100 protein-coding genes and 2 tRNA genes (1 of these 102 running past the window's edge) are annotated in these 115,343 nt (G+C 72.1%); 59 read left to right on the forward strand and 43 right to left on the reverse strand.

Features of this window, described 5'->3' with window-relative positions; all coding sequences use genetic code 11:
* Positions 1-47: 47 nt before the first annotated feature.
* Complete coding sequence (locus Q8791_RS04520; protein WP_330090288.1) at positions 48-1,277, reverse strand: ROK family transcriptional regulator; 1,230 nt, start codon at positions 1,275-1,277, stop codon at positions 48-50.
* A 115-nt stretch (positions 1,278-1,392) separates the two neighbouring features.
* On the opposite strand from Q8791_RS04520, the gene Q8791_RS04525 reads away from it, so the two are divergent.
* From Q8791_RS04525 to Q8791_RS04560, 8 genes are all read left to right on the forward strand, one after another.
* Positions 1,393-2,535, forward strand: coding sequence for a Gfo/Idh/MocA family protein (locus Q8791_RS04525; protein WP_330090447.1), 1,143 nt, complete (start codon positions 1,393-1,395; stop codon positions 2,533-2,535).
* A gap of 74 nt (positions 2,536-2,609) precedes the next feature.
* Entirely contained in the window at positions 2,610-4,292 is a 1,683-nt protein-coding gene (locus Q8791_RS04530) for a sugar ABC transporter ATP-binding protein (protein WP_330090448.1), read from the forward strand.
* Positions 4,289-5,365 (forward strand): ABC transporter permease, encoded by a 1,077-nt coding sequence (locus Q8791_RS04535; protein WP_330090289.1) that lies wholly within the window; start codon positions 4,289-4,291, stop codon positions 5,363-5,365. Before Q8791_RS04530 ends, Q8791_RS04535 begins: the two co-directional genes overlap by 4 nt.
* A complete protein-coding gene (locus Q8791_RS04540; protein ID WP_330090290.1) occupies positions 5,362-6,429 on the forward strand; it encodes an ABC transporter permease in 1,068 nt (355 codons plus the stop codon). The genes Q8791_RS04535 and Q8791_RS04540 overlap by 4 nt, the downstream gene beginning before the upstream one ends.
* Before the next feature lie 2 nt (positions 6,430-6,431).
* Complete coding sequence (locus Q8791_RS04545; protein ID WP_330090291.1) at positions 6,432-7,637, forward strand: substrate-binding domain-containing protein; 1,206 nt, start codon at positions 6,432-6,434, stop codon at positions 7,635-7,637.
* Positions 7,638-8,489: a sugar phosphate isomerase/epimerase family protein gene (locus tag Q8791_RS04550; RefSeq protein WP_330090292.1), complete on the forward strand. Its 852-nt coding sequence runs from the start codon at positions 7,638-7,640 to the stop codon at positions 8,487-8,489.
* Between the two features lie 163 nt (positions 8,490-8,652).
* Positions 8,653-9,372, forward strand: a complete 720-nt coding sequence (locus Q8791_RS04555) for a hypothetical protein (RefSeq protein WP_330090293.1) — start codon at positions 8,653-8,655, stop codon at positions 9,370-9,372.
* 43 nt (positions 9,373-9,415) lie between these two features.
* Positions 9,416-10,420 (forward strand): sugar phosphate isomerase/epimerase family protein, encoded by a 1,005-nt coding sequence (locus Q8791_RS04560; RefSeq protein ID WP_330090294.1) that lies wholly within the window; start codon positions 9,416-9,418, stop codon positions 10,418-10,420.
* 108 nt (positions 10,421-10,528) lie between these two features.
* Here the strand turns inward: Q8791_RS04560 and Q8791_RS04565 are convergent, their stop codons facing one another.
* From Q8791_RS04565 to paaN, 6 genes are all read right to left on the reverse strand, one after another.
* Entirely contained in the window at positions 10,529-10,774 is a 246-nt protein-coding gene (locus Q8791_RS04565; RefSeq protein WP_330090295.1) for a hypothetical protein, read from the reverse strand.
* Between the two features lie 71 nt (positions 10,775-10,845).
* Positions 10,846-11,217 carry a hypothetical protein gene (locus Q8791_RS04570; protein ID WP_330090296.1) on the reverse strand — a complete coding sequence of 124 codons (372 nt, stop codon included), beginning with the start codon at positions 11,215-11,217 and terminating at the stop codon, positions 10,846-10,848.
* 98 nt (positions 11,218-11,315) lie between these two features.
* A complete protein-coding gene (locus Q8791_RS04575) occupies positions 11,316-11,828 on the reverse strand; it encodes a hypothetical protein (protein ID WP_330090297.1) in 513 nt (170 codons plus the stop codon).
* Positions 11,829-12,127: 299 nt separating this feature from the next.
* Positions 12,128-12,832, reverse strand: coding sequence for a carbonic anhydrase (locus Q8791_RS04580; RefSeq protein ID WP_330090298.1), 705 nt, complete (start codon positions 12,830-12,832; stop codon positions 12,128-12,130).
* A 229-nt stretch (positions 12,833-13,061) separates the two neighbouring features.
* Complete coding sequence (locus Q8791_RS04585; protein ID WP_330090299.1) at positions 13,062-13,763, reverse strand: carbonic anhydrase; 702 nt, start codon at positions 13,761-13,763, stop codon at positions 13,062-13,064.
* A gap of 280 nt (positions 13,764-14,043) precedes the next feature.
* Positions 14,044-15,693, reverse strand: a complete 1,650-nt coding sequence (paaN, locus tag Q8791_RS04590; protein WP_330090449.1) for a phenylacetic acid degradation protein PaaN — start codon at positions 15,691-15,693, stop codon at positions 14,044-14,046.
* Between the two features lie 302 nt (positions 15,694-15,995).
* Between paaN and Q8791_RS04595 the strand changes: the two genes are divergently transcribed.
* From Q8791_RS04595 to rsgA, 4 genes are all read left to right on the forward strand, one after another.
* Positions 15,996-16,529, forward strand: a complete 534-nt coding sequence (locus Q8791_RS04595) for a TetR/AcrR family transcriptional regulator (RefSeq protein WP_330090450.1) — start codon at positions 15,996-15,998, stop codon at positions 16,527-16,529.
* 313 nt (positions 16,530-16,842) lie between these two features.
* On the forward strand, positions 16,843-17,694 hold the full coding sequence (locus Q8791_RS04600) for an MHYT domain-containing protein (RefSeq protein ID WP_330090300.1): 852 nt from the start codon (positions 16,843-16,845) through the stop codon (positions 17,692-17,694).
* A 160-nt stretch (positions 17,695-17,854) separates the two neighbouring features.
* The gene (locus tag Q8791_RS04605; protein ID WP_330090301.1) at positions 17,855-18,742 is read left to right on the forward strand and encodes an MHYT domain-containing protein; all 888 of its coding nucleotides are present in this window, start codon (positions 17,855-17,857) and stop codon (positions 18,740-18,742) included.
* Positions 18,743-18,982: 240 nt separating this feature from the next.
* Positions 18,983-20,092 (forward strand): ribosome small subunit-dependent GTPase A, encoded by a 1,110-nt coding sequence (gene rsgA, locus Q8791_RS04610; RefSeq protein WP_330090302.1) that lies wholly within the window; start codon positions 18,983-18,985, stop codon positions 20,090-20,092.
* Positions 20,093-20,228: 136 nt separating this feature from the next.
* Here the strand turns inward: rsgA and Q8791_RS04615 are convergent, their stop codons facing one another.
* Together Q8791_RS04615 and metG are read right to left on the reverse strand one after the other, a co-directional pair.
* Positions 20,229-21,152, reverse strand: coding sequence for a TatD family hydrolase (locus Q8791_RS04615; protein WP_330090303.1), 924 nt, complete (start codon positions 21,150-21,152; stop codon positions 20,229-20,231).
* 81 nt (positions 21,153-21,233) lie between these two features.
* Positions 21,234-23,051, reverse strand: a complete 1,818-nt coding sequence (gene metG, locus Q8791_RS04620) for a methionine--tRNA ligase (RefSeq protein ID WP_330090304.1) — start codon at positions 23,049-23,051, stop codon at positions 21,234-21,236.
* Positions 23,052-23,275: 224 nt separating this feature from the next.
* Between metG and Q8791_RS04625 the strand changes: the two genes are divergently transcribed.
* Complete coding sequence (locus tag Q8791_RS04625; protein ID WP_330090305.1) at positions 23,276-23,734, forward strand: hypothetical protein; 459 nt, start codon at positions 23,276-23,278, stop codon at positions 23,732-23,734.
* A gap of 82 nt (positions 23,735-23,816) precedes the next feature.
* Entirely contained in the window at positions 23,817-26,474 is a 2,658-nt protein-coding gene (gene secD, locus Q8791_RS04630; protein WP_330090306.1) for a protein translocase subunit SecD, read from the forward strand.
* 191 nt (positions 26,475-26,665) lie between these two features.
* On the opposite strand, the gene Q8791_RS04635 is transcribed toward secD, so the two are convergent.
* Complete coding sequence (locus tag Q8791_RS04635) at positions 26,666-27,328, reverse strand: AIM24 family protein (protein WP_330090307.1); 663 nt, start codon at positions 27,326-27,328, stop codon at positions 26,666-26,668.
* Positions 27,329-27,563: 235 nt separating this feature from the next.
* Positions 27,564-28,439, reverse strand: a complete 876-nt coding sequence (rsmI, locus tag Q8791_RS04640; protein WP_330090308.1) for a 16S rRNA (cytidine(1402)-2'-O)-methyltransferase — start codon at positions 28,437-28,439, stop codon at positions 27,564-27,566.
* A 111-nt stretch (positions 28,440-28,550) separates the two neighbouring features.
* Here rsmI and Q8791_RS04645 point away from each other — a divergent pair, with 111 nt between their 5' ends.
* The 3 genes from Q8791_RS04645 to Q8791_RS04655 all read left to right on the forward strand — a co-directional run bounded on the left by Q8791_RS04645 (position 28,551) and on the right by Q8791_RS04655 (position 31,172).
* Positions 28,551-30,197, forward strand: a complete 1,647-nt coding sequence (locus Q8791_RS04645) for a dolichyl-phosphate-mannose--protein mannosyltransferase (RefSeq protein WP_330090309.1) — start codon at positions 28,551-28,553, stop codon at positions 30,195-30,197.
* Positions 30,198-30,503: 306 nt separating this feature from the next.
* Positions 30,504-30,707, forward strand: a complete 204-nt coding sequence (locus Q8791_RS04650) for a cold-shock protein (RefSeq protein ID WP_267948036.1) — start codon at positions 30,504-30,506, stop codon at positions 30,705-30,707.
* 156 nt (positions 30,708-30,863) lie between these two features.
* Positions 30,864-31,172 carry a sec-independent translocase gene (locus tag Q8791_RS04655; RefSeq protein ID WP_330090310.1) on the forward strand — a complete coding sequence of 103 codons (309 nt, stop codon included), beginning with the start codon at positions 30,864-30,866 and terminating at the stop codon, positions 31,170-31,172.
* Between the two features lie 45 nt (positions 31,173-31,217).
* On the opposite strand, the gene Q8791_RS04660 is transcribed toward Q8791_RS04655, so the two are convergent.
* Entirely contained in the window at positions 31,218-31,766 is a 549-nt protein-coding gene (locus Q8791_RS04660) for a hypothetical protein (protein ID WP_330090311.1), read from the reverse strand.
* A gap of 1,058 nt (positions 31,767-32,824) precedes the next feature.
* Here Q8791_RS04660 and Q8791_RS04665 point away from each other — a divergent pair.
* Entirely contained in the window at positions 32,825-33,595 is a 771-nt protein-coding gene (locus tag Q8791_RS04665; RefSeq protein ID WP_330090312.1) for a response regulator transcription factor, read from the forward strand.
* A gap of 118 nt (positions 33,596-33,713) precedes the next feature.
* On the opposite strand, the gene Q8791_RS04670 is transcribed toward Q8791_RS04665, so the two are convergent.
* The 9 genes from Q8791_RS04670 to galU all read right to left on the reverse strand — a co-directional run bounded on the left by Q8791_RS04670 (position 33,714) and on the right by galU (position 40,742).
* Positions 33,714-34,124: a hypothetical protein gene (locus tag Q8791_RS04670; RefSeq protein WP_330090313.1), complete on the reverse strand. Its 411-nt coding sequence runs from the start codon at positions 34,122-34,124 to the stop codon at positions 33,714-33,716.
* Entirely contained in the window at positions 34,121-34,735 is a 615-nt protein-coding gene (locus Q8791_RS04675; RefSeq protein ID WP_330090314.1) for a TetR/AcrR family transcriptional regulator, read from the reverse strand. Before Q8791_RS04675 ends, Q8791_RS04670 begins: the two co-directional genes overlap by 4 nt.
* A gap of 401 nt (positions 34,736-35,136) precedes the next feature.
* Positions 35,137-35,213 (reverse strand) — tRNA-Ala (locus Q8791_RS04680).
* A gap of 67 nt (positions 35,214-35,280) precedes the next feature.
* Positions 35,281-35,913, reverse strand: a complete 633-nt coding sequence (gene sepX, locus Q8791_RS04685) for a divisome protein SepX/GlpR (protein ID WP_330090315.1) — start codon at positions 35,911-35,913, stop codon at positions 35,281-35,283.
* Between the two features lie 404 nt (positions 35,914-36,317).
* Positions 36,318-37,025, reverse strand: coding sequence for a GNAT family N-acetyltransferase (locus Q8791_RS04690; RefSeq protein ID WP_330090316.1), 708 nt, complete (start codon positions 37,023-37,025; stop codon positions 36,318-36,320).
* 250 nt (positions 37,026-37,275) lie between these two features.
* Positions 37,276-37,794, reverse strand: coding sequence for a MogA/MoaB family molybdenum cofactor biosynthesis protein (locus tag Q8791_RS04695; RefSeq protein ID WP_407941957.1), 519 nt, complete (start codon positions 37,792-37,794; stop codon positions 37,276-37,278).
* Positions 37,787-38,305, reverse strand: a complete 519-nt coding sequence (gene moaC, locus Q8791_RS04700) for a cyclic pyranopterin monophosphate synthase MoaC (protein ID WP_330090317.1) — start codon at positions 38,303-38,305, stop codon at positions 37,787-37,789. The genes Q8791_RS04695 and moaC overlap by 8 nt, the downstream gene beginning before the upstream one ends.
* 146 nt (positions 38,306-38,451) lie before the next feature.
* Positions 38,452-39,684, reverse strand: a complete 1,233-nt coding sequence (glp, locus tag Q8791_RS04705) for a molybdotransferase-like divisome protein Glp (protein ID WP_330090318.1) — start codon at positions 39,682-39,684, stop codon at positions 38,452-38,454.
* 119 nt (positions 39,685-39,803) lie between these two features.
* On the reverse strand, positions 39,804-40,742 hold the full coding sequence (gene galU, locus Q8791_RS04710; protein WP_330090319.1) for a UTP--glucose-1-phosphate uridylyltransferase GalU: 939 nt from the start codon (positions 40,740-40,742) through the stop codon (positions 39,804-39,806).
* A 202-nt stretch (positions 40,743-40,944) separates the two neighbouring features.
* Between galU and Q8791_RS04715 the strand changes: the two genes are divergently transcribed.
* The 4 genes from Q8791_RS04715 to mscL all read left to right on the forward strand — a co-directional run bounded on the left by Q8791_RS04715 (position 40,945) and on the right by mscL (position 43,537).
* Entirely contained in the window at positions 40,945-41,577 is a 633-nt protein-coding gene (locus Q8791_RS04715; protein ID WP_330090320.1) for a 5-formyltetrahydrofolate cyclo-ligase, read from the forward strand.
* 323 nt (positions 41,578-41,900) lie between these two features.
* A complete protein-coding gene (locus Q8791_RS04720; RefSeq protein ID WP_330090321.1) occupies positions 41,901-42,272 on the forward strand; it encodes an FmdB family zinc ribbon protein in 372 nt (123 codons plus the stop codon).
* A gap of 108 nt (positions 42,273-42,380) precedes the next feature.
* Complete coding sequence (gene cpaB, locus Q8791_RS04725; protein ID WP_330090322.1) at positions 42,381-43,031, forward strand: Flp pilus assembly protein CpaB; 651 nt, start codon at positions 42,381-42,383, stop codon at positions 43,029-43,031.
* A gap of 95 nt (positions 43,032-43,126) precedes the next feature.
* A complete protein-coding gene (gene mscL, locus Q8791_RS04730) occupies positions 43,127-43,537 on the forward strand; it encodes a large conductance mechanosensitive channel protein MscL (protein ID WP_330090323.1) in 411 nt (136 codons plus the stop codon).
* A 103-nt stretch (positions 43,538-43,640) separates the two neighbouring features.
* Here mscL and Q8791_RS04735 read toward each other — a convergent pair whose 3' ends face one another.
* Complete coding sequence (locus tag Q8791_RS04735) at positions 43,641-44,747, reverse strand: D-alanyl-D-alanine carboxypeptidase family protein (protein ID WP_330090324.1); 1,107 nt, start codon at positions 44,745-44,747, stop codon at positions 43,641-43,643.
* Between the two features lie 416 nt (positions 44,748-45,163).
* Between Q8791_RS04735 and Q8791_RS04740 the strand changes: the two genes are divergently transcribed.
* A tRNA-Arg gene (locus Q8791_RS04740) sits at positions 45,164-45,236 on the forward strand.
* Positions 45,237-45,925: 689 nt separating this feature from the next.
* On the opposite strand, the gene Q8791_RS04745 is transcribed toward Q8791_RS04740, so the two are convergent.
* Complete coding sequence (locus tag Q8791_RS04745; protein ID WP_330090325.1) at positions 45,926-47,104, reverse strand: right-handed parallel beta-helix repeat-containing protein; 1,179 nt, start codon at positions 47,102-47,104, stop codon at positions 45,926-45,928.
* Positions 47,105-47,569: 465 nt separating this feature from the next.
* Here Q8791_RS04745 and Q8791_RS04750 point away from each other — a divergent pair, with 465 nt between their 5' ends.
* Positions 47,570-47,794, forward strand: coding sequence for a calcium-binding protein (locus tag Q8791_RS04750; RefSeq protein WP_330090326.1), 225 nt, complete (start codon positions 47,570-47,572; stop codon positions 47,792-47,794).
* A 121-nt stretch (positions 47,795-47,915) separates the two neighbouring features.
* Here the strand turns inward: Q8791_RS04750 and Q8791_RS04755 are convergent, their stop codons facing one another.
* The 3 genes from Q8791_RS04755 to Q8791_RS04765 all read right to left on the reverse strand — a co-directional run bounded on the left by Q8791_RS04755 (position 47,916) and on the right by Q8791_RS04765 (position 50,810).
* Positions 47,916-49,067, reverse strand: a complete 1,152-nt coding sequence (locus tag Q8791_RS04755; protein ID WP_407941958.1) for a phospholipase D-like domain-containing protein — start codon at positions 49,065-49,067, stop codon at positions 47,916-47,918.
* A 238-nt stretch (positions 49,068-49,305) separates the two neighbouring features.
* Entirely contained in the window at positions 49,306-50,097 is a 792-nt protein-coding gene (locus Q8791_RS04760) for a class I SAM-dependent methyltransferase (RefSeq protein ID WP_330090328.1), read from the reverse strand.
* A 122-nt stretch (positions 50,098-50,219) separates the two neighbouring features.
* Positions 50,220-50,810, reverse strand: coding sequence for a class I SAM-dependent methyltransferase (locus Q8791_RS04765; protein WP_330090329.1), 591 nt, complete (start codon positions 50,808-50,810; stop codon positions 50,220-50,222).
* A 53-nt stretch (positions 50,811-50,863) separates the two neighbouring features.
* Here Q8791_RS04765 and Q8791_RS04770 point away from each other — a divergent pair, with 53 nt between their 5' ends.
* From Q8791_RS04770 to Q8791_RS04805, 8 genes are all read left to right on the forward strand, one after another.
* Positions 50,864-51,319 carry a MerR family transcriptional regulator gene (locus Q8791_RS04770; protein ID WP_330090330.1) on the forward strand — a complete coding sequence of 152 codons (456 nt, stop codon included), beginning with the start codon at positions 50,864-50,866 and terminating at the stop codon, positions 51,317-51,319.
* Positions 51,320-51,463: 144 nt separating this feature from the next.
* Positions 51,464-52,477: an STM4015 family protein gene (locus Q8791_RS04775; protein ID WP_330090331.1), complete on the forward strand. Its 1,014-nt coding sequence runs from the start codon at positions 51,464-51,466 to the stop codon at positions 52,475-52,477.
* Positions 52,478-52,552: 75 nt separating this feature from the next.
* Positions 52,553-53,629: an STM4015 family protein gene (locus tag Q8791_RS04780; protein ID WP_330090332.1), complete on the forward strand. Its 1,077-nt coding sequence runs from the start codon at positions 52,553-52,555 to the stop codon at positions 53,627-53,629.
* Positions 53,626-54,786, forward strand: a complete 1,161-nt coding sequence (locus Q8791_RS04785; protein ID WP_330090333.1) for an STM4014 family protein — start codon at positions 53,626-53,628, stop codon at positions 54,784-54,786. Before Q8791_RS04780 ends, Q8791_RS04785 begins: the two co-directional genes overlap by 4 nt.
* A gap of 9 nt (positions 54,787-54,795) precedes the next feature.
* Positions 54,796-55,671, forward strand: a complete 876-nt coding sequence (locus tag Q8791_RS04790) for an STM4013/SEN3800 family hydrolase (protein ID WP_330090334.1) — start codon at positions 54,796-54,798, stop codon at positions 55,669-55,671.
* Complete coding sequence (locus tag Q8791_RS04795; RefSeq protein WP_330090335.1) at positions 55,668-57,020, forward strand: STM4012 family radical SAM protein; 1,353 nt, start codon at positions 55,668-55,670, stop codon at positions 57,018-57,020. The genes Q8791_RS04790 and Q8791_RS04795 overlap by 4 nt, the downstream gene beginning before the upstream one ends.
* Before the next feature lie 110 nt (positions 57,021-57,130).
* Positions 57,131-58,054: an STM4011 family radical SAM protein gene (locus Q8791_RS04800; RefSeq protein WP_330090452.1), complete on the forward strand. Its 924-nt coding sequence runs from the start codon at positions 57,131-57,133 to the stop codon at positions 58,052-58,054.
* Positions 58,055-58,148: 94 nt separating this feature from the next.
* A complete protein-coding gene (locus Q8791_RS04805) occupies positions 58,149-58,967 on the forward strand; it encodes an HAD family hydrolase (protein WP_330090336.1) in 819 nt (272 codons plus the stop codon).
* A gap of 41 nt (positions 58,968-59,008) precedes the next feature.
* On the opposite strand, the gene Q8791_RS04810 is transcribed toward Q8791_RS04805, so the two are convergent.
* The gene (locus Q8791_RS04810) at positions 59,009-60,442 is read right to left on the reverse strand and encodes an NF041680 family putative transposase (RefSeq protein ID WP_330090337.1); all 1,434 of its coding nucleotides are present in this window, start codon (positions 60,440-60,442) and stop codon (positions 59,009-59,011) included.
* Positions 60,443-60,802: 360 nt separating this feature from the next.
* On the opposite strand from Q8791_RS04810, the gene Q8791_RS04815 reads away from it, so the two are divergent.
* A complete protein-coding gene (locus Q8791_RS04815) occupies positions 60,803-61,300 on the forward strand; it encodes a DUF2087 domain-containing protein (protein WP_330090338.1) in 498 nt (165 codons plus the stop codon).
* A gap of 20 nt (positions 61,301-61,320) precedes the next feature.
* Here Q8791_RS04815 and Q8791_RS04820 read toward each other — a convergent pair whose 3' ends face one another.
* Positions 61,321-62,004, reverse strand: coding sequence for a GntR family transcriptional regulator (locus Q8791_RS04820; protein WP_330090339.1), 684 nt, complete (start codon positions 62,002-62,004; stop codon positions 61,321-61,323).
* Positions 62,005-62,071: 67 nt separating this feature from the next.
* Positions 62,072-63,175 (reverse strand): molybdopterin-binding protein, encoded by a 1,104-nt coding sequence (locus tag Q8791_RS04825; RefSeq protein WP_330090453.1) that lies wholly within the window; start codon positions 63,173-63,175, stop codon positions 62,072-62,074.
* 205 nt (positions 63,176-63,380) lie between these two features.
* Here Q8791_RS04825 and Q8791_RS04830 point away from each other — a divergent pair, with 205 nt between their 5' ends.
* From Q8791_RS04830 to fdhD, 5 genes are all read left to right on the forward strand, one after another.
* Positions 63,381-64,400, forward strand: a complete 1,020-nt coding sequence (locus tag Q8791_RS04830) for a 2-dehydropantoate 2-reductase (RefSeq protein ID WP_330090340.1) — start codon at positions 63,381-63,383, stop codon at positions 64,398-64,400.
* A gap of 102 nt (positions 64,401-64,502) precedes the next feature.
* Entirely contained in the window at positions 64,503-66,446 is a 1,944-nt protein-coding gene (locus Q8791_RS04835; RefSeq protein WP_330090341.1) for a molybdopterin oxidoreductase family protein, read from the forward strand.
* 215 nt (positions 66,447-66,661) lie between these two features.
* A complete protein-coding gene (locus Q8791_RS04840) occupies positions 66,662-68,647 on the forward strand; it encodes an NAD(P)H-dependent oxidoreductase subunit E (RefSeq protein WP_330090342.1) in 1,986 nt (661 codons plus the stop codon).
* Positions 68,644-69,594, forward strand: a complete 951-nt coding sequence (locus Q8791_RS04845) for a 2Fe-2S iron-sulfur cluster-binding protein (protein ID WP_330090343.1) — start codon at positions 68,644-68,646, stop codon at positions 69,592-69,594. Before Q8791_RS04840 ends, Q8791_RS04845 begins: the two co-directional genes overlap by 4 nt.
* A gap of 91 nt (positions 69,595-69,685) precedes the next feature.
* Complete coding sequence (fdhD, locus tag Q8791_RS04850; RefSeq protein WP_330090344.1) at positions 69,686-70,567, forward strand: formate dehydrogenase accessory sulfurtransferase FdhD; 882 nt, start codon at positions 69,686-69,688, stop codon at positions 70,565-70,567.
* A 211-nt stretch (positions 70,568-70,778) separates the two neighbouring features.
* Here fdhD and Q8791_RS04855 read toward each other — a convergent pair whose 3' ends face one another.
* The 3 genes from Q8791_RS04855 to sucC are packed head-to-tail and all read right to left on the reverse strand — an operon-like array spanning position 70,779 to position 74,486.
* Entirely contained in the window at positions 70,779-72,326 is a 1,548-nt protein-coding gene (locus Q8791_RS04855) for an aldehyde dehydrogenase family protein (RefSeq protein WP_330090345.1), read from the reverse strand.
* A complete protein-coding gene (gene sucD, locus Q8791_RS04860; RefSeq protein ID WP_330090346.1) occupies positions 72,323-73,261 on the reverse strand; it encodes a succinate--CoA ligase subunit alpha in 939 nt (312 codons plus the stop codon). The genes Q8791_RS04855 and sucD overlap by 4 nt, the downstream gene beginning before the upstream one ends.
* A gap of 37 nt (positions 73,262-73,298) precedes the next feature.
* Entirely contained in the window at positions 73,299-74,486 is a 1,188-nt protein-coding gene (sucC, locus tag Q8791_RS04865) for an ADP-forming succinate--CoA ligase subunit beta (RefSeq protein WP_330090347.1), read from the reverse strand.
* A 153-nt stretch (positions 74,487-74,639) separates the two neighbouring features.
* On the opposite strand from sucC, the gene Q8791_RS04870 reads away from it, so the two are divergent.
* From Q8791_RS04870 to Q8791_RS04930, 13 genes are all read left to right on the forward strand, one after another.
* Positions 74,640-76,043, forward strand: coding sequence for an MFS transporter (locus Q8791_RS04870; RefSeq protein ID WP_330090348.1), 1,404 nt, complete (start codon positions 74,640-74,642; stop codon positions 76,041-76,043).
* Positions 76,044-76,126: 83 nt separating this feature from the next.
* Positions 76,127-77,836 carry a thiamine pyrophosphate-binding protein gene (locus tag Q8791_RS04875; RefSeq protein ID WP_330090349.1) on the forward strand — a complete coding sequence of 570 codons (1,710 nt, stop codon included), beginning with the start codon at positions 76,127-76,129 and terminating at the stop codon, positions 77,834-77,836.
* 21 nt (positions 77,837-77,857) lie between these two features.
* The gene (gene frc, locus Q8791_RS04880) at positions 77,858-79,087 is read left to right on the forward strand and encodes a formyl-CoA transferase (protein WP_330090350.1); all 1,230 of its coding nucleotides are present in this window, start codon (positions 77,858-77,860) and stop codon (positions 79,085-79,087) included.
* Between the two features lie 4 nt (positions 79,088-79,091).
* Positions 79,092-81,251, forward strand: coding sequence for an acetate--CoA ligase family protein (locus tag Q8791_RS04885; RefSeq protein WP_330090351.1), 2,160 nt, complete (start codon positions 79,092-79,094; stop codon positions 81,249-81,251).
* Positions 81,252-81,490: 239 nt separating this feature from the next.
* On the forward strand, positions 81,491-83,092 hold the full coding sequence (locus tag Q8791_RS04890) for an Nramp family divalent metal transporter (protein WP_330090352.1): 1,602 nt from the start codon (positions 81,491-81,493) through the stop codon (positions 83,090-83,092).
* The gene (locus Q8791_RS04895) at positions 83,092-83,652 is read left to right on the forward strand and encodes a hypothetical protein (RefSeq protein WP_330090353.1); all 561 of its coding nucleotides are present in this window, start codon (positions 83,092-83,094) and stop codon (positions 83,650-83,652) included. Before Q8791_RS04890 ends, Q8791_RS04895 begins: the two co-directional genes overlap by 1 nt.
* A gap of 385 nt (positions 83,653-84,037) precedes the next feature.
* Entirely contained in the window at positions 84,038-84,436 is a 399-nt protein-coding gene (locus Q8791_RS04900) for a DUF485 domain-containing protein (RefSeq protein ID WP_330090354.1), read from the forward strand.
* Complete coding sequence (locus Q8791_RS04905; RefSeq protein ID WP_330090355.1) at positions 84,433-86,133, forward strand: solute symporter family protein; 1,701 nt, start codon at positions 84,433-84,435, stop codon at positions 86,131-86,133. Before Q8791_RS04900 ends, Q8791_RS04905 begins: the two co-directional genes overlap by 4 nt.
* Before the next feature lie 388 nt (positions 86,134-86,521).
* Entirely contained in the window at positions 86,522-87,538 is a 1,017-nt protein-coding gene (locus Q8791_RS04910) for a sensor histidine kinase (protein WP_330090454.1), read from the forward strand.
* Positions 87,535-88,359, forward strand: coding sequence for a LytR/AlgR family response regulator transcription factor (locus tag Q8791_RS04915; protein ID WP_330090356.1), 825 nt, complete (start codon positions 87,535-87,537; stop codon positions 88,357-88,359). The genes Q8791_RS04910 and Q8791_RS04915 overlap by 4 nt, the downstream gene beginning before the upstream one ends.
* Positions 88,356-88,748, forward strand: coding sequence for a hypothetical protein (locus Q8791_RS04920; RefSeq protein WP_330090357.1), 393 nt, complete (start codon positions 88,356-88,358; stop codon positions 88,746-88,748). Before Q8791_RS04915 ends, Q8791_RS04920 begins: the two co-directional genes overlap by 4 nt.
* On the forward strand, positions 88,745-90,397 hold the full coding sequence (locus Q8791_RS04925) for a sodium/solute symporter (RefSeq protein WP_330090358.1): 1,653 nt from the start codon (positions 88,745-88,747) through the stop codon (positions 90,395-90,397). The genes Q8791_RS04920 and Q8791_RS04925 overlap by 4 nt, the downstream gene beginning before the upstream one ends.
* 77 nt (positions 90,398-90,474) lie before the next feature.
* The gene (locus tag Q8791_RS04930; RefSeq protein WP_330090359.1) at positions 90,475-91,170 is read left to right on the forward strand and encodes a hypothetical protein; all 696 of its coding nucleotides are present in this window, start codon (positions 90,475-90,477) and stop codon (positions 91,168-91,170) included.
* A gap of 70 nt (positions 91,171-91,240) precedes the next feature.
* Here the strand turns inward: Q8791_RS04930 and Q8791_RS04935 are convergent, their stop codons facing one another.
* The 4 genes from Q8791_RS04935 to Q8791_RS04950 all read right to left on the reverse strand — a co-directional run bounded on the left by Q8791_RS04935 (position 91,241) and on the right by Q8791_RS04950 (position 96,608).
* Positions 91,241-92,014, reverse strand: coding sequence for a bestrophin-like domain (locus Q8791_RS04935; protein WP_330090360.1), 774 nt, complete (start codon positions 92,012-92,014; stop codon positions 91,241-91,243).
* A 393-nt stretch (positions 92,015-92,407) separates the two neighbouring features.
* Positions 92,408-94,216: a phosphoenolpyruvate carboxykinase (GTP) gene (locus Q8791_RS04940; RefSeq protein ID WP_330090455.1), complete on the reverse strand. Its 1,809-nt coding sequence runs from the start codon at positions 94,214-94,216 to the stop codon at positions 92,408-92,410.
* Positions 94,217-94,787: 571 nt separating this feature from the next.
* The gene (locus Q8791_RS04945) at positions 94,788-95,360 is read right to left on the reverse strand and encodes a COG4315 family predicted lipoprotein (RefSeq protein ID WP_330090361.1); all 573 of its coding nucleotides are present in this window, start codon (positions 95,358-95,360) and stop codon (positions 94,788-94,790) included.
* Positions 95,361-95,696: 336 nt separating this feature from the next.
* The gene (locus Q8791_RS04950) at positions 95,697-96,608 is read right to left on the reverse strand and encodes a universal stress protein (RefSeq protein WP_330090362.1); all 912 of its coding nucleotides are present in this window, start codon (positions 96,606-96,608) and stop codon (positions 95,697-95,699) included.
* 224 nt (positions 96,609-96,832) lie between these two features.
* Between Q8791_RS04950 and Q8791_RS04955 the strand changes: the two genes are divergently transcribed.
* On the forward strand, positions 96,833-97,549 hold the full coding sequence (locus Q8791_RS04955) for a DUF998 domain-containing protein (RefSeq protein ID WP_330090363.1): 717 nt from the start codon (positions 96,833-96,835) through the stop codon (positions 97,547-97,549).
* On the opposite strand, the gene Q8791_RS04960 is transcribed toward Q8791_RS04955, so the two are convergent.
* Positions 97,539-99,746: a HelD family protein gene (locus Q8791_RS04960; protein ID WP_330090364.1), complete on the reverse strand. Its 2,208-nt coding sequence runs from the start codon at positions 99,744-99,746 to the stop codon at positions 97,539-97,541. The genes Q8791_RS04955 and Q8791_RS04960 overlap by 11 nt on opposite strands.
* A 544-nt stretch (positions 99,747-100,290) precedes the next feature.
* A complete protein-coding gene (coaA, locus tag Q8791_RS04965) occupies positions 100,291-101,196 on the reverse strand; it encodes a type I pantothenate kinase (protein ID WP_330090456.1) in 906 nt (301 codons plus the stop codon).
* Positions 101,197-101,528: 332 nt separating this feature from the next.
* On the opposite strand from coaA, the gene glmS reads away from it, so the two are divergent.
* Positions 101,529-103,382, forward strand: a complete 1,854-nt coding sequence (glmS, locus tag Q8791_RS04970) for a glutamine--fructose-6-phosphate transaminase (isomerizing) (protein WP_330090365.1) — start codon at positions 101,529-101,531, stop codon at positions 103,380-103,382.
* A gap of 102 nt (positions 103,383-103,484) precedes the next feature.
* Here glmS and Q8791_RS04975 read toward each other — a convergent pair whose 3' ends face one another.
* On the reverse strand, positions 103,485-103,868 hold the full coding sequence (locus tag Q8791_RS04975) for an STAS domain-containing protein (protein WP_330090366.1): 384 nt from the start codon (positions 103,866-103,868) through the stop codon (positions 103,485-103,487).
* A gap of 150 nt (positions 103,869-104,018) precedes the next feature.
* A complete protein-coding gene (locus tag Q8791_RS04980) occupies positions 104,019-104,567 on the reverse strand; it encodes an ATP-binding protein (RefSeq protein ID WP_330090367.1) in 549 nt (182 codons plus the stop codon).
* 297 nt (positions 104,568-104,864) lie between these two features.
* Between Q8791_RS04980 and Q8791_RS04985 the strand changes: the two genes are divergently transcribed.
* Positions 104,865-105,773: a helix-turn-helix domain-containing protein gene (locus Q8791_RS04985; protein WP_407941956.1), complete on the forward strand. Its 909-nt coding sequence runs from the start codon at positions 104,865-104,867 to the stop codon at positions 105,771-105,773.
* A gap of 416 nt (positions 105,774-106,189) precedes the next feature.
* A complete protein-coding gene (locus Q8791_RS04990; protein ID WP_330090369.1) occupies positions 106,190-106,426 on the forward strand; it encodes a DUF397 domain-containing protein in 237 nt (78 codons plus the stop codon).
* Between the two features lie 358 nt (positions 106,427-106,784).
* Here the strand turns inward: Q8791_RS04990 and Q8791_RS04995 are convergent, their stop codons facing one another.
* Complete coding sequence (locus Q8791_RS04995) at positions 106,785-108,131, reverse strand: KamA family radical SAM protein (protein ID WP_407941959.1); 1,347 nt, start codon at positions 108,129-108,131, stop codon at positions 106,785-106,787.
* Positions 108,132-108,558: 427 nt separating this feature from the next.
* Here Q8791_RS04995 and plsX point away from each other — a divergent pair, with 427 nt between their 5' ends.
* From plsX to Q8791_RS05010, 3 genes are all read left to right on the forward strand, one after another.
* Positions 108,559-109,695 (forward strand): phosphate acyltransferase PlsX, encoded by a 1,137-nt coding sequence (gene plsX, locus Q8791_RS05000; RefSeq protein WP_330090370.1) that lies wholly within the window; start codon positions 108,559-108,561, stop codon positions 109,693-109,695.
* Between the two features lie 187 nt (positions 109,696-109,882).
* Positions 109,883-111,628: an arginine--tRNA ligase gene (gene argS, locus Q8791_RS05005; RefSeq protein ID WP_330090371.1), complete on the forward strand. Its 1,746-nt coding sequence runs from the start codon at positions 109,883-109,885 to the stop codon at positions 111,626-111,628.
* A gap of 312 nt (positions 111,629-111,940) precedes the next feature.
* On the forward strand, positions 111,941-112,546 hold the full coding sequence (locus Q8791_RS05010; protein ID WP_330090372.1) for a YceI family protein: 606 nt from the start codon (positions 111,941-111,943) through the stop codon (positions 112,544-112,546).
* A 94-nt stretch (positions 112,547-112,640) separates the two neighbouring features.
* Here the strand turns inward: Q8791_RS05010 and rbsK are convergent, their stop codons facing one another.
* Positions 112,641-113,591 carry a ribokinase gene (gene rbsK / locus Q8791_RS05015; protein ID WP_330090373.1) on the reverse strand — a complete coding sequence of 317 codons (951 nt, stop codon included), beginning with the start codon at positions 113,589-113,591 and terminating at the stop codon, positions 112,641-112,643.
* Positions 113,588-114,421, reverse strand: coding sequence for an exodeoxyribonuclease III (locus Q8791_RS05020; protein ID WP_330090374.1), 834 nt, complete (start codon positions 114,419-114,421; stop codon positions 113,588-113,590). Before Q8791_RS05020 ends, rbsK begins: the two co-directional genes overlap by 4 nt.
* 589 nt (positions 114,422-115,010) lie before the next feature.
* Here Q8791_RS05020 and Q8791_RS05025 point away from each other — a divergent pair.
* Positions 115,011-115,343 carry the beginning of a winged helix-turn-helix domain-containing protein gene (locus Q8791_RS05025; protein ID WP_330090375.1) on the forward strand. Its footprint extends 891 nt past the window's final position, so 333 of the gene's 1,224 nt are visible here — the first part of the coding sequence; the start codon lies at positions 115,011-115,013; its stop codon lies off the right edge, out of view.

Genomic DNA, 115,343 nt, shown 5'->3' on the forward strand with positions numbered 1-115,343 from the left:
CGGACGCCTCGACGCGGGAAGCACCATGCCCCCTCCCCCGCCCCCGGTCAGCCGTTGACGAGGGTGTCGGCCTGCTGGGGGCTCAGGCAGTGCTCGATCACCATGACGGCGGCGCCGACCACGCCTGCGCTCTCCCCTGCGCGCGAGGAGGCAATGCTCAGGTGCTCCGTCGCCAGGGGCAGCGAACGCTGGTAGATGACCTCGCGGACCCCGGCGAGCAGGTGGTCGCCCGCGAGGGCGAGCGCGCCGCCGATCACGATGACCGACGGGTTGAACATGTTGACGGAGGCGGCGAGGACCTCCCCTATGTCGCGGCCGGCTTGGCGCAGGGCCTGCAGGGCGGGGACCGACCCGCCGCGGGACAGTTCCACCACGTCGCGGGCCCCCGACGCGGGGACGCCCGCCGCGGTGAGGGCCGCGGCCAGGGCCGCGCCGCTGGCCACGGCCTCCAGGCAGCCGGTGTTGCCGCAGCGGCAGGGCTTGTCGCCGCCGCTGGGCACGTGGATGTGCCCCATGTCCCCTGCGGCGCCCTGTGCGCCCCGGTAGACGCTGCCCTCGCTGACGATGCCGCAGCCGATGCCTGTGGCGACCTTGACGAACATCAGGTGGCTGGCGTCGGGCCAGGCGGTGTGGTGCTCGCCGATCGCCATGATGTTGACGTCGTTGTCCACCAGGACCGGGACGTCGAGGCGGCTGTGCACGTAGCCGGGCACGTCGAAGTTGTCCCAGCCGGGCATGATCGGCGGGTTGACGGCGCGGCCGGTGGAGTGTTGGACGGGGCCGGGGAGGCCGATCCCCAGGCCCAGGAGTTCGCCGACCCCGCGGCCCGCCCCCTCGATCAGGTCCTTGCCGTTGTCCACGACCCAGTCCAGGACGGCCTCGGGGCCCAGCGCTATGTCAAGGTCGGCGCGCTCCTCGGCGAGGACGGTCCCGGACATGTCGGTCAGGGCCAGGCGGGCGTGGGTGGCGCCGAGGTCGGCCGCGAGCACCACGCGGGCCCCGGGGCGGAACGAGAAGGTCGTCGGGGGCCGCCCGCCCGTGGACACGGCCTCGCCCGCGGGTCCGATGAGCCCGCTGGAGAGCAGGGCGTCCACGCGCTGGGTGACGGTCGAGCGGGCCAGGCCGGTCACTGACGCCAGTTCCGAGCGGGTGCGCGGCCGGCCGTCCCGCAGGAGTCGGAGCAGGGTTCCCGCACCGGGTGCGGAGGTCGGGGCGGCAGCGGCGCGCAGTTCCGTCACGCCTTGGCCCCCCGAGTCAGTGAGCGCGTCTTCCGTCATGCGAACAGTGAATCACAGGACCCCGCACCTCCTTCTAAGCAGCCTAATGTGAGTCGGTCAGTCAACTTCTGCTTGACGATCGACATAAGTCCGGCGTACTGTTCGCGGCATGTCAGTGAGAAAGGTCACAAGCCTGGGTGAAGTAGCCGAACCCGGTCTGACCACGCCCAACGCCTACCGCGCCGCGGTGATCGGCACCGGCTTCATGGGCCGGGTGCACTCCCACGCCGTCCGTACCGCCGGCGGCGAGGTCGTCGGGGTCGCGGGCTCCTCGCCGGCCAAGGCGGAGCGGTTCAGGCTCGCCAACGGCATCGCCCGCGCCCACGCGGACGCCCTCGAACTCATCCACCGCGAGGACGTGGACGTCGTCCACGTCTGCACCCCCAACCACCTCCACGCCCGGCTGAGCCTGGCCGCCCTCGCCGCGGGGAAGCACGTCGTCTGCGAGAAGCCCCTGGCCACCGACTCCGCCACCGCGCGGAGCCTCGTGCTCGCCGCGCGGGAGGCCGACCGGGTCGCCGTGGTCCCCTTCACGTACCGCTTCCACCCCATGGCCCGCGAGGCCCGCGCCCTGGTCGCCTCCGGGTCGATCGGCCGCGTCAGCCTCGCCCACGGCGGCTACCTCCAGGACTGGCTCCTCTACCCGGAGGAGGACAACTGGCGGGTCGATCCCGAGCTCGGCGGTCCCACCAGGGCGTTCGGCGACATCGGCTCCCACTGGTGCGACATGCTGGAGTTCGTCACCGGCGACCGCATCGCGACCGTGTGCGCGCAGACGTCTCGCGTCAACGACACCCGGGACGGCCGCCCCGTCTCCACCGAGGACCTGGTCTCCTTCCAGTTCTCCACGGTCGGCGGCACCATCGGCAGCGCGGTGATCAGCCAGGTCTCCCCGGGCCGCAAGAACCAGCTGGTGCTGGAGGTCTCCGGCACCGAGGGCTCCCTGGTGTTCGACCAGGAGCGCCCGGAGACCCTCTGGGCGGGCAGCCGCGGCCGCACCGGGACCATCACCCGCGACGACCCGGCGCTGAGCGCCGACGCCGCCCGCCTGGTCACCGTCCCGGTCGGCCACCCCCAGGGCTACCAGGACTGCTTCAACGCACTCGTCTCCGACACCGGCGCCGCCATCGCGGGCCGGGCGCCGGAGGGCCTGCCCGTGTTCGCCGACGGCCTGCGCGCCGCCGTCATCGCCGAGGCGGTCATGGCCTCGGCACGGGAGCGCCGCTGGGTCGACGTCCCGGAGGTGGACGCGGTATGACCGCCGCACCCCCGTCCGGTTCCGCGCCCCCCGCCGGCCCTCCGACCCCCGAGGCCGGGGAGCCCCTGCTGCGGATGCGGGGGATCGCCAAGTCGTTCCTCGGTGTGCGCGTGCTGCACGGCATCGACCTGGAGCTGTACCCGGGGCAGGTGCACGCCCTCGTCGGGGAGAACGGCGCGGGCAAGTCCACCCTGATGAAGGTGCTGGCCGGGGTGCACCGCGCGGACGCGGGCACCATCGACCTGGCCGAGGAGCGGGTCTCCTTCGAGCACCCGGTCCAGGCGCAGCGCGCCGGGGTGGCCACGGTCTTCCAGGAGTTCAACCTCCTCCCCGAGCGCACCGTCGCCGAGAACGTGTTCCTGGGCCGCGAGCCGCGCCGCCGGGGCCTCGTGGACGGCCGGGCCATGGAGCGGGCCACCGCCGAACTCCTCGCCGAGCTCGACCTGGAGGGCATCGCCCCGTGGGCGAAGGTCCGGTCCCTGTCGGTGGCGGGGCAGCAGGTGGTGGAGATCGTCAAGGCGCTGTCGCACGACGCGCGCATCATCTCCATGGACGAGCCGACCGCGGCGCTGGCCGACCACGAGGTGGAGGTCCTGTACCGGATCATCGGCCGGCTGCGCGAGCGCGGGGTGGCGGTGCTCTACGTGTCGCACCGCATGAAGGAGATCTTCGACCTGGCCGCCTCCATCACCGTCCTCAAGGACGGGCACCTGGTGGAGACGGTTCCGGCGGACGACATCGGGCCCGCGCAGCTGGTGCGCAAGATGGTCGGCCGCCCCGTCTCGTCGGTCTTCCCGGACCGGCTGGAGCCGCACGGCGACCGCGTCGGCGAGGTCCGGCTGTCGGTCCGGGACGGGGGCAACACCCAGCTGGACGGAATCGGGTTCGAGGTGCGCGGCGGCGAGATCCTGGGGCTCGGGGGCCTTCAGGGCAGCGGGCGCACCGAGGTCGCCCACGCCCTGTTCGGCATCGCGCGCTTCACCCGGGGCGAGGTCGTGGTGGACGGCGAGCGGGTCGATCCCCGTTCGCCGCGCCGGGCGGTGCGTGCCGGGCTCGTCCTGGTGACGGAGGACCGCAAGGCGCAGGGGCTGGCGCTCAACCAGTCCATCACCGCCAACGGCCGCCTCGTCCTGGACGCGGTCCTGCCGTTCGGCTCGGGCCGCAGGGTCCGGCGGCTGCCCGGCATCCTCTCCTCCCTGGAGCTGGTGACGCGCGGCGGGCACGACCAGGAGGTCCAGTACCTGTCGGGCGGCAACCAGCAGAAGGTCGTCCTGGCCAAGTGGCTGGCCACCGAACCCGGCGTGATCGTCCTCGACGAGCCCACCCGCGGCATCGACGTGGGGGCCAAACAGGCCGTCTACCGGCTGATGCGCGAGCTCGCGGCGGCAGGGGCGGCGATCGTGCTGATCTCCTCCGAACTGCCCGAGCTGATCGGCATGGCCGACCGGCTGGTCGTCCTGGAGGACGGCCGGATCGCGGGCGAACTGCCCGGCGGGTCCAGCGAGGAGGCCGTGATGGCGATGGCCACCGGCGCCCCGTACGAGGGCCCGGGCATGGCGCCCCCGACGGAGGACCCGCGCATCGCGGCCGTCCGCCCCGGCAGCGGTGCCGACAGCGGCGCCGACCAGGGGGCCGCGGCGGCCGGGCGGGGATCCGCGCCCGCCCCCGACAGCGGCTCCGCCCCCGGTCCCGTACCGGGGCCGGGCCACGACGACGGCAGCGGCTCCCCCGCACGGCACGAGGAGGCCGCCCCGTGACACGCGTCATCACCTCCACCTCCCGGGGCCTGTGGTCCCGGCTCGGTACCACCGGCCTGGTCTACCTGGCCCTGGTGGTGCTGCTCGCGGCCAGCGCCGTGTACGTCGCCACGCGCGGCGGCAACCTGTTCACGACCGCCAACACGGTCGACCTGTTCACCCGCAGCAGCCTGCTCGGGTTCCTGGCGATCGGCCAGACCCTCGTCATCCTGTGCCGCTCCCTCGACCTGTCGGTGGGCTACGTCGCGGCCCTGTCCACGGTGGTCGCGGCGACCACCATGGCGGGCGACCCGTCCCGGATCCTGCTCGGCGTCGGCGCGGCGCTGGGCCTGGCCGCGCTGATCGGCCTGGCCAACGGCCTCGTGGTCACCCGGCTGCGGGTCAACCCCTTCATCACCACGCTGGGGATGGGGCTGATCATCAAGGGCTACCTGGACACCAACTTCCAGGGCCCGGCGGGGGCGATCCCCGCCGCCTTCCAGACCTTCGGCTACACGCGGATCGGCGTCCTGCCGGTGTCCACCCTCGTGATGCTGGTCCTCGCCGCGGCCGCCGTGGTGTTCCTGCACCGCACCCGCACGGGCTACCACATGTACGCGGTCGGCGGCGATGCCGAGGTCGCGCGGCTCTCCGGGGTCCGCGCCGGGGTGCCCACCGTCACGGCGCACGTGCTGTGCTCCGTCATGGCCGGTGTGGCGGGCCTGCTGCTGGCGGCCAGGTTCGGCACCGGCAGCGCCACGGTCTACGGCAACGGCTACGAGCTGGAGGCCATCGCCGCCGTCGTCCTGGGCGGCACCTACCTGCTCGGGGGGCGCGGCGGCGTGGCCGGGACGATCGCGGGGGTCTTCATCCTCGCGACGCTCGACACGGTGTTCAACGTGCTCGCCGTCGACCCGTTCGTCAAGGACGTGATGCGCGGCGTGATCGTCATCGCCGCCGTCGCCGTCTACGCCCGGGGCCAGCACTCGCGTGCCGCCGTCCGGGTCCGCTTCCCCTCCGGCGGCGCACCGCCGCCGCCCGTCCCCGATCCCAGGCCCCAACCCGAGCCGGAACCCCTGGGAGGCCGCCGATGACCCCGCCCACGACCACTCCCCCCGACGTCCGCCGCCGCGGCCCGGGCGCGCTCGCCGCGCTGGGCCGGGGAGGGACCGCGACCGTCGCCCTGCTGCTGGTGCTGATCTTCGTGGTCATCGCCACCCAGAACCCGTCGTTCTTCGAGGGGCCGCCGCTGATGGCGTTCGCCAAGAAGGCCTCCCCGCTGGTGATCCTGGCGATCGGGCAGTACCTCGTGATCGTCTCCGGCGAGTTCGACCTGTCAGTCGGCTCCCTGGTCGGCGCCCAGGTGGTGATCGCCGCCCGGCTCATCGACGGGGAGGAGTCCATGACCCTCCCGGTGATCGGCGTCATGCTGGCCTTCGGCCTTCTGGTCGGCCTGGTCAACGGCCTCGTCACGACCCTGCTCAGGGTGCCGTCGATCATCACCACCCTGGGCACGATGCTCATCCTGTTCGGAGCCGTCCGGTACTGGACCGGCGGCGCGCCCACCGGCGCCCTGTCGGAGGCCTTCCGGGTGCCGGGGCGGGGCGGCGTCGAGGACCTGCCCTTCCTCGGGCAGCTCCCGTGGGCGCTGGTGATCGCCGCCGTCCTCGCCGTCGCCGGGGTGTTCCTCATGCGTTCGCCCTACGGCCGGTCCCTCATCGCGACCGGCGACAACGACGTCGCCGCGGCGTTCTCCGGGGTGCGGGTGTGGCGGGTGCGCACTCTGGCCTTCGTCGGCTCCTCCCTCCTGGCGACCGTCGCCGCGGTCCTCATCGGCGGTTACGCCGGCGTCACCGCCCAGGTCGGCCAGGGCCTGGAGTTCACCGCCATCACCGCCGTCGTGCTGGGCGGGGTGGTCCTCGGCGGAGGCCGCGGCACGGTGGTCGCCGCAGTCCTGGGCGCCCTCACCGTCGAGGCGCTGTTCACCCTGTTCAACCAGCTCTACCTGCCGTCGACCATCCAGCCGACGGTGCAGGGAGTCATCATCATCGCCGCCGTGGCCTATGCGGCCCGCCGGGGCGAACTTCGACTGCCGGAGCGCCTGCGACGGCGACCGGACCATCCGACCGAGCAGCCGCTCGGCTCTTCCAGGAGGTAACCATGCGCGTCCCCCGCGTGCTGCTCGCCGGCGCCGCCGGCCTGACACTGATGCTCACGGCGTGTACGACCGACACCCCGGAGGACGGCGCCGCCGGCGAGGAGGGCGGTGCCGAGCTCACCCCCAACGAGGAGTGGTTCGACCAGGCCGAGTACGACACCCAGCTCGCCCAGCGCGAGATCGCCCCGGAGGGGTCCGCGGACGAGCCCTGGATGCAGGCGATCGAGCCCGAGTGGATCGACACCTCCGAGTTCGCCCACGACTCGCCCGAGGACGCCACCCTGTGCTTCTCCAACGCCTCGGTGTCCAACCCGTGGCGGGTGACCGGCTTCATCACCATGGAACAGCAGGTGGAGGCGCTCCAGGAGGAGGGCGCCATCGGCGACTTCCGGGTGTCCGACGCCGCGGACGACGACAACCAGCAGATCTCCGACATCCAGGCGTTCGTGGACTCCGGGGACTGCGACGCCATCATCATCTCGCCGTCCACCACCGCCACCCTGACCCCGGCGGTGGAGACCGCGTGCGAGAGCGGCGTCCCGGTCGTGGTCTTCGACCGCGGTGTGAACTCGGACTGCATGGTCACGTTCATCCACCCGATCGGCGGCTACGCCTACGGCGCGGACGCCGCCGAGTTCCTGGTCGACAACCTGGAGCCCGGGTCGAACGTCCTGGCGCTGCGGATCCTGCCCGGCGTCGACGTGCTGGAGCACCGCTGGGCCGCCGCCCAGGAGATCTTCGGCGGCAGCGAGCTGAACGTGGTCGCCGACGAGTTCACCGAGGGCGACGGGGCCAGGATCAAGGACCTGGTCTCCCAGCACCTCCAGCGCGGCGAGATCGACGGCATCTGGATGGACGCGGGTGACGGAGCCGTCGCCGGCCTGGAGGCCTTCGAGGACGCGGGCCGGCCGTACCCGGTGATCGCCGGCGAGGACGAGCTGAGCTTCATGCGCAAGTGGGACGAGGAGGGCCTCACCGCGATCGCGCCGGTCTACTCCAACTTCCAGTGGCGTACGCCGGTCCTCGCCGCGAGCATGATCCTCGCCGGCGAGGAGGTCCCCTCCGAGTGGATCCTCCCGCAGGCGCCCGTCACCCAGGACGACCTGCCCGAGTACCTGGAGCGCAACGCCGACATGCCTTCGCTGCACTACGCGAAGTTCGGCGGCGAGGACCTGCCCGGCTTCCCCGAGGCCTGGACGGACCGGTAGATGCGCGCGCTGGGGGTCAACACCTGGGTGTGGACGTCGCCGCTGACCGACGCCGGACTGGAGCGGATCGCCCCCCGTGTGGCGGGGTGGGGGTTCGACGTGATCGAGCTTCCGGTCGAGGACGTCGGCGACTGGGACCCCCGGCGCGCACGCGCCCTGCTGGACGGGTTGGGGCTCCGGGCCACCGTCGTGCTGGTCATGGGGCGGGGGCGGGAGCTCGTCGCGACCGACCCCGCCACCCGCTCGGCCACGCAGGACTACCTCAAGCGGGTCGTGGACACGGCTTCGACGGTCGGCTCCTCCGTCGTCGCCGGCCCGGCCTACGCCTCGGTCGGCCGCACATGGAGGCTGTCCCCGGACGAACGTCTGAGGGCTGGTGCGGAACTGGTCGAGGGCCTCGCCCCCGTGGTCGAGCACGCCTCGGCCACGGGGGTCTGCGTGGCGGTGGAACCGCTCAACCGGTACGAGACGAGCCTGATCAACACCGTGGACCAGGGGATGGCGATGCTCGCGGACCTGCCCGCCGAGCACTGCGGACTGGCCCTCGACGTGTACCACATGAACATCGAGGAGCAGGACGTCCCGGCGGCGATAGGACGGGCCGCCGGGCGGATCAAGCACGTACAGGTGTGCGCGAACGACCGGGGCGCGCCGGGAGCCGACCACCTGGACTGGCACGGAATCCTCACCTCGCTGGACGCGGCGGGATACCGGGGGCCTCTGGTCATCGAATCGTTCACGGCGGACAATGCCAGCATCGCCACGGCGGCCTCCGTCTGGCGACCGCTGGCGGCGTCGCAGGACGCGATCGCCGTCGACGGCCTGGCCCACCTGCGTTCACTGACCTCCTGAGAGGAGACGCCGTGCCTTCACGCGACCTGTTCGCGACCGTGTCCGCACCACGGTCCGCGGCGTCCGGGCCGGGCCGACCCCCACCACCCCCGCTCGGTGCCGCGCTCACCGGAAAGCGCCATCTGAAGTTGGGCGGCTCCACTCGTTTCGAGGAGACGTCACGATGTCCACACACCCATCCCCCTCCGACCCGATCGCCGAGACGCAGGACGCGGCGACCCCCGCCACGGCCACCACGTGGTGGCTGACCGCCTGCTCCCTCCTCCTGGTCGGCGCCCTCGTCGTCGCCTCCGTGGTCTTCTTCGGCCGTGACGGCGCGGAGTCCTCCTCCGGCGCCGCGGAAGGGGAGGCCGAAGCCGACCTGGTCGGCGAACTCGTCGGGCACACCCGTATGGCCCACGAGGGCCTCTCACCGATCGTGGAGGACATGGAGGAGTTCCTGCCCACCGACGGGTCGCACCCGCCGCTGGACACGACCGACGCCGCCACGGTCAACACCTGGCGGACCGGCGTCCAGGAGGCCTCCGCGCACTTCGAGGACCCCCCGGCCGGCGATTCCTCCCACAGCGTCGCCCACACCGGGTTGACCTCGTCCGTCCGCCTGCTGTCCATGTCGGTGGAGACCTACGCCCGGGCGGCGCAGACCGAGGACGAGGAGTTGCGCATGGACCTCCTGCACATCGCCATGGACCTGCGCACCGAGGCGGTCGTCTCCTGGTCGGCCGCCGCCACCCAGCTCGACCTGCTCAGCCTCGGATCCGGCGGCGAGCACGTCCACCTGTACCTGCCGGCCGCACCCGACTCCGGCGCCCTCCAGCCCGACGGCTCCGGGGACGGAGGCGGAGCACCCGCCCCCGGGGAGGGGCACGACGACGGCCACTGACCCCCGACGCACCGACATCCCCCCGACCACGGAGACACCGAACATGCCGCGACCAGTCACCCTTTTCACCGGCCAGTGGGCCGACCTGCCCTTCGAGGAGGTGTGCTCCCTGGCCTCCGCGTGGGGCTACGACGGCCTGGAGGTCGCCTGCTGGGGCGACCACCTCGACGTCACGCGGGCCGCCGCGGACGACGACTACGTACGCGACCGGCTGGACATCCTCAAGCGACACGGCCTGGGCCTGTGGGCGATCTCCAACCACCTGCTCGGACAGGCCGTCTGCGACGACCCCATCGACCAGCGGCACCGGGACATCCTGCCCTCCCGCGTGTGGGGCGACGGGGACCCGGAGGGTGTGCGGCAGAGGGCGGCCGAGGAGATGAAGACGACCGCCCGCGCGGCCGCGAGGCTGGGCGTGTCCACGGTCGTGGGCTTCACGGGGTCGGCGATCTGGAAGTACGTGGCGATGTTCCCGCCGGTGGGCGAGGACGTCATCGAGGCCGGGTACCGGGACTTCGCCGACCGGTGGAACCCCGTCCTGGACGTGTTCGACGAGGTGGGGGTGCGGTTCGCGCACGAGGTGCACCCCTCGGAGATCGCCTACGACTACTGGTCCACCCAGAAGGCCCTGGAGGCCGTCGGCCACCGGCCGGCGTTCGGCCTGAACTGGGACCCCAGCCACATGGTGTGGCAGGACATCGACCCGGCCGGGTTCCTCTGGGACTTCCGGGACCGGATCTACCACGTGGACTGCAAGGACACCCGCAGGCGGACGGGCAACGGCCGCAACGGCCGCCTCGGCTCCCACCTGCCGTGGGGCGACCCGCGCCGGGGCTGGGACTTCGTGTCGACCGGGCACGGGGACGTCCCCTGGGAGGACTGCTTCCGCACGCTCAACGCGATCGGCTACGAGGGGCCGATCTCGGTGGAGTGGGAGGACGCGGGCATGGACCGCATGATCGGGGCGGCGGAGGCGGTCGACTTCGTCCGTTCCAACGCCTACGACCCACCGGAGTCGTCCTTCGACTCGGCTTTCGGGTCGGACTGACCGGCGGCCGTCGACCGGCTCCGGGACGACCCGGCCCCGTCCCTCCCCGGAATCCACCCGGGCGGGGACGGGGCCGGACCCCTGTCCGGGGCCGGCGGGGCGCCGGGGTCACATCATGGGTGCGATGACCACCCGGAAGTGGTCGCCCTCCCCGGTGCGGACGTCGCGCCGGAAGTCGTTGACGCGGTTGACGGAGGTCTGCACTGCGTCGCTGCGGAGGGCTCCGGTGTCCGCGGTGGGCAGGTGCCGCCTCACGGCCAGGACCGCCTCGTCGACGGACATGGCGGTTCCGTGCCGTTCGGGGGTGACGTGCAGTCCGTCGTCGGTGAGGCGGCTGATCACGATCCGGAACATACCGGGCTCCCTGCGGCGTCGGGGGGTTTGACACCGGCATTCTCCCCCATCGCCTCCGCCACCGGGAGTGTTCACACCTCCAGGGTCTCCTCGATTCCCTTGAGCCGGTGCCTCGCCAGGGCGAGGTTGCCCCGGGCGCGGTCGAGCGCCAGGTACAGGAAGAGCCCCTGCGCCTTGCGGCTGCCCAGGGGCCGGATGACGTGGTACTGCCCGGACAGGGTGATGAGGATGTCCTCGATCGCGTCGTTGATGCCCAACTGGTCCATGGTGCGCATCTTCGCGCGGACCACCTCGGTGTTCCCCGCCGCGGCGACCGTGAGGTCGAGGGAGTTCGTCGCCGAGAGCGTGCCCAGCGCCATTCCGCTGCTGTAGTCGACGACGGCGGCACCGATCGCGCCGTCGATCTCCATCATTTCCTTGAGCCCGGATTCGATGTTCGGCATGTCCTTCTCTCTTCTTGGGGTGGGACGGCGCGGTGGCTTTCGGTCGGCGATCCAGCGGCGAATCCCCGGAACGCCCCGCCGGGGGGAGGCGCCTGGGGTCACGCGACCACCGCTCCGGTCCGGGAACGGTCGACGGACAGGGTGCGCAACGCCGTGAGGACCCGTTCCAGGACGCGGCGGTCCACGGATGCGACCGCCCGGCCGGCGGGGCGGGACCGGTCCCCGTCGTGCCGGGGAGGCAGGTCCCCGTCGCGCGGGGGCGGCGGGGGCGACGGGGCCCGGATCGTGCGGGCGAGTCGGCGGAGCCTGCGCAGGGCGTAGCCGAGGTTGCCCTCCTCCCGCACCATCCACACCTGGAGGCACAGGTCGGGGTTGTCGAGGACGGCGAGCAGCAGGTGGTGGTCGCTCTCGGTGACGACCACGTCCTCCAGGTCGCCGACGGCCCACAGCGGACCGCTGTGGACGGCCCTCAGGATCGCCTCCGCGTCGGCCGACCGGTCCTCGGCGCCGACGCGTGCCAGTGTGCGGCCGTCCCGCCAGGCGACGAGGCCGACACTGCGCACCCCTGGGGTCTGGAGCATCTCCCGCATCTCCTGGTCGAAGGCACGCACGGCGGTCCTTTGCGCGAAAGGGGCCGACTGCCGACCGGCCCGCTGTGAATCAGGCGAACAGTCCTTTGCGGACATCACGAGAATAATCCTCTTCTTGCGAATCCGCAGGTTTTTGAATGACCTGTTTTGTTTTGCCTGATAGAAGGCCCGAATCAGCATTTTCCTCCCAAAATCCATTGAGGAGGAATGTGCACAGGAGTCCAGGAAACAGCAGTGATCGACCGGAAGAATCCGGTCGATCACTTTTTCTGTCCTGTGGGTCTTTCAGGCCCTACGCCCCGGACCGGGCAGCCGCGGCGTCAGAGCCAGGCGACCTCGGAGGTCTCCAGGTCGTAGCGGGCGGGGACGATGTCCAGCCGGCCGGCGTCGACCAGGTCGCGGAGGTCGTCGTCCTCGCGGAGCTGATCGGTGATGTACTCGGCGTTGGCGCGGATGCAGTCGTCCACGAAGTCGTCCCCGTCGTCCGGCGTGGCCTCGACGACCGGCAGGATCTGCTCCACCAGGTAGCCGATGTGGCCGTGCGGGACCTCCCCGGTGCGGTGCGCGTCCACGGCCGCCGTGACCGCGCCGCACGAGGCGTGCCCGAGGACGACGACGAGCGGGACCTCCAGGTGTTCGGCGGCGTAGCTGACGCTGCCGAGGACCGACGAGTCCAGCACCTGGCCGGCGGACCGGATGGTGAAGAGGTCGCCGAGTCCCCGGTCGAAGACCAGCTCGGGCGAGACGCGTGAGTCGGCACAGCCGAGGACGACGGCGAACGGGTCCTGCCCGAGCGCCATCTCGGCTCTGCGGGCGGCCCCCTCGTTGGGGTGGCGGGAGGCGATGCGCCGCCAGCGGCGATTGCCCTCCTTGAGGAGGCGCAGGGCGGAGGCCGCGTCCCGGGGGCGGGGCGAGGGCGAGGGCATGGGGACCGCCCAGGCGGAGGCGGGAGCTGCGGTGGCGACCGCGGCTCCGACTCCGCCGAGGAGGGATGCGCGCAGGGCGCCGCGACGGGTGATGGCCATGGGGGTTTCCCTTCTCGACTAGCGACAGAAAGGACTATTGCCGCTAAACGAGGACCAAATTACTCTTGTGCCGCGAATACCTCCAAGGGTCTTAACGCATCCCTAGCGCCACACAAGATCACCCAGTGCGCGGAAAACGCATATCTCCCTTCCTGAACATGAAGAATTCCGCCCGGAATTCTCCGGACGGCCACTCCCTCCACCTGCTCCATGTTCCTCACCTGTGGATTCACCGGCCCCGGGCTCTCGGGGCCGGAACCCCCTCACCGCCCCGACCGCTCCTGGACGCGTCGTCCAGCCACTCCACCCGGGAGCGCCTGAGGTCGTAGCGGGCGGGCTCGACCTTCATGGTTCCGGCCTCCACCGCCTCGCGCAGCCCCGGCTCCTCCCGGATCTGCTCGGCGACGGAACGCGCGTTGGCCCGCACGCAGGCGTCCAGGAAGGCCTTCTCGGTCTCCTGCTCCGGCACCGTCTCCACGACGTCCAGGACCTGCCCCACGAGGTAGCCCACGTGTCCCGGGGGCAGCACCCCGGTGCGGTGGGCCCTGATGGCCGCCTTCACCGCTCCGCACGAGTCGTGGCCGAGCACGACCAGGAGCACCGTGTCGAACTCGTCCACCCCGTAGACGAGCGTGCCGAGCACCGACGAGTCCAGGACCTGGCCCGCCGACCGGGTCGTGAACATGTCGCCGAGCCCCTGGTCGAAGACCAGCTCGGGGGGCACACGGGAGTCGGCGCACGACAGGACGGACACCCGGGGCTCCTGATGTTCGAGCAGTTCGCGTCTGCGGCCGGAGCCCTGGCGCGGATGGGCGGAGGCGAAACTGCGCCACCGGGCGTTGCCCCGGTCGAGCCGCTGCCGCCTGCGGTCCGCCTCGTGCCCCTGGGTTATCGTCGCCCTCCGTGGGGCGGCGTTCTGGACGATCGCCATACTGCCTCGCTCAGGGTCGGGTGGGCGCGGGCGGTGCGACGCCCGCACCCCTGACGATGAGGCCGAAGCTACGCCTGGTCACAGCGTTGGACAATCCCGTCGGGGCAATCCTTGGGCCAAACGTGTTTTCCGGCGGCGGGGGCGCTCCCGCGGGGACGGCGGCGCCGGGTCCTCGGACGCCCCGCCCCGTTCGCCGTGGCCCGACGCCGACGGGGGCACGCGGGCGCGCACAGGCGCACGCTCCCGCGCGCACGAGCGCGCCGGGAGGCGGCCCTCCGGCTCAGGCGTGGCGGCGCGACTGCACGAGGTCGAACCGCCCGGCGACGAAGCGCGGGTCGGTCAGGGACGCCGTGGCCGCCGGGTTGGCGCCCGTGCCGTGGTAGTCGCTGAAGGCGGCGGACTGGTTGACGAACACGCCCCGGGTGAGGTTCTCCGAGAGGTTCACCCCGGCGTCCAGGGCGGCGTCCTCGGCCCGTGCCAGCACGTCCTCGCTGGTGGAGTACACGGACGCGGTGATGGCTCCGCTCTCGGTGATGGTCTCGCGCAGCAGGCGCAGGGACTCGTCGGTGTCCCGCGCGGTGATGACGAACGAGATCGGGCCGAAGTGCTCCCTCCCGTAGACGTCGCGCCGGTCGGCTGTCAGCCGCACGATGGCGGGCGTGCGCACGGCGGCGTCGGGGAACTCGGGGTGCGCGGGAGCGGTCGGCGCCAGGACCGTCTCACCCAGCTCCGCGACCGCGTCCACCCGGGCGAGGACGCCGTCGCCGACCACGGCGCCGAGCACGCCCGCCAGACGGGCGGGGTCCCCGACCAGGTCGGCCACGGCCGCGCCCAGGTCGGCGGCGAACTCGTCGGGGCCCTTGCGCCCCTCGTCGGTCTCGATCCCTCCGGAGGGAACGAACAGGTTCTGGGGGCTGGTGCACATCTGGCCGCTGTAGAGCGACAGGGAGTGCGCCAGGTTGGCCAGCATGGGCCGGTACGCGGCGGTGGAGTCGACGACGACCGTGTTGACGCCCGCCTTCTCGGTGCTGACGAACGCCTGGCGGGCGTTGGCCTCCAGCCAGTCCCCGAACGCGGTCGATCCGGTGAAGTCGACGATCCGCACCTCGGGGCGCAGGGCCAGGTCGGCGGCGACGCGGTCGTCGGGGTCCTCGGCGGCCAACAGGACGACGTCCGGGTCGAGTCCCGCCTCGGTGAGCACGTCCCGCGCGACGGCCACGGTGAGGGCCAGCGGGAGGACCGCGCCCGGGTGCGGCTTGACGATCGTGGTGTTGCCGGTGACCAGGTTGGCGAAGAGGGCGGGGTAGGAGTTCCAGGTGGGGAAGGTGTTGCAGCCGATGACCAGACCGACACCGCGGCCCCGCGCGGTGTACCGCTTGGCCATCACCAGACCGCCGCCCCTGCGCTGGGGCTTCTCCCACCGGGACTCGCCCGCGTAGCGGCCGATCATGTCGTACGCGCAGGCCACCGCCTCCAGTCCGCGGTCCTGCGCGTGGGGGCCTCCCGCCTGGAAGGCCATCACGAAGGACTGGCCGGTGGTGTGCTGGACCGCGTGCGCCATCTCGAAGCTGCGCCGGTTGAGCCGGTCGAGGATCTCCACGGCCACGGCGGCGCGGTCGTCCGGGCTCGTGCGCCGCCAGGACGCCAGGGCACGGGTGGAGGCGGCGACGAGGGCGTCGGCGTCCGCGCGCGGGTAGGTGACGCCGAGGACGGGCCCGTAGGGCGAGCGCTCGGTGGCCACCCGGCCCCGGTCCCCGGGGCCGTCGAGCGGGAAGTCGGCGCCAAGGCGTGCCTCGAAGGCCGCCTGCCCGACAGGGGCGGCGTCCTCCCCGTAGACGGAGCGGCTGGGGGACTCGGGGTAGGCGGTGTGGTGGCCGCGTACGCGTACCGCCTCGACCGCCGCGTCGAGCGTCGGGCGGTGCCGTTCCATCAGGGTCGCGGGGTCCGTGGACACGTCGTCGCCTCTCCTCGGTCGCGGGCCGCCTCGCGTGCGGTCGGCGGTCCGCCTATCATCTGTTACTAACCGACCGTTCGTTAAGTTACCAAATCCTCGTGCGGATCCGGGGACACGGATGGCGCCGCGGGCCGCCGTCCGCGCACCCCGGTGCTCGTCACCAGGTAGATTCGACAACCGTGTCCCGAACTTCCCCTCCCGAATCAGCGTCCTCCCGCCGCGGGGCGGGACGGCGGCGCTCCGGCCGCCCCGGCCATGACGCCGACTCCGTCCTGCGCGTGGCCGCGCGCGTGTTCAACGAGCGCGGATACGACGGCACGAGCATGGAGGACCTCGCCCGCGCTCTGGGCGTCACCAAGTCGGCGATCTACCACCACGTCACCGGCAAGACCGAGCTGCTGCGCCTCTCCCTGGACCTGGCGATGGACGCCCTGTTCGCGGTCACCCGCGAGGAGGCGTCCACGACCGGGCCGGCCATCGACCGGCTCGACCACGTGCTGCGCGGCAGCGTCCGCGTCCTGGTGGAGGAGCTGCCCCACGTGACCCTGCTGCTGCGCGTGCGCGGCAACACGGAGGTGGAGAAGCGTGCGCTGGAGCGGCGCCGCGAGTTCGACCACCTCGTCGCCGACCTGGTGCGCGAGGGGATCGTCGACGGCGACATCCGCAGCGACGTCGATCCGGCGGTCGCGGCCCGCCTGCTGTTCGGCATGGTGAACTCGCTCGTGGAGTGGTACAAGCCGGACCGGGGGCTGGCCTCCGAGGAGGTCGCGGACACCCTCGCCCGGATCGCCTTCGGCGGACTGCGCGCGTAGCCCGCCCGCACCGAGGTGCGGCGGCGGGGCCGCGCACCCGGGGGCGGTGCGCGCCTGCCGCGCACCCTCCGGGGCGCCCGCAGGTGACGGACGGACGGGGCCTCCAGGGCTCCCAACCCCTCCGGGTGTGTGTTTCGCGCCACAGAGGCGGCGGCTACCCTCCGCCATACAGCCCAGGGACCAAGGTCCCTTGCGCCGCGACAGCCTCCCGTGCAGCCCGGACGCGCCCCGGCTCCGCCCCCGGACGGGGCGGGCCTCCCTAGGATTGGCCTGAACAGGACTCCTTCCCCCACGTCCCCTGGAGCCAGCGGCCATGATCGAGCACTTCACCCACGGGCCGCTGACTCCTGCGGTCGCCTACGCCGTGTCGGTCATCGGCTCCTTCGTCGGGCTCATGTTCGCCGCCCGCGCCCGGAACTCCCGCGGGGCGGCCCGGGGGACGTGGCTCACGTTCAGCGCGCTCTGCCTCGGCGGCACCGCCGTGTGGTCGATGCACTTCATCGCCATGCTCGGCTTCCACGTCCCCGGGCTGTCGATCCGCTACGACGCGACGCTCACCATCGCCAGCGGACTGCTCGCCGTGGTGGCCATGGGACTCGCCCAGTACCTGACGGTCATCCACCGCGGAACGGGATGGCTCCTGGCGGGCGGCGCCATCGCGGGCGCGGGGATCGTCGCCATGCACTACATGGGCATGGCGTCCATCAACATGCACGGCCACCTCGGACACGATCCGCTGTTCGTGGGTCTGGCCGTGGTCGTCGCCCTGGTCGCCGCGACCGTGGCCCTCTGGTTCACCCAGAGGCTCAAGGGCGTTCCGTCGATCCTGCTCGCCTCCCTGGTGATGGGCGTGGCGGTCTCCTCCATGCACTACACCGGCATGTTCGGCATGCACGTCACCGTGAACGAGTCCGCCGGCGCGGCATCGGTCCCGGGTTCGACCGCCCCGGAGCTGCTGCTGCCGCTGGTCGTCGGCCTGTTCGTCTTCCTCCTGGTGTGCAGCCTCCTGCTGATGCTCGGCGTCGACGACTCCGCTCCCCGGCGCGGGTCGCAGGCCGACCGCCGGGACGGCGAGCCCGTGCCCGACACCGCGTCCCCGGCCGAGGGGACGGGTCGCTACAACGCGCGCCACAGCACCGGCAGCGCGTGGGACCGCCCGGCCTGAGGCCGCGGGCCGTCACCGGTCCGCCACAGTGCGATGCGGTGCGATAAATGGCCACATCAGGCCACTCGGGTTTCCCGAAACCTCTGGTGTCCCACCCCAGGTCATCCCTACTATCCATAACCCAGTCGATTGTGACTTAGGTCATGGAAAGTAGCGATTTGTGGCCGATTTCCCCACCCAGGACTGGATCACCCCCGCCATCGCCTTCACGGTGTCGACCATCGGTTCGCTCCTCGGGCTGGCTTTCGCCGCCCGTGCGCGCCGGTCGAAGACCTTCACGCGGTGGCAGTGGCTGGCCCTGGCATCCCTCTCCCTCGGCGGCATGGCCCTGTGGTCCATGCACTTCATCGCCATGATGGGGTTCTCCCCCGTCGGCACCTCGATCCGCTACGACGCCGTACTCACCGGGGTCAGCGGGGCCACCGCGGTCGTGGTAATGGGCGCCGCCCTCACCATCACGATCGTCCGGCAGCGGACGTCCACCCTGCTCCTGGGCGGCCTCATCGCCGGAGCCGGCATCATCGCCATGCACTACACCGGCCTGGCAGCGATGAACGTCCACGGCGAACTCCACCACGACCCCGTCTACGTCGCCCTCGCCTGCGGTATCGCACTGGTCGCGGCCACCTGCGCCCTGTGGTGCGCCTCCCGGCTGCGCGGGTTCACCGCCCTCCTGCTCGCCTCCCCGGTGATGGGCTTCGCGGTGACCTCCATGCACTACACCGGCATGCTGGGCATCCACATCGAGCCCCCGCGACTGAACCGCTACGGCCCCCCGCCCGGGTCCAGCGCCACCGACCTCCTGCTGCCCACCATCGTGGTCCTGTTCGTCTTCCTGCTGGTCTGCAGCCTCTTCCTCCTCCTCGGAGTGGACGAGGAGCGCCCCGACTACACCAGGCGCCCGGTCCACGCGACCCCGGCGCCACCCGACAGCGAGCGCGTGCCCGAGGCCGGATACCGGCCCCGGCACGGAGGAGCCCCCTCGGGTCAGGCGCCCGCCCGGCCCACAGGGCCCCCGGGCGACGACGTGTGGACCAGGCGCCGCTGATCCACCGCCCGACCGGGGGCCGCGCACCACCCGCCCCCGGAAAAACCACTGGAAGCCGCGGGCCCGCCGGTCCTAGACTCGGCGGGCCCGTGCGCGTCGTGGACAGGACGACGGCCGACGACGGAAGGAAGAGCCATGACTGCCTTTGCGAGTACCCCCGCTCCCTCCCCCTCCTTCCTGATCGTCCGCGAGCCCTGAGGGTCCCACCCTCCAGACGGCTCGCCTCCCAGAGAGACCGTCGTGAACACACCCGATACGGACACGCCCACCCTCCACCCGCTGACCGGGCTCGGATGGAACCCGCGTGTCGCACGCGCCTTCGACGCCGTCGCCGGCGCCGGCGAGCACCCGTTGCTCCCCGCCCGCGTGGCCTCCTCACGCCGTGGAGGCGCGCTGGTCCGCCTCCCCGGCGAGACCCCCGCCGACTACGCCCCGGCCCTGACCAGGGCCGCGCAGGCGGACCCCTCCTGCGCCCCGTGCGCGGGCGACTGGGTCGCCGTCCGGCGCTCCGGGGACACCTGGCTCGTGGAGGCGGTCCTCGAACGCTCCAGCAGCCTCGTCCGCCAGGGCGTCGCCAAGGACTCCCACGACCAGGTGCTGGCCGCCAACGTCGACGCGGTCCTGATCTGTGAGGCCGCCGACCAGGGCCCCAACGTGGGACGTCTGGAGCGGTTCCTCAGCCTGGTCTGGGCGAGCGGCGCGACCCCGGTCGTGGCCGTCACCAAGACGGAGCTGGCCGGGGACGGCCTCCCCGGAGTCCTCGAACTCGTGCGGGCGGCGACCACCGGCGCCGACGTGTACGCCGTCAGCGCCCACACCGGCGACGGGCTGGAGGAGCTGTCGGCACGGTTCCTGCCCGGCTCCTCGTGGGTGCTGCTGGGCACCTCCGGGGCAGGCAAGTCCAGCCTGGTCAACGCCATCGCCGGGCGTCCGCTCATGGCCACCGGGGAGGTCCGCCAGGACAAGCGGGGGCGGCACACCACCACCCACCGCCAACTCCTGGAGCTGCCCGGGGGCGCCCTGGTCCTGGACATCCCCGGAGTGCGGCGCATCGACGTGCCGGGCGACCCGGGCGGCGTCGACCAGACCTTCGCCGACGTCCGCGAACTCGCCGGGAAGTGCCGCTTCCGGGACTGCGCGCACGAGTCCGAGCCCGGATGCGCGATCCTGGCCGCCGTCGACGAGGGTGAGCTGGACGCCCGGCGGCTGGCCCGCTGGAACCGGCTCCGGCGCGAGGCCGAGTGGAACCGTTCCCGCGGCGACCAGCGCGTGCGCGCGGAGCGCAAGCAGCGTTGGAAGGCAGCCGACCAGGAGGCCCGCGCCAACGCCTGGCGCAAGCGCGGCGGCTGACCCGGCCCTGTGCCCGCCCCGGACGTGACGAGGCCCCTCCCCGGTCGGGGAGGGGCCTCGTTCCGTCCGTCCCGGCCCGGGGCGGGAGCGGTCCGGGAGTCCTGCGCGGTGCGCGCCCGGTTCCCGGGCGGGCCCGTCAGAACCCGAAGGCGCGGCGGGCGTTGCCCGCGACGATCCCGGCGAGCTCGTCCTCGTCCATGCCCTTGACCCCGGCCAGCAGGCGCAGCGTGTGCGGGATGAGGTACGGGGCGTTGGGGCGGCCCCGGTACGGCTTGGGGGTGAGGAACGGCGCGTCGGTCTCGACCAGCATCAGCTCCGGCGGCGCCGCCTCGGCCGCCGCGCGCAGCGACTCGGCGCTGGCGAACGTGACGTTGCCCGCGAAGCTCATGAAGTACCCGTGCTCGGCGCAGACCCGGGCCATGTCGGCGTCGCCGGAGAAGCAGTGGAAGACGACCCTCTCCGGTGCGCCCTCGTCGGCCAGGATCCGGAACACGTCGTCGTGCGCGTCGCGGTCGTGGATCATCACGGCCTTGCCGTGGGCCTTGGCGATGGCGATGTGGCGGCGGAACGACTCCTCCTGCGCCTGCGCCCCCTCGGGCCCGGTGCGGAAGGTGTCCATGCCGGTCTCGCCGACCGCCACCACGTGCGGCAGGGCCGCCAGCTCGTCGATGCCGGCCAGCGCCTCGTCCAGCCCGGCGCGGCCCGCCGCCTCCCGGGCCTTGCCCGCCCAGTCGGTGTCGTCCGCCTCCACGCCGGCCGCGCCGTCCCCGTGCACGATGCGCGGCGCCTCGTTGGGGTGCAGGGCCACGGCGGCCCAGACCTTGCCCGGATGCGCGGCGGCGACCTCGGCCGCCCACCGCGACGACGGCAGGTCCACGCCCACCTGGACGAGCGGGGTCACCCCGACGCTCTCGGCGGCCGCGATGACCTCCTCGACACCGGGTGTCTGCATGTCCATGTGGGTGTGGCTGTCGGCCACCGGGACACGCAGGGGCTCCGGTGCCGGCGGAGGGGTCTGGTCGTTGCGCTCCCTGACCGCTTTCCCGCTGCGCTTGCCCATGGTGTTCACGTTCCTTCGCGAAGGCGCGCCGACGGGCGTGGCCCGTCGGCGCGGTCGTCCTGCTTCCCGGCTCGCCCGGGACTACTCTGTGGGGCCCTCCAGGCGGGCCAGCTCCTCGTCCACGACGGACGGGTCGAGCTTGGTGAACAGCGGCTCCGGGCGTCCCAGCGGCGTGCCCGGCACGATCGGCGTCGACTCCCAGCGCGCGGCGTCCCCGGCGTAGTCACCGGTGATGACCAGGTAGTCGACGGTCTCCTCCGAGCCGCCGACGGTGTCGTGCCCGGTGTCGAGGCGGGGCATGCCCGTCCAGGTACCTGTGCCGCCGAGCATCGCGTGCACCTTGTTCGCCGAGTCGGGCAGGTACGGCGTCAGGAGGGTGTTGGCGTCGTGGACCAGCTGGAGCGCCACGTGCAGGACGGTGGCCATCCGCTCCGGGTCGGTCTTCTTGAGCGCCCACGGGGCCTGGTCGGAGATGTACTTGTTGGCCTCGGCGACGGTCCGCATGGCCTCCTGGAGGCCCGCCTTGAACTGGGACCGCTCCAGCCGCTCGCCCACCCGCGCGAACGCGCCCCGCGACGCCTCCAGCACGGCCCTGTCCTCGTCGGTGAGCTCACCGGCGGCGGGGATCTCGCCCAGGTTCTTGGCCGCCATGGAGACGGAGCGGTTGACCAGGTTGCCCCAGGCCGCGACCAGCTCGTCGTTGTTGCGGCGCACGAACTCGGCCCAGGTGAAGTCGGTGTCCTGGGTCTCGGGCCCGGCGGCCATGATGTAGTACCGCAGCGCGTCGGCCGAGTAGCGCTCCAGGAAGTCGCGCACGTAGATGACGACGCGGCGCGAGGAGGAGAACTTGCGCCCCTCCATGGTGAGGAACTCGCTGGAGACCACCTCGGTGGGGACGTTGAGCCGTCCGAGCGGCCCCGTGTCGCCGCCCCGGTCGCCCTCGCCCGCGGCTCCCAGCAGGATCGCGGGCCAGATCACCGAGTGGAAGACGATGTTGTCCTTGCCCATGAAGTAGTAGGACCGGGCCTCGTCGCTCTGCCACCAGCGCTTCCACGCGTCGGGCTCGCCGATCCGCTTCGCCCACTCGATGGACGAGGACAGGTAGCCGATCACCGCGTCGAACCACACGTACAGGCGCTTGTTGGCGTTGTCGCTCCAGCCGTCCAGCGGGATCGGCACGCCCCAGTCGAGGTCGCGGGTGACCGCGCGCGGCTGGAGGTCGTCCACCAGGTTCAGGGAGAACTTGAGGACGTTGGGCCGCCACTCCCCCTCCTTGCCCGTGAGCCACGTGGAGAGGACCTCGGCGAACGCGGGCAGGTCGAGCATGAAGTGCTCGCTGTCCACGAACTCGGGGGTCTCGCCGTTGATCCGCGAACGGGGGGAGATGAGGTCGATCGGGTCGAGCTGGTTGCCGCAGTTGTCGCACTGGTCGCCGCGCGCGCCGTCGTACCCGCAGATCGGGCAGACGCCCTCGATGTAGCGGTCGGGCAGCGTACGGCCGGTGGACGGGGACACCGCGCCCTGGGTGGTGCGGGTGAAGACGTACCCGTTGTCGTACAGCGTGGTGAACAGCTGCTGGGCGACCGCGTAGTGGTTGCCGGTGGTGGTGCGGGTGAAGAGGTCGTAGGACAGGCCGAGGGCGACGAGGTCCTCGGAGATGATCCGGTTGTAGCGGTCGGCCAGCTCGCGCGGGGTGACGCCCTCCTGGTCTGCCTGCACCTGGACCGGGGTGCCGTGCTCGTCCGTGCCGCTGACCATCAGCACGTGGTTGCCCGACATTCGCTGGAAGCGGGAGAAGACGTCGGAGGGAACTCCGAAGCCGGACACGTGACCGATGTGGCGCGGTCCGTTGGCGTAGGGCCAGGCGACCGCGGTCAGGATGTGGCGATTCGACGACATGCCCCAAGCCTAAAGCCGCCGAGGGCCTGCCCCGCACCTCATTTCCCCCGCTCGGGCGCGTCCGTCCCCCGTGCCGGCGCCGGCGGGCGCGACGGTCCCGCCACTCGCGGCCGGGCACGATTCCCCGGGGGAGACACGTACCCGTATGCTCTGCTGGACGAGCCGCGTGCCGCCGGGGCGCGCGGTGACGGATACACCCTCTTCCCGGTCCTTCACCTGAGGCGGTGGTCACCACGGATACCCGTGCCCTACCCCGCCCTGCCCGGCACACCACCGCGCTCCTCACGAGCATGGTGCTGCTGGTCATCCTGTCGTTCCCCGTCGCCTCCGGGCTGGGAGGCGAACCCGCCTCCGCGCCCCTGCCGTCGCACGGTCTGGCCAGCGCCCCCGAGGACGCCCGGGGCAGCGCGGCCGCGCAGGAGTCGGTGACCCCGCGCGAACGCGCGAACCTGGTCGAGAACCCCATGGTCACGGTCGGCCCCCCTGCCACCACCTGCGATCAGCGCTCCCTGCTGCGCGACCTTCCCGACACGGTCCCCGGTCGCGCCCTGCGCCTGGCCGTGTGGGACCAGCCCTGGTGGCCGCTGCCGCCCCCGGCCTGCGACCCCGTTCCCGAACAGGTCACCACCGGGGAGCTTCCGCCGACGCGGGGTCCGCCTCTCGCAGCGAACACCGCCATCTGACCGTCCCCGGCCGCACCCCCCGCCCGGTTTCCTCCGGGCATGCGTTCGGCTACCCGTCTTCGCAGTGAGAGGTACCTACCCCTTGTCCAGTCAAACGGGAGCGGGAGCGCGCTGGACACGCGCGCTCATCTCCCTCCTTGTCATCCTCGTCGCGTTCGGCGCGGCGTGGTTCATCCCACCGCGCCTGGGGCTCGACCTCAGCGGCGGCACGCAGATCGTCCTGGAGACCCAGGACGGCGCCGACGGCACGGCCGCGAACTCCGAGAACACCGACCAGGTCGTCGAGGTGCTGCGCCAGCGCATCGACCGCCTCGGCGTCGCCGAGGCGACCATGTCCCGTTCCGGTGAGAACCGGATCATCGTCGAGCTCCCCGGCGTGCAGGACCCGGCCGAGGCCGCACAGATCGTCGGGCGCACCGCCCAGCTGTCCTTCCACCCGGTGCTGGGCGTCGGCGAACAGGGCGGCCAGGGCGTGCAGGCCCCTCCGGCCGGCGACTTCGCGAACGCGCCGGACGCCCCGGCCGACGAGGCCCGCGCCCCGTCCGACGCCGAGGGCGCCCCCGAGGAGGGCGCCGAGGGCGGCGGTGAGGAGCTGACCCCCGAGCAGCTGGAAGAGCTCATGGGCGGCATGGGCGGCGACCCCACCGGCGGCCAGCAGCCCCCGGCGGGCCCCAGCGCTGAGAACCCGGACGACGTCGCGATGACGCTGCCGGACGCCGACGGCACCTACCTCCAGCTCGGTGACACCGCCATCCGCGGTGACCGGGTGTCCAGCGCCGACGCCGCGCTCGACAGCGTCAACCGCACCCAGTGGACGGTCAACGTCAACTTCCGCGGTGAGGGTCGCGACCAGTGGGCCCAGCTGACCGGCGCCGCCGCCTGCTACGAGCAGGGCGACCCGCGGCGGCGCGTGGCGATCGTGCTGGACGACCAGATCATCTCCGCCCCGGAGGTGAACCCGGAGATCGGCTGCGAGGTCGGTATGCCGGGCGGTTCCACCAGCATCACCAGTCCCACCTTCACCAGTGAGACCGCCGACGAGCTGGCCGTGCTGATCGAGGGCGGCTCCCTGCCGCTGCCGGTCACCGAGGTCCAGCGCCAGACGGTCGGCCCGACCCTGGGCGCCGCCGCCATCGAGGCCAGCGCCATCGCCGCCCTCCTGGGCATCGCGTTCACGGCGCTGTACATCACCCTGGTCTACCGGCTGGTCGGCTTCCTCGCCTCGGTCGCGCTGGCGTTCTACACGCTCATCGCGTACGGGGCGCTGGTCGCCCTGGGGGCAACGCTCACCCTGCCGGGTCTGGCCGGTTTCGTGCTGGCGATCGGTATGGCCATCGACGCCAACGTGCTCATCTTCGAGCGCGCGCGCGAGGAGTACCAGCGCCAGCAGAGGGTGTACGAGTCCAACAAGTCCGCGGGCATGCGGGACGCCACGGAGGACGAGGCCTCCAAGGCCGAGGCCGGCGCGCTCGCGCGCCGTCGCCGCCGGGCGATCCCGCCGAACCTGGAGAAGGCGTTCGTCGAGGGCTCCCGCAAGGCGTGGAGCGCCGTCCTGGACACCAACGTCACGACGCTCATCGCGGCGGCGCTGCTCTTCTTCTTCGCCTCCGGCACCGTCCAGGGCTTCGGTGTGACCCTGAGCATCGGCACCATCGTCTCGATGTTCTCCGCGCTGATCATCGCGCGCGTGTTCGTCGAGTGGGCGGTCCGCAGGGCGGTCATCCGCAAGCACCCGGCCGTCAGCGGCCTGGACAAGATCGGCCCGATCCGTACCTGGCTGGTCGAGAAGAACCCCGACCTGATGCGGCACCGGGGCAAGGGGCTCGTCGTGGCCGCGCTGATCGTGCTGGCCGCGATCGCCGCACCGCTGGTCCGCGACACCAACCTCGGTGTCGAGTTCACCGGCGGCCGTGTGATGGAGTACCAGGTCACCGGCGACCCGATCTCGGTGGACGAGGCACGCGACATCATCTCGGGCCTGAACTTCCCGGGGTCGGACACCGCCGTCGTGCAGGAGTCCGGTGACAGCGACATCGCGGTGCGCACCGGTGACATCTCCGACCCGGAGGCGGCGAGCGTCACCGACGCCCTCTCCGAGGCGACCGGCGGCGTGGAGATGGTCAGCGACGAGCTGATCGGCCCGAGCATGGGCGACGAGCTGCGCAACCGGGCGCTGATCGCCCTCGGCGCCGCGCTGGCGCTCCAGATGATCTACCTTGCCTGGCGTTTCCGCTGGTCGTTCGGTGTCTCCACGATGCTGTCGCTGGCGTTCAACATGCTGCTGGTGGTCGGCCTGTTCATCTGGCTCGGCAAGCCGATCGACGGCGTCTTCCTGGCGTCGATCCTGAGTGTCATCGGCTTCACCGTCAACGACACGGTGGTGGTGTTCGACCGGGTGCGCGACGAGTGGGCGAGGGACGAGAAGTCCTCGTTCAAGGAGATCGCCAACCGGGCGGTCCTCAACACCCTGCCGCGTACGGTCAACACCACGGTCGGCGCGTGGATCATCCTGGGCTTCCTCGTCTTCCTCGGCGGGTCGTCGCTCCAGGACTTCTCGATCGCGATGCTGGTCGGTCTGACCACGGGTGTGGTCTCCACGGTGTTCGTCGCCGTTCCGCTGGCCGTCTGGTTGCAGAAGTGGGACCGCACGCCGCCGCCCCACGTGATCAAGGACCGCAAGGCCAAGCAGAAGGTGGCCGCCAAGGCCGCCCGCGACGCCGACGACGGCGCCGTGGTCTAGTGTCCTGAGTCGTTCATTCGCCGGCAGTACGCTGCGAGGGATTCGAGGATCTCCTCGGCCGTCTTATGCCACACGAACGGCCGGGGGTCCCGGCACGAAGGGTGAGGGCCCCGGGAACGTGTTCCGACACGTTCCCGGGGCCCTCGTCGCGTCCCGCCCCCGCACCGCCCCAGGCCGCCGGGGGCGTCCGGTCAGCCCGCGGCGACGGGGACCTGGGGGCCCTCGGAGGCCTGCACCAGGACGAAGCCCTGGCCCTCGAACGACAGCTGGATCGCCTCTCCGCTGCCCCGGCCGATCAGCGCGCTCGCCTTCGCCGTGCGGCGCACCCCCGTGCGCAGCGAGCTGGACCAGGCCACGGCGGAGTCGGTGTCGACGAAGGTGGGCTGGTCGACGTTGATCAGGACGGGAGCCCCGTGGCAGGCCACGGCGACCCGGCCCTGGCCGCTGAAGACCGTGTTGAACAGACCCCCGGCGGCCATCCCGGCACCCTCGACCCGGCGGATGTCCCAGCCCAGGCCCGCCTCGAAGGCCAGCACGTTCTCACCGTTCACGGTGAGGTGCTCGTTCTCCAGGTCGATCAGGTGGATGTCCCAGGCGTCGCGGGCGAGGAACACGTCGCCCCGGCCGGACACCTTCATCAGCGGCATGCCCTCGCCCGTGAAGGCCTTCTTGAAGAACTTGCCCACGCTCCCCGCACCCTCGTAGGAGAAGTCGACCTGCCCCTGGTAGGCGACCATGGCGCCCTGGCGCGCGTAGAACTCACCGTCGAGGCCCACGCGGAGCATCTTGTGGTTCTGGAGGTGCATGCCCGGCTGGTTGTTCTCCTGGGCCTGCTGGAAGAGCTGACTTCTCATGAAGGGTCCTCATCGATGGTCGGGGAGTTGTCGCTGATGAGACGCGCACGACGGAGAAAGGTTCCGGATCCGCCCCTTGTTCTCCCGGGTGTCGCCCTCCCTTTCCCCGCGTCACCCCCGGCCCGGCCGGAGGCGCCGGCGTTCGGGGCGGGCCGGTGGGCGCGCGGGAACGGGTGCAGGCGGGGCAGGTGCGGCCCCCGTCGACGGGGCGGGCCGGTGGGCGCGGGGGACGGGGTCATTCGGCGGCGGCGATCCCGTGCACGAGGTCGTAGACCCGCCGCTTGGGCACACCGGTCTCCTTGGCCACGCGGGTGATCGCCTCCTTGCGGCGCACGCCCTCCTCCTCCAGCGCGGCGACCGCGTCGACCAGCTCCGCGTCCGTGGTGTCCTCCGCACGCCTGCGGGCGCCCTCCACCACGACGGAGACCTCGCCGCGCACCCCCTCGGCGGCCCAGGCCGCCAGCTCCCCGAGCCCGCCCCTGCGCACCTCCTCGTAGGTCTTGGTCAGCTCGCGGCAGACGGCGGCCCGCCTGTCGGCGCCGAACGCGCCCGCCATCGCCTCCAGCGTCGCGGCGACGCGGTGCGGGCTCTCGAAGAACACCATGGTGCGGCGCTCCGCCGCCAGGTCCGCCAGGTACCCCGCAAGTCCCTTGCGGGGCGGGAAGCCCTCGAAGCAGAAGCGGTCGGTCGGCAGCCCGGACACGACGAGCGCGGTGGTGACCGCGGAGGGCCCCGGGATGGCGGTGACCGGAATGTCCTCCTCCGCGCAGGCCGCGGCGAGCCGATACCCGGGATCGGAGACCCCCGGCATCCCCGCGTCGGTCACGACGATGACGTCGCGCCCCTCCCGCAGGTCGGTCAGCAGTTCGTCGGTGCGCCGCCCCTCGTTGGCGTCGTAGTACGACACGACGCGGGCGCCCTCGACCCCTCCCAGGCGCACGTCCGCGCGGGAGGCGAACTGGCGTAGCCTGCGTGTGTCCTCGGCCGCGATGACCCGCGCCTCCCCCAGGGCTCGCAGCAGCCGGGGCGGCGCGTCCTCCAGGTTCCCGATGGGCAACCCGGCGAGAGTCAGGGTCCCGACTCGCCGCGCTCCAGCTTCGCCCTCAACCACTGTGATCCCCGTCCTGTCACGCTACGGTTGGCTCTATCACGCCACCCGAAACCTGGTTTCGTGGTACGTCCGCAATGGACAACCATCTCCGACCCCAACCTACGAGCCGAGATGACCTCCACCGCACTTTCCTCCGAGGCAGAGCCCTCGACGCCGCCCTCTCCACCCCGCAAGGACCCGGTGCGCGCCCGGTTCCTGCCCTCCGACCCCTCCCCCTGGTGGTTGGCCTGGCTGGGGGCCTCCCTCGTCGCGCTGTTCGCGGGGGCCCTGAGGCTCTTCAACCTCGGCCAGCCCGAGCGGATCTACTTCGACGAGACGTACTACGCCAAGGACGCCTACGGCCTCTGGGAGTTCGGCTACGAGCACGAGACCCATGAGGAGCCGATCGAGGCCGACGACCTCCTCAACACCGGCAACCAGGACATCTTCACCGGAGGCGGCGACTTCATCGTCCACCCGCCGGTCGGCAAGTGGATGATCGCCCTGGGCGACTGGCTCTGGTCCCTGTTCCCGTTCGGCGCCACGATGACCCCGGAGGGGTGGCGGTTCGCCGCGGCCCTGGCCGGAACGGTCTCCGTCCTCATCCTGGTGCGCCTGGCCACCCGTATGACGCGGTCGCTGCTGCTGGGCTGCACGGCGGGCCTGATCATGGCGCTGGACGGCCTGCACTTCACGCTGAGCCGCATCGCCATGGTGGACATCTTCCTCACGCTGTGGATCCTCGCCGGCTTCACCTGCCTGGTCATCGACCGGGACAGGACCCGGGAGCGACTGGCCCGCCTGGCGGAGGCGGGGACCGACATGGCAGCGGTGGGCTGGCTGGGGATGCGCTGGTGGCGGCTGGCGGCGGGGCTGTGCTTCGGACTGGCGATCGGCACCAAGTGGTCGGCGCTGTTCTTCGTGGCGGCGTTCGGCCTGCTCACGGTGGCGTGGGACTACGGGGCGCGGAGCAGTGTCGGCCAGGTGCGACCGTTCTGGCGGTGGCTCGGGACCGACGCCGTACCGGCGTTCCTCCAGACCGTGGTGGTGGCGGGGGTCGTCTACCTGGTCTCGTGGTCGGGGTGGCTGTTCACGCGCGGAGGCTACAACCGCGACTACGCCGACGGGATGCTCCCGGACGTGGTGCCCGGGTTCCTGCACGCCCCGGTGGAGGGCCTGTGGAGCCTGTGGGACTACCACCGCCGCATGATGGGGTTCCACACCGAGCTCACCAGCGACCACGCGTACATCTCCGCTCCGTGGGAGTGGCTCGTCATGCGCACACCGGTGATGTTCCACTACAACGGCGAGACCGTCGGCTGCGGGACCGACAGCTGCGTGACCTCGGTCGTGTCGATCGGCACACCGGTCATCTGGTGGATCAGCCTGCTCGCTCTGATCGTCATGTTCGCCTGGTGGGTGACCTTCCGCGACTGGCGCGCGGGAGCCGTACTGCTGGCCGTCGCCGCGGGGTGGCTGCCGTGGTTCGCCTACCCCGACCGCCCCATGTTCCTCTTCTACGCGCTTCCGCTGCTGCCGTTCCTCGTCCTGGCGATCGTGCTGTCGCTCGGCCTGGTGATGGGGGCCGGGGACGACAGCCCCCGTTTCGCCCCCTATCTGCGGGCGGGCGGCGGCATCGTGTACGGCGTCGTCCTGTTGTTGATCGTCGCCTACTTCGCTTACTTCTACCCCGTCCTGGCGGCCTATCCGATCGACGAGACCGTCTGGCGGGAACGCCTCTGGTTCGACGTGTGGATCTACGGCAACGGTTCCTCCTGATCGGCCGTCGGAGAACCCGCATTCCCCGAACTCCATTAGTGGGCGTGCGGGACAAATGCAACTGTTTCCCGTAGCCGAAAGAGGACACTTGGAGAGGGTGGATTCCTGCCGCAAAAGCCTCGGCAGGGCACCACCCTCCCTGGTACTGTCTGCAACTGGTTGCTGTTGTTGTTTCCATGGATGCCCGAGGCGCCTCGCGGAACTGCACGTGGGCGCTCGTCGATACGGGGATTACTCGTCGGTGAGGCGCCCGGCGACCCGGGGCCAGCAGGGTGCGGCCCCGCCGTAGTCCCCAAGGGAGAGCACATGGCTCAGGGCACCGTGAAGTGGTTCAACTCTGAGAAGGGTTTCGGGTTCATCGCCGTCGAGGGTGGTCAGCCCGACGTGTTCGTGCACTATTCGGCGATCACGGGCACCGGCTTCCGGAACCTGGAAGAGGACCAGAAGGTCGAGTTCGACATCATCCAGGGCCCGAAGGGCCCGCAGGCGGCGGACGTTCGAGCGATCTAGACCGCCGCACGTGCGTTTCCCCAGCCCTCCGCTCTGCGAGCGGGGGGCTGGTCCGCGTTCCGACTCCCAGGTGTGACCAGGGCAGGGTTACCGAACCCCGCTGATACCGGTTAACCTGCTTGGGGCCGATAGGTACACCGAGGGACGAGGGTCACCATGTTCAACATCAGCGGGGTGGAGTTCGTCATCCTCCTCCTTCTCGCGCTGCTGATCTTCGGGCCCGACCAACTGCCGAAGGCCGCCCAGCAGGTCGGGCGGGTCCTGAGACAGCTCCGGACCATGGCCAACTCCGCCTCCAACGACATCAAGGAGGGGCTGGGCCCGGAGTTCAAGGACTTCGACGTCCAGGACCTCAACCCGAAGCGCTTCGTGCAGAAGCACTTCTGGGAGGAAGAGGAGCAGGAGAAGAAGCCCGCGGCGCGCCTCAACGGCAAGCGCCCGCCCTTCGACGACGAGGCCACCTGACCCCGCCCCTGCCGGCGGCGGGCCCGCTCCCCCTCCCCGTTCCCCTCACCCCACGAGCATGAGCACGAACAGCCCCAGGCCGAGCAGGATCACCGAGCCGACGATGATCGCGGGTGAGCCGAAGGCCAGGATGAGCCCCTCCACCACGAGCGCGCCTCCGACCGCGCCCGCCGTCCACGGCCAGCGCGGCGCGGGCTCCCAACCGTGGCGTCGCTCACGGACGACGGTGACCAGGAACGCGACCCCGATGAGCAGCCAGAACACCAGGTGGGCGACGGCCCGTGCCTGCGGTTCGACGTAGTCGGCCATCCCTCCGACCACCATCACGTAGGTGAGGGTGCCCGCGAGCAGCCGCCAGTGGCCGCCGCTCCTGTGCGGGGGGATCGTCCTGAGCCGGGCCGGGGTGGTGCGGCGGAAGCGCTCGGCCGCGGCCAGCGGCCCGGCCTCCTCGACGTCCTCCGCCGGCCTGACCGTGGTCTCCGGGGGCGGCTGCGGTCGGGGGCGGGGCGGGGGATCCGGCGGCTCGTATCCTCCGGCCGGAGCGGGTTCCTCCGGGTACTCGTAGCCGCCGGGGGGCTGGGGGGAGTCGGTCACGGCCGCCCCTTCACGTTTGGCGCGGCCCGGCCCCGTCCGGGCCGGGGGTCGTGTCCGGATCCCTACCCGGTGTGGTCCGCCGTCAAATCTGCCCGCCCCGGACCGTCGGTACGCGCGGCGGGCCCGGCCGGGAGCCGGGAGGACCAAGGGCCCACCCGATCGGGGATCGGACAGGCCCGGGCGTCGGGGTTCGGCAGAACCCGTTCAGCGGACTGGCTACGTCCAGGACCACCCGTTGTTACGGACGGTCAACGCGTGCGTGGTCATGGCATCTACCTTTCGTTTCGGCTTCCAGCCCATCCCATGACAACGATGTCGTGGGACGCACTGCTCACGCAAGACCTGCAGTCGAAAATTCATCGTTTTATGACGTGGGGACTACCAAAGCTCCGAACCCACCTCTCAAATAACAGACGAAGAGGAGTTTTCGCAGCTCAGACAGGCTTTCATTGTCAGTTACCGCACCCCATCAACCTCAAAACACAGCCAAAACAAGTCCTCATCCCCGCAAAATCCATTCGATTCGCACAACGGAGAGCAACAGCAACGCTCTTGAACTCCGATCGAAGTCCGACGCCATTCAGAGACGGACTTCCCCCGGATTCCGCGAGACGACTGGCGGGCACCAGGCAGGATCTCACGGACAGAGTGCCAGAAAACGGAGGTATCCACATCTTTCCGACTAGTTGCCGTCACCAGTAGTCGTGACAGTGCGTCATGGACAGGCTGACATGCGAGGCACGGGCCGTGCGGCGACCTCGCTCCGCCCGGGGTTTCGGTCGCCCTCTTAAGTGCATATTCACCCACCCCCTCCACGCGCCCCCTCTCGGACGCGGCCGACCCCGGGAGGCCCTGTGGCGGCCGCGGTTCCGTTTTCCGCTGACACGCCCGGAATCCCGGGAGGTGAGTTCGTTCGTTACAGCCCTAGTCGGACGGAAGCCCGCCTAAAGTGGAAAGACCCACCCCAAGGCGATGCGCACACCGACACCGCCGCTCCCCCGGTCGGGGACGGGGACGTGGCGTCTCCCCCTGGCTGTCGCACGCAAGGAAGGCCCGTCGTGAGTCCGCACCCCCCGAGCCCCATGCCCTTCACCCGGACGGCGCAGGACGCGCCGCCCGGTCCGCCCGACCGGTTCAGCCAGTTCGGCCAGCCCGGCCCCTCCACCAGGCCCATCCGCGTCATGGTCGTGGACGACCACGCCTTCTTCCGCCGCGGCCTCGTGTCCGTCCTGGACGAGGAGGAGGACATCAGCGTGGTCAGCGAGGCGGGCGACGGCGAGGAGGCCGTCCGGCTCGCCACCGAGATGCGGCCCGACGTGGTGCTCATGGACGTGTGGATGCCGCACTCCAACGGCATCGACGCCTGCCCCCGCATCCGCGAGGCGGTCCCGCACACCAAGTTCGTCATGCTGACCATGAGCGACGAGGAGTCCGACCTCTTCGACGCGCTCAAGGCGGGCGCCACCGGCTACCTCCTCAAGGAGATCTCGGTGACCGAGCTGCCCCGGGCCGTGCGCACCATCGCCGGCGGGCAGTCGTTCATCAACCCCGCGATGGCCACCAAGCTCATCGGGGAGTTCGCCGAGCTGGCCAAGCAGGAGAGCGCCCCGCCCAGCCGGCCGGACATCCCCCAGCTGACTCCGCGGGAGACCGAGGTCCTCAAGCTGCTGGCACGCTCCCTCAACAACCGGGAGATCGGGGAGCGGCTGTTCATCACCGAGAACACCGTGAAGAACCACGTCCGCAACATCCTGGAGAAGCTCCAGGTGCACTCGCGCACCGAGGCGGCCATCTACGCCGTCCGCGCCGAGTACGTCTCCGGATACTGACCCCTCGGCACATGGCCGCGCACGTGTCCGTGGGGGCGCCTCAGCGCCCCCACGGAGCCCGGAGCGCCCCTCGGAGCCAGCGGGCCGGAGCCCGCGCCGCGGCGGCGGCCAGTGCCCGCTAGAGCGCCGTTCCGCCGACGATGAGGCCGGCCCCAGCGGCGACGAGGCCGATCACCAGGGCGGTCGCGCCCAGCCGGATGAGGATCCGGAGCCGGTTGGGCCCGCTCGGGTCGCGGCCGATCACCGAGAGGAAGAACCCGGCGGGCATCAGGATCGCCGCCAGCAGGACCAGATCCCCCATGACGCGGCTCCAGTCGGGAACCGTGGGCTCGTCGAGGAGCAGGCGCACCACGAGCCCCAGGATCACCAGGACTCCCGCGTGTGCGTGCCCGGCCCGGAAGTACGACCGCTGGAGTTCGTTGACGGGTACCCCGCCTCCGACCACCCGCAGCAGGAAGGTGCCCCCGTAGGCGATCCCGACGACGGTCAGCAGGACCACGCCCGACGAGATCAGTTGGACCTGGTTCATGACCGCCCCTCCGAGGGGTCCGGCCTCCGGCCGAACAGGAGCCCCGCGCTGCGGCGGGTGATGGTGAGAAGGTCGGTGTCCTCGAACAGCCTCCGGATCCCGGAGCTGTCGAGGTTGCCGGTGAGGGCGAGGGTCGCGATGCCGTGCACGATCGCCCAGCCGGCCACCACGGCGGCGGCGCCGTCCTCCACGGGGTAGCCCTCCTCGGCCAGGGCGCTCACTCCGCCCTGGAGTTCGCCGAAGGCGGCCGCGCGGGCTGCTTCCAGCTCCTCGTCGTCGTCGCTGAGCAGCGTGGGCGCGAACATCACCTGGAAGTGGGCCGGGCGGTCGGTGGCGAACCGCACGTACTCGACCCCCGCCTCCAGGAACCCTCCCCCCGCCTCCCGATCGGCCCTCAGGCGTGCGGCGAGCTCCTGGAACCCCTCGACGGCCAGGGCGTTGAGCACGCCCTCACGGCTTCCGAAGTGGTGCCGGGGCGCGGTGTGGCTGACCCCGAGGTCGGCCGCGAGGGAGCGCAGGCTGAAGGAGTAGGGCCCCTCCTGCTCGATCACCTCCGCCGCCCGCTCCAGGACGGCGGTCCGCAGGTTTCCGTGGTGGTATCCGTTTGCCATATCCAGAACTATACACCGGAAAGTTACCGACGAAAAGATCACCGCGGAGACACCGGGGCGCCCGCGCCGCGGGAGTTCCGGACACCCGGGAGTAGTCTGTGGGGCACCGGCCCGCCCCGACCCAGGGGATAGCCGCTTCGCCGGTGACACTCGGGGCTCCGGTCCGGAAACGACCGCCCGCCGCAGGGAACAGCAGCACTCGTCGGCCCGGAGCCGCCGGAAGGGGTCCGCGCCCTCCAGGGCGCGGGCCCCTTCGCTTCACCCCGGGCCGCCCGGCGGCGCCCCGGCCCCGGAACGGCGAAAGGGGGCCGCATCCGCGACCCCCGCACGCGTCCTCGCCGGACACGCCGCAAAAAAATCCAGGCGGGCCCGTCCCGTAGGACGTGACCCGCCTGGTCTTCTGGTGGAGCTATGGGGATTTGAACCCCAGACCCCCTCGATGCGAACGAGGTGCGCTACCGGACTGCGCCATAGCCCCGAAGACGTTTCAAACGATATCAGGGATCCCGGGGTGGTCCGAACCGAAGGTTCCACCCCGGCCCGGGTCAGTCCCCGGCCGCCCTGAGACGCGCGTCCGCGTACTGGTCGTACACCTGGCTGCGCCGCTCGCGGAGGGCGATCACCTTGGCCTCGCGCTCGGCGTCGACGCGCTGCTCCTCCTCGGCCCGACGGGCGCGCAGGACCGCCCGGCGGCGGGCCCGCTCGGCGGCCTCGCGGTACTCGGAGTCGGCCTTGGCCGCCTCCCGGAGGAGGACCAGGTGCCCTGTGAGCAGGAGGACCGGCGGGGCGATCACCCACCACGGCCCCAGTCCGAAGGCGACCGCGACGACCGTGGCGACGTTCACCAGGGTCAGCACGCTGGTGCGGCGGCGCCGCCGGGCGATCACGCGCGCCCGCGGCTCGCGGGCGGCGCGGTACCTCCCGCGGGCCAGGTCGATCTCCTCGGCCCCCCGCACACCGGGGTCGGACTCCAGGTCGTCGCGGTGGATGACCTGGGTCTCGGTGAGGTCGGGGTCCTCCTCGTCCTCGGCGGGGCCCTCGAAGCCGTCCTCGGCGTCCCCGTCCTCGCGGCGCTGGTCGTCGTTGACGGTCTCCACGGAGTCCTTGCGCAACAACATCGGCACAAGGACTATGAGCCACACCACCACGATGGCCAGGTACAGAGGAGAGCTGCTCATCACCCCTCCTCACGATGACGGCCACTGGACGTTGATCGACACCTCGTCGACACTGCGCCGCGTGGTACCCCCGGTACTCCCGGGTGTAGAGACGCCTCCCGCTGGGACATCGTTCCGGACCCGCCTCGGGTCCGGGACGATTCCCGGGAGCCATATCCACGCGTTGGCCGCATCGTCAATGCGTCTATGTTCCGCACGGTACGACCCCGTGTCCATAAATGCGCCACATTCCACCCGGAGTGTCGCAAGATTGTGGACCCCCAGTTTCGGTCGTCCCACCCCCGGAGGTAAAAACGCAGGTCAGTCGATGACTGCGGAGCGCAGTCCCAATTCAACGCAAAGTAATGAGTCAATGTCGCTAAAGCGAGGTTTAGACGCCGAACGCATCCGCGATCGTGCCACGATCAGTTCGTCCCGGGGGGCGGACTCGCCGGGTCGCGCGGATCTCCGCCGCCGTTCGGGCCCTGTGGCCCCAATGCGGATCCGGGGTCGGAACCGGGCCCTGCCGACGAACCGTCGCGCCAACGGCGCAGCATTCCCTGGGGGACCTCCTCCGAGGTGATCGCGTAGCAGATGTGGTCGCGCCAGGCGCCGTCGATGTGCAGCTGGCGTCTGCGCACGCCCTCGTCCCGGAAGCCCAGTTTGGCGACCACCCGTCTGCTCGCACGGTTCTCGGGACGGATGTTGGCCTCGATCCGGTGGAGTCCGACGCGGAAGAAGGAGTGGTCGACCGCGAGGGCGACCGCGGTCGGCGTGACGCCCCGGCCCGCGTAGGCGCTGTCGATCCAGTAGCCCACCTGGGCCGAACGGGCGGAGCCCCACACGATGGCGCCCACCGTGAGCTGTCCGACGAACCGGCCGTCGTAGGTCACCGACCAGGGCATGGACAGCCCCTGTCGGGCCTCCCGGCGGATGGACTGGAGCATCGCGACGTAGGGCGCCAGCCCGGTGGAGCGCAGCGGCATCTCCGGGTACGTCGGCTCCCACGGGCGCAGCCACTCCTCGTTGCGCGAGCGGGTGTCACGCAGCGCGGCGGCGTCACGGAGCCTCAGCGGTCTGAGTGCTACCGGCCCCTCCTCCAGAGTGACGGGCCACCCTTGTCTGCGATTCACGACCGTCCCTTCGATCCCCTCGGCGCCACCGCCCGGGGGCACGTCCCCGAGGGCGGGGGTGCCGGACCCCCCGTGTCGGTGACGGGCTCCAGTATTCCACTCCACACGGGTGGCGTGGCGTGCGTCACTCCATCGACGCGTGAATCGGCTGATTCCTAACTCCCAAACTTACGCACCGAAAACCGATCCTCGGTCAAGGAATTATCGAGGAACGGAATGCCCGGCATGTGATTCCGGTCATTGTTCGGTGTCATTCGGGGCTGACGTGATCCCCGCCACGCACCTGGTCCAGGGCATGGGCGAGCACCGGCTCCAGGACGTCCATGCCGTCGCCGGCGCCGCCTCGGGAACCGGGCAGGTTGACCACGAGCATCCGGTGCCCTCCCCGCTCCGCGACGCCCGCCAGGCCGCGCGACAGGATCGCCGTGGGCACGCCCTTGTCACGGCCTGCGGCGCGCAGCGCCTCGGCGATCCCGGGGATCTCGTACGTCAGCAGCGGCCTGGTCGCCTCGGGCGTGAGGTCCTGGGGGGTGAGCCCCGTGCCCCCGGTCGTGATGACCGCGTCGGCCCTCTCGTCCAGGGCCCTGCTGATCGCCTCCGCCACCGGCGCCCCGTCCGGAACCACCCACGGGCCGAGGACCGCGCAGCCGATGGCACGCAGGCGCTCGGCGACCACCGGCCCGGAACGGTCCGGGTAGACCCCCGCCGCAGCCCGGTTGGACGCGGTCACCACCGCGACGCTGCGCGTCCGGCCCCCGGGCTCACCCACCGATGCCACCGCGCCTCCAGTGGCCCTTCCTGCCGCCGGTCTTCTCCTCGACCCGCACCCCGGTGACCTCGGCCTCGGGGTCGATCGCCTTGACCATGTCGACCAGGCCGAGGGCCGCGGTCATGACGCAGGTGAGCGCCTCCATCTCCACACCCGTGCGGTCGGCCGTGCGCACCGTGGCGCTGATGTCGACGCCCTCGTCCACGACGGTGAGGTCCACCTCCACGCCGTGCACGGCGATGGGGTGGCAGAGGGGCACCAGGTCCGGCGTGCGCTTGGCGCCCTGGATGCCCGCGATCCGGGCGACGGCCAGGGCGTCGCCCTTGGGCACGGAGCCACCGCGCAGCGCGGCGACGGCCTCCGCGCCGAGCAGGACCCGGCCGGTGGCGGTGGCCGTGCGCGTGCTCACCCGCTTCTCCGAGACGTCCACCATGCGCGCCGCGCCGGCGGCGTCCAGGTGGGTGAAGCCGGAGGGGTGGTCTGCCCCCTCCGTCCGTGGGGTGTCGCTCATCGGTCCGCCAGCTTCTGCGCTCGTACTCGGGACACGGCCGGGGCGGCCGTGTCCGGGCGCACCGGGGCGCGCCAACCACGACCGTACGGCACCCCGGTGACGGTCCGCCCACCGATCCGCGATCTCCCGGCCCGCGGGCGCGCCCCTCAGGCGGGCTCGGGCAGACGCACCACGTCGACGGAGGCGCCCGCGGCCAGCTCCGCGGTCTCCTCGGGCACGATGATCAGCGCGTTCGCCCCGGCCAGGGCGGACAGCTGGTGGGAGTCCTGGCGCAGGGCCGGCGACACCGTGGGGGCGGCCTCGCGCCCGTGCGGCGACTCCTCCAGGACTCCACGCAGGTAGGAGCGGCGGCCCCGCGGCGAGGTGACCGGCGCGGTGAGCAGCGCGCGCGTGCCCGGCAGCGGCCGGGGGTCGAGTCCGCGCAGACGGCGCAGCGCCGGGAGGACGAAGATCTGGAACGACACGAAGGCGCTCACGGGGTTGCCCGGGAGGGTGATGATCGGGGTCCGGTCCGGACCGATCGTGCCGGAGCCCTGGGGCTTGCCCGGCTGCATCGCCACCTGGGTGAACTCCACCGTGCCCTCCCGCGTGAGCACCTCCTTGACGACGTCGTGCGCGCCCATGCTCACCCCGCCGGTGGTGATCACCACGTCGGCCCGCACGAGCAGGCCCTCCAGCGTGTCGAGCACCGTCTGGGGGTCGTCCCCGACGAACCCGTGCCGGTGGACGTCGCAGCCGGCGTCGCGGGCGGCCGCGGCGATCATGAAGCTGTTGGACTCCCAGATCTGGCCCGGCCCGAGCGGGCGCCCGGGCTCGACCAGTTCCTCGCCGGTGGAGAGCACGACCACCCGGGGACGGGGGTACACGGTCACCGATCGGCGGCCGACGGCCGCCAGCACGCCCATCTCACCCGCCCCGATCCGCGCGCCCGGCCGGAGCACGACCGCGCCCTCGACCACGTCGCCCCCTGCCGGTCGGACGGCGTTGCCGACGCGGACCGGGCGGTCGACGGACACCGTGGCCACCCCGCCGTCGGTCCACTCGACAGGCACGACCGCGTCGGCCCCGGAGGGCATGGGCGCACCGGTCATGATGCGCGCGCACAGGCCCGGGCGGACCGCCGTCGGGGAGGGGTCCCCGGCCGGGATGTCGCCGACCACGGGCAGGCGGACCGGGGCGTCGGCGGTCGCCGACTCCAGGTCGGCGGCGCACACGGCGTACCCGTCCATGGCCGAGTTGTCGAAGCCCGGCAGCGACACCGGCGAGGCGACGGTCTCGGCGAGCACGGAGCCGTGGGCCTGCAGCAGGTCCAGTTCGGTGGGCTGCGGGTCGGCGATCAGGGCCAGGACGTCGGCGACGTGCTGTTCGACGCTCTTCACGGGGGTTCCTCCGTTGTCGCGGTTCCTGGGGCGGAGCGTCTCCCCTCCCTCAGGAGTTGAGGCGCGTCCCATTGTCACCACGTCAGGCACCGCGTGCGCTGCTCCCCCGCGCGATCAGGTCAGGAGCGCCCGGCGTCATGGCGGTCGACGAAGTCGCGCAGCCACGGCAGGAGTTCGTCCGCGAGGTCGGGGCGGCGGCAGGCGAAGTCCACCACCGTGCGGATGTAGTCGGCCTTGTTGCCCGTGTCGTAGCGGCGGCCCCGGAACAGGACGCCGTAGACGGGCCCGCCGTCCTCGGGCTTGCGACGGGCGAGTTCGCGCAGCGCGTCGGTCAGCTGGATCTCCCCTCCGCGGCCGGGCGGGGTCTCGTGAAGGACGGGGAAGACCGCCGGGTCGCAGACGTAGCGGCCGATGATCGCCCACCGGCTCGGAGCCTGCTCCGGCGCGGGCTTCTCGACCAGGTCGGTGACGGTGACGACGTCCTCCTCGTCGGTGGGCTCGATGCCGGCACACCCGTACAGGGAGACCTGCTCGGGCTCCACCTCCATGAGGGCGACGACACTGCCGCCGCGCTGCTCCCTGACCTCGATCATGCGGCGCAGCAGGTCGGCGGACTCGATGAGATCGTCGCCGAGCAGTACCGCGAACGGGTTGTCTCCCACGTGCGCCTCCGCGCACAGGACCGCGTGGCCGAGGCCGCGCGGCTCCCCCTGGCGGACGTAGTGGACCTGGGCCAGGTCGCTGGACTCGCGCACCGAACGCAGCCGCGCGTCGTCGCCCTTGGCCTCCAGCGCCTCCTCCAGCTCGTAGGCCCGGTCGAAGTGGTCCTCGATGGAGCGCTTGCTGCGTCCCGTGATCATCAGGACGTCCTGGAGCTCGGCGGCGACCGCCTCCTCCACCACGTACTGGATCGCGGGCTTGTCCACGATCGGCAGCATCTCCTTGGGCGTCGCCTTGGTCGCGGGCAGGAACCGCGTCCCCAGGCCGGCCGCGGGCACGACCGCCTTGGTGACGGGTGCGGATGCTGAGGATCGCTTCTGGTCGGTGGCGTCGTTCATGTCGGCACTTTAGGACAGACCCCGGCCGTCTCGGAGCCCCGACGCCCTGCCGGGTGTCAAGAAGTTCCCGCTCTTTCGGGAGAACGATCGGAAACCGCCACCGTGAGTTCACCACCTGCGGCAGGACCCGCCGGGTGCGCCGGGCCGCCGCGTCGGGGGCGGCCCCTCGCCGCACCGGCCGGCCCGGTGCCACACTGGGCGCATGACCGGGACGAGTGGTGGCGGGGACCCCGCGGAGAAGGAGCGGCTGCGCGGGGGCTTCCTCGCACGGCGGCGGGCCCGGGGCGCCGAGGAGCGCGCGCGGGTCGGCTCGGCGGTCAGGGACACCCTGATGGGCGTCCCGTGGCTCGCCATGGGCGGGACCGTCGCGTGCTACTACTCCGTCGGCGGGGAGCCCGACACCCGCAAGCTGGTGACGGCCCTGTGGAAACGCGGCACGTACGTGCTGCTCCCCGTGTTCCTGCCCGGCGGCGAACTGGACTGGGCGGCCTTCGACGGACCCGACAGCCTGGCCCCGGCCGGACACGGGCTGGTGGAGCCCACGGGGCACCGCTACGGTCCCGGGGCGCTGGCCCGGGCGGACGCGGTGGTCTGCCCCGCCCTCGCCGTGGACCGGAGCGGGGTCCGCCTGGGACGGGGCGCGGGCTGCTACGACCGCGCGCTCGCGCACAAGGGCCCGCACAGCCCCGCGATCGCCCTGGTGCACGACGACGAGTTCGTGGAGTCCCTGCCCGCCGAGCCGCACGACCGGCCGGTGGACGCCGTCCTCACCCCCGGTGGCGGGGTGCGCGTGCTCGGGGACGGGGTGTGGCCGGGAGGGCGGGGCACCGCGTGACCGCGGCCGCCCGCACGGGCGCCGCCGGGAGGTCGATGCCGGAAGGTCTGCGCCGGGGGTCCCGCCTCCGGACACCGGGTCCGCGGCGCCGTACCGGGGAGGACGCGCCTCGCACGGCACGGCCGGAGGGCTCGTGGCCTCGGGGATTATCCCGTCCGGACGGAGCGTTGTTGCTGGCGGTCGCACCCCCGCGACGTCATCGATCCGGTGCCGGTCCCGCTGCCGCGCGCGTCCGGCGCGAGGTGCTGTCGCGGCTCCGGTCGGCGACAGCGTACTATTTAGCAGTCAACGGGCGAGAGTGCCAGCAAGGAGGACCCGGAACAGTGCCTACGTACCAGTACGCGTGCACCGAGTGCGGCACCCAGATGGAGGTCGTGCAGAGCTTCAGCGACGACGCGCTGACCGTCTGCCCCGAGTGCGAGGGGCGCCTGCGCAAGGTGTACTCCGCCGTGGGCATCGTGTTCAAGGGCTCGGGCTTCTACCGCACCGACAGCGGCAAGACCTCCAACAGCTCCGTCCTGACCGGGTCCAACTCCGGTTCCGGCGAGGGCAAGGACTCCGGCTCCTCCGAGTCCGGCGGCACCGCCTCCGGCACGGAGGCCAAGAGCTCCTCCACCGACTCCGGCTCCAAGGCGAGCAGCGGTACCGGCTCCGGTACGAGCACGACCAGCAGCACCGCCGCCGCGGCCGGCTGAGCCGCGGGGCCGTTGACCGACGCAGCGCCGCCGAGCACTCGGCGGCGCTCGGCACGTCCGGCCTGTGGACAACGGCCGATCGGCCCCTCCGCGGCCTAGCGTTGTGACATGACCGACGCACCTCCCCCCTACCGGCACCGCCGGGCGCTCACCCGCCTGCTGGACCGGTACCGGCGCCCCGTCGCCGCCCTCCTCGCCGCCGCCGCGCTCCTCAGTGCCGTCCTGGCGGTACGCCCGCCCCCGGCGCCCACCGAGCAGGTCATCGTCGCCGCACGCGACCTCGACGCCACGGCGCCGCTCACCGCGCGCGACCTCGCCCCGCGGCCCCTCCCCGCCGACTCCGTCCCCGACGGCGCGCTCGCGCCCGGCGCGGAGACCGCCGGCCTGTCCCTCACGTCCCCGGTGCGCCGGGGCGAGGTGATCACCGACGCCCGCCTCTCCGACCCGCCTGCGCGCCCGTACGGGCCGGGCCTGGTCGCCGTCCCCGTCCGGGTCTCGGACCCCGGGGCGGTCGGCCTCCTGTCGCCCGGCAGCCGGGTGGACGTCCTCGCCGCAGGGAGCCCCGACGAGTTCGCCCCGGTGCGTGCGGGACCGGCCGTGGAGGTGGTCAGCGACCGCCCCGTCCTCGCCCTGCCCCCGGAGGCCGACCGGGGCGGCGAGGGCGGCGCGCTCATCCTCATCGCCGCCACGCCCGCGGAGGCCCGGAGCCTGGCGGGGCACACCACCGCTTCACGGCTGTCCATCACCATTCGCGGTTGACCGATGACCACTCGTGGTGGAAGCTGGCGGGCGCCGGTGAGCGCCCCCCGGACGCCCCGGCGATCCCACACACATCGAGTACGTAGGGCTGTTCCATGGAAGGCTTCAAGAAGTTCCTGCTCCAGGGAAACCTGGTGCAACTGGCTGTCGCGGTCGTGATCGGCACGGTCTTCGCCAACCTCATCACCGCGTTCACCGAGGGGTTCATCACCCCGCTGATCGGGATCTTCGGCGGCATCCCCACGTTCGCGGACCTCTACTTCGAGATCAACGACAGCCGTTTCATGTACGGCACGTTCATCGACGCCCTGGTCTCGTTCCTGATCACCGCCGCGGTCCTGTACTTCCTCGTGGTCCTGCCGCTCGGCAAGCTCATGGAGAAGTTCATCAAGGCCGAGGAGGCCACGACCCGGCCCTGCCCCTTCTGCCTCTCCGAGATCGACAAGAAGGCCACCCGGTGCTCGCACTGCACGAGTGAGGTCACCGCCGAGACGGAGACCGTCTGACCCCTCCCCGGAACCGCGGGTCCCGGCCCTCCGGCCGGCGCCCGAACGGCCGGGGCCGACGGGACACACGTCGGGGGCGGCCCGTGCGGGCCGCCCCCGGAACTCACCTGCTGTACTCCCAGTGCCAGGGCTCGAAGGGACTGGACTTGGCCCAGGCGGGATGGTGCCAGCCGAAGTCCGCCCCGTTGGTCTCCATCCAGTTCCAGCGTTCGGACCTGAAGTTCTGGATACCGCAGCCCAGGTCGATCGCCTGGCCCAGGCCGTGGTTGCTCGTGCCGGGGACGGCGGCGAAGCCGGGCGGCTCCTGGGCGTAGACGCGGTGCTGGTTGGGCAGGTCGCGGTAGGCGCTGGTGATGCAGATGTTCTCGCCGAACTCCGACACGTACCTCATGTTGAGCTCGAGGAAGTCGACGGCGGCGTCGGCGCGCAGCTGCTTGTCGTCGTACATGTCGCACAGGGCGTCGGACGGCAGGAGGCCGTTGGGCGAGCCGTCGGCCCTCGACGCCGCCGAGGCGTCGCAGTCGGCGGCTGCCATGTAGGCGTCCGGGTCGATGCCCCGGTCCTCCAGCTCCTGCATGAGCTCGTCCATGCTCGCCTCGGACTGCTCACGCAGGTCCTCGACCTCGGCCGCGAGTTCGGCCTGTTCCAGCTGCGTGGTCGTCTGGAGCTCCTGCGCCTGGCTGGCCAGCCCCACCTGCTCCTCGCGCAGGTCGGTGGCGTCCTGGATGAGCGCCTGGTTGTTCTCGGAGAGCTTCGCCGCGTAGGACTGCGTCTGGAGGTCGTCGTCGAGCGTCCCCGACGTCAGCATGGTGAGCATCCCGCCGTCGGGCTGCTGGTACAGGGTGCTGGCGAGGGCGGCCAGGGGCTCGCGCATCTCTCCGAGTTCGAGCTCGGTCTGCTGGAGCTCGTGGAGCGTCGAGACCAGCTCCTCCTGGGCGGACTCCAGCTCCTCCTGGCGCTCGACGTGGCGGTCGGTGGCCTCCTCCAGCTCCTGCGAGGACGACTCGGCCCGCTCCCGGAACTCGTCGAGATCGGCCGCGGCCGGCGCGAGCGCCGCAGGAGGGACGGGGACGACGAGGAGCGCGGTGACGAGCACCAGCGTCAGCGCCTGGACACTACGGACACGCCAGGGCGCCGCGAACGCGGTCAGCGCCCCGCCGCCCTCCGGTACGCGGGACCTGCGCCGCGCCGAATCAGAAGTGAACGGCACGAATGATCCTCCGGCTGCTTTTCCTCGAACACCTACCCGTGACCGCAAGGAACGTACTACATGTCCACATGCGGACACACGGAACCGTTGCGCCGGAGGAAGCGAACCCGGGCCGGACTCGCGCCCGTCCCGCCGCCGTCTTCTCCGGCCGTCGGTGAAGTCCCTGGTCATCACTGTGCGGGCCCTACCCCGACCCGCCCTTAGGGCGATCGAGGTGCACATTCGGACATAACGCAACACGCGCCATGAACAACGTCACACCGCACCAGGACAACCAATCGTAGGTCAGCGTACTCCGCCATGCACGCAGAGTCCCCCAGTCACACCCCCGGAACACCGACCGACACCCCATTCACCTCCATCCTGGGTTAGGCTTGGCCCGGTGGCGGGGCAACGCATACCTCCGTCAGACCCATGGCTCCATAGCTCAGGGGATAGAGCACCGCTCTCCTAAAGCGGGTGTCGCAGGTTCGAATCCTGCTGGGGCCGCATGACGTGAACTGGGGTTTCTCCTTCGGGAGGGACCCCAGTCCGTTTTTCGGGGCGCAGCAAGGGCTGCGGTCGAGGAATCGGCCGACGACGGTCCGCCCGCCCTCCGCACGCGGTTCGGGTGTGACGGTCCCCTCCAGCCGGGATCCTGGCCCGGCCCGGGTGTGCCGGCAGAGCCCGCACGTCGTCGGCGCCTCCACCCCTCGCAAGGACCCTCTCCCATGGCCCCCGCCCTACGACGGCGGCGGAAGCAGCGGCGTGCGGCTACCGCACGCGGGGACGGTGGAGACGGCGGGTGGGCGGCCCACGAGCGGTGGCCGGGCGACGGAGACGATCCGAACCGACTGCGCACCTGGTGGCGTCGGTGACCGGTCCGGACTGTGCCTTCCCCACGTCCTGACCGCGGGGCGTCCTCCGCGGGGGCGGCGCAGACGGTGACGGCGTTGCGGTCGGCAGGGCGCGGACGGGGCGGGGTGCGGTACGCCGTGTGCCGCCCTCCGGGCCGGGATCGGCGCGGGGTGCGGCACACGGCGCGGTGCGTCAAGGGGCCGTCCGGTGCCCCTGTGGGACACCGGACGGCGGTGGCGGCCGGACCGTCGTGCGTGCACGGGGTCCGCGCCGTCAGGGGTCGGTGCGCGCGTCCGTCGGAGAGCCGGGACCCGAGGGGAGGGCGCGCCCGGGGACCCCTCCTATCGCGTCACCGGGGTGCCGCCGAAGCTGACGGAGAGGCTGCCGTCCGCGTCGAAGGACCAGTCGAGGGCGCCGTCGTAGGAGGAGCACCTGGCCCCGTTGGAGCCGGACCAGAACTGGTTGGAGCTGTCGGAGTCGCCGATGATCCGGTCGTTCGACCCGCTGTCGCACGAGGTGTTGCCCCGGAACACCGAGGAGCCTCCGTCGAAGTTGTAGTTGCGCTCCTCGCTGCCGATGGAGATGTTGTCGGACACCGTCATCGAGCCGACGTTCCGGTTGTAGGTGAACCCGTGCTTGCCGTTGTCGTAGGCGATGTTGCCCCTGATGACGTGGTCGACCCCGATGTCCTCGCCGCCGAGCTTGAAGCCGTTGCGGTCTCCGTTGCCCGCCTGGGAGCCGTCGCTGAGGGTCCCGTTCTCGTAGGCGAGGGAGTCCTCGACGGTCACGGCGCCGATGGGACCGGTGTCGGACTTGGTGTAGAGGTCCCAGCCGTCGTCGATGTTGTTGTGGGCCACGGTGTACCGGAAGACGTTCCCGGGTCCGGAGGTGAGCTTGGCCGCGAAGCCGTCGGCGTCCTCACCGTCGGAGTCGACGTTGTCGTGCGACACCGAGGTCACGACGAGGTTGTTCGCGGGCCAGTCGCTCTCGGGGGTGCTGGAGTCGCGTCGGGAGATCTGGAGTCCCGAGTCGCGGTTGAAGCGCGTCACCGTCCGCTCGACGACGTTGTCGCTGCCGCTGATGAAGATGCCGTTGTCGCCGGCGTTCTCCACGACGAGCCCGTGGATGTGCCAGTGGGAGCCCTCCAGGGCGATCCCGCGGTTCGCCGGGTCCTCGCTCTGCGCGGAGAAGTCCAGGACGGGGCTCTCCCCCGGGGCGGCGAACAGTTCCGTGGGGGCGCCCGACGTGCCGCCGCCGCCCTCCGGGAGGGTGACCGTCTCCGCGAGGTCGTAGGTGCCGCCCTGCAGGTAGATCGTCCCGCCGGAGCTGATGCGGTCGATCGCCGAGGTGAGGGTGGTCGGGTCCGACTCGGTACCGCCCGCGCCGTCGTCACCGTCGGGTGACGCGTACAGCACTGTGTCCGCAAGGGGGGCGGGCTCGGCCTGCGCGGCGTTGGCGGATGTCACTCCGAGTGCCACCGCCACCAGGCTGACGCCCGCGATGAAGGGTCTGGTTCGCATCGTTCGTCTCCGATTTCGTCCGTGGGTCCGAGGGGGGTAGAACCGTGTCGCGTCGGCGCCCGCGGGCCGGCTCCGGGCTGGAGCCGGTCGTCGCGGTCGCCGCGCGGACTGGACGGCGCCGACCTCCACCGTGGCGGCGGTCGGGCCGCGCCTCTTTTGGAAAGCGCTTTCACGACAGAAGGTAGACGCCCGACCCCGGTGCGTCAACGGTCTAGCCGACACGCGGCATTCATGCTAGGGAAACCTGCGCTTCACACCGTCGCCCTCCGGCCCGTTACCGGCTCCGGCGGGTGCCGCGCGGACGGCGCCGACCGGCCGTCCAGCCGTCGGCAGCGGGCCCGACCTGCGGTCGGACCGACGGGAGAACGTCGTGGGCCCACCCCCGTGTCGGCATGACAAGGCGCCCCCACCGACCGATGATGGACCGAACGGAGCAAACGGAACAGCAGGTCGGGGGGCATTCGGATGACACACGCGGACCACGCCGACGACGAGCTGGCGGAGGGTGTCGAGGAGGACGGGCCCGGCCCCCGGCAGCGGGGAGGATCCGCCTCGGCGATCGCCAACGCGCTCCACCGCACGCCGCACCCGGGACCGCAGCACTGGGGCGGGCCCCGGCCCCGCAAGGCGACCCCGGACCCCTTCTTCTCGACCGGACCGAAACCGCCGCCCGGGTCCCGCCGCACCTGACCCGCACCTGACCGCGAGGCGCTCACGCGCGTCCCGACGGCGCCGTCCGTCCCGGCTCAGCCGGGCGCGACCGCCCACCGCGCCGCCGCACGTGCCGGTCCCCCGCCCGGGGGCGGCGCCCTCACAGGAACGGGCGCCACGGGGCGAGCACGACCTCGCTGAACTTGGCCGCGAACGGTCGGCCCCGCCATTCCTCGGCGGTCAGCTCCCGGCAGTTGGTGAGGTCCTTGGCGAAGATCTCCTCCAGGTGCGCGGCCACGTCCTCGTCGAAGATCTCCGCGTTGATCTCGTAGTTCCCGGTCAGGCTCAACCGGTCGACGTTCGCCGTGCCGACCGTCGACCAGCGGCCGTCCACCGTCGCCGTCTTGGCGTGCACCATGGCGTCCTGGTAGAGCCACAGCCGCACCCCGCCGCGCAGCAGCGCCGAGTACTGTCCGCGGGCCAACCAGTCGGCGATGACGTGGTTGGAGTTCTCCGGGACGAGGATGTTGACGTCCACGCCCCTCTCGGCCGCGTCGATCAGCGCCCGCTGGAGTTCGCGGTCGGGGATGAAGTAGGCCTGGGTGAACAGCACCCGGTCCTTGGCCCTGTCGATGGCCTCCAGGAACATGGCCCGGATGGGGTAGATGAGCTGTTCGGGCACGTTGCGGTGCACCCGGAACCGCGCGTCCCACACGGCCTCGCCCAGCCCCTCCAGCTCCGGGTGCCGCGAGAGGCGGTTCATGTTCCAGAAGTCCACGAACGCGTTCTCCAGCTCCCACACCGCCGGGCCGGAGACCCTGAGGTGGGTGTCGCGCCACTCGGTGGCGTACACCGACCCCACGTTGTAGCCGCCGACGAACCCCACCTCCCCGTCGACCGTGAGGATCTTGCGGTGGTCGCGGCCGGACTTGCGGACGTTCATCAGGAGCACGCCCGGCCGGAACGCCGGGTAGCGCAGGACCTTGACGCTGTCCGGGAAGCGGAAGAACGACCGGGCGACCACCAGGTTCGCGAACCCGTCGTAGATGACGTACACCTCGACGCCCCGGTGGGCGGCCTCGATGAGCGCCTGCTTGAACTCGTGGCCGACACGGTCGTCCTTGACGATGTAGGACTCGAACAGGACCCGGCGGCGGGCGCCCCGGATCGCCGCGAGCATGTCCTCGAACACGTCCTCGCCGTAGGTGTAGACGGTGGCCGCGGTCTCGCCGACCCACAGCTCCGCGGGGGCGGTGCGGGGGAAGTTCGCGCGGTGCGGCCGCACCTTCCTGCGCCAGTGGTTGACGCCCATGAGGGTCGCGGCGACCGCGACCTGGGTGGTCACCAGTCCCACGAGCCCCCACTTGACCGCGGATCTGAGCGTGGTTCGTCTGGAGCGTCGCAATTCGCCTCCCGAGCAGGACGGCCGCCGTGCCGGTGGCCCGCGCCCCCGGAGGCCGTCACATCCGGCACAAGGTGGACGTCAACCGTAACCCGGTCCCCCTCGGGACACTTCACACGATCGACACGTGTTCGCCGTCACATCGGTGTCACCCCTGCTCGCGCAGTCGGAGCGCCACCAGCTCCGTGGTGGGGCTCTCCTTGCGCCCGCGGACCAGGCGGCGCTCCAGCGGATACAGGGCGGCACCCGCCAGCCAGCCGGTCGGCGCGGTCACGGTGGCCGCGCGCAGGACCCCGCCCCAGGCCTTGCGCCACGGCTTCGGGGCGTCGACCTGGGCGTTCATCAGCACGAGCATGGGGACGCGGCGGACGATGTCGAACCCCGCCTTGTCCGCGGTTCCCGAGATCCACTCCAAGGTGCGGTTGACCTGGTGCTCTCCGCGCTGCTCCGGGCGCCGGAGGCAGTTCTCGGAGACGACGAGCAGACCTCCGGGGCGCAGTACCCGGGCGAACTCCCGGACCGCGGCGGTGTAGCGCTCGTCGTCGGTGATGTGGAAGAGCATGTCCATGCAGGACACCGCGTCGAAGGAGTCGTCCTCGAAGGCGTCGAGATCCGAGGCGTCCTGGCGGGCGAACCGGTGTTCGGGGAACCTCGCGCGGAGGCGGTCCACGGCCGCTTCGGTCATGTCGGAGCCGGTGATCCGGGACGCCCCGAGCTCGTCCCACAGGCGCACGTAGAACCCGGTGCCGCTGCCGACGTCGAGGACGTCCGCGCTGCGGGGCCTCAGCCCGCGGACCTCGCGCAGGAACACCTCCTCGCGCACCCGGTACATCCACGTGTTGAAGGGGCGCCCGAGGGCCCGGTACCCGACGCCGCTCTCGGTCCAGTCGCCTTCGAGACGGCGTTCCCAGAAGTCGCGGAGTTCACTGTGCGTAGCCATGGCACCACTGTCACACCGGCCGCGGGGCTTGTCCCGTCGCAGCGCCGGGGACACGCCGGAACCGGCGCGAACGCCGGGCCGTCCGCCGCGGGCCCCGGGACGAGCACCGGGCGCGCCCCAGGTCAGGTCCCCCGGTGGGCGGTGACGCGCTCGACGAGTCCCAGGGCGGTCCGGTCGTGGCCGTCCACCGTGAAACCCGCCTCGGCGGCGACCGCCCTCGGGAGCCGCCGCGGGTGCTCCTTGCGCTCCTCCCGGAGGCGGAGGGGCCACCGCGTGTACTCCACGTGGTCGACCAGCAGCAGGATCCCGCCGGGGCGGAGCACCCGGTACATCTCGTCCAGGGCCCGGCGCTGGTCGGGGATCGTGCACAGGGCGAGCGCGCACACGACGGTGTCGAACGCCCCGTCGGCGAAGGCGAGGTCCTGGGCGTCGCCCTCCCGGAGCACGGCGTCCAGGCCCAGGGCGGCGGCGCGGGCCCGCGCGTGCGCCAGCATGGCCGGACTCAGGTCCACACCCGTGACCTCCACGCCGTCCGGGTAGTGGGCCAGGTTCTGCCCGGTCCCCACCGCGACCTCCAGGACCCTGCCCCGGGCCCGGCCGCACAGCCTCGCGCGGGTCCTCCCGAGCACGAGGTCCTGGGTGCGCGCCCCCTGTTCGTACCGCTTCGACATCCGGTTCCAGTCACCGCGCACCCGTTCGGTCCGCTCGTCCATGAGGTCCTCCCCGATCCTTGACCCGGACCACCAGTCTGGAACTTAATGTCCACATGAAGTCAAGTGCGTCGGAGATGTCCATCGGAGAACTGGCCGGAGAGTTCGGCCTGGCCACCCACGTCCTGCGGCACTGGGAGTCGGCGGGGGTGCTGGAGCCTGCCCGCCGTTCCGGCGACCGGCGCCGTTACGCGCCGGAGCAGCGCCTCCAGGTGGCCCTGGTGCTGCAGGCCCAGGAGGCCGGGCTGAGCCTCGCGCAGATCCGCGGGGTGGTCACCGCCCCGGACGGCGGGTCGCGCCGCACACGGCTGACCGAGTACCTGGCCGTGCTGGACGGGCGCCTGGAGCGGCTGCGGGCCGCTCGCGAGATGGTGGCGCACGTCGTGGCGTGCAGCGCCGAGGACGTCCTGGAGTGTCCGCGCATGCGGGAGATGCTGGAGGCCTCGTCGGCGTGCCCCGCCCTCCACGGCCGCGGGCGGACGCGCCCGGCGGGGTTCCCGGAACGTCCGTGACCCCCGGCCCGAGTACGCGCCCCGCCGGGACCGGGTCGGGCGCGGCCCTTTCGCCGGGCGGGTCCGCGACCGCCTGAGGAGGGACTGTCCTTCCCGCCCGCTAGAACGGGTCCATCACCCCCGGACCAGCCCCAGGAGCAGCCGATGCCGAACAGCGCCCATCTCACCGAGTACGCCGACCTGCCCGTGATCGAGTTCCCCCCGTCGGAAGCGGGGGATCCCGCCCCCTACCACCCCCTGCCGAGCTCCGAGGAGCTGGCCGCGGCCGTCGCCGCCCCGGAGTCGGCGGCCTGGCGGCTGCGGATCGATCAGTTCGAGGCACCGAGGGACTTCCCGGCGTACTTCGCCCGCTTCGTGGCGGAGGTGGACACCTCCCGGGTGCGGGCGCTCGTCATCGGGATGTGGGGGGACGGCTACGACACGCCGCCCACGGTCCCGCGCGACCTGCTCATCGCGCACGCGGAGGCCTTCCCGTCGCTCCGGGCGCTGTTCTTCGGGGACATCGTCTACGAGGAGAACGAGATCTCGTGGATCCAGCAGAGCGACCTCTCCCCCCTGGCCGGCGCCTTCCCCGCGCTGGAGGAGCTGACCGTGCGCGGGACCGGCGACCACGCGGTGGGCGACAGCGTGCTCGACCTCCACCTTCCCGAGCACACCGGGCTGCGGACCCTCACGGTCCAGAGCGGCGGCCTGCCCGGACGGGTCTCCCGGGGTATCGCCTCCTCCGGCCTGCCCGCGCTGGAGAACCTGGAGCTGTGGCTGGGGGTGGACACGTACGGGGGCGACACCGCGCCGCGGGACCTGGCGCCCGTCCTCTCCGGCGAGGCGTTCCCCGCACTGCGCTACCTGGGCCTGCGCAACGCCGAGGGGGTCGACGACTGGATCGCCGTCCTGGCGGAGGCGCCCGTGACCGCCTCCCTGGACGTCCTCGACCTGTCCCTGGGCACCCTCACCGACGCGGGCGGCCGGGCCCTGGTCGACGCCGCCGACGCCTTCCGGCACCTGCGGAGGCTCGACCTGCACCACCACTACCTGTCCGAGGAGACGGCCGAGCGCGTCCGCGCCGCGCTGCCGGGCGTCGGGGTCGACCTGTCCGACGTCCAGACGCCGCGCTCCCACGACGGGGAGGCCTACTACTACACGGCGGTCGCCGAGTGACCGGAGCCGCCGCCCACGGTGTCGCACCAGGCTGTTAGACATGGGGGCGTCCGCAATCCCAGGCAGGAGAGTCCATTGCCGAACCGCAGCCGCCTGACGGAGTTCGCCGGCCTGCCCGTGGTCGAGTTCACCGGGTGGGACACCCTCAGGGACGACTTCGGGCTCGCCATGTACTGGGCCCGCAACCGCCGCGAGCCGCACACCGGGCACCCGAGGCGCTACGACCGTCTCTTCGAGGCCGTCGCCGCCCCGGGGTCGGTGGCCTGGCGGCTGCGGATGGAGTCCCCCTCCTACGGCTCGGGCTCCAACAGCCCGATCGAGACCCTGGGCCAGTACCTCGACCGGTTCACGGAGTTCGTCGCGCCCGCGGAGGTGGCCGCCCTGATCGTCGGGAGCATGGAGGGCGACGCCGAGGCGATGCCCTCGGACGAGGTCCGCGACCGGCTGATCGGCCTCGCGCCGAAGCTGACCGCCGTGCGGTCCCTGTTCTTCGGGGAGATCCTCCAGGAGGAGAACGAGATCTCCTGGATCGAGCACGGCGACCTCGCCCCCCTCCTGGCCGCGTTCCCCTCCCTCGAAGCGTTCACCGTCCGCGGCGGCAGCGCCGGCCTGAGGCTGAGGATCGCGGAGCACCGGGCGCTGCGGAGCCTCACCGTGCAGAGCGGGGCCCTGCGACCCGAGGTCGTACGGGACGTGTGCGCGTCAGTGCTCCCCGGGCTGGAGCGCCTGGAGCTGTGGCCGGGCTCGCGGGAGTACGGCGGCGACAGCACCCCGGAGGACCTGTCCCCCGTCCTCTCAGGCACGGCCTTCCCGCGGCTGCGCCACCTGGGCCTGCGCAACGCCGAGGGGGTCGACGACTGGATCCCCGCGCTGGCCGGGGCGCCCGTGCTCCCCTCGCTGGCCACGCTCGACCTCTCCCTGGGCACCCTCACGGACGAGGGCGCCCGGGTCCTCCTCGACGCACCGGCCTTCCGCGCCCTGAAGCGGTTGGACCTGCACCACCACTACCTGTCCGAGGAGACGGCCGAACGCGTCCGCGCGGAGTTCACCCGGGCGGGGGTCGAGGTCGACGTGTCCGGTCCCCAGGAGGCGGACGTCGACGAGTACGACGGCGTACGGCACGTCCACCGCTACTCGGCGGTCTCCGAGTGATCCGCGAACGGCCACTGGTCGTGGTGGGGGTGCCCGGGAACCGCCGCCTGGACCTGTTCCTCGCGGCGGCCCGGTCCGCGGGCCTGCCCGCACCCGCGGTGGTGCCGTGGCGGGAACTGGCGGCCGGGCCGGTCGCCCTGCCCGACGACGCCCTGGTCCGGGTGGACTCCCCCGGCGGCGACGTGGAGACCGAGCGCCTGCTGCGCGGCTGGGACCGCGATCCGGACCCGTACCGCGCCGAGGGGACGGCCGACCAGCACGCCGGGTTCCGCGCCTCCCTGGAGCGGCTCGCGGCGGCGGTGGCGGACGCCCCGGGAGCACGCCTGCTCCAGGAGCCGCAGGACCTGGTGGACATGTGCGACAAGCGGCGCTGCCACGCCAGGCTGGCGGAGGCCGGGGTCCCGGTGGCTCCCGCGCTGCCCGGTCAGGTCACGGGCTACGCGCCGCTGCGCGCGTCGATGGCCGGACACGGCTGGACGCGGGTGTTCGTCAAGCCCGCACACGGTTCCTCCGCCTCCGGGGTGGTCGCACTGGCCACGGCGCCCGGCGGCAGGGTCAGGGCGGTGAGCACCTCCGACCTCGTCCGGCGCAGGGACGGTTCCGTCCGCCTCTTCAACAGCCTCCGCCCGCGCACCTACACCCGCGAGGACGACGTCGCGGCGGTCGTGGACGCCCTCGCCCCCGACGGGCTGCACGTCGAGCGGTGGGTGCCCAAGGCCGGATTCGCGGGGAAGGTCGTCGACCTCCGGGTGGTGGTGGTCGCGGGACGGGCCACCCACGTCGTGGCGCGCACGTCGTCCGGCCCCATGACCAACCTCCACCTGGGCAACGCCCGCGGAGACCTCGACGCTCTGCGGGCGTCGGTCGGCCCGCGGGCGTGGGCGGAGGCGATGGCCACCGCCGAGGCCGCCGCCGCGTGCTTCCCCCGGACCCTGCACGCCGGGGTGGACCTGATGCCCTCCCCCGGGTGGCGCAGGTTCACGGTCTGCGAGGTCAACGCCTTCGGCGACCTGGTCCCCGGTGTGCTGCACGAGGGCCGCGACACCTACGCCGAGCAGCTGCACGCCCTGGCGTCGGGCCGGTTCCCGGACGGCGGTCGCCCGTCGGCGCCGCCCGTCCGCCCGTCCCCGCCGCCCGAAGCCGTCCCCTCCTCCTGAAGAATGACGATGAGCACCGAACCCGACATGAACGCCGTGGTGGGCACGCACGACATCCTGCTGCTCACCCTGGACACCCTGCGCTTCGACGTGGCCGACGCACTCGCCCGGGCGGGCCGCACGCCCCACCTCGCCCGGCTGCTGCCGGAGGGGGGATGGGAGCGCAGGCACGCCCCCGGGAGCTTCACGTACGCCTCCCACCTGGCGATGCTCGCCGGGTTCCTACCCACCCCGGCGGCCCCCGGGCCGCACCCGCGCCTGTTCGCCGCCGCCTTCCCGGGGAGTGTGTCCACCGCACCGCACACATGGACCTTCGACACACCCGACCTCGCGTCCGGCCTGGCCGGTGCGGGCTACCACACGGCCTGTGTCGGGGGCACCGGGTTCTTCAACCGGAGGTCGGCGGTGGGGTCGGTCATCCCGGACATGTTCGCCGAGAGCCACTGGGAGGAGACGTTCGGGGTGGCCGACCCCCGCTCCTTCGAGAACCAGGTGGCGCGGGCCGTGCGCATCACCCGGGAGCGCCCGGCGGACCAGCCCCTCTTCCTCCTCCTCAACGTGTCCGCCCTGCACCAGCCCAACTGGTTCCACCTGCCCGGCGCCTCCCGCGAGGACGGAGACACCCTGGAGAGCCACGCGGCCGCCCTGGAGTACGTCGACCGGCACCTTCCGCCCCTCCTCGCCGCGATGTCCGCACGCCGCCCGTGTTTCGCGATCGTGTGCTCCGACCACGGCACCGCCTACGGCGAGGACGGCCACACCGGCCACCGGATCGGCCACGAGACCGTGTGGACGGTCCCCTACGCCCACGCGTTCCTTCCCCGGGGGCGCACCGCGCCCGTCCGACCGGGGGCACCCGCCCACGCCGAGGAGGCAACCCCGTGACCGTCACCCCCGACCTGCTCCCGGAACCCGTGCGCGAGGACTCCCCCTACCGGTCGTACGTGTACGCCTATCCGCACAAGAGCGCCTACCGGCCCTTCGGGGAGCGCCCCCTGCTGGCCGACCTGTGGCGGGACGAGGACGTGAGCGCGCTGTCCCTGTACGCGCACATCCCGTTCTGCGAGATGCGCTGCGGGTTCTGCAACCTGTTCACACGGTCCACGCCCCCTGCCGAGCAGGTCACCGCGTACCTGGACGCGATGGAGCGCCAGGCCGGGGAGGTGGCCTCGGCGTTGCCCGACGGCGCCCGGTTCGCCCGGGCCGCCCTGGGCGGCGGCACTCCCACCTACCTGACCGCCGACGAACTGGTCAGGGTCTACGACCTCACCGAGCGCGCGTTCGGGGTGGACCTGGCGCGGATCCCGGTGTCGGTGGAGACGTCCCCCGCCACCGCCACCCCCGACCGGCTGGACGTGCTCGAGGCCCGCGGCCTCACACGGATCAGCATGGGCGTGCAGAGCTTCCTGGACTCCGAGGCGCACGCGGCGGGCCGTCCGCAGAAGCGCGCGGAGGTGGACCGGGCGCTGACGGCCATCCGCGAGCACACCTCCGCCGACCTCAACGTCGACCTCATCTACGGGATCGACCGGCAGGACGCCCGCACCTGGGCTTACTCCCTGGACACGGCACTGGAGCGGTCTCCGGAGGAGGTCTACCTGTACCCCCTGTACGTGCGCCCGCTCACCGGCCTGGGCCGCCGCGCCCGGGAGTGGGACGACCACCGGCTCGGCCTGTACCGGCAGGGCCGCGACCACCTGCTGGAGCGCGGCTACGAGCAGGTGTCCATGCGCATGTTCCGGCGCGCGGACGCCCCCTCCTCCGGGACGGACGGCCCGGACCACTGCTGCCAGACCGACGGCATGGTGGGGCTGGGGTGCGGGGCGCGGTCCTACACGGCGTCCGCCCACTACTCGTTCGACTACGCCGTGGGGGTGGGCCACGTGCGGTCGATCATCGCGGACTACGCGGGCCGCGAGGCGGGCGACTTCGCGCACGCCGAGGTGGGCTTCCGGCTGGACGACGACGAACGGCGCCGCCGCCACCTGGTCCAGTCGCTGCTGCTGGCCGAGGGCATGGACGCCGCCGCCTACGCGGAGCGGTTCGGACGCCACCCCGTGTCGGACTTCCCCGCGCTGTTCGCCGCGCTCGACGCCCGCGGCTGGCTGGAACCGGACGGCGCCCCGGACACGGTCCGGCTGAGCCCGGAGGGACTCGCGCACTCGGACGCGGTCGGGCCGATGGCCTTCTCCTCCGGGGTGTCGGCGCTGATGGCCGAGTACGAGGCCAGGTGAGCGGCGTGGACCCCGTCTCCTCCGCAGCGGGCCCGGCCCGGGGGCCCCGGGCACGGGTGGTGCCGCTCCCCTGGCCGGGGATCAACGGCGCCCCCGTCCGGGCGCCCGCCGTGCCTGGCGCTCCCGTCCCCGCGGCCCCCACCCCGCAGCTCCCGCCGCACCTCACCCTCCTCTACAGGGGGCCGCTGGCCAGTTGCGACTACGACTGCCCGTACTGCCCCTTCGCCAAGCGGCGCGACGAACCCCGGACCCTGCGCGCGGACCGGGCCGCCCTGGAGCGGTTCGCCGACTGGGTGGCCGGGCGCGCGGACGAGAACCCGGGCACCCGCGTCTCGGTGCTGTTCACCCCCTGGGGCGAGGGGCTGGTGCGCTCCTGGTACCGGACCGCGATCGCCCGGCTCAGCCACCTTCCGCACGTGGAACGGGTGGCCATCCAGACCAACCTGAGCGGTCGCCTCGGATGGCTGGCCGACTGCGACCCGGCGTCCACCGCGCTGTGGACCACCTACCACCCGGGCCAGGTCTCCCACGAACGGTTCCTGGCCAAGGCCCGGGAGCTCGTCTCGGCGGGCGTGCGGTTCAGTGTCGGCGTGGTCGGCGAGCCGGACCACCTGGAGGCGGCCCGACGGATGCGGGCCGACCTGCCCTCGGACGTGTACCTGTGGGTGAACGCCGCCGAGGGCAGGGTCTACACCGACGGCGAGGCCGCGCGGTGGCAGGCCCTGGACCCGCACTTCCACTACAGCCGCCACCCCCATCCGAGCCTGGGCCGCGCCTGTCGTACGGGTGACACTGTGCTGTCCGTGGACGGCGACGGCGGTGTGCGCCGGTGCCACTTCGTGGACGAGCCGATGGGCAACCTCTACGACGGGTCGTTCGCCGCGCGGCTCGGACCGAGCGGGTGTCCCCTGACCAGCTGCGACTGCCACATCGGCTACGTGCACCTGGAGTCCCTCGACCTCTACGACGTCTTCCGCGGCGGAGTCGTGGAACGTGTCCCGGCCGCGCTCGGGGCGGCGCGGGGCCCGCACTGAGGCCGTCACCCCGGTGCGGGGAGTCGGTCCCGGGCCGGGCGCGGGCGCCCAATCCGGCCACCACCGCTTCGATCCGCCACCCGGGACAGACATAATGCGACACATGGTCTTTCCCCGGGTCATCGCAACCGACCTCGACGGCACCCTCCTGGGCGCGGAGGGTCTGGTCTCCGACCGCAACCGACAAGCGCTGGCCGCGGCCGCGGAGGCGGGGGTGAAGGTGGTCGTCTCCACCGCGCGCCCGCCCCGGACCACGTGGCACATCGCCTCCCAGTTCACGTGTGCCGCCGTCCTGTGCGGCAACGGCGCACTCGCCCACACCTCCGACACGGACCCCCTCGTGCGCGCGCTGTCGGCGGAGACGGCGGGCACCGTGGTCGAGAAGCTGCGCGGAGCCCTTCCCGACCTCGGTTTCGGCGTCGAGACGGGCACCGACTTCTTCCACGATCCCGACTACGTGCTCGAACCGTGGGCGCCACGGGACTGGGTGAGCGAGGTCCTGGACTCCACCGACGCCCTGCTCGCCCGCGCCACCCCCGTCGCCAAACTGCTGGTGCGTTCGCACGGGACGCCGGTGCACCTCCTGCACGAGGCGGCCGTGGAGACGGTCGGCGCGCTGGTGGAGGTCACCTACTCGGGCGGGCACAGCCTGTTGGAGCTGAGCGCGTCCGGTGTGGACAAGGGCTCCACCCTGGCGATGCTCTGCGAGCAGTGGGGAGTTCCGGCCGAGGAGGTCGCGGCCTTCGGGGACATGCCCAACGACCTGCCCGCACTGACGTGGGCGGGGATGGGGTACGCGATGGCCAGTGGACATCCGGACCTGCTCGATCCCGCCCTGGGGCTGCTGGTCGCCCCCGGGAGCAACGAGGACGGGGTGGCCAGGGTCGTGGAGCGGCTGCTCGCCGGGCGCTGAAAACCACTGGCGGGCCGACGCCCCCTCTCCTAGCTTGGCGTTTAAGCTGCTTGCTTGGCTCCGGGGTTCCCCGTGGTACCCGTTTTGTTCTTCTTGGGCACCCCGTATCGGGGAGCTGGACGCTTGTTCGGCCTGCCCGCCGGACGCCCCGGACCAGGCCCGCAGGATTTCGGTACACCCACGCACACCGGCAGGTCAGCGCGGATGTACCGAAATCCCCGACGCACCCGGCACGGACTCATCCGGTCCGGTTCCACCGGCCTGTGCCAGGGCAAACACACCTGACGTACCAAAGACCGAGCCAACCGCAACTGGGTATAGGCCACCACCACCAGCCAGGACCACCGGTCCGCCGCGGACGGGTCCCGCAACCGGGGTGCGTCCCACCCCAACTCCTGCTTGAGGAAGCGGAAGGTGTGCTCGATGTCGAACCGGCGCAGATAGGCCCACCACACCTGGCTGACCTGCTCTGGCCGCATGCCGGTGGCTGAGGACCACAGCCACAACGGCTTGGGAGCACGCCGCGAGGGCAGCGCCTGCACCCGCAACAACACCAGGGTGCCCTCGATCACCGGCAGCGCTCCGGGATGATCGGCCCAGGCCGACCGGTGCGTCAGGCGAGGGTGCATCCGGTCCCAGGAACGAGCGGTAGCGGCCCCGTAGCGGCGGGTGGGGGTGGTGGTCACCGTCTGCGGCTCGGGCCAGGTGTGGGGGGCGGCCATCCGCAGCGGGGCTCCGTGTTTGGCCGGGCGGCCCCTCGCCTGGACGGGCAGGTGCTCGGCCGGGCCGTAGAGCACCCGGTTCGAGGGCAACCGGCCCACCACCTGGACGGGCAGGTCGGTGAGCAGGTAAGCCAGCCGGGGGCTGTCATAGCCCGCATCGACCACCACCACGATGTCGGGGTCTCCCCCGTGGTGGTGGTTCGCGGCGATCAGCCGGTCGATGAGCGCGCGCACGCGGGTGGCGGTGAAGTCGGTCTCGTCTGCTCCCGGAGGTAGGCGCGCCACATCCAGCGGGGCGCACCACGAGGTAGAGCCCTCTTCCAGCGCGACGATCATCGAGTAGGGCCAGCCCGGGACCATCTCGGCTTGGCCGGTGCCGCGCCCGTAGGTGTGGCACCAGGAGCGGTCGGGGCTGGTCCAGGCGTCCGGGCGCAGCCAGGGGCTGATATCGCAGGCCAGCACGGTGCGCCCGTGCAGGCGCGGCAGGGGCAGCGAGGCCAGGCTCGTCCTCAACCGATCGGTGTCGATGCGGCCCTGGGCCAGGGCGGAGTAGGCCGAGCCGTGACCGCGGCGGTGTTCGGGTTCCAAGGAGAGTTGGGCCAGGTGGCGCACGGGGGTGGGGGCGCAGACTAGGGCCTCGCCCACCTCGAACAGGGCGTCTTGGTGGTGGGTGAGGCAGGTGTGGAAGTCGGTACGGAACCGGGACAATGCCGACAGTGACTCGACTGTGGGTGGTTGGTGAGGCAGACTCATGGTGACGGCCTTCGGGTTGATCATCAGCGTCTCGACAGCGCACATGATCACGCGAAGGCCGTCGTTGTGTCCGGGGAACAGGGAAGCCCGTGACCGGGATGTTGTGCGGTCACGGGCCTGGTGTTAAACGCCAAGCTAGGGCGTGTTCTGTGGATGCTTTCGGTTGACTCGGCGCTTGCGCCGATCGACGCGAGCGGCTTCCAGGCCATCTCTCGCAAGACGAGTAGCGCAGGTCAGCCCGGGTTTGGCTGTCCAAGCGCAGTCGGCGCAGCGAGAGGCAGCCTGGGGGACGCGAGCCCGGAATGATCCGCGGAACGCGGCCTAGGGTCCTCGCAGACACCCGCCGTCCTGAGGAGAACCGTGCCGCACCCCGCCCAGATCGTCTCGTCCCTCGCCGACAGCGATCGGCTCGCGCTCTACGCCCGCGTGGTCGGTGCGGGCGCCGAGGGTGTTCCCGCGGACGACGTCCGCGCGGGTGGCGCCAGGGCCGTCCGGCACCTGCGCCGACTGGCGGACGCGGGGCTGGTGCGGGAGGAGGACGGCCGCGTGGTGTGCGTGCCCGAGGTGTTCGCCGCCGCTCTGGGGGAGAACGCCCCCTCGGCGCACGACCCCGTGGACGCCCTGTTCCACGAGGGCCGGCTGACCGACCTGCCCGTCCGGCGCGCGCTGCGGCTGGGGGTGCTGGCCCGGATCACCGGGCGGCTCTTCGCCCCCGGGATGGAGTACACGGAGAAGCAGGTGAACACGGCGATCCGCACCTGCTTCGACGACCCGTCCTCCCTGCGCAGGTACCTGGTGGAGGAGGGGTACCTGACCCGCGAGTCCGACGGGAGCGTGTACCGGGTCGCGACGGCCTGATCCGTCCCGGGCCCGGTGGATCAGGACCCGATGCCGTCCACGCGCTCGTGGTAGGTGCGCCGGGTCCGCTCGGTGTGCTCGCTCATCAGCCGCAGGGCCTGGTCTGCGTCCCCCGCCTCGATGACGTCGACGAGGTTGGCGTGCTCGTCCCAGGAGGCGGCGCCGCGGATGCGGGCGACCGGGGCGTAGTACCAGCGGACACGCCTGTCGACCTGGGCGGCGAGTTCGGCGAGTACGCGGTTGCCCGAGGCCTCGGTGACGGTGCGGTGGAAGTCGGCGTTGGCCTGGACGACCGCGTCGGTGTCGGCGAGCTCGGTCGCCGCGCGCCCGGCGGCGACGAGTTCGCGCAGGTAGCCGACCTGCTCGGTGGAGGCATTGGCGGCGGCCAGGCGGGCCGACTCGGTCTCCAGCAGCGCGCGGACCGCCAGGAGCTGGTCGGCCTCGCTCTCGGTGGGCGTGTGCACGAACGCCCCGTAGCCGGGCCGCAGGTCCACCCAGCCCTCGTTGTTGAGCCGCTGCATCGCCTCGCGGACGGGCTGGCGCGAGACCCCCAGGGTCTGGGCCAGCTCGGTCTCGACCAGGTGCTGGCCGGGTGAGAGCGCCCTGGTGGTGATCAGGTCGAGGATGGCCTCGTACACGGCTTCGCGCAGCGGTACGGGACGCTGGATCCGTCCGGCGACGGTGTTCAACCCCTGCGAGGCCATAGGGAATCTCCAGAGTCCTGGTGCGCGGTCTTTGTAGACAGTGTACAAAACACGGGGACTGCGTCGGTCACGTCGGAACCTCCACGAGTTCGACCCTTCCGGGAAGGCGTCCCGGGGCGCGCGAGGGCGGGACGACGGCGAGGGCGTCCGCCGTGGCGGCGGCCCGCAGGTCGGCGGAGCCCGAGGCGGACAGCTCGACCGCCAGGTCGCGGCTCACGCGCACCGGGACGAGGCGGGTGTCGGCCGGGTGCGGGGTGGTCGGACCGATGAGCCTGGTCCGCCGGCCGGCGTGTGCCGGGTCCCGCCGGTCGGCGCGCCCGCTGAGCACCGGGACCAGCAGCGTGAGCGCGGCGGCCAGGGCCGCGCCGGGGTTGCCGGGCAGCCCCGCGACCACGGCTCCGGAGGGCAGGACGGCCAGTACCTGCGGATGGCCCGGCCGACAGGCGACACCGTCGACGACGACCCGCGCGCCGAGCCCTGCCAGGACCCCGCGCAGGTGGTCGGCCGGACCGGCCGAGGAGGAGCCGCAGACGGCGACGACCTCGGCCGCCCCGGCGCCGCCCAGTTCCCGCGCCAGGTCCCGTCCGCGGTCGGGGACCCGCACGGCGGGGGCGCACACCCCTCCCGCCCACGCGACCAGACCGGGCAGCACGGGGCCTATCGCGTCGCGCACCGCACCGGGACGCGGCATCCCCTCGTCCACGACCTCGTCCCCCGTGACCAGGACCCGGACGAGGGGCCGGACCACGGGCAGGGTGTCCCGGCCCAGGCTCGCGGCCAGCCCCAGGAGGGCGGGGGTGACGGGGCTCCCCCGCCGGGCGGCCACCGTCCCGGCCGCGGTGGTCTCGCCGCGGCGCCGGATGTGCCGCCCCTCCCCGACCCCGCCGTGCACGGTTCCGGAGGACTCCGCCGCCCGTTCGTAGGGCAGGACGGCGGTGGTGCCGTCCGGCACGACGGCGCCGGTGGCGATCTCCACCGCCTCGCCGTGCCCCAGTCGGACGACGGGACCCCGGCGACCGGCGAGCGATCGTCCGACGACGGCCCAGGGCCCCTCCCCGGACACCGCGTACCCGTCCATGGCGGCGCTGTCGAGCATGGGGACGTCGGCCGCGGAGACGAGGTCGGCGCCGAGGGTGGCGCCGAGGGCGCCGGCGAGCGGCTCCTCGGCCATGGGCGTGCCACCCTCGGCGCCGGTCACCCGCGCCAGCTCCCGTGCCGAGTTCCAGGGCAGCGGAGCGCGCGGGTGAGCTTTCACGTGAAGAAACGGAGAAGTTTCCGAGGCAGCCGGGTCGGGCATTCCTTCTCTCCCTACGGACCGGTGAGGAACGATGATTCGGAGCATACTGTATACAGTATGTGAAAGGAAGGGAGTCCTCATGCGAATCGCCGTACTCGGCGCCGGAGCGATCGGCGCCTATGCGGGCGCCGCACTCCACAGGGGCGGGGCCGACGTCCACCTCATCGCCCGTGGCGAGCACCTGGAGGCCCTGCGCGAGCGGGGCGTCCAGGTACTCAGCGCGCGCGGCGACTTCACCGCGCACCCGCACGCCACCGACGACCCGTCCGAGGTCGGCCCCGTCGACGCCGTCTTCCTCGGCCTGAAGGCCCAGCACTACGCGGCCTGCGGTCCGCTGCTGCGCCCCCTCATGGGCCCCTCCACCATGGTCGTCGCCGCCCAGAACGGCATCCCGTGGTGGTACTTCCACGGGGTCGACGGCCCCCTCTCCGAACACCGCATCGAGAGCGTGGACCCGGGGGGCTCGGTCAGCCGGACGATCCCGGTCGAGCGCGCCGTGGGGTGCGTGGTCTACGCCGCCACGGAGATCGCCGGGCCGGGGGTGATCCGGCACATGGAGGGGACCCGGTTCTCCATCGGCGAGCCGGACCGCTCCTCCTCCGCCCGCTGCCGCGACTTCCAGGCCGCGATGGAGGCGGGCGGCCTCAAGTGCCCGATCGAGCAGGACCTGCGCGAGGACATCTGGGTGAAGCTGATGGGCAACATCGTCTTCAACCCGCTGAGCGCGCTGACCCGTTCCACCATGGTGCAGATCTGCCGGAGCCGCTCGACCCGGGAGCTGGCCCGCACCATGATGACCGAGACCCTGGAGGTGGCGGCCCGGCTCGGGGTGCACCCGGCGATCTCCATCGACCGCCGCATGGCAGGGGCCGAGCGCGCCGGCGACCACCGCACCTCGACCCTGCACGACCTGGAGCGCGGGCGCCCCATGGAACTGGACGTCATCCTGTCCGCGGTGGTGGAGCTGGCCGACCTGACCGGGGCCCCCGTCCCCGCGCTCCGGGCGGTGGACGCCGTCGCCGGACTGCTCAACGACCGGATGCTCGACCCGCCCGGCCCCGCGGCTCCTCCCACCCCGACCCTGGCCGCCCGCCCTTGACCATGACTCACGATCACTAAATACTGTATGCAGTATCCCCGTCAGGCGCCACGGGCGCCGTCGGACCAGGCGAATCCGGCCACGACCACCAAGCGAGGCCACATGCGTTCCGACGATTTCTCCGCACCCTACGACCGACTCACCCAGCCCCTCGTCCGCGACGGCGGCGAACTGCGCCCGGCCTCCTGGGAGGAGGCCCTCGACCGCGCGGCCGCCGGGTTCCGGCGCGGCGTGGACGAGCACGGGCCCGACTCCTTCGGCATGCTCTCCTGCGCGCGGGCGACCAACGAGATGAACTTCATCGCGCAGAAGTTCACCCGCGTCGTCGTCGGCACCAACAACGTCGACTCCTGCAACCGCACCTGCCACGCGCCCAGCGTCGCCGGACTGGCCGCGGCCTTCGGCTCGGGCGGGGGCACCTCCTCCTACGCCGAGGTCGAGGACACCGACCTCATCGTGATCTGGGGGGGCAACCCCCGCTTCGCCCACCCGATCTTCTTCCAGCACGTGCTCAAGGGGGTGCGCAACGGCGCACGCCTGTTCGTCGTCGACCCCCGGCGCACCCCGACCGCCGAGTGGGCCGACCGCTGGCTCGGGCTGAACGTGGGCACGGACATCCCCCTGGCGCACGCCATCGGGCGCGAGATCCTGCACGCGGGCCTGGCCAACGACACCTTCGTCCGGCGCGCCACGAGCGGCTTCGACGAGTACCGCGCACTGGTCGAGCCCTGGACCCTCGCCGCCGCCGAGGCCGAGACCGGCGTTCCCGCCGAGGCCATCCGCGAGCTGGCGCACGCCTACGCCCGCGCCGAGCGCGCCCAGATGTGCTGGACGCTCGGCATCACCGAGCACCACAACGCGACCGACAACGTCCGCTCCCTGATCAACCTGTCGCTGCTGACCGGGCACGTGGGGAGGCACGGGTCGGGGCTCAACCCGCTGCGCGGCCAGAACAACGTGCAGGGCGGCGGCGACATGGGCGCCATCCCCGACCGCCTGGTCGGGTTCCAGGACATCCTGGACCCGCAGGTGCGCGCGCCCTTCGAGGAGGCGTGGGGGCGGGAGATCCAGGGCGTCAAGGGCAAGAACCTGACCCAGATGTTCGAGGCGATGGACGAGCGGGAGATCAGGACGCTCTACGTGATCGGCGAGAACCCGGTCCAGTCCGAGCCCGAGACGCACAAGACCACCCGCCGCCTGCGAAAACTGGACCACCTGGTGGTGCAGGACATCTTCCTGACCCGCACCGCCGAACTCGCCGACGTGGTGCTCCCCGCGAGCGCGTCCTGGTGCGAGTCCGACGGCACCTTCACCAACAGCGAGCGCCGCGTGCAGCTGGTCCGCAAGGCGCTGGACCCTCCGCAGGGCGCCCGCGACGACATCGAGATCATGTGCGACCTCGCGACCCGCCTGGGCACCGACTGGTCCCGGCCCTCGGCCGAGGACATATGGAACGAGGTCCGCTCCCTCTCCCCCATGCACCGGGGCATGAGCTACGCGCGCCTGGCGGAGCTGCACGGCATCCAGTGGCCCTCCTACTCCGAGGACACCCTGGAGCCGAGCTACCTGCACGCACGCCTGTGGTCGGAGGACCCCGCCGAGCGCGGCGAACCCGCCCCGTTCGGGATCGTGGGTCACTCCCCGCCGGTCGACCTCCTCGACGAGGACTTCCCGTTCCGGCTGACGACCGGGCGACGGCTGGACGACTACAACACCGGGGTGCAGACCAGCGGCTTCTCGTCGCCGCTGCGCCGGGGCGAGCTGCTGGACCTGTCCCCCGAGGACGCGGCCAAGCTCGGGGTGGCCGACGGCGAGACGGTCCGCGTGACCTCGCGCCGGGGCTCGGTCCTCGTCCCCGTCTCCGTCACGGACGCGATGCGGCAGGGGCTGGTGTTCATGACCTTCCACTTCCCGCACCAGGTGGACACCCAGCTGCTGACCATCGACGCCACCGACCCCATCGCGGGGACGGCCGAGTACAAGGCCGCTGCGGTGCGGATCGAGCGCGTGGAGGAACCCGCACGCAGCGCAGCCCCCTCGCGGTGACGAGGACGAACGGTGGTCCGCGCCGTCGCCCCAGCCCCCTGCGGCGACGGCGCGGACCCCTCCGCGGACGGCGCGCTCGCGCGCGGTCCGGGGGCCGGGTCTCCTTACGCGATCTTGGCGCGTACGGGGGTTGTCAACCCGATCATCTGCATCATACTGTCCTCTGTATACAAAATCCTGTGATCTGGATTACACGAGATTGAGGTGACACAGACGTGGACCTGCGATTCCTGGACGAGGCGCCCACCGCCGTCGAACGCGAAGCCGTCGACAGCGTGCTCGGTCCCCCCGAGTCCGGTTGGGACGGCGGCGCCCGCCAGGACGTCGACCTGCGCTACGCGCGGGGAGGCCACACCGCCCGGGACAGACGCGACCTGCTCATGCCGGCCCTCCACGCGGTCAACGACCGGGTGGGCTGGATCAGCAGGCCCGCGCTCGACCACATCTGCCGCAGGCTCACCATCCCTCCTGCGGAGGCCTACGCCGTCGCCTCCTTCTACGCGATGTTCGCCCTCCACCGGCGGCCCCGCCGGGTCATGCACCTGTGCACCGACATCGCCTGCGCCGCGGCCGGAGCGTCCGGACTGCGCGACCGGCTCGCCGAACGCCTCGGCCCGCCCGGCGGGCACGACGGGGACACCACCTGGCACGAGAGCCCCTGCCTGGGCATGTGCGAGCGCGCGCCCGCCGCCCTGGCCCTCGAGGCGGGGGCCCCTGCACGGTACGCCGTCGCCGCGCCCGCCACGTCCGAGGCCCTGGACGCGATGGCCGCGGACGCGCCCGCCGGCTCCTCACCGGCGTCCGCGAACGGGCGCCCCTCCCCCACCACCTACGGCGGCGATCCCCTCCCCGGCACGGCCCCGGAGCCGGCCCCCTCGACGGCCGTCCCGGACGCCGGATCGCCCGACCACGTGCTCCTCCGACGTGTCGGTACCGTCGACCCCCTCAGCCTGGACGACTACCGCGCCGCCGGCGGATACGCGGCGCTGCGCCAGGCGCTGCGGCTCGGCCCGGCCGGCGTCATCCGGGAGGTCTCCGACTCCGGCCTGGTCGGCCGGGGCGGAGCCGCCTTCCCCACCGGCCGCAAGTGGCAGGCCACCGCCCAGCAGCCGGACGGCCCGCACTACCTGGTCTGCAACGCCGACGAGAGCGAACCCGGGACCTTCAAGGACCGCGTCCTGATGGAGGGCGACCCGTTCTCCGTCATCGAGGCGATGACGATCGCGGGCTACGCCATCGGCGCGCGACTCGGGTACCTGTACATCCGGGGCGAGTACCCCCGGGCCCTGCGACACCTGGAGAACGCCATCGCGCTCGCACGCGAGCGCGGGCTCCTCGGCCCGGACGTCCTCGGTTCGGGGTTCGCCTTCGACATCGAGATCCGGCGCGGCGCGGGCGCCTACATCTGCGGCGAGGAGACCGCGATCTTCGGCTCGATCGAGGGCTACCGGGGGGAGCCGCGCACCAAGCCGCCCTTCCCCGTGGAGAAGGGGCTGTTCGGCAAGCCGACCGCCGTGAACAACGTGGAGACACTGGTCAACGTCCTGCCGATCATGCTGATGGGCGGTCCCGCCTACGCGGCCGTCGGTACGGGCGGGTCCACCGGGCCCAAGCTGTTCTGCCTGTCCGGCGGCGTGCGCCGCCCGGGGCTGTACGAGCTGCCCTTCGGCGCCACCCTGCGCGATCTCGTCGAGGCGGCCGGGGGCATGCCCGAGGGGCGCACCATCCAGGCGGTCCTGCTCGGCGGGGCCGCCGGGGCGTTCGTCCGCGGCGACGAACTCGACATCCCCCTGACCTTCGAGGGCGCACGCGCGGCCGGGACGACCCTGGGATCGGGGGTGGTCCTCGTCCTGGACGACACCGCCGACCTGGTCGCGACACTGGTCCGCGTGGCGGCCTTCTTCCGCGACGAGTCCTGCGGCCAGTGCGTACCCTGCCGGGTCGGCACCGTACGCCAGGAGGAGTCCCTCCTGCGGATCAGCGCGGGGGGCGACGCCGCCACCGAGGTCCCCCTGCTCCGCGAGGTCGGCCAGGCGATGCGGGACGCCTCGATCTGCGGTCTGGGACAGACCGCCTGGAACGCTGTGGAGTCGGCGATCGACCGGCTCGACCTGTTCGGCGGCGCCGGCCCGGCCGCCTCGGACGACACCCACCTGAGCACCGTCCCGGGCACCCGGGCGGCAACCGAGGAGGCCCGATGACCGTCCCCGTACTCCTGGCCCCGCCCAAGCGGCTGATCGACGCGACCATCGACGGAGAGCAGGTCCGCGTCCCCGAGGGCACCACCGTCCTCCAGGCCTGCGCCGAGCGGGGGACCGAGATCCCCACCCTGTGCCACGGCGACACGCTCACGCCCAGGAACGCCTGCCGCGTGTGCGTGGTGGAGGTGGAGGGCGCCCGCACGCTCGCCCCCGCCTGCTCGCGCAAGCTGGAGCCCGGCATGTCCGTGGCCACCGACTCCGAGCGGGTGCGCCACAGCCGCAAGCTGGTCCTGGAGCTGCTCGGCTCCTCCGTGGACCTGTCCACCACCCCGCAGGTCGCCGAGTGGATGGAGCGCTACGACGCGGAGCCCGACCGGTTCGGTCCGCGCGCGGAGGCCGCGGCCCTGGGTGTGCGCGACGCCCGGCGCTCGGGCGAGCACGAGCCCGGCGACGGCGCGGTGGCGGCGACGGTCGAGCAGCCCGCGAAGGTGGACAACGACCTGTACGTGCGCGACTACTCCAAGTGCATCATGTGCTACAAGTGCGTGGACGCCTGCGGCGACCAGTGGCAGAACACCTTCGCGATCGGGGTGGCCGGGCGCGGGTTCGACGCCCGCATCTCCACCGAGCACGACGTCACCCTGCCCGACTCCGCCTGTGTGTACTGCGGCAACTGCATCGAGGTCTGCCCCACGGGCGCGCTGTCCTTCAGCACCGAGTTCGACATGCGCGCGGCGGGGACCTGGGACGAGGAGAAGCAGACCGAGACGACCACGATCTGCACCTACTGCGGAGTAGGCTGCAACGTCACGCTTCACGTGCAGGAGAACGAGATCGTGAAGGTCACGTCCCCGCACGACAACCCGGTGACCCACGGGAACCTGTGCATCAAGGGCCGGTTCGGCTTCCAGCACGTGCAGCGCCGCGGCGGTGGGGGCGGCGCCTGAACCGCTCCGCCCGCGCGGGACCATGAGAAGGGGAATCCCGGCGGAATCGTGTAGAACCGGGAACGGCAGGACACGGGAAGGCGGTAGGACGATGGGACGGGTCACGGTCCGGGGGAAGGTACTCCGGGTCAGGGACGGCTCCGCGACCGAACGTGTGGACACGTTCGTCGTGGAGGAGCCTCTGGAGATCAGGCTGGACGGTGAGCCGCTGAGCATCACCATGCGCACGCCCGGCGACGACTTCGACCTGGCCGCCGGGTTCCTCGTGAGCGAGGGCGTGGTGTCACGGGCGGACGAGATCACCGCGATCCGCTACTGCGCCGGGGCGACCGAGGACGGTTCGAACACCTACAACGTGCTCGACGTGTCCCTCGCCCCGGGCGTCCCCCGCCCGGACACGTCGCTGGAGCGCAACTTCTACACCACGTCCTCCTGCGGCCTGTGCGGCAAGGCCAGCCTGGACGCCGTGCGCACCCAGGCCAGGTGGCAGGTCTCGGAGGACGCCGCCCAGGTCGGCGCGGACACCCTGACGGAGCTCCCCGACCGGCTGCGCGAGGCGCAGCGGGTGTTCGACCGCACGGGCGGGCTGCACGCCGCGGGGCTGTTCACTGCGCAGGGCGAGCTCCTCGCCCTGCGCGAGGACGTGGGCCGCCACAACGCGGTCGACAAGCTGGTCGGCTGGGCCCTGCGCTCGGGCCGGCTGCCGTTGAGCGGGACGGTGCTGATGCTCTCGGGCCGCGCCTCCTTCGAGCTGGTGCAGAAGGCCTGGATGGCCGGCATTCCGATGATGGCGGCCGTCTCGGCGCCCTCGTCCCTGGCCGTCGACCTGGCCGAGGAGGCGGGCATCACGCTCGCCGGGTTCCTCCGGGGCACCTCCATGAACGTCTACGCCGGAAGGCATCGGATCCTCCTGAAGAAGGCGCTCCCAGCGCCCTCGGCGGCCACGGGAGGCATCCGCAGTTCGGGTCAGTAGACGCGGGGGCGGTCGGCGCGCTCCAGCCCCCTGCACCGACCGCTCCCGACACCCGGGCCCTGTGTGACACCGCTCCGAAGGACGGTGGCCGCACACCCCCGGCTCCCACCCGTGGCCGGCCCGGCCACCGGACGGCGACCGCGTCGGGCCCCGTGCCCCGGGGCGCCGTGCCTCGCTCCCCCAGGGCACCGGGCCCGCCCCCCGTCGCGTGTCAGACGCGCCCCTCGGGGCGCAGCGTGTAGTGCGGGAAGTTGCCGGGCAGCCGCTCGGAGGCGGGTCCCCGGGTGACCGCGTGGACGAGGAGTTCGCCTCCGACGAAGGCGCCCCGCCAGGAGTCCCCCCAGCCGCCGAACAGCTCGTCGCGGTCGCCGCGCGAGCGGGGCCGGTTGACGCCGACCTTGAAGGCGCGCACCCCGGAGGCCAGTCGCGAGGCCGTGTCGGGGTCGTCGCAGGAGACGGTGGCGACCAGGGCCCCGTTGCTGGCGTTCATCCCGGCCAGGAGCTCGGCCTCGGTGTCCACCAGCACGATCGAGTCGACCGGGCCGAACGGCTCGGCGTGGAACAGCGGTGAGGACCGCGGTGGCTCCAGGAGCGCCACGGGCGCCACGTAGGCGTCCGTGTTCTGGCCCGGGAGCAGGCGGGCGTCGGCCAGTCCGCCGCGGTGGAGGGGCACCGCACCGCCCGCGACGGCCTCGGCCACCCGGTCGGTGAGCTCCTTGGCCTTGGCGGCGTTGATCAGGGGGCCGAAGTCCAGTTCCGGCAGGTCGTCGTCGGGGGACTCCACGGCGAGGGGGTGGCCGAAGCGGACCGTGCGGACCGCGGTGAGGTAGGCGTCGAGGAAGGCGTCGAAGCGGGACCGCTGCACGACGAACCGGGGATAGGCGGTGCAGCGCTGTTTGGCGTAGTCGAAGGTCTTCCGGATCTGCCCGGACAGGGTCTCCCAGTCGCTGAACTCCCAGACCCCCCAGCAGTTCAACCCCTCCTGTTCCAGGACGTGCGGCCTGCCCAGGTCGGCGAGGTCGGCCGCCACCCGTCCGCCGGTGTCGCGACCGCCGACGAAGGACACGCAGCCGATCTCCGGTCCCCGCACCAGCGCCGGGGACAGGTCCCGCCCGCCGCCGCTGACCAGGGTGAACGGCAGCCCCTCCCGGACCGCCAGGGCCACGGCGAGGGTCAGGCAGACCAGCCCGCCGTCGGTGGGGGTCTTGGCGATCACGCCGTTGCCCGCGAGCGCCTGGACGCACATCGCGTGCGCGAGCACGCTCATCGGATAGTTCCAGCTCGCGATGTTGCTGACGGGGCCGTCCAGGGGGAGGCGGCCGTCGAGCATGGGCCCGACGCCGTCCAGGTACCACTCGACCCCGGAGATCGCCCGGTCCACGTCCTGGCGGGCCAGCCGCCAGGGCTTGCCGATCTCCCAGACCAGGGCGAGCGCGAGGGTGTCGCGGTGCCGCTCCCAGGCGCGGACCGTGGCGCGGACCCGCGCCTCCCGCTCGGCGAGGGGCAGCGTGCTCCACGCGCGGTGCTCCGCGGCGGCCCCCGACACCGCGAGGGCCGCGGTCGCGCCGTCCAGCATGGGAGGGCCCGCGGTCTCGGAACCGTCGACGGGCGAGTAGGAGGTCCGGGGCTCGCCGTCGGCGTGCCACCGCCCGCCCCAGTGGTTGTGGACCCTGTCGGGGCCGAAGGCCTCCGGCGCCGCCTCCCGGCAGCGGGCGTACAGGGCGGCCCACGAGGTGCCCGGCTTGAGCATGGTCGTCATGGCGCCGTGGGCGCCGTTCCGGAGAGGACGCCCGCCCCCTCTCCGTCAGCCGTACCGCCGAGGACGGCGCGCACCAGGCGGGCCGCTTCGCTGGGGGTCTTGCCGACCTTGACGCCGGCAGCCTCCAACGCCTCCTGCTTCGCAGCAGCCGTGCCCGCCGAACCCGACACGATCGCGCCCGCGTGACCCATCGTCTTGCCCTCCGGAGCGGTGAACCCCGCGACATAACCCACCACGGGCTTAGTCACGTTCGCCTTCACGAACTCCGCGGCACGCTCCTCCGCGTCACCACCGATCTCACCGATCATCACGATCACATCGGTGTCCGGGTCGGCCTCGAACGCCGCCAGCGCGTCGATGTGCGTCGTCCCGATGATCGGGTCACCACCGATACCCACCGCCGACGAGAAACCGATGTCGCGCAGCTCGTACATCATCTGGTAGGTCAGCGTGCCCGACTTGGACACCAGACCGATCCGACCCGGCTTGGCGATGTCGGCCGGGATGATGCCCGCGTTCGACTGCCCCGGCGTGATCAGACCCGGGCAGTTCGGGCCCACGATCCGCGTCCTGTTGCCCTTGGCGTCGGCGTAGGACCAGAACGCCGCGGTGTCGTGCACCGGGATGCCCTCGGTGATCACGACCGCCAGGCCGATCTCGGCGTCGATCGCCTCGATCACCGCGTCCTTGGAGAACTTGGGCGGCACGAAGATCACCGTCACGTCCGCGCCGGTCGCGGCCATGCCCTCGGCCACCGATCCGAACACGGGCACCTCGGTGCCGTCGAAGTCGACCTTCTGGCCGGCCTTGCGCGGGTTGACCCCGCCCACGATGTCGGTGCCCGAAGCGAGCATCCGACGGGTGTGCTTGGTGCCCTCAGAGCCGGTCATGCCCTGGACCAGCACCTTGCTGTCCTTGGTCAGGAAAATAGCCATGGTCTGTTCCGTCCCCTGTCGAAGATCGTCTCGCCGGTCAGCCCAGTGCCGCGAGCTCGGCGGCCTGAGCGGCGGCGCCGTCCATCGTGTCGACCCGGCGAACGGCCGGGTGGGCGCGCTCGTCGAGGATCCGGCGGCCCAGCTCGGCGTTGTTGCCGTCCAGGCGCACGACCAGCGGCTTGGTGAGCCCTCCGGAACCCGAGCCGTCGCCGCGGCCCTCCAGCAGCTCCAGCGCCTGCACAATGCCGTTGGCCACCGCGTCGCACGCGGTGATGCCGCCGAACACGTTCACGAACACGCTCTTGACCGCGGGGTCGCCCAGGATGATCTCCAACCCGTTGGCCATCACCTCCGCGGAGGCGCCGCCACCGATGTCGAGGAAGTTCGCGGGCTTGACCCCGCCGTGCTCCTCACCGGCGTAGGCGACCACGTCCAGAGTGGACATGACCAGACCCGCACCGTTGCCGATGATCCCGACCTCACCGTCGAGCTTCACGTAGTTCAGACCCCTCTCCTTCGCCCTGCGCTCGCGGTCGTCGACGTCGGAGCCGTTCGCGAAGGGGACCCGCTCGGGGTGGCGGAACCCGGCGCTCTCGTCCAGGGTGACCTTGCCGTCGAGCGCGACGATCCGGCCGTCGGCCGTGCGGACCAGGGGGTTCACCTCCACGAGGGTGGCGTCCTCCCCTGCGGCGACCGCCCAGAGCCGGGTGATCACCTGGGCGGCGCACTCCCGCACCTCCTCCGGCAGCCCGGCGGCGCGGCAGATCCCGAGTGCGGCGGCCTGGTCCACCCCCTCGGGGCCGACCGGTGTGCGCACCACCGCGTCGGGGTTCGAGACGGCGACCTCCTCGATCTCCATCCCGCCCTCGGCGGAGCAGATCGACAGGAAGGTGCGGTTCGCACGGTCCAACAGGAAGGAGAAGTAGTACTCCTCCGCGATGTCGGAGGCCTCCTCGACCAGGACACGGTGGACCGTGTGGCCCTTGATGTCCATACCGAGGATCTGCTCGGCCTTGGCCTGAGCGTCCTCGGGGCCCTCGGCGACCTTCACGCCACCGGCCTTACCGCGACCACCGGTCTTCACCTGCGCCTTCACCACCACCCGGTGGCCGATGCGGCCAGCCGCCAGCCTCACCTGTTCCGGGGTGTCCGCGATCTCGCCCTCGACGAGGGGTACGCCGTACTCCCCGAAGAGCTGTTTGGCCTCGTACTCGTGGAGATCCACCTGGCCTCCTCATGACGTGGTTGTCGTGTCTCTTTCTAGTGATACTCCATACTGTATGCAGTATTCAATACTCGTTCCGGCGAAAATGCGTGCTGGGCCACCCCTTCCCAGATCGTCACGCACTTTGCATACTGCATACAAGGAGGTGTCGCCATGCGCAGACCCCACACCCCCGACCCGCGGTCGTCCTCCCCCTCCGCCCGGGAGGAGGTGCGCGACTGGCGCGGCAGGCACTACTCCGTCGGCCCGTCGGCCCGTGCGCTGACCGGCGGCCCCCGCTCCGTCATCCTCGTCCGCGCCCTGGTCGCCGCCGCGGCGGTCGGCGTCCTCCAGTTCGGCTACGGCGCCGCGCTCCCGTCCCTCGTCGCGGCGCACGACCGACCCCCCGCCCTCGCCCTGCTCCCGTTCCTGGTGTGGACCCTGGCCCAGGGCGCCTGCGCCCCGGCCCTGCACCGCGCCCGGGCCCGGAGGGAGCTGCGGGCCGGGACACTGATCCCGGCGGGCGCGCTGCTGTGCGCCGCCGCGCTCGTCGTGCTCGGCACCTCGTCCGGACTCACCGCCGCCGTCCTGGGCTACGGGATCCTGGGCGGCGTGGGCGCCGGACTCGTCTACCACTCCTGTACCGACCTGGTCGGCGGCTGGTTCCCCGACCGGCGCACCGTGCGCTCCGGCGCCGTGGGCGGCGCCTTCGCACTGGGATCGGTTCCCCTCCTGCCGGCGATCGCCGCCGGAATCGATCCCTCCTCCCTCCCCTTCGCGTGCGCGGCGCTCGCCGCACTGGTCCTGGTCCTGGGGATCGCGGGCGGCGCGGGCCAGCGCACGGCCCCGCCGCGATGGTGGCCCCCGGAGTCCGACCCGCGCGCCGCGGCACTGCTCCGGGGCGCCGACCCGCCTCCCGCCACCGACTTCACGCACGCCCAGGCGTGGACGGCCGGCGGCTCACTGCCGCTCCTCCACGCGATCGTCGCCCTCTCCGGGGCGAGCGGGCTGTTCACCCTCGCCGTGCTGCCCCTCCTCCTCCTGGAAGGGGGCCATCCCCCCTCCACCGCCGCCCTGGCGGTCACGGCGTTCGCCGCGGCCAGCGGCCTCGGGAGGCTGGCCGCGGGGGCGGCGGCCGAACGGACCGGCCGGCGCCGGGCGCTCGCCCTGCTGCTGGGGGCCGGGGCGCTCGCGCAGGCGGGCCTGGCCGCGGCCGTTCCCACCGGTCAGACCGCAGCGGTGGTGCTCCTCGCGCTCGTGGCGGGCGCGGGCACCGGCTCCTGCTACCCGCTGACCCGCGCGATCACCGAGGGCCACTTCGGATCGCGGTGGACCCCCGGCATCCACGGCCTCGTCTACAGCTCCAAGGCGGTCGGCGGACTGGTCGGCGTCGGCGGCGCCGTGCTGCTCCTCGCGTCGGCGCAGCCCACCGCGTGGCCCGCGGGCCTGGCCGCCGCCGGGGCGCTCTGCGGAGCGTCGTCACTGCTGGCGGCCCTGCTCCGGCGTCCGCTCCCGGTACGGACCACACCCGCGGCACACGGGGTCTGGACAGCGCCGCGACGCCGTGCTCCAATGTGAGGTACACGGTATACAGTATCCCACCTACAGCATCCACCGAGCACGCAGCCCGCCCGCACCGCACGAAAGGGGTCGTCGTACCGATGGCCGACGGCAAGGGAACCACCGAATCCACCACCAGCGAGAAGAGCACGATCTCCGGAGGCCACCTGGTGGCCAAGGCCCTCAAGGCCGAGGGGGTCGACGTCATCTTCACGCTCTGCGGCGGACACATCATCGACATCTACGACGGATGCGCGGACGAGGGCATCGACGTGGTCGACGTCCGCCACGAGCAGGTCGCGGCGCACGCCGCCGACGGCTACGCGCGGATCACCGGCAAGCCGGGATGCGCGGTCGTGACGGCCGGACCGGGGACCACGGACGCGGTCACCGGCATCGCCAACGCCTACCGCGCCGAGAGCCCGATGCTGGTCATCGGCGGCCAGGGCGCCCTCAGCCAGCACAAGATGGGCTCGCTCCAGGACCTGCCGCACGTCGACATGATCAACCCGATCTCCAAGTTCGCCGCCACCGTGCCGCACACCGAGCGGGTCGCCGACCTGGTCTCGATGGCGTTCCGCGAGGCCAACAGCGGAGCTCCCGGCCCGTCCTTCCTGGAGATCCCCCGCGACGTCCTCGACGCCGAGGTCCCGCTGGAGAGGGCGCGCATCCCCGCCAAGGGCCGCTACCGCGCCTCCACGCGGCAGGCGGGCGACCCCGACGCGATCGAGCGGCTCGCCGACCTGCTCGTACGCTCCGAGCGGCCCAGCATCCTGCTCGGCAACCAGGTCTGGACCACGCGGGCCACCCAGTCCGCCACCGACCTGGTCCGCGCGCTCAACGTCCCCGCCTACATGAACGGCGCCGGCCGCGGCACCCTGGCGCCCGGGGACCCCCACCACTTCCAGCTCTCCCGGCGCTACGCCTTCACCAACTCCGACCTGATCATCATCGTCGGCACCCCCTTCGACTTCCGGATGGGCTACGGCAAGCGCCTCTCCCCCGACGCCACGGTCGTCCAGATCGACCTCAACTACGCCACCGTCGGCAAGAACCGGGACATCGACCTGGGTCTGGTGGGCGACGCGGACGTCATCCTGTCGTCGGTGCTCCAGGCCACCTCCGCCTACGGGGACAACGGCTCCCAGAGCCGCAAGACCTGGCTCGAGGAGCTGCGCACCCAGGAGCAGGCCGCCCTCGACAAGCGGGCGCACCTGCTCACCTCCGACTCCACGCCCATCCACCCCTACCGGCTGGTCAGCGAGATCAACCAGTTCCTCACCGAGGACTCCATCTACGTCGGCGACGGCGGCGACATCGTCACCTTCTCCGGGCAGGTGGTCCAGCCCAAGTCGCCGGGCCACTGGATGGACCCGGGGCCGCTCGGCACGCTGGGCGTGGGCGTCCCGTTCGTGATGGCCGCCAAGTACGCCCGCCCTGACAAGGAGGTGGTCGCGCTCTTCGGCGACGGCGCGTTCAGCCTCACCGGCTGGGACTTCGAGACCCTCGTCCGGTTCAACCTGCCCTTCGTCGGGATCGTCGGCAACAACTCGTCGATGAACCAGATCCGCTACGGCCAGATCGCCAAGTACGGCGCGGACCGGGGCGAAATCGGCAACACGCTGGGAGACGTGAACTACGCGGAGTTCGCGAAGATGCTCGGCGGCCACGGCGAGGAGGTCCGGGATCCCGCGGACATCGCCCCGGCGCTGCGCCGCGCCCGCGAGTCCGGCAAGCCCTCACTCGTCAACGTCTGGATCGACCCCGATGTCTACGCCCCGGGGACGATGAACCAGACCATGTACAAGTAGCCGATCCAGAGAGGAAGAGTCATGGGCAAGGCACTCGACGGGGTCCGCGTTCTGGACATGACCCACGTCCAGTCGGGTCCGTCGGCGACGCAGATCCTCGCCTGGATGGGCGCGGACGTGGTCAAGGTGGAGGCGACGACGGGCGACATCACCCGGCGCCAGCTCCGGGACCGGCCCGACGTGGACAGCCTGTACTTCACGATGCTCAACTCCAACAAGCGGAGCATCACGCTGAACACCAAGAAGCCCCGGGGCAAGGAGATCTTCCTGGACCTGGTGCGCCGCAGCGACGTGCTGGTGGAGAACTTCGCCCCCGGCGCGCTGGATCGGATGGGCTTCACCTGGGAGGCGCTCTCCGAGGTCAACCCCCGCCTGGTCTACGCCTCGATCAAGGGGTTCGGGCCGGGCGCGTACGCCGACTTCAAGGCCTACGAGGTGATCGCCCAGGCGATGGGCGGCTCCATGAGCACCACCGGCTTCGAGGAGGGCCCGCCGCTGGCGACGGGCGCGCAGATCGGTGACTCGGGCACGGGGATGCATACAGTAGCCGGTATCCTTGCGGCCCTGTTCCAGCGCACCCGGACCGGACGCGGCCAGCGCGTCCAGGTCGCCATGCAGGACGCGGTGCTCAACCTGTGCCGGGTCAAGCTCCGCGACCAGCAGCGGCTCGCGCACGGGCCGCTGGCGGAGTACCCCAACGACGACTTCGGCGACGAGGTCCCCCGGTCCGGCAACGCCTCCGGCGGCGGCCAGCCCGGCTGGGCCGTCCGCACCGCCCCGGGCGGGCCCAACGACTACGTGTACGTCATCGTCCAGCCCGCCGGGTGGGAACCGATCACCCGGCTCATCGACCGCCCCGAACTGGCCGACGACCCCGAGTGGTCCACCCCCGAGGCCCGGCTGGACAAGCTCGACAAGATGTTCTCCCTGATCGAGGAGTGGACCGCCCAGATCCCCAAGTGGGACGTGCTGGCGGCACTGAACGCGCACAACATCCCCTGCGGCCCGATCATGTCCACCCGGGAGATCATCGACGACCCCACCCTGCGGGCCAACGGTGTCATCACCACCGTCGAGCACCCCGAGCGCGGTCCCTACAGCACGGTGTCCTCGCCCATCCGCCTCTCGGACTCCCCGGTGGACGTCGTCCGCTCCCCGCTGCTCGGAGAGCACAACGCCGACGTCTACCGCGGCGAACTGGGGCTGTCCGACGAGGACCTGGCCGAACTCGAATCGAACGGAGTGATCTGAAGACATGGCCGCCTACACCCCCGAGCGTTCCGACCAGGACCGCGCAGCGGTCCGCGAGGTGCTCGACCGGGCCCGCGCCGAGGGCCGGACCGCCCTCACCGCCCCCGAGGGCCGGGTCCTCGCCGACGCCTACGGCATCCCCATCCCCGGTGAGGCACTGGCCCACTCCGCGGAGGAGGCCGCCGCCCTCGCCCAGGACCTCGGCCTCCCGGTCGTGGCCAAGATCGTCTCCCCCGACATCCTGCACAAGACCGACGCCGGCGGCGTCGAGGTCGGGCTGGACAGCGCCGAGAAGGTCGCCGAGGCGTACCACCGGATCGTCGCCAACGCCCTCGCCCACACCCCCGGCGCGAGGATCGACGGCATCCAGATCCAGCAGCAGATCGGCGGCGGGCCGGAGGTCGAGGTGCTCGTCGGCGCGACCACCGACCCCACCTTCGGCAAGATCGTGGTGTTCGGGCTGGGCGGGGTCCTCGTCGAGGTCCTCAAGGACGTCACCTTCCGGATGGCGCCGATCTCCAAGGAGGAGGCGCTGTCCCAGGTCGGCGACATCCGCGCGGCCGAGATCCTGCGCGGCGTGCGCGGCCGCCCGGGGGTGGACCAGGAGCGTCTCGCCGAGGTCGTCAGCGCACTGTCGGACCTGGTGACCGACTTCCCGGAGATCGCCGAGGCCGACCTCAACCCGGTGTTCGCCGGCCCCTCGTCCGCCGTGGCCGCCGACCTCCGCTTCGTCCTGGACTTCGCCCCGGCCGAACGGCCGACGGCGTTCAGCCGGGACGAGATCCTCGGCGCGATGAACCGGGTCTTCAAGCCGCGGTCGATCGCGATCATCGGCGCGTCCAACGAGGCCGGGAAGATCGGCCACTCCGTCATCAAGAACATCGTCGACGGCGGGTACGCCGGCGAGGTGTACCCGGTCAACCCCAAGGCCCCCGAGGTGTACGGCCGCAAGGCGTACGCGAGCGTCCTCGACATCCCCGGCGACGTCGACGTGGCCGTCTTCGCGATCCCCGCGAAGTTCGTCGCGGGCGCCCTGGAGGAGGTCGGCGCGAAGGGGGCCGCCGCGGCGATCCTCATCCCGTCCGGCTTCGCCGAGACCGGGGAGCAGGAGTTGCAGGACGAGGTGCTCGCCATCGCCCGCAGGCACGGCGTCCGGCTCCTCGGCCCCAACATCTACGGCTACTACTACACGCCGGAGAACCTGTCGGCCACGTTCTGCACCCCCTACGACGTCACCGGCGGCACCGCCCTCACCTCGCAGTCCGGCGGCATCGGCATGGCCATCCTCGGCTACAGCCGCAGCACCAACACCGGGGTGTCCGCCATCGTCGGCGTCGGCAACAAGGCCGACATCGACGAGGACGACCTGCTCACCTTCTTCGGCCAGGACGAGAACACCAACGCCATCGCCATGCACCTGGAGGACCTCAAGGACGGCCGCGCCTTCGTCGAGGCCGCCCGCGAGGTCGTCCCGCACAAGCCCGTCGTCGTGCTCAAGGCCGGGCGCACCGACGCCGGTGCGCGCGCGGCGGGATCGCACACCGGGGCGCTCGCCGGGGACGACAAGGTCTACGACGACATCCTGCGCCAGGCCGGGGTGGTCAGGGCCCCGGGGCTCAACGAACTGCTGGAGTTCGGCCGCGCCCTGCCGGTCCTGCCCACGCCCCGGGGCGAGAACGTCGTCATCATCACCGGGGCGGGCGGGTCGGGCGTGCTGCTCTCCGACGCCGTGGTCGACAACGGGATGTCGCTGTACGAGATCCCACCGGACCTGGACGCGTCGTTCCGGGCGTTCATCCCGCCCTTCGGGGCGGCCGGGAACCCGGTCGACATCACCGGGGGCGAGCCCCCCTCCACGTACGAGGCCACCGTCCGGCTCGGCCTGGAGGACGAGCGGGTGCACGCGCTGATCCTGGGCTACTGGCACACCATCATCACCCCGCCGATGGTCTTCGCCAAGGTGATCAGCGAGGTCGTGGCCGAGGCCAGGGCCAAGGGCATCGACAAGCCCGTGGTGGCGTCCCTCTCGGGCGACACCGAGGTGGAGGAGGCCGCGCAGTACCTGTTCGACCACGGGATCGTGGCCTTCCCCTACACCACCGAGAAGCCGGTGCAGATTCTCGGCGCGAAGTATCGCTGGGCGCGCGCCGCGGGACTACTCTGACCGAATGCCCGGCCGGCGCCCTCGGCGCCGGCCGTGCCCCTGCACCACCGCACCACCCCTGATCCCGACGGCCTCGGAGCCGCCGCCACGAGGCCGTCGGGACCCTCCGCCGCGGCGACAGCCACCACCAGCCGCGGCGGTCCCTCCTCCACATCCGACAGAGAGGTGGCCGCACCACCCGGGGGCGCCATGCAAGCAAGCAGCTCGCATCCGCACATCCCACACAGGGAGTTCCGCCCATGGATTCCTCACGCCCCGAGACCGGCGGCACGCCGGGTTCCGCCGACCAGTCCTCCACCGACTCGCAGATCCCCTTCGTCCCCGCCCAGCGGCAGCCGGCCGCCGTCGGACCCGACACGTCCTCCACCGCCACGAGCACCGGTGGCACTCCTCCCCAGGAGGAGCGCGTGTGGAAGGCGGGCCGGCTGGAGCCGATGCCCATCCGCCCCCTCCCGAAGGCTCCGCCCTCGATCCACATCCTCGGGCCCACCGTGTTCCTCGTCGCCCTCGGCGTCGGCATGGGCGAGTCCTACATGTGGCCGAGGCTGGTACTCGTGTTCGGCCCCGAGATCCGCTGGCTCTTCCTGCTCGGCGTCTCCCTGCAGGCCGTGGTCATGCTGGAGATGTCGCGGTACGCGATGGCGACCGGGGAGAGCATCTTCTACGGCGCCGCGCGCGTGTTCAAGCCCCTGATGTGGTTCTTCTTCCTCACAGCGATCCTGGTCTACGTCTGGCCGGGCCACCTCTCCGCCGGCGCCTCGGCGTTCGAGCGGGTGACCGGCATCCCGTGGCAGATCACGGCGGTCGCCGGGATGCTCCTCGTCGGTGTGGTGTTCACGCTGGCGAAGGTCATCTACAACCTGCTGGAGAGCGTGCTCTCCATCTGCATCGGCCTGCTGGTGGTCGGCACGTCCGTGGTCGCGGCGATGGTCGGCAACCTGTCCGACCTCACCTCCACCATCTCCGGCATGTTCTCGTTCGGCTACTTCCCCGCCGAGGCGATGACGGCCGCCTGGTTCCCGATCATCGTCGGTTCCATCGCCTTCGCCGGCCCCTCCGGCATGCAACAGATGTGGTACACCCTGCACCTGCGCGACAAGGGCGCCGGCATGGGCGCGCACATCCCGCAGATCCGGGGGCTGCGGCACTCCGGGGAACAGGAGAGCATGCCGTCGCGCGGCTTCATGTTCGACACCTCCGACCCCGCGGAGATGGCGAAGTGGAAGGGCTGGCGGCGCTGGGTCACCTTCGACGCCATGGTCCTGTTCTGGGGCATCACCATGCTGGTGACGATCTCCTTCACCGTCCTGGCCCAGGCCTCCGCCCGCTTCGACCCCGCGGTGGCCGACCTCATCAGGTCGGGTGACCGCGACGCCTCCCTGGACGCCATGGCCAACTCCTTCTCCGCCGCGGGAAGCCCGGTCCTCGGCACGATCTTCTTCTGCTTCATCGCCCTCATCGGGCTCAACGCCACGCTGGGCCTGTTCGACTCCTTCTCGCGCGGCCAGGCCGACATGACCTACAACTTCGTGCCGGGCGCCAAGAAGATCGGCGTCTCCAAGCTGTACGCCATGTTCCTCTGGGGCCTGATCGTCTTCGGCATCCTCGTCCTCCTCTTCGGACCCGCCGACGGGCCCGCGGCGATCCTGGACGTGCTCGCCTTCCTGTCCGCGTTCGCGATGGGCGCGTACTGCGTGGTGCTGCTGCTGGTCAACAACCTCACCCTCCCCAAACCGATCAGGCCGGGCATCGTCTCCAACGCCGTCATCGCCTTCGCCGCCCTGTTCTACCTCGGCGCGCTCTTCTTCTCGCTGTTCGCCTTCGGGGTCGTGGTGGGCTGATGGGCGTCCAGGTCTCCCCCCGAACCTCCGACTCCTTGCTCCACCACGCCGAGGTCGCCGTGCCCGGCGCCGCCATCGGCCTCGTCGCCGGCCTGTTCGCCGCCGGCGTCGGGGCCCTGGCGGGGCTGCCCGCGGTGCTCACCGTGACGGTGGGGGCGGCGCTCGGCCTCCCCCTCGCCTCACTCGGCGCCGGGTACTGCGTACTGCTGGCCAGAGGCGTGTTCTCCATCGGCGCGGTGGCCCCCCTCGCGCTGTACTGGCTGGTGGGATTCCCCCTCGCCCGCCTGATCGACTCCTACGCCGCGGCGCTGGTGCTCGGGAACGACACCGTGCTGCGGGAACCGCTGCTGTCCTTCCTCGCGCTCCAGGCGATGCTCAGCTTCGGTTTCACCATCGGGTTCCTGTGGCTGCACGAGAGGATCGCCCCCCACTGGCTGCTGCGCGTCCGCGGGCACAACCCGGTGGCCGCGTCCCTGGTCGAGCGCTACATGGCCCACGCGGACCACCTCAACAACCGGCGGGCATCCGGCCGCCGTCGCCCCCCGAACCCCCCGTCCTGACGAACACGGCCTGCCCGGCGGTGCGGCGTCCCACGCCGCACCGCGGGCACCGCCGCACCCGGTCCCGCCTCCGGACCGCCCGCCCTGGGGCGGACCGCCCGCGGCGAGGCGACGGACCACGCGCGGTGGAGGACCGGACCAGTGGCCGGGCCGACCCGGACCGGGGCCCCCGCCGCCCGGCGACCGTTCGTCCCGCGTGGCGACCGTTCGTCGCACGGTGGGCGACCGTTCGCCGCTCCACCCCCGCGTTCGGCGCGCACGTGGGCGCGCCCCCTCCTGGCGGAGAGTGCCACTCCTTACAGTGCCGAGTAATACAGATCACACGAAGGAGACGCGCTCACGACAGCGCGGCCGCTCACGCCATCCCCCGGAGGTACGACCCAGCATGGCCACACAACGCCCCCCAGAACCGCCCACCCCGCCCCCGGGAGACGGCTCACCGGAGGAGCAGCTGTCCGAGGCGGCCGTCATCGCCATGCACAGCGACCCCCGGTTCCTCGCTCTCAAGAAGAGCCTGTACAGCTTCATCTTCCCGATGAGCCTGGCGTTCATGGCCTGGTACCTGCTGTACGTGCTGATGTCCGCGTTCGGTCGGGACGTCATGGGCACCGTCCTCTTCGGCAGCGTCAACGTCGCGCTGGTGTTCGGCATCCTCCAGTTCGTCTCGACCTTCGGAATCGCGGTCCTGTACACGAGCTACGCGCGCCGCAAGCTCGACGCCCCCGCGATCGAACTCCGCGACGAGCTGCAGAACAGCACGGCGGGCAAGGAGGACGGCCGATGATCTTCGCCCAGGAGGCCGTGGCGGTCAGCGAGAGCAGCCGACTCGTCACCATCGTCCTCTTCTCCCTCATGATCGCGGCCACTCTCGGCATCACCGTCTGGGCCAGCCGCAACACCCGTTCCGCCACCGACTTCCACTCCGGAGGCCGCGGCTTCTCGCCGCTCCAGAACGGTCTGGCCATCGGCAGCGACTACATGTCCGCCGCGTCCTTCCTCGGCATCGCGGGCATGATCGCCCTCTTCGGGTACGACGGCTTCCTCTACTCCATCGGCTTCCTCGTCGCCTGGCTGGTCGCGCTGCTGCTCGTGGCCGAGCTTCTGCGCAACTCGGGCCGCTACACCATGGGCGACGTGCTGTCCTACCGGATGCAGCAGCGCCCGGTCCGGACCGCGGCCGCGATCTCCACCGTCGTGGTGTCGATCTTCTACCTGCTGGCGCAGATGGTCGGCGCCGGCGCGCTCATCGCGCTGCTGCTCGGCATCCAGGAGGGCCAGACCTTCCTCGGCATGGACGCGCCCACCGCCAAGATCGTCGGCATCGTGGTCATCGGACTGCTGATGACCATCTACGTGACCTTCGGCGGGATGAAGGGCACCACGTGGGTGCAGATCATCAAGGCCGTCATCCTCATGGCCGGCGCCGCCCTGCTCACCGTGCTGACGCTGTCGCTGTACGGGTTCAACCTGGGCGCGCTGATGACCGACGCGGCCAACGCCAGCCAGGCGGCGGACGCGGGCAACGCCAACGGGTTCCTGGAGCCCGGTCTGCGCTACGGCGTCGAGGTGGCGGGCGACCCGGTCCAGACCCTCTGGAACAAGCTGGACCTGATCAGCCTCGGTCTGGCCCTGGTTCTGGGCACCGCCGGGCTGCCGCACATCCTCATCCGCTTCTACACGGTTCCCGATTCCCAGAGTGCCCGTAAGTCGGTCAACTGGGGTATCGGGCTCATCGGCACCTTCTACCTGATGACGCTGGTGCTGGGCTTCGGCGCGGCCGCGATCGTCGGCCACGAGGCCATCACCGCGCAGGACGCCGCGGGCAACACGGCGGCGCCCCAGTTGGCGCAGGCCGTCGGGGAGAGCATCGGCGGCACCATGGCCGGAGCCGTCCTGCTCGCGGTGATCGCCTCCGCCGCCTTCGCCGCGATCCTGTCCACAGTGGCCGGCCTGGTCATCGCCTCGTCCTCCTCGCTCGCGCACGACTTCTACAACTCGGTCCTGCGCAAGGGACAGGCCACAGGCACCGAGGAGGTCCGGGTCGCCAGGATCGCCGCCCTGGGCGTCGGCGTGGTCGCGATCGTCCTGGCGATCTTCGCGCAGGACCTCAACGTGGCCTTCCTGGTCTCGCTGGCGTTCGCGATGGCCGCCTCGGCGAACCTGCCCACTCTCCTCCTCAGCCTGTTCTGGAAGCGCTTCAACACCGCCGGAGCACTCGCGGGCATCTACGGCGGCCTGGTCAGCGCCGTGGGCCTGGTGTTCTTCTCCCCGGTCGTCTCCGGCTCCGAGACCGCCCTCCTGCCCAACGCCGACTTCGCGTGGTTCCCGCTGCCGAACCCGGCCCTGGTGTCGGTGCCGATCAGCCTGCTCTGCGCCGTCATCGGAACGTTCATGTCCAAGGAGCGCGACTTCGACAAGTTCGCGCTGCTCCAGGTTCGCGCCCTGACAGGCGCGGGTGCGGAGAAGGCCTCCGACCACTAGGAAGTGTTCCCCCGCAGGCCTTCGGGCCCGGAAGGACGCGGAAACACGACCGGGGTCCGCGCAGCGCCCCCACCCGCCCCGGGGCCGGTGGGGGCGGCGGGGCCGGGGGATCCTCCCCCACCGGCACGGCCAACGCCCCGAGTCGCCCGTCCCGGGCCCGTCACCCCTCACGGGGCGGCGGGCCCGCGGCACGCCCAGCGCCGGGGACGCGCCGCCTCCGGGGGAACCACCCGGTCGGGCCTGACACAATCAGGAAAGGTGACCCCCACCACGTGAGCGTTGACACAGTTTGCTGGGATATGGTCAGTCCGTGTCGTACCAGTGGCTGTCGCGGATGTCCCCCACCCGACGGCGCCCGGTGTCGGAGCAGCGGGCGAGCGTCGATCTGATGCGCCAGGTCCACGCCCTCGGCGTCGACCTCCAGGACGGGTTGCACGGGAGGGGCGTCTCCTCGGCCGCCCGGAGACTGCGCCAGCTCCTCGCCGCCGACGGCGTCGTGCTCGCCGACCTCGACGGACCGGTCGTCTCCCACGGGGTCCGGTTCGACCCCCAGGACGTGGAGGCACTGCTCGCCCAGGTCTTCGAGTACGGGAGCAACGCGCGGGGACGCCTCCCGGACGGCTCCTCCGTGTGCGCGGTGCCCCTGACCGTGGCCGACGAGCTGGCCGGGGCCCTGGTGGCGTCCGGCCGCCCCGCCGAGGCCGACGTCGAGGCCGCCGCCGCCCTGGTGTCCGACGCCCTGGACCACGCGGCCCTGCGCCGGGCCCGCGACCGGATCGCCGCCGCCGACCTGCGCACGCTCCGCGCCCAGATCTCCCCCCACTTCGTGCACAACGCCCTCGCGGTGATCGCGGCGCTGGTGCGCACCGATCCCGACCGGGCACGCCACCTGCTGTCCGACTTCGCGGACTACCTGCGCTACGGCTTCTCCGAGAAGGGCGACTACGCGACCGTCTCGGACGAGCTGGAGGCCACACAGACCTACCTCGAACTGCAACGCGCCCGCTTCCACGACCGCCTGGACATCACGGTGCGCATGGCGCCGGAGGTCCTGCCGGTCGCGATCCCCTTCCTGGTGGTGCAGCCGATCGTGGAGAACGCGATCCGCCACGGGCTGGAGCGCAAGGAGGGCACGGGGCACATCAGCGTCTCCGGCTTCGGCGAGGGTCCCCTGTGCGTCATCGAGATCGAGGACGACGGCGTGGGCATGCACCCGGAACTGGCCCGCGCCCTGCTGGCGGGGACCGGCCCCGAGTCGCGCAGCGTCGGACTGGCCAACGTCGACCAGCGGCTGCGGGCCGTCTACGGACCCGAGTACGGTCTGGTGATCGAGACCGCGCTGGGGGAGGGGACGAAGGTGACCGTGCGCGTACCGAGGTTCACCCGGGGGGTGGTGGCCCAGTGAAGCCCGAACTGCGGGTGCTGGTCGTCGAGGACGAGGCGTCCACCCGCCAGGAGATGGCGTCGCTGCTGGCGGACATGCCCGAGGTGGCGGAGGTGCACGTGGCCGACAACGGCGCCGCCGCCGTGCGGCTCCTGGGGACGACCACGATCGACGCCGCGTTCCTGGACATCCTCATGCCCGGGCTGAACGGCATGGACGTGGCGCGCGTGCTGAGCGTGCTGTCCGAACCGCCGTCCATCGTGTTCGTGACCGCGTCGGAGACCCACGCCGTGGAGGCGTTCGGCATCGGCGCCGTGGACTACCTGCTCAAACCGATCCGCCCCGAGCGGCTGGCCGAGGCCGTGGGCCGGATCGCCCAGCTGCGCCGCCCCACCGGGACGGCTCCGCCCGCCGAGGACCTGCACGTGGTGCAGATCGACACGGGCCGGCGCACGGTGTTCGTCAAGCGTGACGACGTGCAGTTCGTGGAGGCCCAGGGCGACTACGTCCGCCTGCACACCGCCGAGGGCACCCACCTGATCCGCCTCTCCCTCTCCTACCTGGAGGAGGTGTGGGAGTCGGCGGGGTTCGTCCGGGTCCACCGGGGGTTCCTCGTCGCCATCGCGTGGGTGCGGGACCTGCGGGTCACCTCCTCGTCCGGCCTGGTCGCCGGGACCCCCGCCGGCGACGTGCCGGTCAGCCGCCGCCACGGCCGCCACCTGCGCGCCCAGCTGCTGGAGGCCGCCCGGCGCGACCAGCTCGGACGGTCGGCGAACGCGCAGGGGGCGGCGCCGCGGTCCAGGGACGGTGAGCCCGACCAGCCCCATCGGCAGGAGCCATGAGCCCGCGCCGTGAGAAGCTGACCAGCCCGCAGACCCGGATCGCGCTCGCCCGGGGCAACCGGCCCGCCCAGCACCTCCTGCCGATCCCCGAGCCGGTGGACACCGAGGCGGCGCGGCGGCTCTTCCACGCCCAGCGGCGGACGGCCGTGCGCACCGTCGCGCTGCTGACGGTCCTGCTGTTCGGGGTGAGCGGCGCGTTCGCCGCCTTCCCCGTCCTCGGCCACGTCCGCCTGGGGGGCGTCCCGCTGTCGTGGCTGCTCCTGGCTGCGGGGATCTACCCGCTGCTGTTCGGGCTGGCGCTGTGGCACGTCCGGTCGGCCGAGCGCATCGAGCGGCGGGCCGCGGCGGAGGCCCCCCGGCGTGCGGAGCCCCCGGGGCGGGAGCGGTGATCTCGGTCCTGGCGATCGGCCTCGTCCTGGCCACGAGCCTGTTCATCGGCATCTACGGGGTGCGTGCCGCACGCTCGACCTCCGACTTCCTCGTGGCCTCCCGTCGGGTCTCCCCCAACTGGAACGCGCTGGCGATCGCCGGGGAGTACCTGTCCGCCGCGTCCGTCCTCGGGCTGTCCGGGCTCCTGCTCAAGAACGGCCTCGGCACCATGTGGTACGCGGTCGGCTTCGCGGCGGGCTACGTCGCGGTCGTGGCACTCGTGGCCGGGCCGATGCGCCGGTCCGGTGCGTTCACCGTGCCGGACTTCGCCGAGTACCGGCTGGGCGCCCCCCGGCTGCGCAAGCTGTGCGGCCTGGTCGTCCTGGTGATCATGCTGTTGTACCTGGTGCCCCAGTTCAAGGGGGCGGGCGTGGTGCTGAGCCTGGTCAGCGGCACGCCCTACTGGGTGGGGGTGCTGCTCGCCGGAGTGGTGGTGAGCGGATCGATCGCCGCCGGCGGCATGCGGTCCGCGACCTACGTGCAGGCCTTCCACTACGTCGTCAAACTCGCGTTCATCGCCATCCCCGCGATCTACCTGGTGGTGTACTCCGGGCCGGAGACCCGGGCGGAGGCGCTCAACCCGGAGTGGGGGACGCACTTCCCCGAGACGACGCCGGTGGAGTTCACCGTTGGCACCACCTTCAGCCTGGACGAGCCCGTGACGGTGACGACCCCGGCGGGCGACGAGGTGGAGCTGTCCGCGGGCGAGCACACGGTCGGACAGGGCACCGAGTACGTGTTCCCCGAGGGCGCCACGATCCCGCACCCCGACGGGCTTCCCGAACTGGGCAGCGAGCGGTGGAGCACACCGCTCCTGGACGTGGGCGGCTACCCGCTGTTCGAGACGTGGTCGACCCTGCTGGCGATCACGTTCGGCTGCATGGGCCTGCCGCACGTCATCATGCGCTTCCACACGAGCCCGACGGCGCGCACCGCCCGCCGCGTGGCCGTGGGCGTGATCGCCCTGCTCGGGCTGTTCTACCTGTTCCCGACCGTGTACGGGCTGATCGGACGGGTCCTCACGCCGCAGCTCGTCCTGCTCCAGGGCACCGACACGGTCGCGGTGGTGCTCCCCGCCCAGGCCGTGCCGGGGTCGGTGGGCGCGATCCTGACCGCGCTGGTCGCGGCGGGCGCCTTCGGCGCGTTCCTGTCCACGTCCTCGGGGCTGCTCCTGGCCCTGGCTGGCGGGCTGTCGCACGACCTGTTCCAGGGGAGCGTGCCCAGGCTGCGGCTCGCCGTGGTCGTGGGAGCGTGCGTGGCGGTGCTGCTCGCGCTGCCCGCGCAGATGATCGACATCAACGTGCTCGTGGTGTGGGCCTTCACCGTGGCGGCGTCGACGTTCTGTCCGCTGCTGGTGCTGGGCATCTGGTGGCGGCGGCTCACCCTGGCCGGCGCCGCGTCCGGCCTGGCCGTCGGGGCGGTGACCGCCACCGGAGCGGTCGGGTGGTCGATCCTGTTCACGACCCCGGCCGGGTGGGTGACGGTGCTGCTGGCCCAGCCCGCGGCGTGGACCATACCGCTGGCCTTCGGGACGATGATGGCGGTGTCCAAGCTGACGCGTCCGCCGGACTGGGCGGAGCACGCGGTGCTGCGGCTGCACTCCCTCTGAACCCGCGGTTCCGGGGGCGGAGTCCGCGCCGACCACGTACGATCACCCCGTGCCCCGATCGCGCCACGAGGAGTAACGTGCCTACCTCCCGTCACGCCCTTCCCGCCCTGCTCGCGGCGAGCGCGCTGCTGTTCGCCTGCGGCGCGGCGCCCCCGCTCGCCGGAGAGGGCGGCCCCTCCGTGGACGTCGGCCCGTCGGGGGTGAGCGTGCGCGACGGGAGCTCCACCGTCGGCGTCGGCCCCTCGGGCGTGAACGTGGACGCCCCGGACGTGCGCGTGGAGGTCCGGCCCGAGTCGCACGTCCTCGTGTGCGCCGGCGGTACACGGGTGGTGGTCCACCACGGCGAGGCCCCAGCGTGCCCGGCTCCCGCCCCGCCCCCGCCGCCCCCACCCGAGCCCGAGCCGGAGGTCCCCCCGGCGCCGGAGGAGCCCGAAAGCCCCGGGGAGCCCGACCCCGAGCCCCCTGCCGGACCGGACGCGGAGGTTCCCGGGGACGTACCGGAGGCCGCGGCCCGCGTCCCCGGGGAACCGGACAGCGAACCCGCGGCGGCGGAGCCCTCCGCGGCCCCGGTGGAGGCCCCGGAGCAGCCCCGGGACTCCCCCGAAGTGGAGGAGGCCGCCCGTGAGGCCCTCCTCGCGGACACCTCGGCGGCCTCGCCCCAGGACTCCGGCGGCGCCTTCACACCCATGCGGACCATGGTGATCATGGCGGCGGTGGCGGTCGCCGCCGCCGTCGGCGGGGGCCGTGCCTCCGCCGCACGCTCGTCGGGCTGAGGCGACCGCCCGCCTGTCGCCGGAACGCGAACCGGCGGCGGGCCCGCGGCCGTGGACCGGCCGCCGGGGGTTACCGGGCGTCGATGGCGAGGTCGGCCCGGTCGAAGGCGGCCAGCGCCTCCTCGATGCCGCCCGGGTCGTTGGCGAGCACCTCCGTGAACGGGGTGCCCAGGTAGAACAGCAGGAGGGTCGTGGCGAACACGAACACGAGGTTCACCGACGCCCAGAAGTAGGCCACCTTCGCCTCCCGCTTGATCATGACGAACGGCAGCACGGCGAGGGCCACGGCGGAGACCCCCGCGATGACGAGCAGGATGGAGGGGATCTCGTCCCCCGCCGCGTTGCCCCGCTCGATGCGCGCGTCGCTGAGGTTGGTGATCTCCTGCCGGGCGGTCAACCGGTCCAGGCCGTCCCCCGTGTCGGACACGGAGAGCACCCGGACCGACGCGGCCAGGACGGCGAGGGCGTCGTCGCCCTCGGAGCTCAGCTCCCCGTCCTGCTCCATCCGGGGCCAGTCCTCCTCGACGACCGTGGTCAGGTAGTGGCGCAGCTGATCGCGCACCACCTCCGCCTCCTCCTCCGGGAACGCGGTGGTGCTCCAGTACAGCGCCTGGGCCGCCCCCGCCTCCGTGGCCACGCCGTCCTCGGCAGCGGTGTAGTCCTCCCAGCTGATCACCACCCCCATCGCCGCCGCCACGAGGTAGAGCGCGAGCGCGCAGGGCGCGATGACGACGCCGACGGCGCCGCCCGACGACTCGTCGCTGACACGGAACTTCCAGGCGGCCAGGACTGCTCCGCCCACCATGGCGAACAGGAGGGAGAGAACGAGGATCAGGGTCATCATGCGGGCTCCCCAGGGGGCGGAGGCGGGTCGGTACCCCATCGGTAGCACGATCCCCGTCGCCGTTTCAGGGAAAGGGGAGAACACCCGCAAATGTCCCCCGACTCCGTGACCAGCGGCAGGCCGCCCGCGCCGGCCTCCGGGAAGCCCCGGCCCGGAGGCCGGAGTACGCCCGGCCGACACCGGCGAGCTCCCGGACCGGGTCGACGACGGCACGGTCCGCACCGTCGGCCACTGGAGCGAGGTGTCCTTCGCGGCCCTTGGCAGGAACCGGAGGAGGGGGCCGGGGGACGCCCCGGGCGCCGGGGCCCGGACACGGCGGAGGGGCGCGGGCGCCGCGGCGCCCGCGCCCCTCGCCCGCCGGCCCCGTGCGCGGAAGGGGGCCGACTCGGACTCCTACTGGTCCAGGCGGTCCAGCAGAGCGTGGTACTCGTCCCAGAGCTCGCCGGGCAGGTGGTCACCGAAGGTCTTGAAGAACTCGGGCACCAGGGCGGCCTCCTTCTTCCACACCTCGCGGTCGACGGAGAGCAGGAACTCCAGGTCCGCGGCGGACAGGTCCAGGCCCTCGGTGTCGATGCCGTCGGCGGTGGGCAGGTAGCCGATCGGGGTCTCGACCGCGTCTGCGTCGCCCTCCAGGCGCTCGAAGATCCACTTGACGACGCGGCTGTTCTCACCGAAGCCGGGCCACACGAAGCGGCCGTCGGCGTCCTTGCGGAACCAGTTCACGTAGAAAATCTTCGGCAGCTCGGCCTGGTCGGCTGTGGCGCCGACCTTGACCCAGTGGGCGAAGTAGTCGCCCATGTTGTAGCCGCAGAACGGCAGCATCGCGAACGGGTCGCGGCGCAGTTCGCCGACGGTGCCCTCGGCGGCCGCGGTCTTCTCGGAGGAGATGTTGGCGCCCAGGTAGACGCCGTGCTGCCAGTTGAAGGACTCGCTGACCAGCGGCACCGCGGTGGCGCGGCGGCCTCCGAAGAGGATGGCCGAGATCGGCACGCCCGCCGGGTCCTCCCACTCGTCGGCGATGGTGGGGGCCTGTCCGGCCGGGGTGGTGAAGCGGGAGTTCGGGTGGGCCGCGGGCTCGGTGGAGTCCGGGGTCCAGGGGCGGCCCTTCCAGTCGGTGAGGTTGGCGGGCGCCTCCTCGGTGAGGCCCTCCCACCACACGTCGCCGTCGTCGGTCAGGGCGACGTTCGTGAAGATGCTGTTGCCCCACAGCGTGTCGATGGCGTTGGCGTTGGTCTTCTCGCCGGTGCCGGGCGCGACGCCGAAGAACCCGGCCTCGGGGTTGATGGCGCGCAGCCGGCCCTGGGCGTCGAAGCGCATCCAGGCGATGTCGTCGCCGACGGTCTCGACCTTCCACCCGGGGATGGTCGGCTGGAGCATGGCGAGGTTGGTCTTGCCGCAGGCGCTCGGGAAGGCGGCGGCGACGTAGTGGGAGGCACTCTCGGGCGAGGTGACCTTGAGGATCAGCATGTGCTCGGCCAGCCAGCCCTCGTCGCGGGCCATCACCGAGGCGATGCGCAGCGCGTAGCACTTCTTGCCGAGCAGGGCGTTGCCGCCGTAGCCGGAGCCGTAGGACCAGATCTCGCGGGTCTCCGGGAAGTGCGAGATGTACTTGGTGGAGTTGCAGGGCCAGGCGACGTCCTCCTGGCCGGGCTCCAGCGGGGCGCCGACGGAGTGGACGGCCTTGACGAACTCGCCGCGCTCCTCGATCAGGCGCAGGGCGGCGGAGCCCATGCGGGCCATGATGCGCATGGACACGACGACGTACGGGGAGTCGGTGATCTCGACACCGAGCTGGGAGATGTCGCCGCCGAGCGGACCCATGCAGAACGGGACGACGTACATGGTGCGGCCGCGCATGGCGCCCTGGAAGACCTCGCCGAAGGTGGCGCGCATCTCGTCGGGGGCGATCCAGTTGTTGGTCGGGCCCGCGTCCTGCTCGCGCTCGGAGCAGATGTAGGTGCGGTCCTCGACCCGGGCGACGTCACTCGGGTCGGAGGTGCAGTAGAAGCTGTTGGGGCGTTTCTGCGGATTGAGCCGGGTGAACGTGCCCTGCGCGACCAGTTGGTCGGTCAGGCGGGTCCACTCCTCGTCCGAACCGTCACACCACACGACCTCGTCCGGCTGGGTGAGCTCCGCTACCTCGCGCACCCAGGTGACGAGTTCTTCGTGCTTGGTCGGGGCGGTGCCCACGTCGATACCCACGGCAGTCACAGCGGCTCCTCTACGAAAGTCGAGATCACTCGCATCATGAACGACGACCCCCCGCAGTGACCAATTGGTATAGGCCAATGGTCTAAATATGTGCCGTCGCAAAGTCGGATTCCACTGCACAGCAGGGGATTCGGGTGGTCCACCACGACGCGCGCAACAACGCGTTCGATGATCGTTCCGACAGTGGTGAGAGCCGGTTTCCCCTGTCGGGCGGGCATGCGGCCCACCGGCGACGACACACGGTGCTGTTCGTCACATACCGCACGGCGCCCGCCGGGGAACCGACTAGACCTGTGGCGCGGAACCGTGCCCCGGGGCGATCCGCGGGGGCGCTTGCACGCGCGCGCCGTCCATCGCGCGGGGCCCGCCCGCGCCTGGCGGTGACGGGCGGATCGACGGGTGAGGGCAGCCGCCCGGAGGGGGTCTCAGCCGGTCCGGGCGCTGCGGCGCCCGGCCTGCGGGGAGGGGCGGGGCTGGGGCGGAACAGCGTGTGGACCGGCGCGTGGACCGGGACGGAGCCGGGTGGGGCGGACCGGCGCGGGAGCCGGGAGGAGCGGGGCGGTCAGCCCTGCGGGGTGTCGGCGGGGACGGTGACCGTCCCGCCGTAGACGTCCAGTGCGAACCAGGAGTCGTCCATGCCCTGGCCGTTGGCCTCGCTCGGCGCGGCGTCACCCGTGTAGGTGTAGAGCGGCCACTCGGCGTAGGTGACCTGGGGCGCACCGTCCAGTCGGGGGACGGCGGCGACCAGCTCGGGGCGCACGCCCTCGGCGGTCATCGGGACGGCCTCGGTCCCGGCGGCGGTGCGCAGGGGCTCCCACACCGCGGCGCACTCCTCGACACAGGTGGGGCCGACTCCGTCGTCCTCGGTGAACAGGTAGAGCGTGTTGCCGTCGCCGTCGGTGAGCAGGAGCCCGAGCACCGGGTGCTCGGCGGCGGACAGGGTGGCCTGGCCCTCGACGAGTGCCGCCCTCTGCTCCTCCGTCTCGGCCTCCTCGGGGGCGCCGGTGGCCGCGACGGGCGCGGCGGGTTCGTCCGAGCCGGGATCCGCGCCGAATCCGCAACCGGTGAGCAGCCATAACGCTGCCGTTCCGGCGCCGATGACGCCCTTCGCGGAGCCGTTCACGGCTTCCCCCATCAATACTCGTCTGCTCTTGCTATTCGGCGCGACCACTGCGAGTGGGAAAAGTATGACCGACACGGACCTTGACTCGCGAGTAAAAACTTCGCCCGTTTTTTGCCTCGCCGCCGAACTGCGACTTCACGCCAATGAACATCCGGCCCGGAGAACGGAGGGGAAAAGGCGGAACACGCGCGGGTCGACTCCTCGGGGCCCGGCCGAGAGCCGGGGTCCGCATCGGAGCGGCGCGTGTCCGCGCTCCGGGCCTGGATCCCCGGCGGGGGCCTCCCGTACGCGATCCGGGCCGGCCGTTCGTGAAGGACCCGCCCCCGGCGGGGTTCCGCGCCCCCGCGGTCAGCGGAGTATCGCGACCGGGCCCCGCGCGCCGTGCAGGACGGAGTGGCTCACCGAGCCGAGCAGCAGCCCCCGGAACCCGCCGCGCCCACGCGAGCCCACCACGATGAGGTCGGCCGGTGTGGCCTCCTCCAGGAGGGCGACCACCGGGTGCGCGCGTACGACCCTGGTCCGCACCGTGACCCCGGGGTGGTGCAGCCGGGCGTCCGTCAGCTCGTCCTCCATGGCCTGGCGGGCCGCCTCGGCCGCGGTCGTGTCGTCGAACAGCTCCGGCGGGATCGGCCCGGTCGCGGCGGCGAACGCCACCAGGGGCTGCCAGGCGCTCACCGCGACCAGTTCGGTGTCGGCGAACTCGGCCTGCCCGAAGGCGAAGTCCGCCGCTCTCCTGCTGGGTTCGGACCCGTCGATGCCCACGATCACGCGGCCTCGCACCCCGTGCGCCGCGGCGTGCTCGCGGGGCAGGACCACGACGGGGACGGGTGAGCGGGCGGCCAGTTCGATACCCACGGACCCGACGAAGGCGGCGACGATCCCGCTGAGTCCGCGCGACCCGACGACCACGGCGACGGTCCCCTCCGCGGCGGCCTCCGCCAGCAGGGCCTCCACCGGGCGCGCGTAGGACAGCCGGGTCTCCACACGGAGTTCGGGGAAGAGCCGGTCCACCCAGTCGCCCGCGTACTCCAGCAGCTTCTCGGTGTTCTGCGTGTCCGTCTCGTCGGGGGGCTCCGCCCGGTCGGCCCGGCCGTGCCCGCCGAACACGCCCACCGAGGCCATCGGCCCGGCGGCCGCGACGATCCGCAGGCCGAGCCCGCGCAGCATCGCCTGGTGCGCCGACCATTCCAGCGCGTGGCGGCTGGAGTCGGTGCCGTCCACCCCCACGATCACCCATCGTGTCGAGGCTGCGCCGTCCATGCGTGCGCCCTTCTCGTCGGTCGTTCCGTACCCGTCGTGTCCGCCGGTGTCCCCCTGATGATGCCGCCTGAACACTCACCTGCGGATAACGGTGCCGCCGCGAGTTGGATGACGTCCGGTCCCGAAAAGCGTAGGGTCCCAGGACGACGGTGGTTCGACGGCGACCTCACCGGTGTGTCCCGTCCGAGAGGCGAGGGCGGGACATCCGTGGAAGCGGGGGCACGATGCCTAACTCCGGACAGCTGCACTGGGACTACAGGGACGGAAGGGTGGCCGCGGTCGCGGCCGCGATCGTCTACAGCCTGTGGACGTTGGAGGTGGTCCTGCCCGGGAGCGGGGCCGCGCAGGGGGCGCTGGCGGACCCGGACGCGGTCTTCGGCCGGTTCCTGGACAGCGCGCACCGCACGGCCGCGATCCTGGTGGTGCTCACCGCCGGGCTGGGGCTGGCCCTGGGAGCCAGGGAGGCCACCCCCTGGCTGACGGTCTCCTGGTGGTCCATGGCCGTGTTCGGCGCGGCGTCCCTGGTGACGGCGCTGCTCCCCGGGCGGTGCGTGGTATCCACCGACGCGGCGTGCGCCGCGGAGTCGCTGGTGGAGGGGGTGGCCGGCGCGACCGCCGCCCAGGCCGTCCTCGCGGTGGTCGCGATCCTCGCGGCCCTGGTCGGGGTCGGCGCGCTGGCGGTCGACCGGTACCGGGCCGGGGACCGCGCGTGGCCGTTCGTCGCCGTGCCGGCCGTGCTCCAGGCGGTGGCCGCCGTCGCCGTCCTGGTCCTGGCCGCCCGGGTGTACGCGGCGGCGGGCGACGGCAGCCCGGGGGTCGCCCTCGGGCTGCTGGAGCGGGCCCACCTGGTGACGGTCGCGCTGTGGCTGCTCACCGCCGGGGTGCTGCCGGGGCCCTGGAAGCGCTCCGGGGCGGCCCGGCCCGCGGGCCTCAGCCGCTGACGGCGTCGCGCAGCGCCTCCGGCAGGGGGCGCTCGTGCACCACGTGCAAGGTGCTGACCGCCCGGGTGAGCACGACGTAGAGCCGGTTCACGCCGCGTTCCTCCGCGTCGACGACGGCCGCGGGCTCGGCGACCACGACGGCGTCGAACTCGAGGCCCTTGGCCAGGGACGCGGGCACCGCGACGAGGCGCCCCGCGTCCAACCCGGCGTCCGCCTCTCCGAGCAGGGGCGCGGTCAGACCCTCGGCTTCCAGCGCCGTCCTCAGCGCGGGCAGGTCGGCGTCGGCGGCGATGAGGCCGACGGAGCCCTCGCCCTCCAGCGCGGCCCTGCAGGCGTCGGCCACGGCCGCCGCGAGCCCTCCGTCTGCACGGGTGACCCGGAGCGAGCCGGGTGAGCGCCGCACCGCCACCGGGGCGCCGAGCCCGGGGGCGATGGCGGGGAGGAGCCGGGCCGCGAAGTCGATGATCTGGGCGGGGACGCGGTACCCCCGGTCCAGGACCCTCAGGTGGCCGGTGGGCTTGCCGAGGTGCTCCAGGAGCGTGGACCAGTTCTCGGCGGCGGAGGGGCTGGTGCCCTGGGCGATGTCGCCGAGGACCGTGAACGAACCGGAGGCGCAGCGGCGGCCGACGGCGCGGCACTGCATGGGGCTGAGGTCCTGCGCCTCGTCCACCACGATGTGGCCGAGGCCGGCGGGGCGCTCGATCATGGCCGAGGCCTCGTCGACGAGGGCGAGGTCCTCCTCCGACCAGAGGGCGGTCCGGGGGCCGCGCGGCCGGCCCGGGAGGAGGACGGCGGCCTGTTCCTCCGCGCTCAGGAGGCCGTCGGCGGCGCGGGCGAGCCGTTCGGGGTCGGTGAGCAGGCCGAGGACGAGTTTGAGCGGGTCGGTCCTGGGCCACATGGCGGTGACCGCGGACCGCACGGCCGGGTCCCGGCGCACCTGCGCGTGGGTGCGGTCGTCGCAGGCCTCCCCCTCGCCCTCCATGAGGGACAGGACGGCGTGGGCGATGCGGTGGGAGAGGAGTTCCCGCCCGGAGCCGTAGGCCACGCCCCGCTCGGCGAGCTCGTCCAGGAGGGGGCGCAGGTCCTCGGGGTACAGGCGCCAGCGGCGCGACCCGCGGCGGACCATGACGGCCTCCTCCGGGGTGCGCAGGTGGGACCACAGGTCGCGGCGCAGTACCTCGGCCATGCGGGCCTGGCCCTTGATCCGGGCGGCGCCGGGCTCCTCGACGCGCCGGACCCACCCTGCCGCGGGGCGCGAGCGCTCGGGGAGGCCGCGGGTGAGCAGTTCGGTGACGGTGGTCTGGTGGACGTCGACCTCGCCGAGGGCGGGCAGGACGTCGTGGATGTAGGAGAGGAAGGAGCGGTTGGGACCGATGATGGCGACGCCGCTGCGGGACAGGCGTTCGCGCTCCGTGTAGAGCAGGAAGGCGATGCGGTGCAGACCCACCGCGGTCTTGCCCGTGCCCGGCGCCCCCTGGACGCACAGGGTGGTGCCGAGCGGCGCGCGGACGAGGTCGTCCTGCTCGGGTTGGATGGTGGCGACGATGTCGCGCATGGGTCCGGTGCGGGGGCGCTCGATCTCCGCGTTCAGGAGTTCGCCCGCCCCCTGGTCGACCGCGGGCTCGGCGTCGGTGAGCGTTTCGTCCTCGAAGGCGGTGAGCAGTGCCTCGGGTTCGGCGTCGGGGCCGGGGGTGACGGTGGTGAAGCCGTAGCGGCGGCGGACCCGGACGGCCATCCGGTCGTGGGGCGAGGCCCGGTAGTAGGCGACACAGATGGGTGCGCGCCAGTCCAGGACCATGGGGCGCCCGGCCGTGTCGTGGATGTGGCGGCGGCCGATCTGGACGCGGTCCGCGTCGGTGGAGTCCTCGCCGGCCGTCGCTCCGGAGCGGCCGGAGCGGTCCGGGGGCGGTGCGGAGCCGGGGTCGTCGTCGAGGAAGACGGTGCCCGGGTCGAAGTCGAGTCGGCCGAAGAACAGCGGGGCGCCCGGTACTTCGGCGAGAGCGGCGAGGCGGCGTTCGCGACCTCGCCGGAGTGCGGCGTTGGTGACCTTGTCGTTGACGACGTCGCCCAGCATGAGCTCGCTGCCGTCGACCTCCTCGCGCATCCTCCGGAGGGCGGCGCGGGCGGCGGCGAGCCGGTCGCGTTCGTCCTGGAGGGCGTCGTTCGAGGGCGCGTGGAAGGGATCGGTGGTGGTCATACGAAGACCTCGGAGGGGTCGGCGGGACAGTGGCGCGGCGACGCGCGTGCGCTGGTCCCGCCCCGGCGCCAGCGAGGGCCCGGTTCGTTCCGATCCTTGAGAGCGCACGGCACCCGGTGAGGGGGCGCGGCCGAAAAGAGAACCCACCCTAGCGCACACCGGGCACTGCGAGCCGCGAGCGAGCCCGCCGGCCCGCGAGCCCGCCAAGAACACGAGGGGCGCGCCAGGGTTCTGCAGGAGAAGACGAGCCGCGAGCGAGGAACGAGCGACAGGCGAAGGCGCCGACGAAGAACCCTGGCTCCCGGGCGCCCCGAGCCGCGCAGCGAGCCCGCGAGCTCGCAAAAAGCACGAAGAACCCTGGCTTCCAGGCGCCCCGAGCCGCGCAGCGAGCCCGCGAGCTCGCCAGAAACACGAGGGGCGCGCCAGGGTTCTGCAGGAGAAGACGAGCCGCGAGCGAGGAACGAGCGACAGGCGAAGGCGCCGACGAAGAACCCTGGCGCCCGGGCGCCCCGAGCCGCGCAGCGAGCCCGCGAGCTCGCCAGGATTAGGTCTTGCGGAGCCGCACCCGGCGGACGCGGTGGTCGTCGCCCTTGTAGAGGATGAGGGTGGCGCGTCCCCGTGTGGGGCGGATGTTCTCGACGAGGTTGACCTCGTTGATGGTGCGCCAGGTGTTGGCGGCGAACTCCAGGGCCTCGTCCTCGCGGATGGTGGTGGCCATGTGGTGGAAGTAGGAGCGCGGGTCGGAGAACGCGGTGCGGCGCAGTTCCCGGAAGCGGTCGAGGTACCAGTTGCGGATGTTCTCGACCTTGGCGTCCACGTAGATGGAGTAGTCGAAGAAGTCGGCCACGGCGAGGCGTCCGGCGGACGCGGGCTGGAGGACGTTGATGCCCTCGACGATGAGGATGTCGGGGCGGTGCACGGACTGCCGTTCGCCGGGCACGATGTCGTAGTTCAGGTGGGAGTAGACGGGGATGTCGATGCGGTCGGCGCCCGCCTTCATCTCCGAGACGAAGCGGACGAGTGCGCGGCGGTCGTAGCTCTCGGGGAAGCCCTTGCGCCGCATGAGCCCCCGCGCCTCCAGGACCGCGTTGGGGTGGAGGAAGTTGTCGGTGCTGACCAGTTCGACGTTCGGGTGGTTGGGCCACTGGGCGAGGAGGGAGCGCAGGAGCCTCGCGGTGGTGGACTTGCCCACGGCGACGCTGCCCGCGACGCCGATGATGAACGGCGCGGGGCGGTCCGACTCGCCGAGGAAGGCGCGCACGGCGGCGTGCCGCTGCTGGGTCGCGCCCACGTAGAGGTTGAGCAGGCGCGACAGCGGCAGGTAGACGTCCCGCACGTCCTCCAGGGACGTGGGGTCGGTGGTACCGCGGAGCTCGGCCAGGTCGGCCTCTGTCAGGGAGAGGGGCGTGGAGGCCCGGAGGGCCGCCCAGGCCTCCCGGTCCAGCTCCACGTACGGGGAGGAGAAACCGTTCTTCGTCGCGTGAGACACGAATGACCACCCTAGACGAGGAGGTCGTCCGGATCCGGCAGCTGGTCCCCCCATAGCCGCGAACGGAGGCGGAACGTGCCCGAAACCACACGTTCACGGTGGTGTCTCCCAAGGTTTTTTGTCCGTGTGCGGCTGGGTGGAATCGGTTCTACTTCTTCACCCGTACTACGCCCCCACCTGCGTGGTCTACCCTCCATGCACCAAATGGTCTATACCGCCACCTGCAAAAACAACCAGTGGTATGGGGTACTGGTTGGTCGATACGGCGTCCTTTTTCGCCTACGCTGGCGGCCATGTGCGGAATCGTTGGCTACGTCGGGCCGCAACCGGCGCTTCAGGTCGTCGTGGACGGCCTCGCAAGGTTGGAGTACCGCGGATATGACTCCGCGGGTGTCGCGGTGCTGGGCGACGGCGCCCTGCGCACCGAGAAGCGCGCGGGCAAGCTCGCGAACCTGCGCCGAGCCCTGGAGGAGCGGCCGATCTCCGGCGACGGCGCCGGTATCGGCCACACGCGTTGGGCCACCCACGGTGCCCCCAACGACGTGAACGCCCACCCCCATGTGGACAACGACGGCCGGATCGCGATCGTCCACAACGGCATCATCGAGAACTTCGCGGCGCTCCGCCTGGAGCTGGAGGAGCAGGGCTGCAAGTTCTCCTCCGAGACCGACACGGAGGTGACCGCGCACCTGCTCAGCACCGAGCTGGCCAAGCGCGGCGACGGCGACCTGCCCGCGGCCATGCGCGCGGTGTGCAAGCGCCTGGAGGGCGCGTTCACCCTGGTCGCGACGTCCGTGGACGACCCCGACCTGGTGGTCGCCGCCCGTCGCAACTCGCCGCTGGTCGTCGGCCGCGGCGTCGGCGAGAACTTCCTGGCCAGCGACGTGGCCGCGTTCATCGCGCACACCCGTGAGGCGGTCGAGCTGGGCCAGGACCAGGTGGTCGAACTGCGCCCGGACTCCGTGACCGTCACGGACTACGAGGGCAACCCCGTCGAGGTCCGCGAGTACCACGTGGACTGGGACGCGTCCGCCGCCGAGAAGGGCGGCTACGACTACTTCATGCTCAAGGAGATCGTCGAGCAGCCGCGCGCGGTGGCCGACACGCTCCTGGGCCGCCTGTCGGTGGACGGGCAGCTGACCCTGGACGAGATGCGGCTGACCCCGGCGGAGCTGCGCTCGGTCGAGAAGATCGTCATCATCGCCTGCGGCACCTCGTACCACGCGGGCCTGATCGCCAAGTACGCCATCGAGCACTGGTGCCGCATCCCGTGCGAGGTCGAGGTGGCCAGCGAGTTCCGCTACCGGGACCCGATCCTGGACCAGCAGACGCTGGTGATCGCGATCTCCCAGTCCGGCGAGAGCATGGACACCCTGATGGCGGTCCGCTACGCCCGCGAGCAGCGCGCCCGTGTGCTGGCGATCTGCAACGTGAACGGGTCGACCATCCCGCGCGAGTCCGACGGCGTGCTGTACACGCACGCGGGCCCCGAGGTCGGGGTGGCCGCCACCAAGACCTTCATGACCCAGCTGATCGCCTGCTACCTCATCGGCCTGTACCTGGCCCAGGTGCGGGGGCTGAAGTTCGGCGACGAGATCACCGCCGTCATCGCCCAGCTCGCCACCATGCCCGAGCAGGTCGAGAAGGTCCTGAGCACGGTGGAGCCGGTGCGCGAGCTGGCCCGTTCGCTCTCCGACGTCGACACGGTGCTGTTCCTGGGGCGCCACGTGGGCTACCCGGTGGCGATGGAGGGCGCGCTCAAGCTCAAGGAGCTGGCGTACATGCACGCCGAGGCGTTCGCGGCCGGCGAGCTGAAGCACGGCCCGATCGCGCTGATCGAGGACGGTCTGCCGGTCGTCGTCGTGGTGCCCTCCCCGAAGGGCCGCAGCGTGCTGCACGACAAGATCGTGTCCAACATCCAGGAGGTGCGCGCCCGGGGCGCCCGCACCATCGTGATCGCCGAGGAGGGCGACGAGTCGGTGATCCCGTACTCGGACGTGCTCATCGAGATCCCCGCGGTGCCCACCCTGCTCCAGCCGGTCGTCTCGACGATCCCGATGCAGGTGTTCGCGTGCGAGCTGGCCCTGGCCAAGGGCAACGACGTGGACCAGCCGCGCAACCTGGCCAAGAGCGTCACGGTCGAGTAGCGGAGAACGGTTTCGGGGGGCGTGTCCGGCGGTACCGCCGGGGCGCCCCCTTCGTCGTGCGCAGCGGGGACGCCGCGGGAGCGGCGCCCGTGCGCGGCCGGGTCAGCGCCGGGCGCCCGGAGGGGCGGTGCCGTGCCGGTTGGCGCTGTGGGCGGCGACCGCCGCCGCGACGTCGCCGTGGGTGGCGAGGACGTCGCGCAGGCCCAGGACGTCGAGGATCCGGGACAGCTGGCGCGTGGGTCCGGCCAGGAGGAGGTGGTGCTGGAGTCTGGTGGCGCCGCGCAGCGCACGGACGAGCATGTTGACGCCGGAGGCGTCGATGAACTCCACCGCGGACAGGTCGACGACGACGCAGCCGTCCGCCGTGGCCGCGGTGATCCGGGCGAGCGCCCGCTCCGCGGTGGCGATGTCGATCTCACCGCTCAGTACGACGACGGTGGTCCCGTCACAGAGGAACTGGTCCTGTTCCGTGTCCAGCACGGCCACGCCTCGCTCCCGGGATGGAGTGTGGGAAAGTCCTGTCTCGACGCGGTCGGTCAAATACCGACATGCATTGACAGCCTACTCTTCCCGGGCGGCTCCGCCGCGTCGTCCACAGCCCCGGAGGGCCGCAGCCCCAGGGCTTCCGGTGCGGTGTCAGGCCTCGCCGCCGCACACGGCCCAGACGACCTTGCCCCCGCCGACGAGCGGGTTCCAGCCCCACTCGCTGCTGAACGCGGCGACGAGGCCGAGGCCCCTGCCGGACTCCGCGAAGTGGTGGGCGTCGACCTTGACCGGCGCCTTCCCGCTGGAGTCGGTGACCATGCACAGGACCCCGCCGCGCTCGCCCAGGCGGCGCAGTTCGACCACGACCGGAACACTCTCGGGGTCCCCTTCACGGGGAACGGCGTGGCGGCAGGAGTTGCCCACGAACTCGGAGACGATCAGCCGGACGTCCTCGGAGACGTCCTCGGCGGCCCACTCCCCCAGGACCGACGCGACGAACTCGCGCGCCCTGCGGACCGACCCCGGAACGGAGCCGAACGCCCTGGCGGCGCCCTCCCCGGAGCGGGACGCCTGCCCGACCGCGAGGCGGCACGGCGGGTGGTTCCACCAGGACGGGAGGTCGTCCGACGCCTCGGCGAGGGTGGGACGACTCCAGGATGGTTCGGAGTCCAGCTCCGAGGACACCAGCTCTGCGTTCATCACGGTCCTCACGAGTGTGACGGCGGGTTCGCGCGGACTTGCCTGCCGCACCCTGTGGCTTACATCGGTAAGACACGGATGCACGTGCAGCTCAACGTCCGGGCAAGACTATAGGACGAACGGCCCTTATCGGTAGATCCTCGGCAAAGAATTCACACATGGGTACGTGCGTTTACTCCAAGCACAGAAGGTGCGCATAGGCCCCGAACCAATCCCTCCCCGGCCCTGTCCGCAACCCGGAACGCGTGGGTATACTGAGCGGTCGCTACGCGCCAAAGCCGCTACACAGGAGGCGATGTGGTCGCCGATCACGCACCGAATCTCCAGGTCACTCAGGATTTCCTGGCCAATTCCAGTGGTGGCCCCACCGTGCTCCGTATTCTCCTCGGAACCCAGCTTCGGCGGCTCCGCCAGGAGAAGGGGATTTCACGGCACGACGCCGGATACGCCATCCGGGCCTCCCACGCCAAGATCAGCCGCATGGAGCTCGGCCAGGTCAGCTTCAAGCGCAGGGACGTGGACGACCTCCTCAAGCTCTACGGGGTCGACGACGCCCAGCAGCGCGAGGCCCTCCTCGGCCTCATCTCCAGCGCCAACGCGCAGGGCTGGTGGCACAAGTACGGCGACGTGCTGCCCCAGTGGTTCGGCGTCTACGTCGGACTGGAGGAGTCCGCGTCGGTCATCCGCACCTTCGAGGTCCAGTTCGTCCCGGGCCTGCTCCAGAGCGAGGACTACGCACGCTCGGTCATCCGCCTCTCCCGGACCGCCACCTCCGACGAGGACGTCGACAGCCGGGTGACGATGCGCATGCGCCGCCAGCGCAGATTCCTGGAGCCCCACGCGCCCCGGCTGTGGGCGGTGATCGACGAGGCGGTCCTGCACCGCCCCTACGGCGACGCCGAGGTGATGCGCGGACAGATCGAGCACCTGATCGAGATGGCCCGGCGCCCCAACATCACCATCCAGATCGCGACCTTCGCGATGGGCGGCCACCCCGCGGCGGGCGGCCCGTTCAGCATCCTGCGGTTCCCCACCCCGCAACTGCCCGACGTGGTGTACCTGGAGCAGCTGAGCAGCGCCCTGTACTTCGACAAGTACGAGGACACCAACCGCTACTCCCAGACGATGGACCACCTCGCCACCCAGGCTCCCCCGCCCACCGCCACCGAGGGCATCCTCCGCGGCTTCCTGGAGCGCCACGCCTGACCACGGCCCCACCACGCCCTCCCTCCCCACGCCCGGTCGCTCTCAGCGTCCGGGCGTTCGCTGTGCGCCCACGAGGCGGGCTCCCGGCTGACCGGCTTCGGCCACGACTGGAGAACGATCCGGCCAGGCAGAACCGGCCCTCCCTCCCCCGCGTTAGGTGTGACGTGCGGTTCCATGGACAAATCACCCCTTGTCCTTGCATCGGTACTTACAGACGTAATCACTAATGCACGTGCATGAGCTAGGCTTTGGCTCTCACCCGGGGCGAAACAACCCACCACGGGACGGCCGACCCCGGACAGGGCGCCCGCTCGTAGGACGGGCCCGGTGCTGAGACACGACGGGCGCGGTGAAGGATCGACCGCGTGTGGACATATCCCCGCTCACGAGTCCCCCCGAAGTTCCAGGAGGTTGAGATGCATCCGATCTACAACGGCGTTCCCGCGAGCCGACTGCCCAAGGTCGTCTGGACCAAGAGCAGCTGGAGCAATCCGGACGGGAACTGTGTCGAGGTCGCCGAGCTTCCGGACGGGGACATCGCCGTGCGCAACTCCCGTGACCCCCAGGGGCCCGCGCTCGTCTACACCCCCGCCGAGATCGAGGCCTTCGTCCGCGGCGCCAAGACCGGCGACTTCGACTCCCTCCTCAGATGACAGCCCCCCGCGCCGGAGCCCCCTCGCCGGGCCCCCGCCCCCGATCCTCTCCCCCGGTCCCGTAGGACCTCCCCGAGACCAGCCCGGGAAGACGTCCGCGTCGATGGCCGCCCGATGACCGCCCCGGTTCACGGGTCGGCCTGACCGTCCACGGCGCGGACGCACACGGAGCCCGGCACCACGGTGTGGTGCCGGGCTCCGTGACGTCCGGGCGCCGGGACCGGCGGCGCGGCCCGCCCCAGGGACGCTCCAATTCCCCTGGGACGGGACGCGGCCGGCCTTCCGGCGCCTCCGCGGACACGTCAATGCCCTGTACTCGGGCCACTGCCCCGCGGACGGGCGCCTCCCGCGGGCGGGTCTACAGGCGGGTGGGGTCCACCAGGCCGTTGCCCCCGCCGGCCGGTGCGGCCTCCCACGGGAAGTGGGTGGCGCCGAGGGCGGGCTTGAGGTCGAACAGCCACGCCGCCTTCTCGTCGTACTTGGCGAAGAAGGGACGGCCGACCAGCTCCGGGTCGCGGGCCTGGATGAAGTGCAGGACGAAGACCTTCTCCCCCGCCACCTCCGTCACGCCGTCCACGCAGACCTTGCCGGGCGTCGCCGACATCGACGGTCCGCGGACCGTGCGGGCCAGCCCGGACACCTTCGTGTAGGCGCCGCGGAAGATCTCGTAGGCCTCGGCGAGGGGGACCGCGAAGTAGTCCTGCGGACCGGTGTCGCGCTCCACGAACATGTAGTACGGGACCATCCCGTGACGCAGGTGGGTGCGCCACATGCTCTCCCACACGGCCGGGTCGTCGTTGATCGTGCGGATCAGCGGCGCCTGTGTGCGGATGACCGCTCCGGTCGAGCGGATGCGGCGGACCGCTTCCTGGACCAGCGGGGGCCGCATCTCGTTGGGGTGCGAGAAGTGGGCCATGAACGCGAGGTTCTTGCCCGACTCGACCACCTTCTCGAACAGGCGGAGCGTGTCGTCGGCGTCCGGGTCGGTGGTGAAGCGCTGCGGCCAGTAGGCCAGCGCCTTCGTACCGATGCGGATGGCCTCCAGGTGCTCGATCTCCAGCAGCGGCTCGATGTACCGGGAGATCACCCCCTCACCCATGATCATCGGGTCGCCACCGGTGAACAGCACGCTGGTGATCTCGGGATGCGAGCGGACGTACTCGACCATCTGGTCGATCTCGCTCGACGCGAACTTCAGGTCCGCGTCGCCGACGAACTGGGCCCAGCGGAAGCAGTACGTGCAGTACGCGTGACAGGTCTGCCCCTGTTTGGGGAAGAAGAGCACGGTCTCCTTGTACTTGTGCTGGACACCGGGGATGGGCTCCTCGTTGGCCAGCTTCGGCACGTTGAGGTCCATCTGGCCCGCCGGGTGCGGGTTCAGGCTCGCCCGGATCTGGTTGGCCGCGTCGTTGAGCTCCTTGCGCTGGGCACCAGAGCGCAGCAGATCGGAGATCCTGGACACGTCACCGGGGGGCAGCATGTCGGCCTGCGGGAAGACCAGTCGGTAGATCGGATCGTCCGGAGCGGCATCCCAGTCGATCAGCTCGTCCACGACGTAGCTGTTGACGCGGAACGGCAGCACCGTGGCCACCGCCTGCACCGCGAGCCGCTCGTCAGCTGCGAGACCGGCTCGCGCGGTGAGCTCGTCGAGGTGTTTCGTCGTGTAGGCACGAAACCGACGTCCGGCGGACGGGGACTGTGCCACGTCTGGCGTAACGCTCACGCTTCTCCTCTCCTGTGTGTGCAGGGCCGCCCGGGGTCGAATCGGGCAGCCCTGATCCGGCGGCTCCGGTGTTCGGGTACACCGGTCGACCTCCGAAACGGGAATTCACTGTGGTTGTCGTGCGTACCCGGAGCGTGATGAGGCCCCGAGCCAGCGAGCGGATATACCCCGAGTAGGGCTTTTGTACCCATCTCACTGCAAGTCCAGCCCTGACCTGGACATACGGGAAGTATCCTCGCATGAGTGCACGAACGGGCCTTACGGGATCGCCCGCGGCGCGAACCGGTAGCGTGGCACCACACCCTCGCGCGGACCTGGCCGAATCGTGCCTTCTGATGCCACCGGAACACCGGGAACTGCGCGTACACAGTGCGGAACGCCCACCACGAGCCGTGAGGGAAGCACCGAGTTGACTGGTACATCCGACGCGGAAGCACCCGCCCCTCCCCGGGCGTCGCCACCGATCATCGCCGTGGACGCCATGGGCGGTGACAACGCGCCCTCCGAGATCGTGAAGGGCGCCGTCATCGCCGTCCGCGAACTCGGACTGCGCGTCCTCCTCGTGGGCCGGCGCACCGAGATCGCCTCCCTCCTCGCCGAGGAGGGGGCCCTGCGGGACATCCCCGTCGTCCACGCCGAGGACAACCTCGCGATGCACGAGGGCGCCCTCGCGAGCTGGCGCCGCCCCCGGTCCAGCGCGGCCGTCTCCTGCCGCCTCATCCGCCGCGGCGACGCCGACGCCCTCGTCTCCGCCGGGTCCACCGGCGGCATCGTCGCGACCTCCACCGTCCGGCTGCGCACCCAGCCCGGGGTGCTCCGCCCCGCCCTCGCCGTGACACTTCCCACCGGCGAGACCCCGACGATCATGGTGGACGCCGGGGCCAACGCCGACGCCAAGCCGGAGATGCTCGTCCAGTTCGCCCACCTCGGCTGCGCCTACGCCCAGACCGCCTTCGGCGTACGCCGCCCGCGCGTGGGCCTCCTGACCATCGGCTCCGAGCCCGGCAAGGGCAACAAGCTCGTGCGCAGGGCCACCGAACTGCTGTCCGCGACGTCCGAGGGCTCCCAGGCCATGGACTTCCGCGGCAACATCGAGGGCCACGACCTCCTCGCCCGCAAGGTCGACGTGGTCGTCACCGACGGCCACACCGGCAACGTCGCCCTGAAGTCCGTGGAGGGGACCGCCGCCTTCGCCATGGACCTCGTCCGCGAGGCGCTCACCTCCACCACCGCCGCCAAGGCCGGGGCCTTCCTCCAGCGCAAGGCCCTCCGCGGCCTGCGCGAACGGCTCGACAGCGAGACCTACGGCGGCGCCGCCCTCCTCGGCCTCAACGGGACCGTCGTCATCGCCCACGGCGACAGCCGCGCCAAGGGCGTCGCCCGCGCCTGCCAGCTGGCGCACGACCTGGCCGGGGGCCGTATCGGCGACCAGATACGCCGCAGAGTGCACCACCGGCCCCCCACCTGGCTCCACCGCCTGGCCCAGTCGGACGCCCCGCCCGCGTCCGCGCCCGGAGCCCTCCCTCCCGCACCCGAGGGTCGCTGAGCGGGCGCGGTCCCCGGAACGGGCCGCCGTCGCCCGTCGGCGCCGGACCGGCCCACGCCCCTGCGGTTCCCCGGCCCCGCCGTACTCCGGCCCCGCGAGCGTCCGCCCGGGTCCCCGCACCGGGCTGTCCGGGGCGTCACCCCGGAAGGGGCGGGGACAGGGGGCGCCGGTCGGTACGCTTAGGGGCATGGCCGACCCGCAGGAAGTACTCTCGCGACGGGTCCAGTCCGCCCTCGGCGCCGCCTTCGGCCCCGAGTTCGCCGACACCGACCCCGTCATCCGCCCGTCCCAGTTCGCCGACTACCAGGCGAACGCCGCCCTCGCACTCGCCAAGCGCCTGGGCCGAAAGCCGCGCGAGGTCTCCGCGGCGATCATGGAGCACCTCGACGTGGCCGACGTCTGCCGCGACGTCGAGGTCAGCGGGCCGGGCTTCATCAACCTGACGCTGCGCGAGGACTGGATCGCCGGCCAGACCCGCCTGCTCCTCGACGACCCGCGCCTGGGCGTCCCGGTGCAGGACCGCCTCAACATCCCCCTCGACTACTCCGCGCCCAACGTGGCCAAGGAGATGCACGTCGGGCACCTGCGCACGACCGTGGTCGGCGACTCGCTCGCCCGCACCCTGGAGTTCCTGGGCCACAACGTCATCCGGCAGAACCACATCGGTGACTGGGGAACCCCCTTCGGCATGCTCATCGAGCACCTGCTGGAGGTCGGCGAGAACTCCCCCGAGGCGGACCTGCTCACCACCGACCCCAACGCCTTCTACCAGGCGGCCCGCACGAAGTTCGACTCGTCCGGGCCGGGCTCGGACGAGTTCGCCGCCCGCGCGCGTCGCCGCGTCGTGTCCCTCCAGGGCGGCGACGAGGAGACCCTGCGCCTGTGGAACAAGCTCGTCGGGCTGTCCAAGGTCTACTTCAACAAGGTGTACGCGAAGCTCGGCGTGACCCTCACCGACGGCGACCTCGCCGGTGAGAGCGGCTACAACGCCATGCTCGCCGGCGTGTGCGACGAGCTGGAGGCCAAGGGCATCGCCGAGGTCAGCGACGGCGCGCTCTGCGTGTTCCTGGAGGGCTTCACGGGCCGCGAGGACAAGCCCGTCCCCCTGATCATCCGCAAGAGCGACGGCGGCTACGGCTACGCCACGACCGACCTCGCGACCGTCCGGTACCGCGTGGACGACCTCAAGGCCGACCGCATCCTGTACGTGGTCGGCGCCCCCCAGGCCATGCACTTCAAGATGGTGTGGGCGACCGCCCGCAAGGCGGGGTGGCTGCCGGACGGCGTCGAGGTCACCCACGTGCAGATCGGCAACGTGCTCGGCAGCGACGGCAAGATCCTGCGGACCCGCAGCGGCGCGCCCGTCCGCCTGGTGGCGCTGCTGGACGAGGCCGTCGAGCGTGCCGCCGCCGTCGTCGCGGAGAACCGCCCCGACCTCGGGGCGGAGGAGCAGGCGGAGATCGCCCGCAAGGTCGGCATCGGCGCGGTGAAGTACGCGGACCTGTCGGTCTCGCACGACACCGAGTACACGTTCGACTTCGACCGGATGCTGGCCCTGACCGGGAACACCGGCCCCTACCTCCAGTACGCGCAGGCGCGGATCCGGTCCATCTTCCGCAAGGGCGGACTGGACCTGTCGTCTCCCCAGGGCGCGATCACCGTCTCCGAGGGCGCGGAGCGCGAGCTCGCGCTCAAGCTCCTGGAGTTCGGGGCCGTGGTGGAGCAGGTCGGCGACCTGCTCCAGCCGCACCGCCTGTCCACGTACCTGTTCGAGCTGGCGCAGTCGCTCACCTCGTTCTACGAGCACTGCCCGGTGCTCACCGCGCCGACCGAGGCCGAGCGCGAGTCGCGCCTGGCCCTGGTGTCGGTGGCGTTCCGGGTCCTGGTGCAGGGTCTGGACCTGCTGGGCGTGGAGGCTCCCGAGTACATGTAGCGGCGGCGGACCCCACCGGTCCGGCGAGCGCAGCACGATCACCGATCCCGAAGGGGGCCGGGGCGACGACCGCCCCGGCCCCCTTCGGCGTCGACCGCAGCCGGGAGCCCGGGCGGCCGGGTGCGGTCCCGCGCCCTGTCCGAGAGATCGGAGTGGGGTGACGTGCCCCTGTCAGCGGGGACACGCCCTCCGCCGACAACCGAGTCGAATGTCTCGTGGCTGGTCACAGCAGAACTTCACGTTCCGGGTGGACGTCAGACCTATGGTGTGTGGACAAAAGCCACAGATCGGACAAATAGGGAGAAAATGGCCATGACATCCACCCACGAGGCCGGCCCCGGGCCGGGTACCTGGTACCTGGACCCGCTCCACTCCAGCCTGATCTTCGTCGCCCACTACCTGCGCTTCGGCCGGGTCCAGGGCACGTTCGGGAGGGCGTACGGGCAGGTGCTCGTCACGGAGAACCCCGCCGACTCCAGGGTGGAGGTCGTCCTCGACGCCGCCAGCGTCAACACCGGCGTCGGAGCGCGCGACGCCCACCTGCGCTCGGCCGACTTCCTGGACGTGGACCACCACCCCGAGCTCCGCTTCGTGTCCACCGGGACGGAGCCGAGCCGCCGCGGCCGGCACTCCTTCCGGCTCTTCGGCGACCTGACCGTCCACGGGACGACCCGCCCGGTCGGCCTCGACGCCCAGTGGGTGGGCGAGTCCCCCGACTACGTGTCCCCCGACGACACGTACGGGCACTTCTTCTCCGCCACCACCCGGATCCGCCTCTCGGACTTCGGAGTGGGCGACGGGGGCGAGGTCCCGTGGGGCGGTCGGCTGGTCGGCGACACCGTCGACATCGTGCTGGAGGTCCGCCTCCAGAACCAGGACCCCCTCCCGTTCCTCCAGCAGATCGGGCACGCGCCCTGACGGGCGCGTGCCCCGGACCGCGCGGACGGAGAGGGCGCCGAAGGGGTCCCGGGGCCGTCCCCCGGAACCCGTGCGCCGCCGGCGGGGACCTGCCTCAGGCGCCGCCGAGCAGCGCCTCGACCTCCTCGCGGGAGGGCATGGACGAGCTGGCGCCGTGGCGCTGGACCGAGAGCGACGCCGCGGCCGCGGCGAACTCCATCGCCTGCGAGGGCGACCGGCCCTCGGCCCTCGCCACCGCGAACGACCCGCAGAAGGTGTCCCCCGCGGCCGTGGTGTCCACCGCCGTCACCCGGCGTGCGGGCGACGCCACCGCCTCGCCGCCCCGGCGGCCGTGCAGGGAGCCGTCCTCGCCCAGGGTCAGCAGCACCTCCGGAACCAGCTCCAACAGGGCGGCCAGCGCCTCGTGCGGATCCGTGCGGCCGGTGATCGCGGCGGCCTCGTGCTGGTTGGGGACCAGGACGTCCACCGACTCCAGCAGTTCTGCGGGCAGGTCGCGCGCGGGCGCCGGGGTCAGGTAGACCGGCACGCCGAGTCCGCGGCCGGTCCGCGCCGCGGAGACCACGGCCTCCATCGGCAGTTCGAGCTGCAGCAGCAGGGCGTCGCTCCCCTCGATGAGCGCCGCGTCGCCGTCGACCACACCGGTGACCTCGCCGTTGGCACCGGGGACGACGATGATCGAGTTGCCGCCCTTGCCGTCCACGACGATGTGGGCGACGCCCGACACCCCGGGGACCGTGCGCAGCCCGGACACCGCGATGCCCGCGGCCGTCAGGTTGGCCCGCAGCTCGTCGCCGAAGGCGTCCCCGCCCACCGCGCCGAGGAAGGCCACGTCGGCCCCCGCCCGCGCGGCGGCCACCGCCTGGTTGGCGCCCTTGCCGCCGGGCACCTGGCGGAAGGCCGTGCCCGTCACGGTCTCACCGCTGGCGGGGACCTCGTCCACGTAGGCGACCAGGTCCATGTTGACGCTGCCGAAGACGGCGACGCGCGGCGCGCCTCCGGGGGCGCCCCCGTGGTCCGTGGTGCCCGCTCTGTTCCCGGCGCTCATGCCCCGGCCTCCTTCACCTTGGCGACGGCCGCTCCGTCGTTCCCGTCGAGCCCCACGATGACCGGTGCGTGGTCCGAGGCCCCCTTGCCCTTGCGCTCCTCGCGGTCGATGCCCGCGCCGCTCACGCGGGCGCCGAGCGCCGGGGAGGCGAGGACGAAGTCGATGCGCATGCCCTTGCGCTTGGGGAAGGCCAGCCCCTTGTAGTCCCAGTACGTGTAGACGCCGGGGCCCGGGGTGTGTTCCCGGACGACCTCGCGGAACCCCGCGCCGACGAGCTCCTCGAACGCGGCCCGCTCGGGCCCGGTGACGTGGGTGCTGCCCTCGAAGGCGGCCATGTCCCACACGTCGTCGTCCTGCGGGGCGATGTTGAAGTCGCCCACGTAGGCGATCTGGGCGTCGGGGTCCTCCGCGAGGCGTGCGGCGCCCGCCTCGCGCAGCGCCTTCAGCCAGCGCAGCTTGTAGGCGTAGTGGGGGTGGTCGACCTCGCGCCCGTTGGGCACGTACAGGCTCCACACCTGGACGCCCGCGCACGTCGCCGCGATGGCGCGCGCCTCGGGCTCCTCGGGGTCGCCGTATCCGGGCTGGCCGGGAAAGCCGATCCGCACGTCCTCCAGGCCGACGCGGGAGGCGATCGCGACCCCGTTCCACTGGGAGAGCCCGTGGTGGGCGACCTCGTAGCCGCGGTCGGTGAAGACGGAGGCCGGGAACTGGTCGTCCCTGGCCTTGGTCTCCTGGATGGCGAGGACGTCGACGTCGCTCCGGTCCAACCAGGCGCCGATCCGCTCGACCCTGGCCCTGGCACTGTTCACATTCCATGTCGCGATACGCACAGCAGAAGGCTAGGCCATGAAGGCGGCACCGCTGTTCGCCGGAGCCTGTGGACGGAGGGGAAAAGCCCAGTTGGGCGGGCAGGAACAGAAGGCGCCCCGGTGCGGCCGTCCTCCGCACCGGGGCGTGTGCGACTCCCAGCACTCGCTCGGTCGTTCGTGTCGCGCTCTGTTGGGACGGCCGGGCACCCCGCCGGGTTCGCATTGGGCCAAAGGTTTTTCCCCGAATCCGCCCCGCCCGGCCACAGCGAGTCGTCATGCCGCGTGTCAGCGGGCACACCCCCAGGAGAGCTGTGATGCAGGCCACACGACTGGGCGACGAAAAGGGGGCGGGGCCCGTCGCTGCCCGGCACGCTGCTCTCCCCGACCGCGTCGGGCCCCTCGGAGGAGGAGAACCCGCACCGGCGCAGGGGCTGACCGAGCTGCGCCCCGGGCCCGGGGCCGCCGGGACGACCGCCGGTCGGCTCACCGCGGGAAGCGCCGCACCACTCCGGTGCCGCCCTCCGCCGCGCGGCCCCCGTGCCCCGGCACGCGGCCTCTCCGCCGCTCCCGGCCGGTGCGGACTGTCGTCACCCGGGTCTACCGTGGCGGCATGGCTGAACCGCATCCCCGCCGCGACGCGGACCTGTCCCTCTCCCAGGCGCGCAGGATCGCGCTCGCCGCCCAGGGCTTCGCCGACCCCCGGCCCCAGGGGAGACCGACCCTGGCCCACCTGGCCCGGGTCGTGCGCCGGGTGGGAATCCTCCAGATCGACAGCGTGAACGTCCTGGCCCGCAGCCAGTACCTGCCGGTGTTCGCCCGCCTGGGCGCCTACGACACCGCCCTGCTGGACCGGGCCGCCACCACGGCGGCGGGGGCGGGGGCCGCGCGCCTGGTGGAGTGCTGGGCGCACGAGGCCAGCCTGGTGCCGCCGTCCACGCGGCAG

It is taken from the genome of Nocardiopsis codii (assembly GCF_036327455.1).
Lineage (GTDB): Bacteria > Actinomycetota > Actinomycetes > Streptosporangiales > Streptosporangiaceae > Nocardiopsis > Nocardiopsis codii.

Coding starts and splice junctions, on each gene's coding strand:
- Q8791_RS04635 (WP_330090307.1), bottom strand. CDS start 27,328: ATGAGAAGTCAGCTCTTCCAGCAGGCCCAGGAGAACAACCAGCCGGGC.
- Q8791_RS04935 (WP_330090360.1), bottom strand. CDS start 92,014: ATGATGACCCTGATCCTCGTTCTCTCCCTCCTGTTCGCCATGGTGGGC.
- Q8791_RS04895 (WP_330090353.1), top strand. CDS start 83,092: ATGGGCGTCCAGGTCTCCCCCCGAACCTCCGACTCCTTGCTCCACCAC.
- Q8791_RS04835 (WP_330090341.1), top strand. CDS start 64,503: ATGCGTTCCGACGATTTCTCCGCACCCTACGACCGACTCACCCAGCCC.
- Q8791_RS04760 (WP_330090328.1), bottom strand. CDS start 50,097: ATGGCTACGCACAGTGAACTCCGCGACTTCTGGGAACGCCGTCTCGAA.
- Q8791_RS04950 (WP_330090362.1), bottom strand. CDS start 96,608: ATGGACGGCGCAGCCTCGACACGATGGGTGATCGTGGGGGTGGACGGC.
- Q8791_RS04890 (WP_330090352.1), top strand. CDS start 81,491: ATGGATTCCTCACGCCCCGAGACCGGCGGCACGCCGGGTTCCGCCGAC.
- Q8791_RS04540 (WP_330090290.1), top strand. CDS start 5,362: ATGACCCCGCCCACGACCACTCCCCCCGACGTCCGCCGCCGCGGCCCG.
- Q8791_RS04650 (WP_267948036.1), top strand. CDS start 30,504: ATGGCTCAGGGCACCGTGAAGTGGTTCAACTCTGAGAAGGGTTTCGGG.
- rbsK (WP_330090373.1), bottom strand. CDS start 113,591: ATGAGCGCCGGGAACAGAGCGGGCACCACGGACCACGGGGGCGCCCCC.
- Q8791_RS04870 (WP_330090348.1), top strand. CDS start 74,640: ATGCGCAGACCCCACACCCCCGACCCGCGGTCGTCCTCCCCCTCCGCC.
- Q8791_RS04790 (WP_330090334.1), top strand. CDS start 54,796: ATGAGCACCGAACCCGACATGAACGCCGTGGTGGGCACGCACGACATC.
- metG (WP_330090304.1), bottom strand. CDS start 23,051: ATGTCGTCGAATCGCCACATCCTGACCGCGGTCGCCTGGCCCTACGCC.
- Q8791_RS04770 (WP_330090330.1), top strand. CDS start 50,864: ATGAAGTCAAGTGCGTCGGAGATGTCCATCGGAGAACTGGCCGGAGAG.
- Q8791_RS04545 (WP_330090291.1), top strand. CDS start 6,432: ATGCGCGTCCCCCGCGTGCTGCTCGCCGGCGCCGCCGGCCTGACACTG.
- Q8791_RS04825 (WP_330090453.1), bottom strand. CDS start 63,175: ATGGCCGAGGAGCCGCTCGCCGGCGCCCTCGGCGCCACCCTCGGCGCC.
- Q8791_RS04745 (WP_330090325.1), bottom strand. CDS start 47,104: ATGCGAACCAGACCCTTCATCGCGGGCGTCAGCCTGGTGGCGGTGGCA.
- Q8791_RS04960 (WP_330090364.1), bottom strand. CDS start 99,746: ATGACCACCACCGATCCCTTCCACGCGCCCTCGAACGACGCCCTCCAG.
- fdhD (WP_330090344.1), top strand. CDS start 69,686: ATGGGACGGGTCACGGTCCGGGGGAAGGTACTCCGGGTCAGGGACGGC.
- Q8791_RS04830 (WP_330090340.1), top strand. CDS start 63,381: ATGCGAATCGCCGTACTCGGCGCCGGAGCGATCGGCGCCTATGCGGGC.
- Q8791_RS04755 (WP_407941958.1), bottom strand. CDS start 49,067: ATGGGCGTCAACCACTGGCGCAGGAAGGTGCGGCCGCACCGCGCGAAC.
- cpaB (WP_330090322.1), top strand. CDS start 42,381: ATGACCGACGCACCTCCCCCCTACCGGCACCGCCGGGCGCTCACCCGC.
- Q8791_RS04555 (WP_330090293.1), top strand. CDS start 8,653: ATGTCCACACACCCATCCCCCTCCGACCCGATCGCCGAGACGCAGGAC.
- Q8791_RS04765 (WP_330090329.1), bottom strand. CDS start 50,810: ATGGACGAGCGGACCGAACGGGTGCGCGGTGACTGGAACCGGATGTCG.
- galU (WP_330090319.1), bottom strand. CDS start 40,742: ATGAACGACGCCACCGACCAGAAGCGATCCTCAGCATCCGCACCCGTC.
- Q8791_RS04715 (WP_330090320.1), top strand. CDS start 40,945: ATGACCGGGACGAGTGGTGGCGGGGACCCCGCGGAGAAGGAGCGGCTG.
- Q8791_RS04885 (WP_330090351.1), top strand. CDS start 79,092: ATGGCCGCCTACACCCCCGAGCGTTCCGACCAGGACCGCGCAGCGGTC.
- Q8791_RS04900 (WP_330090354.1), top strand. CDS start 84,038: ATGGCCACACAACGCCCCCCAGAACCGCCCACCCCGCCCCCGGGAGAC.
- Q8791_RS04645 (WP_330090309.1), top strand. CDS start 28,551: ATGACCTCCACCGCACTTTCCTCCGAGGCAGAGCCCTCGACGCCGCCC.
- Q8791_RS04920 (WP_330090357.1), top strand. CDS start 88,356: ATGAGCCCGCGCCGTGAGAAGCTGACCAGCCCGCAGACCCGGATCGCG.
- Q8791_RS04585 (WP_330090299.1), bottom strand. CDS start 13,763: ATGGCGATCGTCCAGAACGCCGCCCCACGGAGGGCGACGATAACCCAG.
- Q8791_RS04600 (WP_330090300.1), top strand. CDS start 16,843: ATGATCGAGCACTTCACCCACGGGCCGCTGACTCCTGCGGTCGCCTAC.
- Q8791_RS04945 (WP_330090361.1), bottom strand. CDS start 95,360: ATGGGGGAAGCCGTGAACGGCTCCGCGAAGGGCGTCATCGGCGCCGGA.
- Q8791_RS04845 (WP_330090343.1), top strand. CDS start 68,644: ATGACCGTCCCCGTACTCCTGGCCCCGCCCAAGCGGCTGATCGACGCG.
- sepX (WP_330090315.1), bottom strand. CDS start 35,913: ATGAGCAGCTCTCCTCTGTACCTGGCCATCGTGGTGGTGTGGCTCATA.
- Q8791_RS04530 (WP_330090448.1), top strand. CDS start 2,610: ATGCGGGGGATCGCCAAGTCGTTCCTCGGTGTGCGCGTGCTGCACGGC.
- Q8791_RS04855 (WP_330090345.1), bottom strand. CDS start 72,326: ATGACGACCATGCTCAAGCCGGGCACCTCGTGGGCCGCCCTGTACGCC.
- Q8791_RS04775 (WP_330090331.1), top strand. CDS start 51,464: ATGCCGAACAGCGCCCATCTCACCGAGTACGCCGACCTGCCCGTGATC.
- Q8791_RS04805 (WP_330090336.1), top strand. CDS start 58,149: ATGCGACACATGGTCTTTCCCCGGGTCATCGCAACCGACCTCGACGGC.
- Q8791_RS04980 (WP_330090367.1), bottom strand. CDS start 104,567: ATGAACGCAGAGCTGGTGTCCTCGGAGCTGGACTCCGAACCATCCTGG.
- moaC (WP_330090317.1), bottom strand. CDS start 38,305: ATGAGCGACACCCCACGGACGGAGGGGGCAGACCACCCCTCCGGCTTC.
- Q8791_RS04655 (WP_330090310.1), top strand. CDS start 30,864: ATGTTCAACATCAGCGGGGTGGAGTTCGTCATCCTCCTCCTTCTCGCG.
- Q8791_RS04875 (WP_330090349.1), top strand. CDS start 76,127: ATGGCCGACGGCAAGGGAACCACCGAATCCACCACCAGCGAGAAGAGC.
- Q8791_RS04520 (WP_330090288.1), bottom strand. CDS start 1,277: ATGACGGAAGACGCGCTCACTGACTCGGGGGGCCAAGGCGTGACGGAA.
- glmS (WP_330090365.1), top strand. CDS start 101,529: ATGTGCGGAATCGTTGGCTACGTCGGGCCGCAACCGGCGCTTCAGGTC.
- Q8791_RS04580 (WP_330090298.1), bottom strand. CDS start 12,832: ATGGCCATCACCCGTCGCGGCGCCCTGCGCGCATCCCTCCTCGGCGGA.
- Q8791_RS04550 (WP_330090292.1), top strand. CDS start 7,638: ATGCGCGCGCTGGGGGTCAACACCTGGGTGTGGACGTCGCCGCTGACC.
- Q8791_RS04615 (WP_330090303.1), bottom strand. CDS start 21,152: ATGGGCAAGCGCAGCGGGAAAGCGGTCAGGGAGCGCAACGACCAGACC.
- Q8791_RS04910 (WP_330090454.1), top strand. CDS start 86,522: ATGCGCCAGGTCCACGCCCTCGGCGTCGACCTCCAGGACGGGTTGCAC.
- mscL (WP_330090323.1), top strand. CDS start 43,127: ATGGAAGGCTTCAAGAAGTTCCTGCTCCAGGGAAACCTGGTGCAACTG.
- paaN (WP_330090449.1), bottom strand. CDS start 15,693: ATGGAACGGCACCGCCCGACGCTCGACGCGGCGGTCGAGGCGGTACGC.
- Q8791_RS04675 (WP_330090314.1), bottom strand. CDS start 34,735: ATGGCAAACGGATACCACCACGGAAACCTGCGGACCGCCGTCCTGGAG.
- frc (WP_330090350.1), top strand. CDS start 77,858: ATGGGCAAGGCACTCGACGGGGTCCGCGTTCTGGACATGACCCACGTC.
- Q8791_RS04820 (WP_330090339.1), bottom strand. CDS start 62,004: ATGGCCTCGCAGGGGTTGAACACCGTCGCCGGACGGATCCAGCGTCCC.
- argS (WP_330090371.1), top strand. CDS start 109,883: ATGGCCGACCCGCAGGAAGTACTCTCGCGACGGGTCCAGTCCGCCCTC.
- Q8791_RS04570 (WP_330090296.1), bottom strand. CDS start 11,217: ATGCCGAACATCGAATCCGGGCTCAAGGAAATGATGGAGATCGACGGC.
- Q8791_RS04955 (WP_330090363.1), top strand. CDS start 96,833: ATGCCTAACTCCGGACAGCTGCACTGGGACTACAGGGACGGAAGGGTG.
- Q8791_RS04565 (WP_330090295.1), bottom strand. CDS start 10,774: ATGTTCCGGATCGTGATCAGCCGCCTCACCGACGACGGACTGCACGTC.
- Q8791_RS04670 (WP_330090313.1), bottom strand. CDS start 34,124: ATGAACCAGGTCCAACTGATCTCGTCGGGCGTGGTCCTGCTGACCGTC.
- Q8791_RS04810 (WP_330090337.1), bottom strand. CDS start 60,442: ATGAGTCTGCCTCACCAACCACCCACAGTCGAGTCACTGTCGGCATTG.
- Q8791_RS04905 (WP_330090355.1), top strand. CDS start 84,433: ATGATCTTCGCCCAGGAGGCCGTGGCGGTCAGCGAGAGCAGCCGACTC.
- Q8791_RS04750 (WP_330090326.1), top strand. CDS start 47,570: ATGACACACGCGGACCACGCCGACGACGAGCTGGCGGAGGGTGTCGAG.
- Q8791_RS05010 (WP_330090372.1), top strand. CDS start 111,941: ATGACATCCACCCACGAGGCCGGCCCCGGGCCGGGTACCTGGTACCTG.
- Q8791_RS04990 (WP_330090369.1), top strand. CDS start 106,190: ATGCATCCGATCTACAACGGCGTTCCCGCGAGCCGACTGCCCAAGGTC.
- Q8791_RS04560 (WP_330090294.1), top strand. CDS start 9,416: ATGCCGCGACCAGTCACCCTTTTCACCGGCCAGTGGGCCGACCTGCCC.
- sucD (WP_330090346.1), bottom strand. CDS start 73,261: ATGGCTATTTTCCTGACCAAGGACAGCAAGGTGCTGGTCCAGGGCATG.